General features: G+C 67.3%; 62 protein-coding genes and 1 pseudogene. 29 read left to right on the top strand and 34 right to left on the bottom strand.

Going from position 1 to position 107170, the window contains the following annotated elements; all coding sequences use genetic code 11:
• Nucleotides 1–105: 105 nt before the first annotated feature.
• On the bottom strand, nt 106–477 hold the full coding sequence (locus tag AB0C34_RS16875; protein ID WP_357072988.1) for a glyoxalase superfamily protein: 372 nt from the start codon (nt 475–477) through the stop codon (nt 106–108).
• 58 nt (nt 478–535) lie between these two features.
• Here AB0C34_RS16875 and AB0C34_RS16870 point away from each other — a divergent pair, with 58 nt between their 5' ends.
• A complete protein-coding gene (locus AB0C34_RS16870) occupies nt 536–739 on the top strand; it encodes a hypothetical protein (protein ID WP_357072985.1) in 204 nt (67 codons plus the stop codon).
• Between the two features lie 22 nt (nt 740–761).
• Here the strand turns inward: AB0C34_RS16870 and AB0C34_RS16865 are convergent, their stop codons facing one another.
• Nucleotides 762–1253 carry a histidine phosphatase family protein gene (locus tag AB0C34_RS16865; protein ID WP_357072982.1) on the bottom strand — a complete coding sequence of 164 codons (492 nt, stop codon included), beginning with the start codon at nt 1251–1253 and terminating at the stop codon, nt 762–764.
• 179 nt (nt 1254–1432) lie between these two features.
• On the opposite strand from AB0C34_RS16865, the gene AB0C34_RS16860 reads away from it, so the two are divergent.
• The gene (locus AB0C34_RS16860; protein WP_357072979.1) at nt 1433–3103 is read left to right on the top strand and encodes an FAD-dependent oxidoreductase; all 1671 of its coding nucleotides are present in this window, start codon (nt 1433–1435) and stop codon (nt 3101–3103) included.
• 193 nt (nt 3104–3296) lie between these two features.
• Here the strand turns inward: AB0C34_RS16860 and AB0C34_RS16855 are convergent, their stop codons facing one another.
• Entirely contained in the window at nt 3297–4091 is a 795-nt protein-coding gene (locus AB0C34_RS16855) for an acyl-ACP thioesterase domain-containing protein (RefSeq protein ID WP_357072976.1), read from the bottom strand.
• Nucleotides 4092–4619: 528 nt separating this feature from the next.
• Between AB0C34_RS16855 and AB0C34_RS16850 the strand changes: the two genes are divergently transcribed.
• On the top strand, nt 4620–5594 hold the full coding sequence (locus tag AB0C34_RS16850; RefSeq protein ID WP_357072973.1) for an NADPH:quinone oxidoreductase family protein: 975 nt from the start codon (nt 4620–4622) through the stop codon (nt 5592–5594).
• A gap of 223 nt (nt 5595–5817) precedes the next feature.
• Here the strand turns inward: AB0C34_RS16850 and AB0C34_RS16845 are convergent, their stop codons facing one another.
• Nucleotides 5818–6339, bottom strand: a complete 522-nt coding sequence (locus AB0C34_RS16845; RefSeq protein ID WP_357072970.1) for an Lrp/AsnC ligand binding domain-containing protein — start codon at nt 6337–6339, stop codon at nt 5818–5820.
• Between the two features lie 160 nt (nt 6340–6499).
• Between AB0C34_RS16845 and hppD the strand changes: the two genes are divergently transcribed.
• The 9 genes and pseudogenes from hppD to AB0C34_RS16800 form a co-directional block, all read left to right on the top strand.
• Nucleotides 6500–7702, top strand: coding sequence for a 4-hydroxyphenylpyruvate dioxygenase (gene hppD, locus AB0C34_RS16840; RefSeq protein WP_357072967.1), 1203 nt, complete (start codon nt 6500–6502; stop codon nt 7700–7702).
• 207 nt (nt 7703–7909) lie between these two features.
• Nucleotides 7910–8440 (top strand): DUF3558 domain-containing protein, encoded by a 531-nt coding sequence (locus tag AB0C34_RS16835; protein ID WP_357072964.1) that lies wholly within the window; start codon nt 7910–7912, stop codon nt 8438–8440.
• A gap of 12 nt (nt 8441–8452) precedes the next feature.
• Nucleotides 8453–9016, top strand: a complete 564-nt coding sequence (locus AB0C34_RS16830; RefSeq protein ID WP_357072961.1) for a DUF3558 domain-containing protein — start codon at nt 8453–8455, stop codon at nt 9014–9016.
• 342 nt (nt 9017–9358) lie between these two features.
• Entirely contained in the window at nt 9359–9733 is a 375-nt protein-coding gene (gene rpsL, locus AB0C34_RS16825; protein WP_019049359.1) for a 30S ribosomal protein S12, read from the top strand.
• A 1-nt stretch (nt 9734) separates the two neighbouring features.
• The gene (gene rpsG / locus AB0C34_RS16820) at nt 9735–10205 is read left to right on the top strand and encodes a 30S ribosomal protein S7 (protein ID WP_040739280.1); all 471 of its coding nucleotides are present in this window, start codon (nt 9735–9737) and stop codon (nt 10203–10205) included.
• A gap of 137 nt (nt 10206–10342) precedes the next feature.
• Nucleotides 10343–12445 carry an elongation factor G gene (fusA, locus tag AB0C34_RS16815; RefSeq protein WP_357072957.1) on the top strand — a complete coding sequence of 701 codons (2103 nt, stop codon included), beginning with the start codon at nt 10343–10345 and terminating at the stop codon, nt 12443–12445.
• 111 nt (nt 12446–12556) lie between these two features.
• Nucleotides 12557–13747, top strand: a complete 1191-nt coding sequence (gene tuf / locus AB0C34_RS16810) for an elongation factor Tu (protein ID WP_357072954.1) — start codon at nt 12557–12559, stop codon at nt 13745–13747.
• A 635-nt stretch (nt 13748–14382) separates the two neighbouring features.
• A complete protein-coding gene (locus AB0C34_RS16805) occupies nt 14383–14583 on the top strand; it encodes a hypothetical protein (protein WP_357072951.1) in 201 nt (66 codons plus the stop codon).
• Nucleotides 14565–14744: pseudogene (locus tag AB0C34_RS16800) on the top strand (elongation factor Tu); the annotation flags it as partial. The gene AB0C34_RS16805 and the pseudogene AB0C34_RS16800, both read left to right, overlap by 19 nt.
• Before the next feature lie 22 nt (nt 14745–14766).
• On the opposite strand, the gene AB0C34_RS16795 reads toward AB0C34_RS16800, so the two are convergent.
• The 7 genes from AB0C34_RS16795 to AB0C34_RS16765 all read right to left on the bottom strand — a co-directional run bounded on the left by AB0C34_RS16795 (nt 14767) and on the right by AB0C34_RS16765 (nt 20625).
• Nucleotides 14767–16002: a site-2 protease family protein gene (locus tag AB0C34_RS16795; protein ID WP_357072948.1), complete on the bottom strand. Its 1236-nt coding sequence runs from the start codon at nt 16000–16002 to the stop codon at nt 14767–14769.
• Entirely contained in the window at nt 15995–17107 is a 1113-nt protein-coding gene (locus tag AB0C34_RS16790; protein WP_357072945.1) for a ThiF family adenylyltransferase, read from the bottom strand. The genes AB0C34_RS16795 and AB0C34_RS16790 overlap by 8 nt, the downstream gene beginning before the upstream one ends.
• Before the next feature lie 130 nt (nt 17108–17237).
• Nucleotides 17238–17366: a hypothetical protein gene (locus AB0C34_RS16785; RefSeq protein WP_357072942.1), complete on the bottom strand. Its 129-nt coding sequence runs from the start codon at nt 17364–17366 to the stop codon at nt 17238–17240.
• Nucleotides 17367–17632: 266 nt separating this feature from the next.
• Nucleotides 17633–18283: a hypothetical protein gene (locus AB0C34_RS16780; protein WP_357072940.1), complete on the bottom strand. Its 651-nt coding sequence runs from the start codon at nt 18281–18283 to the stop codon at nt 17633–17635.
• A gap of 271 nt (nt 18284–18554) precedes the next feature.
• Nucleotides 18555–19493 (bottom strand): type IV toxin-antitoxin system AbiEi family antitoxin domain-containing protein, encoded by a 939-nt coding sequence (locus AB0C34_RS16775; protein ID WP_357072937.1) that lies wholly within the window; start codon nt 19491–19493, stop codon nt 18555–18557.
• A gap of 146 nt (nt 19494–19639) precedes the next feature.
• Nucleotides 19640–20269 (bottom strand): TetR/AcrR family transcriptional regulator, encoded by a 630-nt coding sequence (locus AB0C34_RS16770; RefSeq protein ID WP_357072934.1) that lies wholly within the window; start codon nt 20267–20269, stop codon nt 19640–19642.
• The gene (locus AB0C34_RS16765) at nt 20269–20625 is read right to left on the bottom strand and encodes an SPW repeat protein (RefSeq protein ID WP_357072931.1); all 357 of its coding nucleotides are present in this window, start codon (nt 20623–20625) and stop codon (nt 20269–20271) included. Before AB0C34_RS16765 ends, AB0C34_RS16770 begins: the two co-directional genes overlap by 1 nt.
• A 234-nt stretch (nt 20626–20859) precedes the next feature.
• Between AB0C34_RS16765 and AB0C34_RS16760 the strand changes: the two genes are divergently transcribed.
• The 3 genes from AB0C34_RS16760 (at nt 20860) to AB0C34_RS16750 (ending at nt 23690) form a co-directional block, all read left to right on the top strand.
• Nucleotides 20860–22056: an FAD/NAD(P)-binding oxidoreductase gene (locus AB0C34_RS16760; protein ID WP_357072928.1), complete on the top strand. Its 1197-nt coding sequence runs from the start codon at nt 20860–20862 to the stop codon at nt 22054–22056.
• 111 nt (nt 22057–22167) lie between these two features.
• Nucleotides 22168–22929: an aspartate/glutamate racemase family protein gene (locus AB0C34_RS16755; RefSeq protein WP_357072925.1), complete on the top strand. Its 762-nt coding sequence runs from the start codon at nt 22168–22170 to the stop codon at nt 22927–22929.
• A gap of 20 nt (nt 22930–22949) precedes the next feature.
• Nucleotides 22950–23690: a DNA alkylation repair protein gene (locus tag AB0C34_RS16750; protein WP_357072922.1), complete on the top strand. Its 741-nt coding sequence runs from the start codon at nt 22950–22952 to the stop codon at nt 23688–23690.
• A 52-nt stretch (nt 23691–23742) separates the two neighbouring features.
• On the opposite strand, the gene AB0C34_RS16745 is transcribed toward AB0C34_RS16750, so the two are convergent.
• Together AB0C34_RS16745 and mftR2 are read right to left on the bottom strand one after the other, a co-directional pair.
• On the bottom strand, nt 23743–24798 hold the full coding sequence (locus AB0C34_RS16745; RefSeq protein ID WP_357072919.1) for a ferredoxin--NADP reductase: 1056 nt from the start codon (nt 24796–24798) through the stop codon (nt 23743–23745).
• Nucleotides 24799–24856: 58 nt separating this feature from the next.
• Nucleotides 24857–25480: a mycofactocin system transcriptional regulator MftR2 gene (gene mftR2, locus AB0C34_RS16740; RefSeq protein ID WP_357072916.1), complete on the bottom strand. Its 624-nt coding sequence runs from the start codon at nt 25478–25480 to the stop codon at nt 24857–24859.
• Between the two features lie 354 nt (nt 25481–25834).
• Here mftR2 and mftA point away from each other — a divergent pair, with 354 nt between their 5' ends.
• The 5 genes from mftA to AB0C34_RS16715 all read left to right on the top strand — a co-directional run bounded on the left by mftA (nt 25835) and on the right by AB0C34_RS16715 (nt 32922).
• Nucleotides 25835–25921 carry a mycofactocin precursor MftA gene (gene mftA / locus AB0C34_RS16735; RefSeq protein WP_357073055.1) on the top strand — a complete coding sequence of 29 codons (87 nt, stop codon included), beginning with the start codon at nt 25835–25837 and terminating at the stop codon, nt 25919–25921.
• A 17-nt stretch (nt 25922–25938) separates the two neighbouring features.
• Nucleotides 25939–27480, top strand: a complete 1542-nt coding sequence (gene mftC / locus AB0C34_RS16730) for a mycofactocin radical SAM maturase (protein WP_357072913.1) — start codon at nt 25939–25941, stop codon at nt 27478–27480.
• A 231-nt stretch (nt 27481–27711) separates the two neighbouring features.
• Complete coding sequence (gene mftF / locus AB0C34_RS16725; RefSeq protein ID WP_357072910.1) at nt 27712–29112, top strand: mycofactocin biosynthesis glycosyltransferase MftF; 1401 nt, start codon at nt 27712–27714, stop codon at nt 29110–29112.
• A 98-nt stretch (nt 29113–29210) separates the two neighbouring features.
• Nucleotides 29211–30668, top strand: coding sequence for a mycofactocin system GMC family oxidoreductase MftG (gene mftG / locus AB0C34_RS16720; RefSeq protein WP_357072907.1), 1458 nt, complete (start codon nt 29211–29213; stop codon nt 30666–30668).
• A gap of 439 nt (nt 30669–31107) precedes the next feature.
• Nucleotides 31108–32922: an MbtH family NRPS accessory protein gene (locus tag AB0C34_RS16715; RefSeq protein WP_357072904.1), complete on the top strand. Its 1815-nt coding sequence runs from the start codon at nt 31108–31110 to the stop codon at nt 32920–32922.
• 72 nt (nt 32923–32994) lie between these two features.
• Here the strand turns inward: AB0C34_RS16715 and AB0C34_RS16710 are convergent, their stop codons facing one another.
• From AB0C34_RS16710 to AB0C34_RS16690, 5 genes are all read right to left on the bottom strand, one after another.
• A complete protein-coding gene (locus tag AB0C34_RS16710) occupies nt 32995–34341 on the bottom strand; it encodes a hypothetical protein (protein ID WP_357072901.1) in 1347 nt (448 codons plus the stop codon).
• Nucleotides 34342–34676: 335 nt separating this feature from the next.
• On the bottom strand, nt 34677–34916 hold the full coding sequence (locus AB0C34_RS16705) for a hypothetical protein (protein ID WP_357072898.1): 240 nt from the start codon (nt 34914–34916) through the stop codon (nt 34677–34679).
• A 594-nt stretch (nt 34917–35510) separates the two neighbouring features.
• A complete protein-coding gene (locus AB0C34_RS16700; protein ID WP_357072895.1) occupies nt 35511–36383 on the bottom strand; it encodes an aldo/keto reductase in 873 nt (290 codons plus the stop codon).
• A 192-nt stretch (nt 36384–36575) separates the two neighbouring features.
• Complete coding sequence (locus tag AB0C34_RS16695; protein ID WP_357072892.1) at nt 36576–37826, bottom strand: TetR family transcriptional regulator; 1251 nt, start codon at nt 37824–37826, stop codon at nt 36576–36578.
• 506 nt (nt 37827–38332) lie between these two features.
• Nucleotides 38333–39589 (bottom strand): TetR family transcriptional regulator, encoded by a 1257-nt coding sequence (locus tag AB0C34_RS16690; protein WP_357072889.1) that lies wholly within the window; start codon nt 39587–39589, stop codon nt 38333–38335.
• Between the two features lie 316 nt (nt 39590–39905).
• Here AB0C34_RS16690 and AB0C34_RS16685 point away from each other — a divergent pair, with 316 nt between their 5' ends.
• Nucleotides 39906–40778: a glycosyltransferase family 2 protein gene (locus AB0C34_RS16685; protein ID WP_357072886.1), complete on the top strand. Its 873-nt coding sequence runs from the start codon at nt 39906–39908 to the stop codon at nt 40776–40778.
• 46 nt (nt 40779–40824) lie between these two features.
• On the opposite strand, the gene AB0C34_RS16680 is transcribed toward AB0C34_RS16685, so the two are convergent.
• Nucleotides 40825–41475, bottom strand: coding sequence for a GNAT family N-acetyltransferase (locus AB0C34_RS16680; RefSeq protein WP_357072883.1), 651 nt, complete (start codon nt 41473–41475; stop codon nt 40825–40827).
• Nucleotides 41476–41657: 182 nt separating this feature from the next.
• Nucleotides 41658–42335, bottom strand: a complete 678-nt coding sequence (locus AB0C34_RS16675; RefSeq protein WP_357072881.1) for a macro domain-containing protein — start codon at nt 42333–42335, stop codon at nt 41658–41660.
• A gap of 104 nt (nt 42336–42439) precedes the next feature.
• Here AB0C34_RS16675 and AB0C34_RS16670 point away from each other — a divergent pair, with 104 nt between their 5' ends.
• Nucleotides 42440–44029: an ADP-ribosyltransferase domain-containing protein gene (locus tag AB0C34_RS16670; RefSeq protein ID WP_357072878.1), complete on the top strand. Its 1590-nt coding sequence runs from the start codon at nt 42440–42442 to the stop codon at nt 44027–44029.
• Between the two features lie 83 nt (nt 44030–44112).
• Here AB0C34_RS16670 and AB0C34_RS16665 read toward each other — a convergent pair whose 3' ends face one another.
• The 6 genes from AB0C34_RS16665 to AB0C34_RS16640 all read right to left on the bottom strand — a co-directional run bounded on the left by AB0C34_RS16665 (nt 44113) and on the right by AB0C34_RS16640 (nt 52564).
• Nucleotides 44113–46062 (bottom strand): acetoacetate--CoA ligase, encoded by a 1950-nt coding sequence (locus AB0C34_RS16665; protein WP_357072875.1) that lies wholly within the window; start codon nt 46060–46062, stop codon nt 44113–44115.
• Nucleotides 46063–46093: 31 nt separating this feature from the next.
• On the bottom strand, nt 46094–46906 hold the full coding sequence (locus tag AB0C34_RS16660; protein WP_357072872.1) for a CoA ester lyase: 813 nt from the start codon (nt 46904–46906) through the stop codon (nt 46094–46096).
• Nucleotides 46907–47124: 218 nt separating this feature from the next.
• Nucleotides 47125–47610: a MaoC family dehydratase gene (locus tag AB0C34_RS16655; protein ID WP_357072869.1), complete on the bottom strand. Its 486-nt coding sequence runs from the start codon at nt 47608–47610 to the stop codon at nt 47125–47127.
• Entirely contained in the window at nt 47607–48767 is a 1161-nt protein-coding gene (locus tag AB0C34_RS16650) for an acyl-CoA dehydrogenase family protein (RefSeq protein WP_357072866.1), read from the bottom strand. The genes AB0C34_RS16655 and AB0C34_RS16650 overlap by 4 nt, the downstream gene beginning before the upstream one ends.
• Before the next feature lie 141 nt (nt 48768–48908).
• Nucleotides 48909–50960 carry an acetyl/propionyl/methylcrotonyl-CoA carboxylase subunit alpha gene (locus AB0C34_RS16645; protein ID WP_357072863.1) on the bottom strand — a complete coding sequence of 684 codons (2052 nt, stop codon included), beginning with the start codon at nt 50958–50960 and terminating at the stop codon, nt 48909–48911.
• Nucleotides 50961–50965: 5 nt separating this feature from the next.
• A complete protein-coding gene (locus tag AB0C34_RS16640; protein ID WP_357072860.1) occupies nt 50966–52564 on the bottom strand; it encodes a carboxyl transferase domain-containing protein in 1599 nt (532 codons plus the stop codon).
• A 93-nt stretch (nt 52565–52657) separates the two neighbouring features.
• Here AB0C34_RS16640 and AB0C34_RS16635 point away from each other — a divergent pair, with 93 nt between their 5' ends.
• A complete protein-coding gene (locus tag AB0C34_RS16635; protein ID WP_357072857.1) occupies nt 52658–53251 on the top strand; it encodes a TetR/AcrR family transcriptional regulator in 594 nt (197 codons plus the stop codon).
• Between the two features lie 8 nt (nt 53252–53259).
• On the opposite strand, the gene AB0C34_RS16630 is transcribed toward AB0C34_RS16635, so the two are convergent.
• Complete coding sequence (locus tag AB0C34_RS16630) at nt 53260–54006, bottom strand: 3-hydroxybutyrate dehydrogenase (RefSeq protein WP_357072854.1); 747 nt, start codon at nt 54004–54006, stop codon at nt 53260–53262.
• Nucleotides 54003–55391 carry an MFS transporter gene (locus AB0C34_RS16625; RefSeq protein ID WP_357072851.1) on the bottom strand — a complete coding sequence of 463 codons (1389 nt, stop codon included), beginning with the start codon at nt 55389–55391 and terminating at the stop codon, nt 54003–54005. Before AB0C34_RS16625 ends, AB0C34_RS16630 begins: the two co-directional genes overlap by 4 nt.
• Nucleotides 55392–55533: 142 nt before the next feature.
• Here AB0C34_RS16625 and AB0C34_RS16620 point away from each other — a divergent pair, with 142 nt between their 5' ends.
• The 5 genes from AB0C34_RS16620 to AB0C34_RS16600 all read left to right on the top strand — a co-directional run bounded on the left by AB0C34_RS16620 (nt 55534) and on the right by AB0C34_RS16600 (nt 103288).
• The gene (locus AB0C34_RS16620) at nt 55534–56460 is read left to right on the top strand and encodes a LysR family transcriptional regulator (protein WP_357072848.1); all 927 of its coding nucleotides are present in this window, start codon (nt 55534–55536) and stop codon (nt 56458–56460) included.
• A 177-nt stretch (nt 56461–56637) separates the two neighbouring features.
• Nucleotides 56638–57063: a PPOX class F420-dependent oxidoreductase gene (locus AB0C34_RS16615; protein ID WP_357072845.1), complete on the top strand. Its 426-nt coding sequence runs from the start codon at nt 56638–56640 to the stop codon at nt 57061–57063.
• Nucleotides 57064–57215: 152 nt separating this feature from the next.
• Nucleotides 57216–57965, top strand: a complete 750-nt coding sequence (gene cobM / locus AB0C34_RS16610) for a precorrin-4 C(11)-methyltransferase (RefSeq protein WP_357072842.1) — start codon at nt 57216–57218, stop codon at nt 57963–57965.
• A 354-nt stretch (nt 57966–58319) separates the two neighbouring features.
• Nucleotides 58320–102575, top strand: a complete 44256-nt coding sequence (locus tag AB0C34_RS16605) for a non-ribosomal peptide synthase/polyketide synthase (protein WP_357072839.1) — start codon at nt 58320–58322, stop codon at nt 102573–102575.
• Nucleotides 102576–102718: 143 nt separating this feature from the next.
• The gene (locus AB0C34_RS16600; protein WP_357072837.1) at nt 102719–103288 is read left to right on the top strand and encodes a Uma2 family endonuclease; all 570 of its coding nucleotides are present in this window, start codon (nt 102719–102721) and stop codon (nt 103286–103288) included.
• A 32-nt stretch (nt 103289–103320) separates the two neighbouring features.
• Here AB0C34_RS16600 and AB0C34_RS16595 read toward each other — a convergent pair whose 3' ends face one another.
• The 3 genes from AB0C34_RS16595 to AB0C34_RS16585 are packed head-to-tail and all read right to left on the bottom strand — an operon-like array spanning nt 103321 to nt 104968.
• A complete protein-coding gene (locus tag AB0C34_RS16595) occupies nt 103321–103932 on the bottom strand; it encodes an ATPase (protein ID WP_357072834.1) in 612 nt (203 codons plus the stop codon).
• On the bottom strand, nt 103929–104411 hold the full coding sequence (locus AB0C34_RS16590; protein ID WP_357072831.1) for a DUF1772 domain-containing protein: 483 nt from the start codon (nt 104409–104411) through the stop codon (nt 103929–103931). Before AB0C34_RS16590 ends, AB0C34_RS16595 begins: the two co-directional genes overlap by 4 nt.
• Nucleotides 104405–104968, bottom strand: a complete 564-nt coding sequence (locus AB0C34_RS16585) for a peroxiredoxin-like family protein (protein WP_357072828.1) — start codon at nt 104966–104968, stop codon at nt 104405–104407. Before AB0C34_RS16585 ends, AB0C34_RS16590 begins: the two co-directional genes overlap by 7 nt.
• A 73-nt stretch (nt 104969–105041) precedes the next feature.
• Between AB0C34_RS16585 and AB0C34_RS16580 the strand changes: the two genes are divergently transcribed.
• Nucleotides 105042–105653, top strand: a complete 612-nt coding sequence (locus AB0C34_RS16580) for a TetR/AcrR family transcriptional regulator C-terminal domain-containing protein (protein WP_357072825.1) — start codon at nt 105042–105044, stop codon at nt 105651–105653.
• Nucleotides 105654–105690: 37 nt separating this feature from the next.
• Here AB0C34_RS16580 and idi read toward each other — a convergent pair whose 3' ends face one another.
• The 3 genes from idi to AB0C34_RS16565 all read right to left on the bottom strand — a co-directional run bounded on the left by idi (nt 105691) and on the right by AB0C34_RS16565 (nt 106751).
• Nucleotides 105691–106290 carry an isopentenyl-diphosphate Delta-isomerase gene (idi, locus tag AB0C34_RS16575; RefSeq protein WP_357072822.1) on the bottom strand — a complete coding sequence of 200 codons (600 nt, stop codon included), beginning with the start codon at nt 106288–106290 and terminating at the stop codon, nt 105691–105693.
• Complete coding sequence (locus AB0C34_RS16570; protein WP_357072819.1) at nt 106287–106478, bottom strand: hypothetical protein; 192 nt, start codon at nt 106476–106478, stop codon at nt 106287–106289. The genes idi and AB0C34_RS16570 overlap by 4 nt, the downstream gene beginning before the upstream one ends.
• A 126-nt stretch (nt 106479–106604) precedes the next feature.
• Nucleotides 106605–106751 carry a hypothetical protein gene (locus AB0C34_RS16565; RefSeq protein WP_357072816.1) on the bottom strand — a complete coding sequence of 49 codons (147 nt, stop codon included), beginning with the start codon at nt 106749–106751 and terminating at the stop codon, nt 106605–106607.
• Nucleotides 106752–107170: the final 419 nt, after the last annotated feature.

Genomic DNA, 107170 nt, shown 5'->3' with positions numbered 1-107170 from the left:
TGGGGGTCTCCCCCCCTCTAATTACGTTTTTTCTCCCCCACACCCCAAAAAAACCCCTCCCCCCGGGGCGCCCCCCCCCCCCCCGCGGCCCCCCCGCGACCGCGGTCAGCTGCTGTAATCCGGCACTTGTTGAACGGCCCATTTGTTGCCGTCCGGGTCAGCGAAGAACGTGAACAGTCCCCACCCGAGGTCCTGCACCGGAGTGGCCGCCACGCCGGCGGCGGTCAGCTGCTGGTAGGCCTTCTCGGCGCTGGCCACCACCATCTGCATGCCCTCGACGCTGCCCGGCGCAGCCTCGGTGAGGCCCTCGCCGAGACAGATGGAACAGCCGGAACCGGGCGGGGTCAGCTGAACGAAGCGCAAGTTCTCGTTGACGCGGTGGTCGTGATCGGCGTTGAAGCCGATCTTGGTGTAGAAGTCTTTGGCGCGGTCGACGTCGGTCACCGGAATGGCGACAAGCTCGATTTTCCAATCCATGCGGCGAGCATCCCATCGGGTACCGACAAAGTCTCGGTTTCGCGCCTACGCTGGGGGCATGCCTGGAAAGGACATCGATCGGATCAGGGCTCGTTCGGCCTGGGCGACGGTCAAGGAAAGCCCGGTGATCACCGCCATCGCGGTGGCGCCGTTCGTGCTCGCGCTCGGCGTGGTGTGGTGGCTGTTCGGCGGGTTCGCCGCGTTCGTGCTGCTGGTCATCCTCGGTGCGGTCGTTGTGGTCGGCGGCAAGTTGCTGCGCTGACCGCTCGCCGAACTGTGAGCGGTCAGCGCGGAATATGAAAGTGCGTCAGTTCGCCGGTTCCTTGGTCGATGTCGGCCCACGGCCGGTCGAATCGCAGCACGGCCAGCGCCGAGGTGGGAAACTTCCTGCTGAGTTCGATCGCCGGTGCGCAGTCGCGGTTGCTCGCCAATTCCCATGCCGTCCATGGCATGCCGGGCGAATGCCCGATCAGCAGCAGCGTCGCCACGTCGACGTCGCTGAACTGGATCAGTTCGATGAGCGATGCCGGGACCGCGTCGTAGATCCCGGTCTCGTAGACCACCGGCGCCGTGATTTCGGTGGCGGTGAGCGTCTGCCTAGTGCGCGTGGCGGTCGAGCACCGTACGGCGTCGATCGGTGGTTGGGTCTCGCGCAACCACTCGCCGGCCAGTCCGGCTTCACGGCGCCCCCGCGGCGCCAGTGGTCGTTCGTGATCGCCGACGCCATCCGGGTACGCCGACTTACCGTGTCGCATGAGGATCAGAGTCCGCACCATGGGGATACCGTAAGCCCTCTGAAGGTGAGGTCTGGACCACACTCGAGGCAAACTGATAGCGGCACTACAGCACGTTCGCCGCGGGAACTTCTCGGGGTGGATGTGCCAGACGCCGCTTTTGTCCACCGCAACCCCCTGGGTGGCCACAGCCCACGTACATTTCCGAGGATCAGCACAATATGGCCTACGTAATCACGCAGCGTTGTTGCAACGACGCCAGCTGCGTTTCCGAGTGCCCGGTCGATTGCATTCGTCCCACCCCGGACCAGCCGGAGTTCGCGACGACCGAGATGCTCTATATCGACCCAGACACCTGCATCGATTGCGGCGCCTGTGTGGACGCGTGTCCGGTGGAGGCCATCTACTCCGAGGACGACCTGACCGAATCGTTGGCCCGATTCCGTGATGTCAATGCCGCGTACTTCCAACGGCATCCGCTCGAGTCGGACTTCACTCCGATCGTCGCTCCCGCGCGTCCGCCGAAGGAGCTGGGGACGCTGCGCGTCGCGATCGTCGGAGCCGGGCCGGCGGCCTGTTACGCGGCCGATGAACTGCTGCGCAGGGCCGATGTCGAGATCGAGATGTTCGACCGGCTGCCGACTCCGTGGGGTTTGGTGCGCGCGGGTGTCGCTCCGGATCATCCGGGCACCAAGATCGTCGCGAACATGTTCGAGTCGGCGTTTCGCCGCGAGACGCTGCAGTACCACCTCAACGTCGAGGTCGGCACGCATATCTCGCACGGCGAACTGCTGCAGCACCACCATGCCGTGATCTACGCGGTCGGCGCCTCGACCGACTGCCGCCTCGAAGTGCCGGGCGAGGACCTGCCGGGCAGCCATTCCGCCACCGAGTTCGTCGCCTGGTACAACGGCCACCCCGACTACGCCGACCGGACGTTCGACCTGTCCGGCGAGCGGGCCGTGATCGTCGGCAACGGCAACGTCGCCTTGGACGTGGCCCGGGTGCTGACCGCCGACCCCGACGAACTCGCCAAGACCGACATCGCCGACTACGCGCTGGACGCGCTTCGGCAGAGCACCATTCGCGAGGTCGTCGTGCTGGGCAGGCGCGGCCCGCTGCAGGCGGCGTACACCTCCTCGGAGTTTCTCGCCCTCGCCCACCTGAAAGGCGTCGATATCGTCGTCGACGACGTCGACCTGGAGCTCGACCAGGCGAGCCAGGCAGTGCTAGATGATCCGGAGATCGAGCCGTCGCTGACGTTGAAGTACACCCTGGCCAAGGAGTACGCCGCCGGTCGCCGAGCCGACGGCAACCGGCGGATCGTGTTCCGCTACCTGGTCTCGCCGACCGCGCTTACCGGCGCCGACCGGGTCGAATCGGTCGAGGTCGTGCGCAACGAATTGGTCGATCTCGAGGGGCGGCAGGTGGCCGTGGCGACCGACCGGACCGAGAAAATCGACACCACGCTGGTGCTGCGATCCATCGGCTACCGCGGCGAACCGGTCGGCGACCTGCCGTTCGACGAGCAGCGCGGCATCGTGCCCAACGAACACGGTCGGGTGATCGGCGCCGATGGCGCCCCGGTCCCGGGCGTGTACGTCAGCGGCTGGATCAAGCGTGGTCCGCGTGGCGTTATCGGCTCGAACCGGGTCGACTCCGAGGAGACCGCGGAGCAGTTGATCGCCGACTTCACCATGGGCCGACTCGGTGTGCCGGAGGCAGGCCGCGCCGCGCTCCAGACGCTGCTCGCGCAGCGCCGAGCCGATCTGGTGGACCGCGCGGGCTGGCGGGCGATCGACCAGGCCGAGAAGGCGGCGGGCAAGTCCGCGGGGCGTCCGCGGGTCAAGTTCACCAGTTGGGACGACCTGCTCAAAGCCGCCCGCGGCTGACCGTGTCGGACGCCGGTCGGATCATCCGAGATCCGGCCGGCGCGTAGACGTCCGCGAACCAGACACTGATTTCGTAAGGACATGCGTAACTCGCCGGGCACCGTCGTAACTCGAGCGGCACTTGACGCAGGACCTGAACGCATATCCCGAGCCACCCCACCAGGACGGCCTGAGCTCCGCAGAGGCGGACAGCCTAAAGTCCCGGAGAGGCGGGCTGGCCGGGCAGCGGCATGATGCGGACCACGGTGGTGGTCGTCCCTCCGACGACGAACCACAGCCGTAGCACGGGACTGCCGTTCCGATCGCTCGGCTCGTAGCGGCTGCGTACCGTCACATGCTGGCGCGCGAGCACCGGCGCCACGTATTCGATCACCGCGCGGTGCGGACCCGCGAGCAACTTGGGGTACTCGACCAGGAACTGTTCGACTGCCTGCCAGTAACACGCGTTGTTGACGTGGTTGTACTGATCGATATCCGTCGCGCGCACCGGGAACGGGAGGTCGGTCTCGGACTCCGGCGGCGTGGCATCGGTCAGGTACGGCCGCCAGCGCAGCCGGTGCTCGCCGGTCGTGCGACCCAGGTAGGCGAGGCCGTCGTCGCTGATCCGAGCGGGCATCCCGGTCGACTCACCGATATTGATCCAGAAGCCCTCTGTCTCGATCAAGCCACCGTTGCCGCTGGTGATCCGTACGCGCATATTCGTCCATCGGGTGGACATCGCCGAGCACCAGCGCAGCAGCTGCACTTCGTCGGGCCAGAGAATCGGACGAATGACATCGATAACCGTTCGCCGGACGATCCAATTCGGGTCGCTCCGGTGAAAGAATGTCTTCTGCAGATTTTCCCAGGCAATATCCTGCAGGTAGCGGGCGACGGAATCGAACCGCAATCGGTCGTACGGATCCACATCACCAGCCCGCACGGGCCACGCCGAAGCAAAGCCCATGCCCTCTTGGGGAAGCGGGGCGAGTGGCTGATCGAGTGACACTGGTGCTCCTCGCGCTGCACGGTGTGCCGCGTTTCTTTCTGTGGTGCTTGTTGTGACACGACTTTACGGGGCGGACTTCATCCCCTCGCGTCGAGCCGCCTGTACTCACCTATCATCCGCCAGGAACCGCCTGGACCAGGCAGAATGTTCTTTCTGCTCGGTCCCGGCCGGCCCGATCGGTGTTGATCGGCAACCCTGGTCGGCGCTGCCCGAGTTCGGTGCGGCATTCCCGCGCGCTGTCGAGCGAACCGTAATGGTCGATTCGAGTACCGCACCCCGGTCATGATCTTGTCGACCGCGTTCGAGATGTCACCCGTTGTCCGACGCCGGGTAGATGTTGAACCTGCCAGCGATGATCTGCGGCGGATCTTTACCCGGAGATCTGCCACCCGATTGCTGTCGCGTGCGTTTCGCTGTGACCGAATTACTCGCGGGTTGTCTGGACAGAAGCGTGTGGCGGCCAGTTAGGTTGGTGGTCGGCGGCGTCGGTGCCGGCGCACGCTGTCGCAAGAACAGAGAGGACAGCACATGCGCGCAGCTCAGGTCAGCAAGTTGGACGGGCCGGAGGCGATTCAGGTCGTGGATCTGCCGGAGCCCGCGTCCGCTCCGGGTGGCGTCGTCATCGACGTGCACGCGGCGGGTGTCGCCTTCCCGGATGTGTTGATGACACGCGGGTTGTACCAGATGAAGCCCGAGTTGCCGTTCGTCGTCGGCGGTGAGGCCGCGGGCATCGTGCGGGAAGCTCCGGCGGACGCGCATGTGCGGCCGGGCGATCGGGTAGTCGCGCTGACCCTACTCGGCAATGCCATGGCAGAGGTGGCCGTCGCGCCCGCGCAGATGGTGTTCCGGCTGCCGGACAACGTCTCGCTGGAGGCGGGCGCCGGCATCGTGTTCAACGATCTGACCGTGCACTTCTGCTTGCGCAACCGCGGCAGGCTGGCCGCGGGCGAGACCGTTCTGGTGCACGGCGCCGCAGGCGGCATCGGGACCTCGACGCTGCGGATGGCCGCCGCGCTCGGCGCGGGCCGGGTGATCGCGGTGGTGAGTACCGAGGCGAAGGCCGAGGTTGCCCGCACCAATGGCGCCACCGACGTGGTACTCGCCGACGGTTGGCTGGCGGCGGTGAAAGAGCTGACCGGTGGCCGTGGTGTGGACATCGTGCTCGACCCGGTCGGCGGCGACCGCTTCACCGACAGCATTCGGTCACTCGCCTCGGCGGGTCGGTTGCTGGTGGTCGGTTTCACCGCGGGCGAGATCCCCACGGTCAAGGTGAACCGGCTGCTGTTGAAGAACGTCGAGGTGGTGGGCGCGGCCTGGGGTGAATGGGTGCTGTCGCACCCGGGCTATCTCGCCGAGCAGTGGGCCGAGGTGGAACCGCTGCTCGCCTCCGGGAAGATCGCGCCGCCGGACCCGGTGCTGTACCCGCTGGACAAGGCCGCCGCCGCGGTCGCGGCACTGGACAACCGCACCGCGACGGGGAAGGTCGTGGTCACGCTGCGCTGACGCACGCCATTGCTGCGGCACGTGGCGACACTGTCGGCCCGGGTAACCGAACCGGCCCAGCGCACACGTCGGTCAGCCGGAGCGTTTGCCGGTTCGGGGTGCCCGAGTTGTGCGATCGTCGCGCCGGCCCACAGGCGCTGGATTCGTCGCCGCTGTTCGTCGGATCGTGTCGCCGCATAATGGATTTCAATGTGAGGACGGTATCGGACCGACCGATCGCGCGCTATTCGTTGGTCGACCGGTAGGCGGGCGCTTTGGTGGTACCGGCCGGACTCAGTGTGTGCAACAGCGGCAGGGTGCGCCGAGCCACCACCGTCGACAACATGATGACGCTGTGCGAACGCGTCACCGACGAGGTCTTGTCGATACTCAGCAATACCGCTTGTAGCCCGGCGTGCGAGTCGGCTCCGATCCGGCACAGCACGTCGCTGGATCCGGTGGTGGCGTAGGCCTCGAGCACGCCGGGAATGGCGTCGAGTTCGGCCGCGACCGTCTCCAGCGCTCCCTGCGCGATCTCCAGCGTCACGAAAGCCTGCACGTCGAACCCCGCCGCGGTGACATCGATCTGGGGATCGTAGGAGGCGATCACGCCGGACTGCTCCATTCGTGCGATCCGGGATTGCACCGTCGCCCTGGCGACCCGGGTCCGGCGGGACAGCTCGAGAATGCCCGCCTTCTGGTGTTCGTGCATCGCCGTGAGGATGGCAAGATCGAGCTCGTCGAGTTTCGCGGGCGTGCGCGCCATGACTGCCTCCGTTCGGGGCACGGGCCAGGCTTCCTGCCTGTACTGCTGATGCTATTCAAATTGTCCAGCAATCCGCGACACTTCCTAGCCGAATTCGCCACACTGTCTATCGGTGACCGACGCTGTTGCCTACCAGGCGCCTCAGCGATTTCCTTGCTGCATGACCATCGAGCACCTGCCGACCGCTTCGTCCGGAGCAGTACCCAGCAACGGTGAATTGCGCACCCTCGTCGGGCTGGTCGACCATGACGTTAGCCGCGATCCCTTCCCTGTGATCGGCTGGGACGCCCTGGTCTGGGTCGTGGGCAACGCCACGCAGACCGCGCACTTTCTGGAATCCGCCTTCGGGATGCGACTGGAGGCGTATGCCGGGCCGGAGACCGGAAACCGTGACCACAAGGCGTTCGTCTTACGCAGCGGTGCCGCGCGTTTCGTGATCACCGGGGCTGTCGATCCGAACAGTCCCCTGGTCGCCCATCACGATCGCCACGGCGACGGCGTGGTCGATATCGCGCTCGAGGTACCGGACGTGGATCGCTGCGTGGCGTGGGCGCGCACCCACGGCGCCACCATCCTGGTCGAGCCGCATGACGACACCGACGACTGGGGCACCGTCCGCTCGGCCGCGCTGGCTACCTATGGCGAGACGCGGCACACCCTGGTCGACCGTTCCCGTTACCACGGGCCCTACCTGCCCGGCTATGTCGCCCGGTGCTCGACCTATCAGCGGCGGACCAGCGCACCCAACCGACTTTTGCAGGCGATCGATCATGTGGTGGGCAACGTGGAACTCGGGCAGATGGACGAGTGGGTCGAGTTCTACCGGCGTGTCATGGGTTTCACGAACATGGCCGAGTTCGTCGGCGACGACATCGCCACCGAGTACTCGGCACTGATGAGCAAGGTCGTCGCCAACGGAAACCACCGGGTGAAGTTCCCGCTCAACGAACCGGCCGTCGGCAAGAAGCGTTCGCAGATCGACGAATACCTCGATTTCTACCGCGGCCCCGGCGTGCAGCACATCGCGCTCGCCACCAACGACATCCTCACCTGCGTCGACGCACTTCGCCGCGAGGGCGTCGAATTTCTCGAGACACCCGACACCTACTACGAGGATCCGGAACTGCGGGCTCGTATCGGCCAGGTCCGTGTCCCGGTCGAGGAATTACAACGCCGCGCCATCCTCGTCGACCGAGACGAAGATGGCTATCTCCTGCAGATTTTCACCAAGCCGCTCACCGACCGCCCGACCGTATTCTTCGAAATCATCGAGCGCCACGGGTCCCTCGGCTTCGGCAAGGGAAATTTCAAAGCGTTGTTCCAGGCGATCGAACGCGAACAAGCCGCCCGCGGCAATCTTTAGGCCTTCGACGGAGATTGCCCGCAATCCGACTCGGTGCGGGAAGGATGTGTGCGCGGTCGCACTGTGCAGCTGTCCGAGATACGCGCTCCAGACGGTGATTTGCGGTGTCGCCAGCGCTCGAAACGGCGCTTGTCCGCCGCCCGACGGCGCGATCCACGGGCCGTCTCGTCGAGCCTGTTCGGTCGATGCATCGGTAGAGTCTCAGGCATGCGGATCACGTCGGCGATCGTCCTGGGCATGGCCTTCGCTCTGCTGTTGGCTGCGTGCGGTTCGGGCGACGGCTCCGACGACACCGACACCCCACTGCGTCCACCTCCGAAGGTCGCCACGCTGGGCCCGTTCGTCGGCGAATGCGGACATGTCACCGACGACGAGGTGCGCGACCTGGCTGGTCTCGGTCAGATCTCCCAGGCCCTGAAGAATTCGGTGAGCTGCAATTGGCAGTCCGCCGGCGCCGGTTCGACCAGCGTTACCTTCGCCTCCTATCGCGGCAGCCCGATCGCCAGGGAGAAAGCGTGGGTCACGACCCAGGGGCGCAACCCGGAGACGATCGACGTCGGCGGACGTGCCGGCTTTCAGGCGCTCGAGCCGACCGGCGAGGTCTGCGATCTCGCGGTGCAACTCGACGACGACTTCTTCGAGTGGTCGATGGCCTTCGATCGGTTCACGACCAGGGATAGCAATCCGTGTGACCGGGTCCGCAAACTGGCCGAGCTGACTGTCCAGCGACTGCAGTAACGGGAGGACGGCATGGATCTTCGGCGCGGCTGGACCCGTGGAGTGTTCTCCGCGGTCGCCTTGCTCGCGATTGTGGTCGGCATCTGCGGCTGTGGGCGGACGATCAGTGGGACGGCGTACCCGGCGGGCTCCGGCACCGGCGGCACCGTCAGCACCAACTTCGACAAGCTGCTGCGCGAGTGCGAAGTGGTCACACTGCAAGATGTCGAGAAGGCGGTCGGTGAGGGATCATTCGTCATGCCGTCGTTCTACGGCGCGGTCTGCATGTGGGACCTGGAGGGCGCGCCCGGCGGCAACGCCATGGTGACGCTCAATTGGTACGAGATCGGCTCGCTGAACAACGAGAAGACCGTCAACGACCGGCTCGGCTACCTCACTACCAACATCACCGTCGAAGGTAGGCGCGCGCTGGAGACACGTCGGCCCAACGATCCGGACTCCTGTGGCGTCAGCGCGGGCGCGGCGGACCAGGGGGTCATCGGATTCTGGGTCAACTATCGGCCCGGGTCGAGTCATCCCGACCCGTGCGGGGCGGCGAAGAAGTTGGTCGAGTTGACCTTGAATTTGGCGCGGTAGTGGTAATTCATTCGCACCCGCTTTGACCGTGTGTCATGGCCGCGGGTATCGTGGACCGCTGTGCCCGGAAGCATGCGGGCAAGTTCGTGCGTGACCATAGGCCAGCGAGAGCGGCTGACGCCTCAAGCGTGCCCGGAATCCGGGCCCTGCGGCGCGCGCGACACGCCCGACCTCGGGACGCGAGAAACGCGGCCGGACGTGCGAGTGAAAGCTCGAGGACAGCGACGTGAACGATGGGCCCGGAGGCGGAAGCTTGCGTGACCACCAAGGGCCCCGGGAGCGTCGCCAACCGAACAGACATGAAGTCCAGACACCGCGTTAACTAATAAGGAAAGCCGGTCTATGCCAACCATCAACCAGCTGGTCCGCAAGGGTCGCCGCGACAAGGTCTCCAAGACGAAGACCGCGGCGCTGAAGGGCAGCCCGCAGCGTCGTGGCGTGTGCACCCGCGTGTACACCACGACCCCGAAGAAGCCGAACTCCGCGCTGCGTAAGGTCGCGCGTGTTCGCCTGACCAGCGCGGTCGAGGTCACGGCGTACATCCCGGGCGAGGGCCACAACCTGCAGGAGCACTCGATGGTGCTCGTGCGCGGCGGTCGTGTGAAGGACCTTCCCGGTGTCCGTTACAAGATCATCCGTGGCTCGCTCGACACCCAGGGTGTGAAGAACCGCAAGCAGGCCCGCAGCCGTTACGGCGCCAAGAAGGAGAAGAGCTGATATGCCACGCAAGGGCCCCGCACCCAAGCGTCCGCTGATCAACGACCCGGTCTACGGGTCCCCGCTGGTCACTCAGCTGGTCAACAAGATCCTGCTGGATGGCAAGAAGTCCACTGCCGAACGCATCGTCTACGGCGCGCTGGAGCAGGCGCGCGAGAAGACCGGCACCGACCCGGTCGTCACCCTCAAGCGCGCGCTCGACAATGTCAAGCCTGCCCTCGAGGTGAAGCCCCGCCGTGTCGGTGGCGCCACCTACCAGGTGCCCGTCGAGGTGCGGCCGGGCCGCTCCAACACGCTGGCGCTGCGCTGGCTGGTCAACTACTCCCGCGCTCGTCGTGAGAAGACCATGGTCGAGCGTCTGGCCAACGAACTGCTCGACGCCAGCAACGGCCTCGGCGCCTCGGTCAAGCGTCGTGAAGACACCCACAAGATGGCCGAGTCCAACCGGGCCTTCGCGCACTACCGCTGGTGACGTCTGCCCGGCCCGTCGTCCGGGTCGGGAGGCACAGCCGGAACGTGGCACTTATCCGCAGCGTCCGGCGTTGACATAGAGGCGACCACAGGGTCGTCCCCGATAATCCCAACTAGCTACGAGCGGGGAAGATTTCCGTGGCACAGGACGTGCTCACCGACCTGAACAAGGTCCGCAACATCGGCATCATGGCCCACATCGATGCGGGCAAAACGACCACAACTGAACGCATCCTCTTCTACACCGGCATCACCTACAAGATCGGTGAGGTCCACGACGGCGCGGCCACGATGGACTGGATGGAGCAGGAGCAGGAGCGTGGTATCACCATCACCTCCGCGGCCACCACGTGCTTCTGGAAAGACAACCAGATCAACATCATCGACACCCCCGGGCACGTCGACTTCACCGTCGAGGTGGAGCGGTCGTTGCGCGTGCTCGACGGCGCCGTCGCGGTGTTCGACGGCAAGGAAGGCGTCGAGCCGCAGTCCGAGCAGGTGTGGCGTCAGGCCGACAAGTACGACGTGCCCCGGATCTGCTTCGTCAACAAGATGGACAAGCTCGGTGCGGACTTCTACTTCACCGTGAAGACCATCGTCGAGCGCCTCGGCGCCAAGCCGCTGGTCATCCAGCTGCCGATCGGCGCGGAAGACACCTTCGAAGGCATCGTCGACCTGGTCGAGAACAACGCCAAGGTGTGGCGTGGTGAGACCAAACTCGGCGAGCAGTACGAGGTCGTCGAGATCCCGGAGGACATGAAGGAGAAGGCCGAGCAGTACCGCCAGGAACTGCTGGAGACCGTCGCCGAGTCCGACGAGGCGCTGCTGGAGAAGTTCTTCGGCGGCGAGGAGCTCACGGTCGAGGAGATCAAGGGCGCGATCCGCAAGCTGACGGTCAACTCCGAGCTCTACCCGATCCTGTGCGGCTCGGCGTTCAAGAACAAGGGCGTGCAGCCCATGCTCGACGCCGTGATCGACTACCTGCCGACGCCGCTGGACGACGGCGGCACCGACGGTCACGTCCCGGGCAAGGAAGAAGAGATCATCCACCGCGATGCCGCCGTCGCCGCGCCGTTCTCGGCGCTGGCGTTCAAGATCGCCGTGCACCCGTTCTTCGGCAAGCTGACCTACGTGCGCGTGTACTCGGGCAAGGTCGACTCCGGCGCCCAGGTCATCAACTCGACCAAGGGCAAAAAGGAGCGGCTGGGCAAGCTGTTCCAGATGCACTCCAACAAGGAGAACCCGGTCCCCGAGGCCCAGGCGGGCCACATCTACGCGGTGATCGGTCTGAAGGACACCACCACCGGTGACACCCTGTGCGATCCGCAGAACCAGATCGTGCTCGAGTCCATGACCTTCCCGGACCCGGTCATCGAGGTCTCCATCGAGCCGAAGACCAAGTCCGACCAGGAGAAGCTGGGCACCGCGATCCAGCGTCTCTCGGAAGAGGACCCGACCTTCTCGGTCAAGCTGGACCAGGAGACCGGCCAGACCGTCATCGGCGGTATGGGCGAACTCCACCTCGACATCCTGGTCGACCGGATGAAGCGCGAGTTCAAGGTCGAGGCGAACGTCGGCAAGCCGCAGGTGGCCTACCGCGAGACGATCACCAAGCCGGTCGAGAAGCTCGAGTTCACCCACAAGAAGCAGACGGGTGGCTCCGGCCAGTTCGCGAAGGTCATCATCGCTGTCGAGCCCTTCGTCGGCGAGGACGGCGCGACCTACGAGTTCGAGAACAAAGTCTCCGGTGGTCGCGTTCCGCGTGAGTACATCCCGTCGGTGGACGCCGGCGCGCAGGACGCCATGCAGTACGGTGTGCTCGCAGGTTACCCGCTGGTCAACCTGAAGGTCACCCTGCTCGACGGTGCCTACCACGACGTCGACTCGTCGGAAATGGCGTTCAAGATCGCCGGCTCGCAGGCCCTGAAGGAAGCGGCCCGCAAGGCCGGTCCGGTGATCCTCGAGCCGCTGATGGCGGTCGAGGTCATCACGCCCGAGGACTACATGGGCGAAGTGATCGGCGACCTGAACTCCCGCCGTGGTCAGATCCAGGCCATGGAGGAACGCAGTGGTGCCCGTGTCGTCAAGGCGCTGGTTCCGCTCTCGGAGATGTTCGGTTACATCGGTGACCTGCGGTCGAAGACCCAGGGCCGGGCGAACTACTCCATGGTGTTCGACTCGTACGCGGAGGTTCCGGCCAACGTGTCGAAGGAGATCATCGCCAAGGCGACCGGCGAGTAACAGCGTTCGGGGCAGATGCAACACTTGCCCCGACAGCCGGGCGTCAGTACGACCCCTTATTAACCGCACTGCTGCAACTGCACGCACCAACAAGTCCAGGAGGACAAAGAAGTGGCGAAGGCGAAGTTCGAGCGGACGAAGCCGCACGTCAACATCGGCACCATCGGTCACGTCGACCACGGCAAGACCACGCTGACCGCAGCGATCACGAAGGTGCTGTCTGACAAGTACCCGGATCTGAACGAGAGCTTCGCATTCGATCAGATCGACAAGGCGCCTGAGGAGAAGGCTCGTGGTATCACGATCAACATCTCCCACGTCGAGTACCAGACGGAAAAGCGTCACTACGCGCACGTCGACGCGCCCGGTCACGCTGACTACATCAAGAACATGATCACTGGTGCGGCGCAGATGGACGGCGCCATCCTGGTGGTCGCCGCTACCGATGGCCCGATGCCGCAGACCCGTGAGCACGTGCTGCTCGCCCGTCAGGTCGGCGTGCCCTACATCCTGGTCGCGCTGAACAAGGCCGACATGGTCGACGACGAGGAGATCCTCGAGCTCGTCGAGATGGAGGTCCGCGAGCTGCTGGGTTCGCAGGAGTTCGACGAGGACGCGCCGGTCGTGCGGGTCTCCGGGCTGAAGGCGCTCGAGGGCGACCCGAAGTGGGCCGAGTCGGTTCTGGAATTGATGGCCGCGGTCGACGAGTCCATCCCGGACCCGGTGCGCGAGACCGACAAGCCGTTCCTGATGCCGGTCGAGGACGTGTTCACGATCACCGGTCGTGGCACCGTCGTCACCGGTCGCGTCGAGCGTGGCGTGATCAACGTGAACGAGGAAGTCGAGATCGTCGGCATCCGTCCGGACAAGACCAAGACCACGGTCACCGGTATCGAGATGTTCCGCAAGCTGCTCGACCAGGGCCAGGCGGGCGACAACGTCGGTCTGCTGGTTCGTGGCATCAAGCGCGAGGACGTGGAGCGCGGCCAGGTCGTCGTGAAGCCGGGCACCACCACCCCGCACACCGAGTTCGAGGGCCAGGCGTACATCCTGTCGAAGGACGAGGGCGGCCGCCACACCCCGTTCTTCAACAACTACCGTCCGCAGTTCTACTTCCGTACGACTGACGTGACGGGCGTTGTGACCCTGCCCGAGGGCACCGAGATGGTCATGCCCGGTGACAACACCGAGATGCTCGTCAAGCTGATCCAGCCGGTCGCCATGGACGAGGGTCTGCGCTTCGCGATCCGCGAGGGTGGCCGCACCGTCGGCGCCGGTCGCGTCACGAAGATCATCAAGTGATTCGCTGAATCGCTGAGAACGGCGCCGCTCCTTCGGGAGCGGCGCCGTTTTTGCGTTTTCGGGACGACCTTCATCCGTCAGGCTGGCACATGGTTCGTGGAGGGTTCGCGGCCCTCCATTATCGCCCTGCATGCTTGTCCCGCCGACCTCGACGGATGTGGCGTTCGTCGAAACCGGCGCCCCAACAGTGAAATACAACTTTGCGTGGGAGCCGAAACCTGTCGCTTCCCGCGGTCTCTGTCATAGTGTGCGACCGGTACCGAAGGGTCAATTCCAGAAAGGGCGTCGAACAGGTGCGCGAGTCCGAGGAGCCGTCCTCGTGAGTCCGGAGCATGGCGATCGTGTCGCGCCCCTGCGGTAGGCAAAGAATTCGAACTCCGTTTCGCGACAACCGCGGCCGGTACCGATTGGGAGCATGTGTCGCAGCACGTGGCTGGCAACCTTCGCCGGGCGTTCGACACGATCCGATCAAATCCCAGGGCATCGGCGAACCCGGATCGGCGGCATCGTCTCGAGGGTTCGATGGTGTCGGCAGTGTGGAAGGGCGCCACGCTCGAGCACTGGCAGTACGAAGTCACCGGTGGAGGAAGAATCTGGTACCTGATCGATGACGAGAATCGACACCTGGATAACGTATGCGGGGAACCGACATTCGGTTGCTGGCGCCGACCGGTCCGGAGAATCTGTTCGCGACCGATGACATCGCGGACCTGGTGGCGATTGTGAAGAACATTCGAACGACAGCCCTCCCCGTTGAGCCTGCGGTGATGAACTCCGACCGGATCGCCACTCGAGCGAAGCGGAAGCTACTCGAAGCCGACCGTTGGTCGCGCTGAACAAGCCTGACATGCTCAATATTCGTTGAGACAAGACCACGACCACGGTCACCGGTATCGAGATGTTCGCAAGCCGCTCGACCAGGGCCAAGCGGGAGACGCCGTCGGTTCGCGGCAAGTGTGAGGATGTGGAGCATGGTCAGGTCGCCGTGCAGCCGGGGCTCGGCGTCCGGCGCCCGAATGTCATGTGCTGTATCGCTGTTTCTGGTGTCGCTTCCGCCACCAGGTCACCGCCCAGAGCGTGTGTGTGCCGCCGAGGATCAGGATAACGACAATGCTGTCCAGGTTGGCAGCCGGTGGTTGACCTGGGCCTAGTCGTGCGATGGCACGGGCGATCAGTGAAAGGTCTGCGGGGAGGGCGAACGTCGCCAGCATGGCCAGACACAGCACTGTGCCGACGACGAGGACAACGCTGTAGATGCGTACCGCGCGACGCTCGTGCGGCGGAAGGTGGAGACTGGGATCGTTCAGGGTGCGGCGCCGCCCGGAGAGCCTATCCCGCAGTTGGTTTCCGATATAGCGGGCATACGCGGTGCCATCGCCGAAAAGGTTGTGGCAGGCGGTGAGGTCTTGCAGGACGAAGTAGACATCCGTGCGCATGAAGACCATGAGTTGGAACGGCAAGGGAAGCAGTGCCAGCACCATGACCGCCGCGAGGATTCTGTGTGCGACTGTGGTTTCGTCGGTCACGGTCAGAAACAGGACCGCGACTGCTGCCACCGACAGGTTCGTCGCGATGCCGGCCAGATACGCCGTCAGTCGATACCTGCGCGGGGCGAGTTCGATCCCACTGATATCGGTTTCGGCCACGAGAAACTGTAGGCGTGTACCCAGCTGTATCCGGGCGTGCACATCGGTGGCCCGCGCGGTGACGAAGTGCGCCATCTCGTGGACGAACACCAGAGACCAGCCGGTGACAAAACTGAGGGCGAGCACGAGGCTGCCGTGCGGGCTCCACAACAGATCCCGGAAGCTCGGCCGCAATTCGGGCCGCACAACGAATGCCACTACCGCGGCAAGCATCAGGCATCCGAACAGCACGGGGAGAATCGGGTTCTGCGCGAATCGGACATGCTCGGGGCGTACGCGCGGAAATGACGCACGCCGGGGTGGTTCGCACGGCACGGGGTGGTCGTCGATCTCGGCGACGAAGCCCAGCACAATCAGTTCTCGGACGAAAGAAAGAACGTCGAACTCGCAACCCTCCGAGTGGGCAAGCCGTTCCGTGGCCTGCTGGACGGAGAGCCCCTCATGAAGCAGGTCGATCGCGACAGCACCTTCCCTGGGAACCGCCACGAACTGGCGGGCCTCGAACCGACCGACGATCCATTCACCCCCGTCCTCGCGGATCGCCAGGTCGTGGAGGTGAATTCGGCTCGTTGGCAGCAATCCGACCGGCATGGGAGGTTCTTCAGCCACGGTGGGCGTCCGCGCAGAACGGGCAGTCCGGTCGCCGCGGAAGTCGCACCTGGGTCGACACGCCAGGGACGGCAAGATTCACCTCGTACCGAAATCCTGGCTCGATGGGTGGCGCACCGGTGAGGACGGCAAGCGCGAAGTGGGTGAGAAGGTTGCCGGTGATGGCGGCGGACACGGCATTCGCCGGATGCCAGGGCAGTTGCGGTCCGAGCTGGTCCGGCTCCATGTCCGCCGGCAGGCGCATGTCGGCCTGCATCAGTTCCTGATCGTGCAGGCACTCCCAGCAGGCTCCCCGACCAGGTATGTAGATGCCGGCTGAGGCGAGCGGGCCGTGATAGCCGCCGCTCACCCAGGGCATGTCAGCGGCCAGGCAGGCTCGGTTCGCCCATCTGCGGATCGTCCGAGGCTGGTCGGCGCACAGCGCGAGGAGGTCGTATCCGGGTCGGAGCAGGTCGGCCAGATCGGCCTGACTTTCGATCTGCTGCTGGTCACCGGTGATCTCCACCGCAGAGTTGAGGGCACGCAGATGTGCTGTCGCGGCCTCGGCCTTGGGCTTGCCGATGTCATCTTCCCGATACAGGACCTGCCGGTTGAGATTGGACAGTTCGACGACATCGGAATCGACGTAGTGCAGGTGACCGACTCCTGACGCGATGAGACCTTGCGCGACGGTCCCGCCCGTACCGCCGACACCGATCAGCAGTACCCGGGATTCACGCAACCGCATTTGGATGTCCCACGGGTTCGAGCGGGGTGTCCGGTCGAGCCAGTCGAAGAATGCCATGCCTCGCGAGTAGCGTTCGCGCTCCCGCTCGGACAGTTCCGCCGGCGCGGGCCCGCCGGCATCCTCCAGGAAACCGGTTGCGAGGAGTTGCTGCATTGCCGTGGTGACATCGGTGTCGGCCACACTGCGGTGACCGGACGTCACCGCGGCCAGGATCTCGCCAGGTGATCGGGTTCCGTCCAGCGCGCCGACCAATGCCCAAACCCAACCGTCGGGATCCTCGATCTCCACGCCGATCCCATGAACCGTCGCGCCGATCCGGACGTTGCCGTCGACCGTCCGGTAGGGGACATGTACCGGTTTGATTCGCGGCTGCAGCATATTCAGCGCAGATACCTGGCAGTCCCTCGACGAACTGTGGAAATCGAATTCGCTCGCCGAGGGGTCACCGTCGCCTGCGTCCGACACCCGCATGGGAGGGATTCCGGGTGGACGCGTCATGTGGCGGCTACTAGTCGCCCGACAGTGAGCTGCTACCGGTGGTTTCCTTCTTGTCCAGGTGCCGGATCTTGATCGTGACGGGCTGGTCAGAAGAGGACTGAGCGGGGGCCTCGTCCCGTGTGGTTTCGAACTTGTCCATGAGCTCGACTCCTTGCCGTGTTTCAGGTGTACATCTGTTATGTGCACACCAACTACGTGTCTATCTTGTAGGAATGTGAGCTGTAGCACAACGCTTACGCGGCTGATCACGAGACGCTCTGCTGCCTTATGTCAACGGCAACGGGGTCCTCGGAGCCTCGAACACCTCCGGGCCGACTCGGTTGGTATCGCGGCGGGAATCAGAACATCCCGCTGCGCACAAGGTGCTCGACTGGACGCACTCAGACTGCGCCGGTCAGGATCGGCTCAGCAGCGGTAGGCGTGGCCGACGGAGGGTTCGCGTTCCGACTCGGGGACTTCTTGCAGGCAGCCGAAGGGGACGATGCCTTCGTCGCTCATGTGTACGCCGGTGCGCTCGGCGGGGTTCACACAGGTCAGGCCGGTGGTCGCGAGGCGGCAGGCGTAGTTCTCGAAGGTCACGGTGCTGTCGTACGGCAGCGTCTGCCCGCTGCCATTGATGAAAAGTCCTGGGTCGCCGCGGAATTGGCCGACGGTCAACCGCTGCCCGGAGTAGGAGACAAAGCCGCCGAACCAGTTCCCATAGCCTTCCCTGGGCTGGGGTACCGGCTGCTTCAGCTCGACTTCGCAGTCGAATCCCTCGATGTTGTGAGCGACACCGGTGATACAGCTGATCTTGCCGGTCGGGCTGACGAACGCGATGTCGGTCTTCAGATCGGTCGCCGGGCCGTTGTCGGTCCTTGCCGAGTGGTACGCGCCTAGATCGATGGAGTTGCCTGCCTGCACCCAGCTGATCCGTTCCTGCAACGTACTGTCCCCGCCCGAGGTCGAAGTGCCAGCTTTCGGCGAATCGCTGACGACTCCCTGCGGCTTCCCCGCGGTGGTCTGCGAACAGGCGCTCAATACCAGAGCGCAAACCACCAGTACCACGCAACGCATCCCGCAACAGTAGCGGTTGCGCTCCCCATCTTCGCCCGGCGACCGGTCGCTTCCGACTGCGCGTGGGCACCCCGCACCGACGGGGGTTTCTCGTGATGGTTCAACTCCCGATCACGCGAATTCGCGTGGTGCCGGAGCCATTGACGCGGCAAAACCGGGTATATGCGGTGAGTCGTGCGCGTGGGCTTGCCGATCAGGCCAACTGACCCGGTACACCCAGCACACCTCCGACGACTCGCGGTGCCTGTACACCGCCGGTGATGGCAGCGGATCAGGGTTGCGGGGTGGCGGTCCAATGGCCGCGGCGGTGGGTTCGGCCCGCGAGCTGAGCGGCAATGTGGATGCGGTGGGCCAGGCAGGTTGGGTCGGCCAGGTCGTCCCAGGTCCAGCGGACCACCATCCACCCGAGAGCGTGGAGTCGGCCGTCTCGTTTCGTTTCGGTGACTGCGACCTGTTCGCGGCTGCGTGGGCCGTGGAGCGCGTTCCGGAACTCGCCGATCACGCCGAGGTCGGGAAACAGGAAGTCGACTCGTCCGACGCAGATTCCGTCGTCGGAGAAGACGCGGGCATGGAGGTCGGGGCTGGGCAGGCCACCTCGGTGAAACACTATGCGACTGCGCGACTCGCCGACACTCGCGCTGCGGCCATCCAAGAACTGGACAACCTGCCCTGCCTTGCGGCATCCGGGGCGGTGGCGTGCCCTGCGCAGGTGCTCCTGAAGTTCGGCGGTGGATGTCAGGCCGTGGCGCAGAGCGGAGTCACCAAGGGCGACGGACTGCTCGAAGCCTTCGGAGCGGGCGACGTCGATGACCGTGCGTGCCGCGGTGGTCACCGAGATTCCGTGCACGATGGTGATCTCGTCGAACTCCAACCGTGCCGCGTGCACGATGACGTGCCTGCTCATGCGGCCGCCGTTGATGCGGTCTCGGGTCAGATGGACGCGATCGAGCGGAATGTCCCAGGTCGACATCCCGTGCAGCACTGCGGCGGAACAGTGACTGGTGATCGCGGATTCGGACGTCGTCTCGGCGGTGGCGATCGCCAATAGCTGATGTCGGACCGAGGCATCGAGATCGCGGCGCGGTGCGTCCAGATAGTGGCCGGCTCGCAGCCGCTGCCATCGTCCGGTGCGGCAGAGCCGTCGCAGGTCCTTGTCGGACAGTCCCGCCGCCAGCGCTTGCTGTCGTGAGATGAGTTGCGGTGTTTCCATATTGCCGATCGTGGTCGAACGCCGACCGCGAAACACCCCCTCGACCAGCGAATGTGGACAACACGCCGGTTGTGCATAACCCTGCTGTGCTGTGCTGTGCTGTGCTGTGCCACGGTGCCGGGCGCGCGATATTCGTGTACGCGATGTCAGCCGAGCTGGGTCATTCCTGCCGCGACCACCTGGGCGATATTCAGTACCTCGTCCGCGGTGGGCAGTGCGACACCGTCCAGTGCGTGCAGGCGGTCCACGCTGGCGACGGCGAACATCGCCGACACCCAGGCCGCCGCGCAGGCGCGCAGGGTGCCGGGGCGGATCGGGTGCGGCGCGCTCGCCTGCAGCACCTTGGCGGTCGCTTCCAGCATCTGGTCGCGAAAATGGCGGAGCTGGCGGCGCACGTCGGGGTGGGTGTCGGCCTCCCGCCACATGATCACCCGTAGTACCGACGAATGGTGGTCGCGCAGATTCACGGCGGCGTCCAGATTGACCAGGCTCGTGGCCGGATCGCCCGGCGCCACCAGGGTGTGGATGTCGTCGATCGGCGGCGTGGGCATCCGCTCGGACATCAGCGCGGTGAGAATCGAATCCTTGGTCGGAAAGTAATAGAAGACGAGTCCTTTCGGGACGCCTGCCGCGGCAGCAAGGGCAGCCGTCGCGGTGGCATCGAATCCCTGTGCCGCGAACAGCTTTTCGGCGGCGTCCAGAATGAGTTGCCGGGCGTCGCCGTCGATTTTCGCGCTACGGCGACGCCCGGCTCGCCGGGTAGTCGGTATCTGCATCAGTGATGTGTAGCCGTGCTGTGCATCCGCCCCGACACCGCCGGCAGGGCCGCCACGGCCACCACCGCCGTTACTATCCCGACTATCCATGCGGTCCAGGATGCGCCGCGGTACTCGGTGAAGTTCAAGACCCAAGGGGAAATGAACAGCAACACGCCGAACAAGCCCATCGCGTAGTCGGTCGCCGCCATGGCGGGACGGTACATCTGGGCGAGGCCGGCGAGCGCGATGAGCACGCCGAGCACGATCAGCGACCACCTGGCGTTGTCGGTGGTCTTCACCCAGATGGGTGACAGTGCGGCGAAGATCCCCAACACGACAGCTAGCAGATCCTGTGTGCGGCTTTCGGTGAACATGTAGACCTCCTCGGGTTAGGAATATGTCCTGACCTCGGTGTAGTCCTGATTGACCGACCGATCAATATCGCTGCGGGCACGGTTATGCGGCATTTCGCTCGAATGGACGAGTATTCGATTACGACGAGCTCACCACTGCGAAGACCAAGCAGACGTTAGGGTGAGCTGCGCGTCACCGTCCGTAACGGATGTCGATCCGAACCGGCTGCTCGGTTCCAGGAAAGGTAGGGCCGCATGACTGCGCCGATCGTGATCGTCGGAGCCGGCCTAGCGGGCTTGCGAACGGCGGAGGAACTGCGCCGCGCGGGCTATGTCGGCGAGCTGATCCTCCTCGGTGACGAGCCGCGCCTTCCGTATGACCGCCCGCCGCTGTCCAAGCAGTTCGTGCGTGGCGAGACCGACGACACCACGCTGCGCCCGCGCGAGTTCTTCACCGAGAAGCAGATCGACCTGAGGCTGAACACCGCGGCGGTCGCCGTCGACACCGAAGCCCGCAACGTCCGTCTCGTCGACGACAACGCACTGGACTACGACCAGCTGGTCATCGCCACCGGCCTGCGCCCGCGCCGGCTGCCCGGACTACCCGACGCCCCTGGTGTGCACGTGCTGCGCGGACACGCCGACGCCGCCACGCTGCGCGCCGAATTGGCCGATGCGGGTACGGCGCTCGTAGTCGGAGCGGGCTTCATTGGTTGCGAACTGGCGGCGAGCTTTCGTGCCTGCGGTATCGCCGTGGTGCTGATCGAACCGCAGCCGACGCCGCTGGCTTCGGTGCTGGGCGAAGAGGTCGGCGCACTGATCGCCAGGATGCACCGCGATGAAGGCGTCGACCTGCGGTGCGGCACCAGCCTGGACACCCTGCGCACCGACGACGCCGGACGGGTGCGCGCGGCGAAACTCTCCGACGGCACCGAGATCGCCGCCGACCTCGTCGTGATCGGGGTCGGTTCCCGGCCGGTGACCGAATGGCTGACCGACTCCGGTATCGCGCTCGCCGATCCCTCGGCGGGCGGCGGGATCCTCGCCGACGAGGTCGGCCGCACCTCGGCGGACCGCGTCTGGGCGGTCGGCGACGTGGCCGCGTGGCGGCACGACACCGGCCGGTGTAGGCGGGTCGAGCACTGGACCAATGCGGGCGAACAGGCCAAACTGCTCGCTTGCGCGCTGCTGGGGGCCGAGCCGCCCACGGTCGCCCGCGTCCCGTATTTCTGGAGCGACCAGTACGACGTCAAGCTCCAAGCGCTCGGCACCCCGAACGCCGCCGACGACGTCCAGATCGTCTCCGACGACGGCCGCAAGTTCCTCGCCTACTACTCCCGGGGCGGCACGCTGACCGGCGTTGTCGGCGCGGGTATGACCGCCCAGGTCATGAAGGCCCGCGCCAAAATCGCAGCGAGCGCCCCGGTCACGGATCTGCTGACGCCCCACTGACCGCCTCGAACCACAGGCAGCGCCGCTACCAGGCGTACGACTGCTCAGGTGCGGCCGCGGTGTCGGAACGGGCGTGCACGGTGTCGCGAGGCCCTGTAATACGGTGGTCGGGTGATCGTCGCGCTCATCGATTCGGGTCTCGGGTTGCTGCCCACCTCCGCTTGGGTGCGCAAGTTGCGGCCCGATGTGGATCTGCTGCTGCAATTGGACCCGGATGGTGCACCGTGGGGGCCGAAACCGGAGCAGTGGGTGGTCGACCGGGTGGTGGACGCCGCGCGGACATCCCTTCGATCGGGTGCGGAGGTGATCGTGCTGCCGTGCAACACCGCGAGTGTCACGGCGTTGGAGCATGTCCGGGCGGAGGTCGGTCCCGATATCCCGGTGATCGGCACGGTGCCCGCGATCAAGCCCGCCGCGGCCGTGTGCCGATCGGTGGCGGTCTGGGCTACCGCGGCAACCACGGCCAGCCGCTACCAGGCCGATCTGATCGCGAAATTCGGCGGCGACGCCGATGTGATCGGCGTCGCCTGCCACGGGCTGGCGGACGCGATCGACCGGGGTGATCTCGTGGCTGCTCACGCCGCGATCGCCAGCGCGGCCGAGCGGACTCCGCGTGATGTGCAGGGTGTGGTGCTCGGTTGCACGCACTACCCGTTGGTGATCGACGCGATCCTGGCCGCGCTGCCCGATGGTGTGCGCCTGTTCGACAGCGCGCAAGCCGTTGCCGCGCAGACCATTCGCCGGATGGACGCGCTCGGCCGCCCGAGCACCGGCAATGGCGAGGTCCGGGTGCTCATCGGCGGCAAACCCGGTGAACTGCCCGCGGGCGCGGCCGCGTTCGAATCCGGCCGAGTCTTGGGCGCGCGCGGATGAGTCTTCCATCGGTTCGTTCGATGACCGACGTCGCGCCGACTGTCGCCCAGGTCGAGGCGGCGCTGCGCGCACTCGCCAACCCTGCCGACGCGATCGGTTCACAGCGGTTCTTCAAGACCGGTCCCGGTGAGTACGGCGAGGGGGACGTGTTCATCGGAGTCCGGGTGCCCGCAATCCGGGGTGTCGCGAAACGCTTCGCGGCACTCCCGCTCGATCAGATCGACCACCTGCTCGACAGCGCCGTGCACGAAGACCGGTTCACCGGGTTGGTCATCCTGAACGCCAAGTTCGCCGCGGCGTCCAAGCCGCGCACCTTCGACGACATAGCCCGCGCGGCGATGGTCCAACTGTATCTGGCAGCGGTGCGTCGTGGCCGGGTGAACAACTGGGATCTGGTCGACGTCTCGGCGGAGAACATCATCGGCCCGTGGCTACTGGACAAATCGCGCGAGCTGCTTTTCGACCTGGCCCAGGCGGATTCGCTGTGGGAGCGGCGGGTGGCCCTGTTGTCGACGTTCGCGTTCATCAAGGCGGGTGACGCCTCGACCACGTTCGCGCTGGCCGAACTGTTACTCGGCGACCGGCGTGATCTGATTCAGAAGGCACTGGGCTGGATGCTGCGCGAAGTCGGCAAGCGCATCGATGCGTCGCTGCTGACCGGCTTCCTCGACCAGCATGCCGCGGCGATGGGCCGCACCGCGTTGAGTTACGCGACCGAACATCTGGAGCAGTCGGTTCGCGCCGAGTATCGCGCGCGCTGAGCATCGGCAACGCGGCAACGCTCGTCCGGCCGAGCGGTCGCGTCGCGCCCGATCAGAACTGGATCTTCAGGTGATCGGTCACCGGATGCGCCTGGCATCCGAGGATGTAGCCGTTCTCGATATCCTCCGGATCCAGGATCTCGGCATTGTCCATCTCGACTTTGCCCTCCAGCACCGTGCACGCGCAGGAGCCGCACTCGCCCTCCTGGCAGGAGTAGGGCACGTCCAATCCCTTGGCCAGCATGATGTCCACCAGGGTCTGCTTGCGCGGCCATGTCAGCTCGTGCACCTCGCCGTCGAGTTCGACCTCGACGGTCGCCGCGTCGGCGGCCTCCTCGTCGGATATTGCGACCGGCGCCTGGTCGGCGAACGGGTCGCCGGCAAGAGAATTGAAGATTTCGGCATGGGTGCGCGACCGGGGTATGCCCACCTGTTGCAGCGCGTCGTGCACGCGGTCCATGAACGGCTTCGGCCCGCACAGGAACGCCTCGTAGGTCTGGTAGGGCGAGACCAGGGTGGCCAGTGCGTCCGCTGTCGGCAGTCCCTGCAGGTACTCCAGCCAGTGGATCACCGTGAGCCGCTGCGGGTGCTTCTCCGCGAGTTCACGTAGTTCACCCGCGAAGATCACCGACTCGTGGTCGCGGTTGGCGTACACGAGCACGATGCGGCCGTTGCCCCGCGCGAGCGCCGACTTCAGAATCGACATGACTGGTGTGATGCCGCTGCCCGCTCCGAACAGCAGCAGATCCTCGTCCAGGTCCTTGGGTGTGAAGGTGCCGGAGGGCGGCAGCACTTCGAGCTGGTCGCCCGCTGTGACGTTGTCGCACACCCAGTTCGACCCGTAGCCGCCCTCGGTCCGTTTGACGGTGACCTTGGGCCGATCGTCGGTGTGCGGCGAGCTGGCCAGCGAATAGCATCGCGCGACCGAACCGGTTCGGTCGCTGGGAATCCGCAGTGTGAGGAATTGGCCGGGTTGATAGCGGAATTTCTCGGCCTGCTCGGCGGGGATGTCGAAGACCAGCGAACAGGTGTCGGCCGTCTCGGTGATGACGGCGGATACTCGCAGCACGACCGAGCGCGAGCCGTGCGGAACCTCGACAGTGGTCACGTCATCCTCTCGAAACCGGCATGGCCGCCCCGGGCCAAATCTAGAACGTGTTTCAGTTTCATCGTACGTCGGTCTTCGCCTGCCGGACAAGCTGGGCCTCGAGGCCCGCGATCAGCACGTCCATGCCGAAGTCATACGAATATCGCCCGCGCAGGTCGGCGATGTACCGGGTGGCCCGCCCGACCACGTCGGGCAGTGTCACGTCGGCGGGTGCGGAGCGGTCTCTCGGATTCACCCGGCTGCGACCGAACAGGTAGGTGTGGATGGTCGCGTAGGCGGCGAGTACGTTGCGGTCGTCGAAGCCCGCGTCGGCCAGGATATCCATCACCGCGGCGATCAGGTCCAACTGTTTGCCGAGCATCTGCTCGATCAGGATGTCGCCGAGGCCCGGGTGCTTGCGGAGTTTCTCGTCGATCTGGTCGACGAGGGCGCGTAGCCGCTGCTGCCATGGCGCGGATTCGGGTGGTGGCGTGCGAACTCCGGTCAGGGCCGCGGTCGCGACAAGGTCGAGCAGTTCGCGCTTGTCGGCGACGTAGTAGTAGGGGGCCATGGGGGAGACGCCGAGTTCGCGGGACAGGCGCCGCATGGAAAGTTTTTCCACACCGTCCTGCCGGACCACCCGCAACGCGGCCTCGACGATCTCGGACTCCGACAGTGTGTTGCCGCCCCCGTTCGCCTGCATTCGTCCGACTCCCATGCCACCTCTAACACTGTGGGCGTGCCTCGCCCGTCACGTTCCGTTCAGCTGCGTTCCATCCGAAGTCTAGAGCGCTGCGCCGCAGGCGGGGCGCCGTGCGTTGGTCTCCGCACGCGGAAGGATCACCCGGCCGCCTCATTATCGCGACCGGCGGAATTCATGCGGTCGCCGTCCCGTCGGGTAAAACATGTTCCATTTTGTCAGCTGATGACGTTATCGTGGGACCGCGGCCGCATCGGGTAGTCGCGCACACGGATCGTCCTCGCGGAGGTAGACATGCCGGAAAACGGATCTATCGGACATGCCGATGTCGACATCACCGGACCGGTGGAGCCCGCCATCGCGCAGTCGCCCGAGGCGGCGCCGCTGGTCGAGGAGACCCTCATCGAAGAGGTGTCCATCGACGGTATGTGCGGCGTCTACTAGCCGGACGGGTGACGACGATGCTCGATCTCGATGCCCGCTGGCAGTTGCATCCCCGGGTGGCGCTGCGTCCGGAGTCGTTCGGCGCGCTGCTGTACCACTTCGGCACGCGCAAACTTTCGTTCCTGAAGAGTCCGCGGATCGTGCGGATCGTGCGGTCGCTGCCGGAGCACGCTTCGGCCCGCAATGCCCTGCGCGCGGCGGGAGTGCCCGACGGCGGCCTCGCGCCGTACGTCACCGCGCTGACTCAGTTGGTCGATGCGGACATGATCGTCGGTGCGCCGGCGTCACCGGCGACCGTGAGCGCGGCTCCATCACCTCCGATGGTGGGGGAGGTCCTGTCATCGCAGGGGGCGGTGCGCTTGGTGGACCGCTTCGAATCCGGTCTGGCCGCGCCGATCTGCCTCACCTGGGAGCTCACCTACGCGTGCAATCTGTCCTGTGTGCACTGCCTGTCCTCGTCTGGTCGCCGGGATCCGCGCGAACTGAGCACCGAGCAGTGCAAGGCGCTGATCGATGAGTTCGAGCGAATGCGGGTGTTCTATGTGAACATCGGCGGCGGCGAACCCACGGTGCGTCCGGACTTCTGGGAACTGGTCGAGTACGCGACCGCTCACCACGTGGGCGTGAAGTTCTCCACCAACGGTGTCCGGATCACGCCCGAGGTCGCGGTTCGCCTCGCGGCCGCCGACTACGTCGACGTGCAGGTGTCGCTGGACGGGGCCGACGCCGCGGTCAACGATGCCGTGCGCGGACCGGGCTCCTACGAGATGGCCGTCCGTGCGCTGGAAAACCTTGCGACGGCGGGCTTCCGGGACGCCAAGCTGTCGGTGGTGGCGACCAGGCACAATATCGGTCAGCTCGACGAGTTCCGCGCGATCGCCGAGCGATATGGCGCCACCTTGCGTTTGACGAGGCTGCGTCCGTCGGGGCGAGGCGCCGACGTATGGGACGAACTGCATCCGACTCCTGACCAGCAGCGCGTGCTCTACGACTGGCTTCTGCGCAATGGTGAGGGCGTGCTCACCGGCGACTCGTTCTTCCACCTGTCCGCGTTCGGGCAGGCGCTGCCCGGACTGAATATGTGTGGCGCGGGTCGTGTGGTTTGTTTGGTCGACCCGGTTGGTGACGTGTACGCTTGCCCGTTCGCCATCCACGATCGGTTCCATGCCGGAAATGTGGTGGCGGACGGTGGGTTCGATGCCGTGTGGCGGACCTCGGAGTTGTTCGCCCAGCTCCGGGCGCCCAGCGGCGGCGGAGCGTGTGCGTCGTGCAGCCACTACGACGCCTGTCGAGGCGGGTGCATGGCTGCGAAGTTCTTCACTGGTCTCCCCGCTGACGGGCCCGATCCGGAGTGTGTGCGGGGTTACGGCGAGGCGGCGCTCGCGGATGCCGGGCGGATGATTCCGCGTTCGTCGGTCGATCACTCCCGTCGGTCGCCGGCGCGGGGTGATGCACGCGGGGCCGGGCCCATCCCGTTGACGTTGAGCGCGACGCGCCCGGCCGCGTATTCGCCTGAGCGCCGACCCTTCCGGGCCTGCGACGAGAGTCCGCTGACGTGAGGCCGGCGCGTTAGCTGAAAGTGTGCTGACTGTTGAGAACTGACCGTTGTTCGGTCTACGACCGGCCGATTGCTCGTTCGTTGCCGGATGCTGGAACGGGATCACCAAAGCGGTGTCGGCGCCGGGTGAGTCGTGCATCGCCGTCGGTGGCGTGGCCGTTTCGGCCGGAATTCCTTCGCATTTTCCGGACTGTTGATGCTTGCGCGTGAAACTCCGCATAGCATGCCAGGAATGCGCCATGATCGCCTGCCCGATGGATTCGGGGTGCGGATCGATCCTCGGGTGCGCGCATACTCCGGTGGTCGGGTCCTGATCGGTGGTTCGCCGGCCCGGTTGCTGCGACTTGCCCCGGAGGCTGCCGAGATGATCGGCGACGGGTACCTCGAGGTGAACGGTCCGAAGTCCGCCGTCGTTGCCAGGCGGCTGCTCGACTCCGGCGTGGCCAATCCCCGTCCGCGGCTGCTGCCCTCACCGGACGATGTCACCGTCATCGTGCCGCTGCACAACAATGCCGAAGGACTGGCCAGGTTGCTCGCCGCACTGCGCGGTCACAATGTCATCGTGGTCGACGATGGATCAGACCAACCGGTCCGCATTCCGCGCAACCGTGGCACGCGATGCCGGGTGACCGTGCTGCGGCACGATCGCAAGCAGGGGCCCGCCGCCGCCCGGAATGCCGGATTACGGGCGGCGACAACCGACTTCGTCGCATTTCTCGACTCCGACGTGGTGCCGCGCAGCGGCTGGCTCGAGGTGATGCTGGGCCACTTCAGCGACCCTGAGGTGGCGCTGGTCGCGCCGCGGATCGTCGCGCTGGACCCGGAGTCCAACGCCCTGGCACGCTACGAGCACACCCGCTCCTCGCTCGATCTCGGCAGGCGCGAGGCGGCCGTGCAGTCGACAGGGCTGGTGTCCTATGTGCCGAGCGCGGCATTGCTGGTGCGCCGCAGGGCGCTGTTGGCCCAGGGCGGCTTCGACGAGTCGATGCGCGTCGCCGAGGACGTCGATCTGTGCTGGCGGCTGGAGCGTGCGGGCTGTCGGCTGCGCTATGAACCCGCCGCGCACGTGGCGCACGATCACCGGGTTTCCTTCCTCGCCTGGTTCGGCCGAAAGTTGTTCTACGGCACCGGTGCCGCCGCACTGGCCGAACGGCACGCAGGAATGGTCTCGCCGCTGTCGGTGCCGTTCTGGACGGTGCTCGCCGCGCTGTTGTTCGCCACATTGACGAAGTGGGGGTTGTTCGGTGGGGTCGTCACCCTGATCACCGCGTTGATTCGACTCCGGCGGGTTTTCGCCGAGTTGGACAACCCGACCCGGATCGCTGCGATCTACCTGTCTCGTGGCTTCTTCGCCGGGATATGGCGGCTGGCTTCAGCCATGTGCCGCCATTATTGGCCGGTGACGCTGCTCGCCGTGCTCGCGTCCCGGCGCATTCGGCGCATCGCGTTGACCATGGCCGTCGCCGACGGTCTCGCCGACTGGTTCACCCACCGCGACGCCGGTGGTCTCGATCCGGTGCGCTACCTCGCCTACAAACGACTCGACGACATCGCCTACGGCACCGGACTATGGCTCGGCGCGTTCCGCGCGCGCAGCGCGGAAGCGCTGAAACCCAACACGCCGGCCCGCTGACCGTCACCCGCGCCGATGACCAGAATTCCGCCTGCCGCTCCGCATCGTCGCCGCACGGCGCCGTGTGTGGCCGCGAGACGCTGAACGGGTGGGTTCAAATGACCGACACACTCATCGTCGGAGGCGGCACCGCCGGGTGTGTTCTGGCGGCGCGGCTGAGCGAAGACCCCGCCCACCAGGTGCGGCTACTGGAGGCGGGTCCGCTGTGGACCACTCCCGGCGCCATCCCCGCCGAACTGCTCGACCCGACCGCCATGCCGATCGGTCCGGAATCGCCGTGGCTGTGGCGATACGACGTCGCGCTGGCCGCCGATCCGCCCGTGGCCGCACGCATCGTGCGCGGCCGGGTGATCGGCGGCTCGGGGTCGATCAACGGCGGCTACTTCGTCCGGGCCACCGCGGCGGATTTCGCCGCATGGGCAGGCAAACTCGGCACCTCGTCGGCTTGGTCGTTGGACGCCGTGCTGCCGATGTTCCGCCGCACCGAACGCGATCTGGACTTCGGCGACCAACCATGGCACGGCTGTTCCGGTCCGATTCCGGTGCGCCGCACGACGAATCCGGCCCCGATCAGCGCGGCGTTCACCGCGGCGTGTCTGGCTACCGGATTCCCCGAGGTACCTGATCTCAACGCGCCGATGGATGCCGACGGTGTCGGCGCGGTCCCGTGCAATATCGACGAGAACGGGCGGATCGGTTCGGCGCTCGGCTATCTGTTGCCCGCGCTGGCCCGGCCCAACCTGACTGTCAGCGGGGAATCGTATGGCACCCGTCTCCGTTTCGACCGGTCGCGGGCGATCGGTGTGGACTGCCTGCGCGCGGGACGGATCCACACCGAATGGGCAGACCGTATCGTGCTCAGCGCTGGTGCGATCGAATCGGCCGCGCTGCTGTTGCGCTCCGGCATCGGCACCCCCGAACAACTTCGCGCACTCGGTATTCCAATCGTGTATGCGGCCGACGTCGGCGCCGGATTCAGTGATCATCCTGAGATCGGGATCGACTATCTGGTCGAGACCGGCGATCAGGCCACTGTCCCGGTGGAATCCGTGCTCGAGCTGGACGACGTAGAAATTCGCCCCTACACCGTGTCCTTCACGCCCGGGATACACCGCCTCGGCGTCGCGCTGATGCGCCCGCACTCGTCGGGTGTGCTCCGGCTGCGCTCGACCGATCCCACGATCGCTCCGCTGATCGAGCACCGATACCTAGCAGCGGAATCCGACCGAACTCGGCTGCGGGCCGCGGTCGTGATCGCCACCGAACTGCTGAAGCGGATGAACGCGCACCAGATCATCGAGCCGATTCCGGCGCGCTCGGATCTCGCCGCCGCCTGGCTGCGCGGGAATCTGGCCACCTCGCAACACCTGTCCGGAACGTGTCGAATGGGACGGGAAGACGATGAAGCCGCAGTGGTCGACGAGTCGTGTCGAGTGCGCGGCGTGACCGGACTGTTCATTGTGGATCTGTCCATCGTGCCCGTGCCGCTGAGCCGTGGTCCACAGGCCACGACGATGATGATCGCGGAGCAGGCGGCCGGGTACCTCACCTCGTGAAGTGGCGGGCGATGATCGTGTCTCGCCTCGACTCGCTGGCTTGCTCGGCCGCGGCGGGCCGCCGCGGCAAAATTTTTAGAGGAAATAGTTTCTTTTTATTAAGGAAGCGCCTAGCATTCGCACTGCACGCGGACCACGTTCGCGTGATGTTGCTGACCTAGCCGCGGCGCCTACTCCACGGCAGTGACGTTGGAGGAACGATCAAACGCTAGGCATACCGTCCGCGGGCGCGATGCTCGCCACGGCGGTGACCTCGGGTCACCGATTTCACCCGAATCTGTCGGATTCCGCGCGAGTGCGGTGAACACCGCTCGCGCCTTCGCCGAATCGCACGTGGTAGTTCGCCATGCGCCCGAGCCGACCAGTCCCGCGGTAGCGGTGTGTTCGTGCTACCCGAGGCGCTCGGCCTGAGTGATTTTGCCGAACGTAGGAGGCTGTGGTGCACCGTACCGAGTTGGGTGGGCTCAGCACGCTGCTGCCCGCCCGCTGGGGCGCGTATCGTGCTGTCGCCGATCCGCGGCACGGGCTCGACGAGTTCGACCGCACGGCAGCGCATTTCCTGCCATCGATGTCGGCGGCCTTCCGCGCCGACCGAACCACCGTGTGCCGGACCGCCTTGCGCTCGGTGTTCGCCTCTCTCGCGGGCCCGCCCGCCGCGCTCGCCCAGCGTCTGCGGGTGCTGCCCAGCTCTCGCTCGCACACTGTGTATGGTCCGACCAAGGCGGCCCACAACGTCGCCTTTCACGAAGCGAGCCGCACCGATGCTCTCTCGGCGTCGACCGGCGCCTCGGAGTTCCCCATCCGGCCCTGTGTGCTCGATTCGCGGCTGTGGCCGGTATCGGTCGAGGTTCCGGGCGAGCTGTATCTGTCGGGGGTACAGCTCGCCCGAGGCTCCGCCGCACGCTTCTGGTCGCCAGCGGCGTTGATCGGGACCGACTTGTTCGGTGCGGATGGTCGCTCGGTGGGGGACCGGACGCACCGCACTCGCCACCCGGCGCGCCGAAGGGCACATCGTGGGCACGAATACATCAGGAGCGCCGACTTCCCGATCCGGCTGGGCGGCCGGCGGATCGAGCGAGCCGAGATCGAGGCCGTCCGCGCAACGGTCGACTCGGTGGCCCGCGACGTGGTCGTGCCGCGATGTGACGACGCGGGGGACGGCGAGCAGTTGGGCGCCGAGGTGCTCGACCACAGGCGGATCGAACTGGGCCATTACTTCTGCACACTCGACGGCAATGGATCGGTGGCGACCCAGATCGCCCACCGACCCGATGCCGGGCTGAACTGCCCCCTCGGAGTCCGCGAGTTGCGCACCGCTACCACGGTGGGCGCACTCGCTGAACTCGGCGAGCGGGTAGGTGGATCCGGCGGCGCGTCCCTGGTCGCGCAGCTGCGGGCGCGGCCAAGGCCGCCGCTGGTTCCACTTTCTCCTGCGCAGCAGCACAGGCGGTTCCGTAGCCGGTTCGAGCGCACCAGCGCGAGTGACGACATACTCGCGGAGATCGCGTCGGACAAGGAGTTCCCGCGCGTGCTTGCCCGCGCAGCGATGACCGTCCATCGGGCGCGACTCGGCGTCGACGATGCCGAGGCAATCGTTGTCGAACTGCCCGAACTGTCGGTAGCCACCAGTACCCTGGACACCGGAGTGCCCAAGTTCGATCTCCAGCTCACGGTCGCCCGGAACCACGCGGCCACCGAGCATCGCACGGTCACCACGAGCTCTGCCGGTGCCGGACTCGGGGAAGGTCCGGCACCGGCGGGGATCCCGGCACAGCCGACCCACACCACAGATCTGCTCGACGAGTCGGCTATCGCGGACCAGCCGCGCGGTCCGACCCGTGTCGTCGACGCGATCACCGGGGACCGCGATACGGCGGTACTCGATCTGTGCCCACCGGTCGGTGGCGAGAGAGACAGCAGCACGAAACGTTGCGCGCAGGGCGACCGATCTGGAAGGCACCGCCTGCACGCCGCTGGTGGAGCCGGTCGCTGTTGGATCCTCGGAACTTTGATCCGACTCGGAAGAAGAAACAGAATGAACAACCCCTTCGACGACGACGCCGCCAAGTTCTACGTCCTCATCAACGCGGAGGGCGAACACTCTCTGTGGCCGGTGTTCGTGGCCGTCCCGGATGGCTGGACCATCGCCTTCGGCGCCGCCCACCGCAAGTCCTGTCTGCGGTATGCGCAAACCCACTGGGTGGACCCGCGCCCCGTGTCGCTCATCGAGACAACGCCCGACGAAGCGAACTGACCGAAACCACCTGAATGCGCGGGCGCGCCGGTCAGATCCCCCTGCCTGTCGGCGCGCCCCGCCCCATTCGGGTCACACCGTGGCACCGGCCGATTCGATCACCGTGTGCGCTTGCTGGCGCCACTCCGCGACGGCTTTGGTGCGCAGGCCCCCGAGTGCCGAGTCGAACTGCTTGGCGCGCTTGATGACCGTCAGGCCGACGTAGGTGCGTGAGTTCGTGATCGCCTTGGTCGCGATCGAACATGCCTCGTCGACCTCCCCGGCGGCCAGCAGTGCCGTGGCGTGCTCGAAGCGGACCAGGGCAGGTTCCATCGTCTCCGACGGGTCGTACAGTGCGATCGCGCGCGTGGCCGCCTCGGCGGTCTCCTCGGCCCGGCCGAGGCGGGAATAACCGATCGCCTGATAGAAGGCGAGCTTCTCCGGGCGAAAGGAAAAAATGCCGACCGGAAGGTCCTCTGGTCCGACGTTTTCCAATGCGGTGGCGGATCGTGCGATACAGCGCCCGAACTCGCTCGCCTGGCCGAGGCTGGCGTGCGCGCGTGCCGCCATTCCCCACAGCCAGGCGGCAGCTGGGCCGTAGGCCGGATTTTCGGCAAGGCGGCCGTCCAGCAGTTGCAACACTTCCTTCGGTTTATCGCTATAAGTCGGCAGATAGGCGAGACCGGCCAGAGCGATGTCTTCCGAGAAGCGGTCTCCGATGTCCTGAGCGGCATGGATCGCGGTGGCGTACCACATCCGCGCCGAGCCGAAATATCCTTCGTTGAACAAGATCTCGCTGACGACATTGGCCAGCCTGCCGGCCGTGCGGACCAGCCGTACCTGCTGGTGGGTGGCCTGCCGTTCGCCGAGGCAGCCACGGACCATGCGAAACTGTTCGAGGCCGGCCTGGAGCAATTCGTGTGGCGGCACCTGAACCACCCGTGTGCCGAGTACCTCGGCCGACTGTTCCAGAAATCCGAGCCGTCGTTCGCTGATCGTTCCCGCGTCCAGGGCGGCCAGCATCTTCTCCGGTTCGCTCGCCACCAGGTCGACCGCCTGGCCAGCCAGGCCCGCGCCGAGACAGGCCAGTAGTTCTCGCCTTCTCACATCGTCATCCTCGACTTCCTTGTCGAGCCCGATTTCCCTACCGAGCTGGATGTACGTATCGGACGCCGAATCGGCGCTGTCGCCGTCGACGGTCGACTTTCGGCCCGCGGCGATGGCCCGCTCGAATCGCGCGCGGACGACTGAATCGGTATCCGATACAACTCTGTCCAGCAGACGTCGGCTTGCGGCGTGCATCCGGGTTGTCCGGCCGTTCTCCCACAGGATCACGGTGCGCGGGGTGACACCCACCAGACGCGCGAATTCATACCGGCTTCGCTTCATTGCCGTGCGGAGCGCTTCTACGGCTTCGCCCGTCCAGTCGACGTCAACCATAGAGCTCGCTTCTCCGCATAAAACCGATACAACCGGAAAGTACTCGTAATTACCACATTCGGGACTGTTATCCACTGAATCGCAACGCGCACTGTTGATTAGCACCCGGCACCGGGGTCTGCCCAAACCTTGTCGAAGGCGCCCGCTCGCCGGGATCTGCCGCGCGGTCCCGACACGGTCGGATCGATTCGGGTCGAGCGCGGTTCCGGTAGCGCCTTCTCGGTGCCGGGTGCACTGCTCTAGTGGAGGTGAAAGATGAAGGTGTTGCCCTCGGATATCCGGGATTTGTGGCTGGTGTACAGCCGCGATTGCGCCCAGGAACCGCTCGGTCTCAGCTATGCGCGCGCCCGGTTCATCTGCACCGTCCACGGTGGGCACGGCGCGAACTGCCGCCAGTACTCAGCCGCTTCGGCGTACTGCGTACGGTCGGCGCGCGACAGCTGAGCGGGCGTGGACTCGATGCTGACCGTGCTCAGCTGGTGTGTTCTGTTGGTATCGGCGATCGCCGCCGTCGGCTTCTGGTTACCGAGCTGCGCCGCCGAGGACCCGCACCGCGCGCCTGATCGACCGTTCACCGTCGAGCAGGCACATCAGGTGATGCAGGGACATCGTTCCTGCCGCGCGGACGCCTGTCCACGCAAGCGGGCGGCGTTCTGTACTTTGGTCGCGACTGGACGAGTCGTGCCCGATAACCGGGCCGATGGTTATTCGCGTTGATCAGGCGGCGATCGGTCGAGTTGCGTTACCGCATCACCGGCTCTCGTCGAAGAACGCAACGGCTCGGTCGCCGGCGGGCTGCTGGGCGATCGCCGCCGACGGGACGGACTTTCGCGCGTGGGAAAGCTTGCCGGGTTTGAGAATTCCGTACGGGGCGTAGATGCGGCCGGCTCGGGATGTCGAGTGCGAGCACCTGGTCGCGCGTGCCGCGGCGGGTCCACACCGCCCGCTCGCGGCCTCGATCAGGTTGCGGGTTCGCTGCGACGCGCAGGCGGTTGGTCAGCGCAAGTTGCGTTGCGCGCTTACGCGGGTCGAGTTCGGCGGGAATCGCGCGCGTGACATATCGGCGGCGACATTCCTCACCACTCACGGCGCAGGGACACCCGTCGGTACGGGATGCCCCTGCGCCTTACGTGCGTTGTCCGAAAGCTCGGTAGCCGGCTGTGCGCTGATCAGGTCGCGGCCGACAGTGCGTCGAACTCCGTGTCGGTCAGCGTGATTCGCGCGGCGGCGACGTTCTCCTCGACGTGCGCGACGCTGGAGGTGCCCGGGATCGGCAGCATGACGGGCGAACGGCGCAGCAGCCAGGCGAGCGCGACCTGTGCCGGCGAAGCGTCGTGCGCGGTGGCGATCGCGTCGAGTCGGCCGCCCGGTTTGGCGAGCTCGCCGGTCGCGATGGGGAACCACGGGATGAAGGCGATGTTCTCCTGCTCGGCGTAGTCCAGCACATCCTCGTCGGTCCGGTTGACCAGGTTGTACAGATTTTGTACCGACACGATGGTGGCGATGTCGCGCGCCTGGCGCAGCTGCTCCACGGTTACCTGCGAGAGGCCGATGTGGCGGATCTTGCCTTCTTGCTGGAGCAGGACGAGTTCCCCGAGCTGATCGGCCAACGGCACTCGGGGATCGATGCGGTGCAATTGGTAGAGGTCGATCTGGTCGACGCCGAGGTGGCGGAGGCTGAGCAGGGCCTGCTGGCGTAGATATTCGGGCCGGCCGAGCGGCCGCCAGTCGTCCGGGCCGCCCCTGGCAAACCCACCCTTGGTGGCGATCACCAGGTCGTCGGGGTACGGGTGTAGGGCTTTGCGGACCAACTGTTCGGCGACGATCGGTCCGTACGAGTCGGCGGTGTCGATGAAGTTCACCCCGAGCTCGACGGCTCGGCGCAAGACCCGCACCGCGGCATCGGGATCCTTTGGATCGCCCCAGACACCGGGGCCGGTCAGTTGCATCGTGCCATAGCCGAGCCGATGCACCGGAAGATCGCCGTTGAGGGCGAAGGTTCCGGAGGCTTCTGCGAGGTGGGCGTGCAGGTTTGTGCTCATGGAATCGGTTCCTTCCCACGTGACGGAACTGCGCGAATGCGGGTGAGCTGCACGCCCGCGTAAGCACATCACCGCGGCGCGGAACGCCGGCTCTCTCTCAGCAACATCGTGGCCGTGATGTGGATTCCCGATGTCGGACTCGTCGGTCCTCGGCGGAACCCTCCACGTGGTGGCATCGGCGGATGGCCGCGCTCACCGCAGCGGGTCCGCCGCGCGGCCGAACAGCACCACCTGCATCAGGTGGATGACCCGTATCTGCGAGCACACCGGATCGTCCGCGCCGAATCGCTGGCCCAGATCGACCACCAACGCCAGCGCCGCGTGCACCAGTAGCCGGGCTTGGATCGCTGACAGTTCGGAACGTACGCCGACCAGCAGCCTGGCCCACTCGTCGATGGTGAGTCGCTGGATGTTGCGGAGCACGGTGCGGTCGTCCGGTGGCACATTGCCGATCTCGGCGTAGTAGACGAAGGTCAGCTCGCGTTCGGCGAACGAACTCGTGACGTACAGCTCGATCAGCCTGGTCAGCGCCTGCTCGGGGGTGTCTGCGGCGGCGATGGCGGGCCCGATGGCGGCCGACACCCGATCCGCCGCCCGACGAAACGCGGCAGCGAGGATATCGCCCTTGCTGCGGTAGAACCGATATACCGCCGAGGACGCGGGCAGTCCCGCGGCGGTGGCGATGTCCTCCACGCTGACATTCGGATAACCGCGCTGATGGAACAGTTCGACCGCACGGACGAGCAGCAACTCGTGTTTGAAGGTCAGCGGAATCTCGGTCACCGCGAGGGCGGCGGTGTCGCCGGGCGGGGGCAACGCACAGTGGGCGACCGCGTGACAGGCGGCGCCGAGCAGAGCGGCGAGCGCGCGTACCGGTATCGACACATGATGATCGCCGATGCTGCTCAGGACGCTCAGCAGTGCGGCGGCGAGGACAGCGCGGTCACCGGTGCTCCGCGTGGGCTCGGTCTCGGCGAGCAGCGACATGAGCACCGCGTTCACGGTCGACAGCTGGGCGGCCAGGACGGCCGCGTCGGCGTCCGCGAGGTAACGCCGCTGCCAGCGCAGCACCGCGGCGCTGCGCCGATTGGTGATCGAGCCGGCGATCAGGGCATCGAGCACCTGCTCGAGCCTGCGCTCGGCGGGCAGGTCGGCAGCGGCGTCCGGCAACCGGACCGCCCGTTCGCTGAGGCTACCCAGTCGCAGTGCCTCCGCGCGGAACAGAGCGTACTTGCTCGGATAGTGGCGGTAGAGCGCGGTGGAGGTGATGTCGAGCCGGGACGCGATGTCCTCCATGCTCACGCCGTGGTAGCCCAGCGCACCGAAAGCCTCCGCCGACACTGCCGCGATTTGGGCTCGTCGATTCCGCGGCCGTTTTCGGATCACCCGCGGCGGTTTCGCGCCATCCGCCTTGTCCACAACACGGCTTTCCTGGACGCCCATGCCGCGATGGTAGTCCAACCAGCTGTCGGGGAAAGCCGCCTTTCCCGAGGCCGATAGGAAATCGAATGACCGATCACCAACGGATCCGGGGTATCGATGTTGTCTCCGACGAGAATCGTTGCTGCCGCGTCGTAATCGGTTGTGCGCAGAGCGGTCGTGGTGGATGGGTTGGCGCGTCGGCTGGTTCCGGATGAGTTGTGGGAGCTGGCGGAGCCGCTGGTGGCCGCGATCAGTCCACTTCCGTAGGGAGGTGGCGTCGCGGCGGTGGGTCGGCGGGCGGTGTTCATAGCGATGGTGTCTGCGCTGAGCGGTTAGACGGGTCGGATGCGGTCATCGACATGAGGGGCTGGGTCACACCGGCAACCAGCTGGCATGATCACGGAAGCCAGGGTTGACAACTCGTGGATCATCTCCTGTTTCGAGGACATTCTTGATGGATTTCACATTCGCCGTGAGCATCGCGCGACTCGGCATAACAGATTCACATCAGCGACCGGTGGTACTGGTCAGGCCCGCTCCTGCGGCGACTCGGGACCTCCGAAAAGGACCCGCCGCATGAGCAGCCGTACGCGGTCCTGCGCGGCTATCGGCTCGTTCCCAAAGGATCGGCCCAGATCGACCACCACCGCGAAGCCCGCGTGGATGAGGAACCTCGCCTCGGCAGGGGTGAGGGCGGGACGCACGTCGCGCAGCAGCCGGGCCCACTCTTCGACACTGAGCCGCTGGATGTTTCGCAGCATGGCGCGGTCCTCGGCCGGAACATGTTGGAATTCGGTGTAATACACGAAGGCCAGATCGCGCTCGGTAAACGATCCCGCGACGTATTGCGTGATCAATGTGGTGAGTGCGTCCGCGGAGTCGGTGGCCGCCGTGACCGCGGGGCCGATGGCGCCGGAGACCTGCTCCGCGGCGCGGCGGAACGCGGCGGTGAGGATATCGCTCTTGCCGCGGTAGAACCGGTACACCGCGGAGGCGGCCGACAGGCCGGCGGCCGCGGCGATATCCTCCACGCTGACGTTCGGATACCCGCGCTCGTGGAAGAGTTCCACCGCTTTGCGTAGCAGGAGTTCGTGTTTGAACGAACTCGGGATCTCCACCACGGTGACCGGCTCGACAGCGCGCTGCTCGGGCAGGTTCGTGTGCGCGATCGACCAAGCGGCCGAACGCAGGAGGCGGGCAATCGCTTTCACCGGAAGGTTGGCGTGGTGATCGGCGATGCTCGTGACCGTGCTGAGCAGTGCGGCGCGCAGTATCCGTTGATCGTCGTCGGTCAGATCCGGCCGCAGCGCCGACAAGTGAGTGCCCAGCGCGTCGAGAACCGCGGCCTGCTGCTCGTTGCGCGTAATCTGGTCCTCGGGGTCGAGGTATCTACCCTCCCAGCGCACCAGGGTGACGGTGGGGCGGTTCTCGATCGTCACCGCGACCAGTGCGTCGATCACATGCCGCAGTCGCTGCTCGGGCGGCCAGTCGGCTGCTTCCTCGGGCAACTCGATCGATTCGGTCATCGCCCGGCCGACTCGCAACAGTTCCTCCCGGAACAGCGCGTATTTACTCGGATAATGGCGGTAGAGCGCCGCGGAACTGACCCCAAGCCCGCCCGCGATGTCCTCCATACTCACGCCGTGATAACCGAGCGCGCCGAACGCGGCAGCCGACGCCGCCGCGATCTGGGCACGGCGATTTTTCGGCCTCCGCCGGATCTCCCCAGGTGCCGAGTCGCCGCTGCTCGCCTTCCGCGCCGTACGGCGATTGTCGACACTCATGACAAACATCGTAACTACCTGGTCGTATGCCGGTCGCGGAGTTGAGTGTCTCCGGTGGAGGATCTGTTATCCGGAGATGAACGGCGGCACTGCGCAACGGCCGCGATATGTCTTGTCTCGGAGTCGCTGCCGGTGACCGCCGCACGGAGGTGCTCTCGGCTGTCTGGGGAGGTGGACTGAACCGCTCACGCGATCGGAGCGGCCGGATACCTGTCGAAAGAATCGAATCGGCTGGTCAGGGCGGTCGAAGTGGCAGCGAAGTCGGTATTCGGGATCGGGGCGGCGTCGCGGCTTCGTACCTGCTAGGTTCGCGGGCATGCCCGCTCGTGATGAGAAGACTGTCGGTCTGGTCCTGGTGACCTACCAAAGCGCCGAGGATCTACCTCCGTTCTTGGCATCGCTACCGGCGGCAGTCGACCCGCTGTCGCTCGACGTGATCGGTGTCGACAACACCTCGACCGATCGCAGTGCCGATATCGTCGCCGAGTTCGGCGGGAAGGTCATTCGCAACAGCAAGAACGTGGGCTTGGCCGCCGCGATCAACCAAGGCGCGGCGGAGACGAATGCCGAGTGGATCCTGGTCGCCAACCCGGATACACACCTCGCACCTGGTTCGATAGCCGCGCTGGTGGAGACCGCTATGACCGACGAGACGATCGGCATGATCGGCCCGCAGGTGGCCCGACTGGATGGCTCGCCCTATCCGACCGGGCGTCGATTCCCATCGCTCGCAGTGGGAATCGCGCACGCGTTGCTCGGTGGTGTGTGGCCCACCAATCCCGCGACCCGCGCGTATTTCGGTGATTCCGTGGCCACGGTCAGCGACGTCGACTGGATCTCCGGCTGCTGCATGTTGTTCCGGCGCAGCGCGTTCGACGCCGTAGGCGGGTTCGACGCCCGGTACTTCCTCTACTTCGAGGAAACCAAGATGGCGCTCGATATGCACCGCGGCGGATGGCGGGTCGTGCTGGACCCCCGTGTCGAGATCCGTCACCGCGAGGGCGGCAGCATGCGATCGGCGCCGTTCCGCAAGATCCGGAGCCACCACCGCAGCGCCTTGCGGTTCTACTGCGACTATCACCAAGGCTCGCCGTGGCTGCTGTTCGCACCGCTGGTCGCGGTGGGGCTGATAGTGCGGGGCTCGGCGGCAGCCTTGCGGACCGCCATCGCACAACGCTTGCGGCGCTGAACGAATGGCGGTTGCCAACCGACGGTCACCACCTATTGCCGGTTGGCTAGCTCCCGGCGGCCGCCGAGCCATCAGCAGCCGCGCGCATCTGTTCAAGGATGAGTCGCCGCTGGGCACGTTCGAGAATCAGCGGAACCTGGGGCGCTGTCAGACCGGCCAACGCCATCGGGGGCGGTGTCTTGCGCCAGTCGTGGTCCGGCGGCACGCTCAGGACTTCCTCGAAGCCGAAGTGCCGGTGCATGGCCTCGGCCACGGTGCCGACCGTAGTGATCGAGTAGATATCGATGTCGCCCAGAAATTCCAGGCCCTGACGCATCAGGTGACTACCGACCTTGTGGCCCTGGTACTCGGGCAACACATGCCAGGCGACCAGCTGGCCCGTGCGGTCCGGACGGTAGATGGGCTGAATGTATCCGGCGACGTCGCCGTCCACGCGGGCAATGAAAATCGCTGAGCTGCCATCGGAGAGAAGCTTTCGATAGTCGTGGGGTTTACGTGAGGCCATGTCTGCGATCAGACGCTCCACACCACCGGTTTCGGCGCCGGGGAGATCTGCGTAGGCAATTCGGGAGGCGGCCAGCAGCGCGCGGACAATGTCATCCTCATCTGCCGCGGTGGCTCGAGCAATCTCGGGTGCACGCTTGATGACCGCGCCACCCGCCGGAGAGGTCGCTGTCATGGGAGATTCGGAGTTCATCGACCAAGTGTGACACCGCCTCATCCGGTTTTGGAGCCGTCATCCGCGGAACCCGTGAAGTGACATCCGAACCATCGAGCGCCCCTATGTCGCATGCGGTTTCGCCTGCCCACGATGTGCGCTGGACTTGGTCGACTTACACGGTCCACGGATGCGGTCGGACGATCAGCGACCGGCGCGGTTCAGCGGCCGGACCCGGGGCGCACCGGTCGCGCGATGCGTACCCGCTGGTCGTCGGGCGTATTCTCGATGTCGTCGAGTTGCGCGATGATCGTGCTGCGCAGGTCGTCGTAATCATCGAACGAGTAGTCGTTGAACAACGTGTAACCCGTCCACATCAGGTTGGCGCACACACGGGCAGGCACGTTGCCGGTTTCGGCGCCCATGCCGACCAACGCCACCGATGCGATGCTGCCTGGCGCGTCGTTGTTCTGCCGGTGGATCGCCTGGAACCCGGCGGCACACGCCAAGGCCACATTCAGGGTCTCGCTGACGTTCTGTTCGGACGTCTCCATTGTCGGCGTGGAGACCAGGTACCGCGGGTTTGTTGCCCCGGACGGAACGCATATCGCGCTGCCCACCGGAAGTCTCCCCGCGCACTGATCGCGGATCGCCCGTTGCACTCGCAGTTGAATTCCCGCTCCGAGGTGCTGCTTGATGACCGCGTCGACCCCGCCGTCCATCCGACCCCGAGAGTTGGTCGGGGTAACCCAGGCATCGACGCGCTTATCCAAGATCGAACCCTGGTGGATCTCGATCTCGGGGTTGTCGGCGAATGCCGCCCGCCACGCCTCCACCACGTGCGGGTTGATGTCGGTCAACACCACCCTCAGCGGCGCCTGCTTACGGTTCATGCTCATAATCCACTCCCATAGCGATGCGGTCTCTACGTCGTGCGCGACGCTACCGGTCCCGACCGACATGGCCGCTGTCCGAGGGCATTTCATGACCTATAGTGCCGGTGGTGAGCACGAATGATCCGCTGGCCCTGGCTGAATTGTTCAAAGGCGGCGGTGAAGCGTGGCTTCCCGTGCTGAAGCCGGTCATCGAGGCGCAGCCGAACGCCGCCATGTTCATGGGCCCGGGCCGTGGTCCGCACGTCGTCCCGGTGCGGGAACTGACCTTCCAAGCGCTCAAGCCCAATCCACCGCACAAGTGGAAGGTCGTCATCTTCGGCCAGAACCCGTACCCGCGGCCGGAGAGCGCCACCGGTATCGCCATGTTCGACAACACCTTCCACCACTGGAAGGATAGCCAGTTCGGCCGGGTCGTCAGCATCCGCTGCATTATCAAGGCAGCTGCGATGTGGAAGTACGGCATACCCAAGAAGACCCCGATCGCCGACATCCGTGCACTGTTGCACGAGCGCGACGCCGTTCAGCCCCCGGAATGGTTCCAGGCGATGCTCACCCAGGGTGTGCTGCTGCTGAACGCGGCGCTCACCGCCAGTAGCGACGGGGCGATGGGAACCGACCAGCACACTACGTTCTGGCGTCCTGTCGCCGAGCGGATCATCGAAGAGATCCTCGAGGCCAAGCAGAACGCGGACGAAGCCGACCGCGGTGTCGTCTTCGCGTGGTGGGGGTCCCACGCGCGCAGTGTGAAAAAAGTCGTCCTGCGACTCCAGCAGAAATACCCCCAGGTCGACGTCCGGCATGTAGACCACCCCAATCCGGCCGCACAGGGCGACATCTTTTGCGACGGTGACCATTTCGCCACAGTGAATGCGGCCCTCACGGCACTGGGCGCCGACGAGATCGACTGGTTGCCGAGCACCGGGTGGAACACGCGGGCGGCGGAAGCCGGTGGGACGGATCACGACATCGCCGAACGCATGGGCGCGTTCATCTCGTCCACCATGGAGTTACACCAGCTGTATCTCGAACGGCTGGCCGGGGTCAAGGACGAGGGCCTCGTCCTCCCCGCCATCACCGGTGTGTTCGACACCCCGCTCATGGATTTCCAGGACGCCATCGCTCCGGTCGCCGCACTGCTGTCCGGTCTCGATCAGCACGCCGAACTCTCGCACGAGTTCGGCAAGCGGCAGGCCGACCAGATAACCGATGGTCTGCCCGCCGCCGCGATCGCCGCACTGCACCTCTACACCTACGAGTCCGCGTTCTATCGGGAGATCAACACCGTCCTGCGCTCCCCGGACCGGGCGAAACTCACCCCATACCTGCCGTACCTGCGACTGCTGTTCTCGGCGGTCGCACGGCTTCCCGCCCGCAGCGAGCCGTTGTGGCGCGGTGTCTCGCTGGACCTGCGTGCGCAATACTCGCCAGGTCGGACCGTGACCTGGTGGGGAGTGTCCTCCTGCACGTCCGAGCCCAGTGTGGCGCGGGCATTCCTCGGGAGTCGCGGTAAGCGAACCCTCTTCGAGGTGCTGCCCACCCGGGCTGTGAGCATCCGCGATTTCTCCGCGTTCACCGAGGAAGAAGAATTCATCCTGCTGCCGGGCACGCAATTTCAGGTGACGGATGTCAAGGCCGAGCGCGGCGGGCTGTACATCGTGAAGTTGACCGAGTCGGACGAGCGACCCCTCGTGTCCTGAGCATCGAGCGCTACCGAGTACCGGTCCGCGATTCGCGGAGTTGTGCGCAGTGGAAGCCGAGGGCGTGGGGCTCGACCCAGATGTCAGTTGCTCCCGCTCGGGCGGATCGTGCCGTACCAGTCCAGCAGATCAGGGTTGTCGACCGCGCTGCGCTCGACCACGCGGGCCGGGTCCGCGCCCTGGAACAGTTTCTTGATCGGTACCTCGAGTTTCTTGCCGGTCCGGGTGTGCGGGATGCCGGGTGCCAGGATGATCTCGTCGGGGACATGCCGCGGCGACACCTCGGTGCGGATGGTGCTGTTGATGCGCGATTTCAGGTCTTCGGTCAGCTCTTCGCCCGGGGCCAGGACCACGAACAGTGGCATCCAGTACCCGCCGTCGGGCTGTTCGGCGCCGATCACCAGGGCCTCGGTGACCTCGGGCAGCCGCTCGACGGACTGGTAGATGTCCGCGCTTCCCATCCGAATGCCGTGCCGATTCAGCGTGGAATCGGAGCGCCCGTGCACGATGACGCTGTGGTGGTCGGTGATCGTGATCCAGTCGCCGTGCCGCCAGACGCCGGGATAGGTGTCGAAATACGCTTCGTGATAGCGCTTTCCGTCCTCGTCGCGCCAGAAGCGAACCGGCATGGACGGCATCGGCGCGGTGACGACGAGTTCGCCGACCTCCCCGCGCACCGGCTGCCCCGTCTGGTCGAAGGCGTCCAGCGCGACGCCGAGGTACGGCGCCGACAGTTCGCCCGGCCATACCGGCACGGTGCGGACGCCGCCGATGAACGCGGACACGACATCGGTCCCGCCGCTGATCGAGGAGACCTGAACTCGCTCGCCGACGTTCTCGCCGAGCCACAGCGCCGAAGAAGTGGGCAGCGAGGAACCGGTGATTCCGACGGTGCGCAGCGCGGACAGGTCATGGTCGGTGTGCGGCACCGAGCCCGCCTTGATGCAGGCGAGTACGTAACCGGGGCTGGTGCCGAGCACGGTGGCGCCCACTTCGGAGGCGATGCGCCACAACGAGTCCGGTGTCGGATAGGTGGGACTGCCGTCGTAGCAGACAATGGTCGCCCCGACCAACAGGCCCGCAACCTGGAAGTTCCACATCATCCAGCTCGGGCTGGTGTACCAGAAGAACGTGTCCTCGGGGCCGATGTCGGACTGTAGGGCCAGGGCTTTGAGGTGTTCGAGTACTACCCCGCCGTGCCCGTGCACGATGCCCTTGGGTAGCCCGGTGGTGCCGGAGGAGAACACGATCCATAGTGGATGATCGAAATCCACTGTCTCCGTGGTGATCACCGCAGATATCGCCTCGGTGTCGCTGACCGCTTCGTGCCACGGGGTCGCGTCCGGGACGTCGAGCCCCAACTGGGATACCGCGACGGTGGCGCGTAGCGTGCCGAGACCGGCTTGTAGTGCCGCGATGTCCGCGCGCTTGTCGTGCGCCTTGCCGGCGAAGCGGTAGCCGTCGGCGGTGACCAGGACCGTCGGCTCGAGCTGCCCGAGCCGGTCCAGCGCCGCCTTCGGCGAATAGTCCTGGCCGCAGGCGCTCCAGACCGCGCCGATACTCGCGGTCGCCAGAAACGCGACGATCGTCTCGGGAATGTTCGGCAGATAGCCGGCCACCCGGTCGCCAGGCCGCACGCCGAGCGAACGCAACGTGCGAGCGAAGGCGGCGGTGCTGTCGATCAACTCGGCCCAGGAGACTTCACGCACCGGACCGTCCTCGCTGACCGACTTGATCGCGGGGCGGTCGCTGCGCAACTGACGGATCACCTGATCGACATAGTTCAACCGGGTGCCGGGAAACCAATGCGCACCGGGCATTTCAGCGCTGCCCAGCACGTCGCCTGCCACGTCGCCCAGCGCGAAGTACTCCCATAGCATGCGCCAGAACCCGGCCAGGTCATCGACCGACCACTGCCACAACGCACGGTAGTCCGAGACCGGGGCCCCGGTGCGTTCCGCGACAAACGTCGCGAAGTCGGTGATGCGCGCCTGCGCGATGTCTGCTTCGGTGGGCACCCATTGTGGTTGCATCGCAGTCCTCCTGACTGTACGAACTAAGTGGTCAGGCGTGCTCGGCGCGCCGCACGATCTGCTCGGCATGCCGGAACACGGGGGCATCGACCATCCTGCCCTCGAAGGTGAAGACTCCGTGGTGCTTGGGCGCTTCGTCGAGTACCCCACGCGCCCAGACGATTTCGTCTTCCGAAGGGGCGTACGCCGCCCGGAGCGCCGGCACTTGGCTCGGATGGATCGCGACCTTCGCGTCGAAGCCGATCGCGACCGCGTCCAGAGCCTCCGCGCGTAGGCCGTCCAGATCGCGGATATCCAGGTACACCGAGTCCAACGCGAACTTCCCGTACGCCTTGGCGGCCAGCAGCGTGCTGGACCGGACATGGCGCGCCACATCCCGGTAGCTGCCGTCGGCTTGCCTGCTCGCGGCGCCGCCCAGCCCGGCGACCAAGTCCTCGGCACCCCACATGACGCCGATCGCGTTGCGGGCCAGTACGGCCCGCTCCACCGCGAGCGCGCCGAGCGGTGATTCGATCAGCGCGATCACCTCGAAATCCGGCAGCGCCGTGATGTGTTCGGCGGACTCGCATTTCGGCAGCATGATCCGGCGGTAGCCGGTCTCGGCCAGCGCCGCGAGATCGAGCGCGTGCTCGTCGGTATCCGCGGCGTTGACTCGGATCACGGTCCTCTCGGGGTCCAGTGCCGTGTCGACCAGCGCCGCGCGCGCCGCCGCCTTGTCGGCCGCGGCGACCCCGTCCTCCAGATCGAGGATCACCACATCGGCCACCGCGGCGGCCTTCCGATAGCGATCCGGCCGATCGGCCGGACAGAAAAGCCAGGCCGGACCGGCCATCTGCCAGGTCATGCTGTGTCCTTTCGAGCATGAGCGGGGCCCTTCGTGGTTACGCGGGGCTGCCGTCTTCGGGCCTGCCAGGTCATGCTGTGTCCTTTCGAGCATGAGCGGGGCCCTTCGTGGTTACGCGGGGCTGCCGTCTTCGGGCCTGACCGCTCATGCTGTGTCCTTTCGAGCATGAGCGGGGCCCTTCGTGGTTACGCGGGGCTGCCGTCTTCGGGCCTGACCGCTCATGCGGGTTCCGGGGCCTTGCGGACCAGTGTCTTGCGGACCGCGGTGGCGACGATGTCGCCGTGCTGGTTGCGTGCGGTGTGCGCGAAGGTGACGATGCCCTCGCCGGGGCGGCTCTTCGATTCGCGCTTGTCGCTGACCACTGTTTCGGCGTACATGGTGTCGCCGTGGAACAGAGGCTTGGGGAAGGCGATCTCGGAGAAACCCAGGTTGGCGACGATGGTGCCCTGGGTCAACTGCGCGACCGAGAGACCGACCAGCGTGGACAGCGTGAACATCGAATTCACCAGCCGCTGGTTGAACGGGGGCAGTTGCTCGCTGAACGCCGCGTCCAGGTGCAGCGCCTGGGTGTTCATGGTCAATGTGGTGAACAGGACATTGTCCGCCTCGGTGATGGTGCGGCCGGGCCGGTGCTCGTACACCACCTCGGTGTCGAACTCTTCGAACCACAGCCCGCGTTGCACCACCCTGCGCCGCGGCGTCACAACCCCAGCTCCCGCGCGATCAGCATCAGCTGCACCTCCGTTGTTCCCTCGCCGATTTCCAGGATCTTGCTGTCCCGATAGTGCCTGGCGACCGCGTATTCGTTCATGAACCCGTACCCGCCGAAGATCTGCGTCGCCTCGCGGGCGTTATCCATGGCGGCCTCGCTGGCCACGAGTTTCGCGATGGATGCCTGCTTCTTGAACGGCTTGCCCGCCAGCATCAATGCCGCGGCGTCGTAGTAGGCGGCGCGCGCGGCGTGGGCGCGCGCTTCCATCCTGGCGATCTTGAAGGCGATGGCCTGGTTGCGTCCGATCGCCTGGCCGAAAGCTTCGCGGTCCTTGGCGTAACGCACGCTCTCGTCCACACAGCCCTGCGCGGCGCCGACCGAGAGCGCGGCGATCGCGATCCGGCCCTCGTCCAGGATGCGCAGGAAGTTGGCATAGCCGCGGCCGCGTTCGCCAAGCAGGTTCTCCTCGGGCACACGCACGTCGGTGAAGCTGAGCGGATGGGTGTCGGAGGCATTCCAGCCGACCTTGTTGTAGGCGGGCTCGGCGACGAAGCCAGGTGTGTCGGTGGGCACCAGGATGGTGGAGATCTCCTTTTTGCCGCTGGAGTGCCCCGTCACGGCGGTTACCGTGACGAGCGCAGTGATGTCGGTGCCGGAATTGGTGATGAACTGCTTGCTGCCGTTGACGATCCATTCACCGCTGTCGGCGACCGCGGTGGTTCTGGTACCGCCCGCGTCGCTGCCCGCGCCGGGTTCGGTGAGCCCGAACGCGGCGAGATTGCGGCCGCTGGTCAGCCGCGGCAGCCATTCCCGCTTCTGCTTGTCGTCACCGAACCGATAGATCGGCATGACCCCGAGCGAGACGCCCGCCTCCAGAGTGATCGCGACGCTCTGATCGACCTTGCCCAGTTCCTCCAACGCCAGGCACAGCGCGAAGTAGTCGCCGCCCATGCCGCCGTACTCCTCGGGGAAAGGCAGCCCGAACAGCCCCATCTCGGCCATACCGGCGACCACTTCGTAGGGGAACGTGTGGTTCGCGTCGTGCTCGGCGGCGACGGGGGCGACCACCGACCGCGCGAAGTCGCGCACTGTCAGCGCGAGATCGCGGTACTCCTGCGGCAGCGTGCCGGTCGACAAGAAGTCGGTCATGCCATCTCCTTTTTCGCATGAGTGCAGCTCTCCGTGGTGACGATTCGCTGCCGCCTGTGGGCTCGACTCATGCTGTGTCTTTTTCCGCATGAGTGGAGCCCTTCGTGGTGATGCTTCGCTGCCGCCTCCGGCCTCGACCACTCATACGGGGATCCCTTCGTGTTCGGCGGGCTGCGGTTCGACGGGTGCGGCGACGATGCGTGCCAGCGTCTGGTCGAGACGCACCTGAGCACCGGGTTCGACCAGCAGTTCGACGGTTCCGGCGACCGGCGCGGTGAGCGTGTGCTCCATCTTCATCGCCTCCACGACGACGATCGCGGCGCCCGCCCGCACCGTCGCGCCCGCGACGACCGGTACCGCGATCACCGAGCCAGGCATCGGGCTGCGGATTTCGGCGTCACCGACCTGGTCGCTGTCGCCACGCACGCCGATCTCGGCGACTTCGCGCAGCACCGCGATGCCGGCCGGGCCGGCCACCCACAGCAGTCCGTCCTGCTCGGCGACCCGGTATTCGCGGCGCAGGCCGTCTGTGGTGAGGGTGAGCACTCCGGCGTACGGCTCGTCGCCGCCGATGAAGGTCGCGGTAAATAGCGATTCTTCGCCGTCACCGATGCGCACCGCACCGTCGGCTGGCGTGCCGGAGAGGTAGACGTGCTCGATTCGATCACCGCACGCGAGGCGAATCGGCGTCGGCGCGTCGGCCCCGATCCGCCACCCGGACGGGACCCTCCAGGGATCGCTCTGCGTTGTCGGCCAGCGCCGCAGCCAGTGGCAGGTGGCGGCGGCGGCGAACTCGTCGTCGCCAACAACCGCGGGAGCGAAATCGATGACCCTCCGGTCCAGCAGGCCGGTGTCCAGCCGTCCTTCGGCGACGTCGGGGTCGGCCAACAGAAAGCGCAGGAACTCGATATTGGTGGTGACGCCGAGCAGTACCGTATCGGCCAGCGCCCGATCGAGTTTTGCGAGCGCGGCGGTACGGTCGCTGGCGTGTGCGATGACCTTGGACAGCATCGGGTCGTAATCGCTTCCTACCAGCGTGCCGACCCGCAGACCCGAATCGACGCGCACCCCGTCGCCTTCCGGTTCGGCCAGTTCCAGCACCATGCCGCCGGTGGGCAGGAATCCGCGGGCGGGATCCTCGGCGTACACCCTGGCCTCGATCGCGTGCCCGACCATCCGCAGTTCGTCCTGCGCTACCGCGAGCTTCTGCCCGGCCGCCACGCGAACCTGGCATTCCACCAGGTCGACGCCGGTGACCAGTTCGGTCACCGGGTGCTCGACCTGGAGGCGGGTGTTCATCTCCATGAAGAAGAACTCGTCGGGACGGTCGGCGGAGACGATGAACTCCACGGTGCCCGCGCCGAGGTAATCCACGCTGCGCGCGGTGTTGCAGGCGGCGGCGCCGATCCTGGCCCTGGTGTCCGCGTCCAACAGCGGCGAGGGCGCCTCCTCGATCACCTTCTGATGGCGCCGCTGCAGGCTGCATTCGCGCTCACCCAGGTGCAGTACGGTGCCGAACCGATCGGCGAGGATCTGCACCTCGATGTGCCGGGGCCGGGTGACGAAGCGTTCCAGGAACAGGGTGTCGTCACCGAACGCGGCCGCGGCCTCGCGGCGTGCGCTCACCAGCGCGTCCGGCAGCAGGTCCGGATCGTCGACCCGGCGCATGCCTTTGCCTCCGCCGCCCGCGGAAGGCTTGACCAGCACTGGATAGCCGACCTCGGCCGCCGCGGCGATGAGTTCGTCGTCGGTCAGCCCGGGTTTCGCGATGCCGGGCACCACGGGGACGCCGAACGCGGCGACGGTGTTCTTCGCGGCGATCTTGTCACCCATCACCTCGATGGCCCGGGCCGACGGCCCGAGGAAGACGATGCCCGCCTCGGCGAGTGCGGCGGCGAACGCGGCATTCTCGGAGAGGAAACCGTAGCCGGGATGCACCGCTTGCGCGCCGGTGCGCACGGCGGCGGCCACGACCTTGTCGATCGCGAGGTAACTCGCCCGGGCGGCCGCGGGGCCCAGACGAACCGCGATATCGGCCGCCTGAACGTGCCTCGCGTCGGCGTCGGCATCGCTGTAGACGGCCACCGAACGAATGCCCATGGCCCGCAACGTGCGGATCACGCGCACTGCGATCTCGCCGCGGTTGGCGACGAGCACCGTGTCGAATTCGACCGGAACGGATTGGTTCAGCATCGCGATCACATCCGGAAGACGCCGTAGGAGACGGGTTCGAGCGGAGCTTGCGCACATACCGAAAGGGCAAGTCCGAGTATGGTTCTGGTATCGGCCGGGTCGATCACGCCGTCGTCCCAGAGGCGGGCGGTCGAGTAGTAAGGATTGCCCTGGCTCTCGTATTGATCACGAATCGGGGCCTTGAACGCTTCCTCTTGTTCGCTCGACCACGGTTGCCCGCTGCTGTCGAGTTGGTCGCCACGCACCGTGGACAGCACCGAGGCCGCCTGCTCGCCGCCCATCACCGAGATCCTGGCATTGGGCCACATCCACAGGAACCGTGGTGAATACGCACGCCCGCACATCGAGTAGTTGCCCGCGCCATAGGAGCCGCCGATCACCACGGTCAGCTTCGGCACCCGCGCGCACGCCACGGCGGTGACCATCTTGGCGCCGTGCTTGGCGATGCCGCCGGCTTCGTAGTCGCGGCCGACCATGAATCCGGTGATGTTCTGCAGGAACAGCAGCGGGATCTTGCGCTTGTCGCACAGCTCGATGAAATGCGCGCCCTTCATGGCCGATTCGCTGAACAGCACGCCATTGTTGGCGACGATGCCCACCGGGTGGCCGTGGATCCGCGCGAAGCCGGTGACCAGGGTCTTGCCGTACTCGGCCTTGAACTCGTGAAAACCGCTCGCGCCGCCGCCGGTTCCGTCCACCACGCGGTGGATGACCTCGCGCGCGTCGTAGGGCGTGCGCAGGTCGACGGGGACCACGTCGTACAGCTCCGATTCCGGCGCCGCGGGTGCGACAGTGGGTAGCACCTCCCACGGGTTCGGCTCGCGCGGGCCGAGCGTGGCCACGATGCGGCGTACGATGCGCAGCGCGTCTTGGTCGTCTTCGGCGAGGTGGTCGGTGACCCCCGACGTGCGCGAGTGCAGTTCGCCGCCGCCGAGTTCCTCGGCCGTGACCACCTCGCCGGTCGCGGCCTTCACCAGCGGTGGCCCCCCGAGGAAGATGGTGCCCTGGTCGCGCACGATCACGGCCTCGTCGCTCATCGCCGGCACGTAGGCGCCGCCGGCGGTGCACGAGCCGAGTACCGCGGCGATCTGCGGGATTGCCTTGGCGCTCATGGTCGCCTGGTTGTAGAAGATCCGCCCGAAGTGCTCCCGGTCGGGGAATACCTCGTCCTGGCGCGGCAGGTACGCACCGCCGGAGTCGACCAGGTACAGGCAGGGCAGTCGGTTCTGCAGTGCGATCTCCTGCGCGCGCAGATGCTTCTTCACCGTCATGGGGTAATAGGTGCCGCCTTTGACCGTGGCGTCGTTGGCGACGATCACGCATTCGCGCCCGGACACTCGACCGATGCCGGTGATGATCCCGGCGCCGGGAGACTCGTCGCCGTACATCCCGGTCGCGGCGAGCGGCGAGAGCTCGAGGAACGGGCTGCCCGGGTCGAGCAGCTGGTCCACTCGCTGCCTGGGCAGCAGTTTGCCGCGCGCGACGTGGCGATCGCGTGCCTTCGCGGGTCCGCCCAGCGCCGCGGCGGCCAGGCGGGTACGCAGGTCGTGGGCGAGCGCCGCGTGCGCGGCGCGGTTGCCGACGGCCTCTTCGGTAACGGTCATCACGCCATCCTGTCGTCCAGTTAGTCGACGATAACTGAAATTCAGGTTAGTCTTGGTTAACCGAGCTGTCCACATCGGGGGAAAGGAGCGGGGGTGACCAGCGTAGAAACCGTCACGCTCACTCGCCGTGAGCGGTTGAAAGCGGAACGTCGAGTGCAGTTGCTGGAGGCCGGGGCCCGGCTGATCGCCGACCGTGGGTTCCTCGGCATGCGGCTCGACGATCTCGGCGCCGCCGTCGGAATCAGCGGCCCCGCGGTCTACCGCCACTTCCCGAACAAGGAGGCGTTGCTGGTCGAGTTGCTCGTCGGCGTGAGTCAGCGGCTGCTCGACGGCGGCAACGCGGTGGTGGCGGCGACCACCTCCGCGCGGGAGGCGTTGGCCGGGCTGGTCGACCACCACCTGGACTTCGCGCTCGGCGAGCCGGAGTTGATCCGCATCCAGGATCGCGACCTGGACAACGTGCCCACCGCGGCTCGCCACGAGATCCGCCGCACCCAGCGCCACTACGTGGAGATCTGGGTGGCGGTGCTGTGCGAGTTGCATCCGGAGTTACCCGAGGAGGCGGCGCGGGTGCAGGCCCACGCCGTCTTCGGTCTGATCAACTCCACCCCGTACAGCGCGACCACGGCGACCGCGGTCCGGGCCAGGCCCGTGCTGCGCGCCATGGCACTGGCCGCCCTCGGCTGAGCACGCCCTCATCGCGCGCTCCAGCCGCCGTCCATGGTGTAGGACGCGCCGGTGACCATGCCCGCGCTCGGCGACGCGAGCCAGCCCACCAGCGCCGCGACCTCCGCCGGCTCGACGAGACGCTTGATCACGCTCTCGGTGAGCAGGATCTTCTCGACCACCTCCTGCTCAGCGATACCATGCGCGATCGCTTGGTCGGCGATCTGCTTGTCCACCAGTGGGGTTCGGACATAGCCGGGGTTGACGCAGTTGCTCGTCACACCGTGGCGGCCGCCTTCGAGCGCGGTGACCTTCGACAGGCCCTCCAGGCCATGCTTGGCCGTCACATAGGCGACCTTGTACTCCGAGGCGCGTAGGCCGTGCACCGAAGAGATATTGATGATGCGTCCGAAGCCCTGCCGGTACATGTGCGGCAGGGCCGCGCGCACCAGCAGAAACGGCGCCTCGACCATCAGTCGGAGTAGATCGCGGAACTGTGCCGGCGCGAAGTCCTCGATCGGGCTGATGTGTTGCACCCCGGCATTGTTGACCAGGATGTCGGTCGACAGCTCCAGCGATTCCAGCGCCTCGACGTCGAGCAGGTCCACCGCCCAGGACTTTCCGCCCAGTTCACCAGCCAGGGTCTCGGCGGCGCCAGCATCGATGTCGGCGATGGTGACCTGGGCGCCGCGGGCGGTCAACTCCCGAGCGCACGCCGCGCCGATCCCGCTCGCGCCACCGGTGACCAGGGCGGAACGTCCGTCGAGGTCGCTCATCGCACCGCCGCTTTCGCGGTCGACGCGCCGAGGCTTTCGACGTCCGCGAGGTCGACGCTCTCCAAGGTCAGTCCCTTCGTCTCGGTGGCCGCGAGCACCGCGATCACGGTGATCGCCGCCGCGCCCGCCAGGTACCAGGCGATCGGCACCGCGGAGTGGTAGGTGTTGAGCAGCCGGACCGCGATGATCGGCGCCAGCGACCCGGCCACGATCGAGGTGACCTGGTAGCCGAGGGACACTCCGGAATAGCGCATCCGGGTGGGGAACATCTCCGCCATGATCGCGGGCTGTCCGGCGTACATCAGCGCGTGGAAGACCAGGCCGATGATGATGGCCGACATGATGACCAGGTTGTGGCCGCTGTCCATCATCGGGAAGGCGAAGAAACCCCAGGTGCCCGCGGTCAGCGCCCCCACCAGGTAGACCGGCCGTCTGCCGAAGCGGTCGGACAGGATGCCCACGAGCGGGATCATCACGAAATGCACCGCGTGCGCGGCGAGCAGCCACCACAGGATCACCGTGGTGTCGACGTGCACCTGCACCTTGAGGTAGGTGATGGTGAAGGTGACCACCAGGTAGTACATGACGTTCTCGCCGAATCGCAGCCCCATGGCGACGAGCACACCGCGCGGGTAGCGGCGCAGCACCTCGACGACGCTGAGCGAAGTCGACTTGATCTGTTCGGCTTCTTTCTGCGCCGCGACGAAAATCGGCGCGTCGGTGATCTTCGTGCGGATGTAGTAACCGATCAGCACCACCACCGCGGACAGCCAGAAAGCCACTCGCCAACCCCAGCTGAGGAACGCGGCGTCCGACAGGGTGGACGTGAGCACGAGCAGCGCCACGGTCGCCAGTAGGTTGCCCGCGGGTACGCCCGCCTGCGGCCAGCTCGCCCAGAAGCCGCGCGCGCGACTCGGGCTGTGTTCGGCGACGAGCAGGACCGCGCCGCCCCACTCACCGCCGACCGCGAATCCCTGGATGAAGCGGAGTACGACAAGTAGTGCGGGTGCCCAATATCCGATCTGCGCGAAGGTCGGTAGACAGCCCATCAAGAAGGTGGCGGCGCCGACCAGCACCAGGCTGAATTGCAGCAGCTTCTTACGGCCGTACTTGTCGCCGAAGTGCCCGAAGACGATGCCGCCGAGCGGACGTGCCGCGAAGCCGACCGCGTAGGTGATGAAAGCGGCCAGGATCGCGTCCAGATCGCTGGTGCCTTGGGCGAAGAACACCTTGCTGAACACGAGTGTGGCGGCGGTGCCGTAGAGAAAGAATTCGTACCATTCGACCACCGTGCCCGCCATCGACGCGGCCACGACGCGCTTCAGGCCGGTCGGTGCCCCGTCCGGGCTGCCGCCCGTGGGCCACAATGTAGTTCGCACGCTCATCGAACACTCCTTTGTGCCGGGGGCCACCGTCGACAGGTGATGTGATGGCCCCCACAATCCGTTGGCTGCACCGAAGTATTCGTGCAGGTCTTCCGCGTCCGCAATGACCAGATCCGCACGGTATGTCTGCGAGAATGCAGATATGAGCGCGGTGTCACCAGGATCTGCGCGTCGACCCAGCGCGGATGATCTGCTGGTTCTGCTGGCGGTCGGCCGGTCCGGCCGGTTCGTCTCGGCTGCCGAGGAGCTCGGCATCAACCACACCACGATCTCCCGCCGTATCGCCGCGCTGGAGCAAACCCTGGGTGGTCGGGTGCTGACGCGGGTGGCGGGCGGCTGGGAACTCACCGACCTCGGGCGCGAGGCGTTGGCCGCGGCCGAAGCCGTGGAATCGGCGGTGAAATCGCTCGCCGCCGACGCCACCGGAAACCGTGTGCTGCGCGGAGTCGTTCGTGTCTCGGCCACGGATGGATTCAGCGCGTACCTCGCCGCGCCCGCGGCTGCCGAGGTGCGGCGACGGCATCCGAAGATCGCCGTCGAGATCGTGGCGACGACCCGGCGGGCTTCCCAACAGCGCTCGGGTCTGGATATCGAAGTGGTGGTCGGCGAACCACAAGTCCACCGGGCGACGGCCTTCCGTCTGGCCGATTACTGCCTCGGCCTCTACGGCTCCCGAGACTTCCTGCGGGAAAACGGAACTCCGCGCGGGATCGTCGACCTGGCACGATATCCGCTGGTCTACTTCATCGAGTCCATGCTCCAAGTCGACGACCTCGACTTGGCCTCCAGTTTCGTTCCCACCATGCGTGAATCGGTGACATCCACCAACGTTTTCGTTCACGTCGAGGCCACCCGTGCTGCCGCGGGCCTCGGCCTGCTGCCCTGCTTCATGGCCGACCGGCACTCCGACCTCGTCCGGGTCCTCGCCGACGAGATCACTGTGACATTGGCGTATTGGCTTGTCGCTCGGGCGGAGACACTGCGTAGACCGGAGGTCGCGGCAGTTGTCGACGCGATTCGGGCCAGAGTGCACGCCCAGCGCCAGGCACTCCTGGGCCTCCCACACTGATTCCGCAGCGTTCGAGAAATCGTCTGATCACGCCGGGCGCGCGTTCGCAACAGTGCGATCGAGACTTGCGGCGACAGCGCTGTTCGACCGAGCGGACCGCCGGCGGCGATCCGGAAGTCCGCGCGACATGCCCACTCGGTGACCGTCGCGACAGCGAAGACGACCTAGGGTGGGCGGATGGCCTCACTTGTGGATCCCGATGTGCGCGAGTTTCTCGGCCACGGCACCCGGACGGGCAAGGTGGCGTTCGTCACCGCCGACGGTAGGCCGATGGTGACGCCGGTGTGGTTCATCGTCGACGGCGGCGAGCTGGTCTTCAATACGGGTAAGTCCTCGAGTAAAGGCAGGGCGTTCGCCAGGGACGGACGCGTCGCGGTATGCGTCGACGCGGAGACACCGCCGTACCCGTCGATCCAGGTCCAGGGCAACGTGACGCTCTCGGAGGACCCGGACGAACTGTTGCGGATCGCCACCGCGATCGCCGGACGCTATGTGGGTGCGGATCGGGCCGAGGAATTCGGAAAGCGCAACGGAGTGCCTGGGGAACTGGTGGTCCGAGTGCGGCCTTCGAAGGTGATCGCCCACTTCGACGCGATCGGCTGACCCGCCGATCCTCGTCCGGTCGCCGCGCTTCCCGCGGTGTGCTCTGCGCGCACGGCGCACCTCTGCGATGTACCCCGGGGTGGTTCGTCGATGTCGGCGGCGGTCGTCGCGGACGAGCAGTCGGGGAGCGGGACGGGCATAGACTCGCGAGTATGACCGTGCATTTCATCGGGGCCGGGCCGGGCGCGGCCGACCTGCTGACAGTGCGTGCGGTCGAGTTGTTGCGTACCGCGCCGGTGTGTTTGTTCGCCGGCACCTACCTGGACCCGGATGTGCTGGCGTATTGCGCGCCCGAGGCCGAACTGATCGACACCCAGCATCTCGACCTCGACCAGATCACGGACCACTTGGTGCGCGCCGACACCGCGGGTGACGATGTGGCCCGGTTGTGCTCAGGGGACCCGTCGCTGTATTCGGCGCTGGCCGAGCAGACCCGCAGGCTCGACGCGTACGGCATCTCCTGGGATGTCACGCCTGGAGTGCCCGCCTACGCCGCCGCGGCAGCGCTGCTCGGCGCCGAGTTGACCGTGCCGGAACTCGTCCAGTCGGTCGTGCTCACCCGCACCCAGGCCCGCTCGACCGCCATGCCCGAGCGCGAGGCCCTGTCGAACTTCGCCACCACCGGCGCCACCCTGGTGCTGCATTTGGCCGTCACCCGCGTACGTGCGCTTGCCGCCGAGCTCACCGCCGACTATGGCCCGGACTGCCCGGTCGCCGTCGTCTATCGCGCCAGCCAGCCTGGGCAACTGGTTCTGCGCGGTACCCTGACCGACATCGCCGACCAGGTCGAAGACGTGGGGGTGCGGCAGGCCGCGGTGATTTTGGTGGGGCGTGCGCTGTCGTCCACCGAGTCGTGCGCCGGATCCCACCTCTACGATCCAGCTCGCCTGCGCCGATCCTGACCGCCGGATGCCCGTGCGTCCGCGATGTGAGAACGACAACAGGGCCACCACAACGCCACTGCCTGTGGTGATGTCGATCAGCTATGACGATTGGTTGGTCGGGTGCCTACCGCGACGGTAGATTGATCCGGTGATTCGCAATGACAGTCCCGGCAGAGCCGGTCGCAGGGCGTTGGGCACGGTCGAACTCATGTAACGAGATCGGCCTTGAACAGATAGTTCGAATGAACATTATTTGCCTGATTGATATGAGAATTGAACCCGGAGATGCAGGCGCCACGCTTGGATAGGTGAGCGTCCCGTCCGGGTGTCGTCGGGGAGCGCTTGCGTGGTGTTCCGGAAGCGAGGTTACGGTTGGACCGGCTGGATTTCGGCGGAAACGGCGAAACTGGTGGCGAACGGGCACACGCGGGTACTGGGGCGGAACCCGGCCTGCTGCCGCCCGAAACCTTCCCGTTGTCTCCTGCCCAGCTGGGCATCTGGTACGCGCAGCATGTCGACCCGCAGGTGCCGGTCAACATCGCGCAGTACGTCGACCTCCGCGGCGAGCTCGACGTAGAGCTGCTGTCGCGCGCGAGTGTCGACGCGTCGCATGAGATGGGCTCCGGGTTCCTGCGCATCATCGAGCGCGACGGGCAGCCGTTGCAGTTCGTCGACCACAGCATCGGCGCCTACGACGGCGTCGAGTATGTCGATCTGCGTGGCAACGATGATCCGGAAGCGGCCGCACAGAGGTGGATGCGCGCGGAATACAGCCGCCCCATCGACCTGACCACCGACCGGCTGGTCAAATCCGCGGCGCTGCGGCTGTCCGACGATCACTGGTACTGGTATTCGCGGGCGCACCACATCGCCTTCGACGGCTTCGGCTCCATGACCTTCGTCAACCGGATCGCCGAGCTGTACACGGCGTACGTCGCTGGTGTCGAGCCGGAGGTAGCCAAGTCCACCGACCTGCGCACGCTCTACAAGCAGGAGATCGCCTACCGCGACAGCACCCGTTTCGCTTCCGACCAGGAATACTGGGCCGAGCGGGTCGCGGGGCTGGAGGAAGGCACCAGCCTGACCGGGCGCTCCGCGCCGCCCGCGGCGATCAACGGCATCGCCAGCGCCGCGTTGTCGGACGAACAGAACACGCTGCTGGACGCGGCAGTCGCGCGACACGATTCGTCGCCCGCGGGATTGCTGCTCGCGGGATTCGCGGCATATCTGGCGCAGTGGAACGGCGTCGAGGACGTCATCCTCAGCCTGCCGGTGACCGCACGCACCACCGCCGCGATGCGCCGCTCCGGCGGCGTGTCGTCGAACATCGTGCCGCTGCGACTGCACGTGGGCCACGACACCACAGTGACCGAGCTGCTCGGGCAGGTCCAGATCGAGGTGTCCGGTGCGCTGCGCCACCAGCGGTACCGGCACGAGGACATCCGCCGTGACGCGGCCGGCGACGGCGTGGTGACCACCCAGTTCTTCGGGCCGTGGGTCAACATCATGCTGTTCCACGACCAGCTGGTGCTCGGGCCGATTGTCGGCCAACTCAGCCTGCTGTCCACCGGCAGCATCGAGGACCTCGGCGTCAACTTCTACCGATCGGTCGCGGGCACCCGTTCGCACATCGACTTCGAGACCAACCCGAACCTCTACACCGAGGACGAGGCACACCGGCAGCACGGCCGCTTTCTCGAGTTCTTCGAGCGCTTCCTCGCCGCCGACGCGGACTCGGCGGTGTGGGGTCTACCGCTCACCACGTCCGACGAGCGCGATCGGACGCTGCTGGAGTGGAACGACTCCGAGCAGGAGGTTCCGGATACCACGCTCGCCGCGCTGCTCGACGCCCAGATGCCGCTCACCCCGGACAACATCGCGCTCGTTTTCGAGGGCGCGACGCTGACCTACGCGGAGTTCGACGCGCGGGTCAACCGACTGGCCCGGTGTCTGATCGCCGATGGCGTCGGCCCGGAATCGCTGGTCGCGCTGGGTATGCGCCGCTCTGTTGAGCTGGTGATCGGTATGCACGCGGTGCTGAAGGCCGGTGGCGCGTATGTGCCGATCGATCCGGATCATCCGGCCGATCGCACCGCCTACATCCTCGACAGCGCCGCTCCGGTGTGTGTGCTGACGCTGTCCTCGGACGATCTCGAGTTGCCCGAATCGGTACGCCGGGTGGAGATCGACACGTTGGACGTGTCGGAATACTCGGACGCCCCGATCACCGACGCCGACCGGCTCGCCACGCTCCGGCCGGGCAACACCGCCTACGTCATCTATACCTCGGGGTCGACCGGTCGGCCCAAGGGCGTCGCGGTCACACACCACGCGATCGTCAACCAGCAACTGTGGATGCTCGACGAGTATCGGCTGACCGCCGAGGACGTATACCTGCAGAAGACCGCGACCACGTTCGATGTGTCGCTGTGGGGTTACTTCCTTCCGCTGATGGTGGGCGCCACGCTGGTCATCGCGTCGCCGGACGGCCATCGCGACCCGCTGTACGTCGCGGACATGATCGAACGGCACGGGGTCACCGTGACCGACTTCGTCCCTTCGATGCTCACGGTGTTCGTCGAGCACGCAACCCCGGCCCAATGCGCCACGCTGCGTACGGTTTTCGTGATCGGTGAGGCGCTGCCGCCGGAGACCGCGTCGAAGTTCAGAGCGATCACCGCTGATGGTCGCGCCGCGGGCGCCGTTCCCGCTGGGCTACACAACCTGTACGGCCCGACCGAGGCCGCGGTCTCGGTGACCTACTGGGAGGCGACGGCCGCCGACACGGTGACCGTGCCAATCGGCATTCCGGAGTGGAATGTCGAGGTCTATGTTTTGGATTCGCGGCTGCGTCCGGCCGCGATCGGCGCGCCGGGAGAGCTGTACCTGGGCGGACGCCAGCTGGCCCGCGGCTACCGCGGACGCTCGGACCTGACCTCGGACCGATTCGTCGCCAACCCGCTGTCCTCGACGGGCGAGCGGATGTATCGCACCGGTGACCTGGTGCGCTGGAACGACGCGGGAACGCTGGAGTACATCGGCCGCACCGACTTCCAGGTGAAGTTCCGCGGCCAGCGCATCGAGCTCGGTGAGATCGAGACCGATCTGCTCGCCCATCCCGCGGTCAGCCAGGCGATTGTGCTGGTTGTGGACACCGCCACCGGCCAGCAGTTGGTCGCCTACGTCGTCGCGGCGCCCGGCCGGACCGTGGATCCGGTGGAACTGAGCAGGTTCGCGGCGGAGAAACTCCCGAACTACATGGTGCCCGCGTCCATCATGGTGCTGGACGCCTTCCCGCTCAACACCAGCGGCAAGCTGGACCGCAAGGCTCTGCCGGAGCCGGTGTTCAGCGCCGACGCGGGCGGATTCCGGGCGGCACGCACCCAGGCCGAGCAGATCGTGGCGGGCATCTTCGCCGATGTGCTGAGCCAGGGCCGGATCGGCATCGACGACAACTTCTTCGACCTCGGCGGTAACTCGCTGGTCGCGACCCAGGTGGTGGCCCGGATCGGCGCGGCCTTCGGCACCCAGATCGGGGTGCGCGCGCTGTTCGAGACCCCTACCGTCGCCGGAATCGCGGCGCGTGTGGAGAATACCGCCCCCACCGACGCCGCCCGCCCGCCACTGGTGGCCCAGCAGCTGCCGGACCGGGTTCCGCTGTCGCTCGCGCAGCAGCGCATGTGGTTCATCAACCAGTTCGACCCGACCGTGCCGACCTACAACCTGCCGTTCGTGGTGCGGTTGCGCGGCCGAGTGGATCCGGACGCGTTGCAGACCGCGTTGCTCGACGTGGTCGAACGCCAGCAGTCGCTGCGCACGATCTTCCCGGAGTCCGGGGACGGCGGGTATCAGCAGGTGCTGCCGGTCGACCAGGTACACCTCGGAATCGAGGTGCAGCCGATCGACGAAGCCGTACTGCCCGGTGCGCTGGCCGAATTCGCTGCGCGCGGGTTCGACGTGTCGCACGAGTTGCCGATCCGGGTTCGGATCTTCGCGGTCTCCGGTGCGCGCGGCAACGGGGTGGCCGACTACGCGGTCGCGTTCGTGGTGCACCATATCGCGGCCGACGGTTTCTCGTTCGGCCCGCTGGCGCGCGACGTGGCCTCCGCCTACCTGGCCCGCGCCGCGGGCGAGGCGCCGAGCTGGGCCCCGCTACCGGTGCAGTACCAGGACTTCAGCGTCTGGCAGCGCGAACTGCTCGGCGCCGAGTCCGATCCCGCCTCGATGGCCGCTCGCGAAATCGCCTATTGGCGGCGGGCTTTGGCGGGTCTACCGGATCAACTCGACCTGCCCGCGGATCGCGCACGCCCCTCGGTACAGAGCTTCCACGGCAGTCGAGTGAGCTTCGAGGTCGACATCGCGCTGCACGAACGCCTGGTCGCGCTGGCCCGCGCCCAGGGCGTCAGCCTGTTCATGGTGATGCACGCCTCGCTGGCGGTGCTGCTCGCCCGGTTGTCCGGCACCGGCGACATCGCCATCGGAACCCCGGTGGCCGGGCGTGGCGAGCAGGCGCTCGATGACGTGATCGGCATGTTCGTCAACACCCTGGTGCTGCGCTCGGAGGTGGACGGCAACGAACGGTTCGCCGACTTCCTCGCCAGGACACGGGAAACCGATCTCGCCGCGTTCGCATTCTCGGACGTGCCGTTCGAGCGGCTGGTCGAGGTGCTCAACCCGACCCGTTCGCAGGCGCGCCACCCGCTGTTCCAGGTGATGCTGTCGTTCCAGGAGATGTCGCACGCGGCCCTGGAACTGCCGGGGTTCTCGGCCACCGCCGACGAGCTCGAGGTCGACATCGCCAAGTTCGACCTGCAATGGACCGTCACCGAGGAGCGGGGAGCGCGGGGTGAGCCCGTCGGCATGGCGGCCGTGATCTCGTTCGCCACCGACCTGTTCGACGCTGCGACGGTCACCGAATTCGGGCGCCGCTACCTGCGCGTGCTCGAAGCCGCCGTCTCCGCCCCGGATGTCCCGGTTCGCGACATCGAGATTCTCGACGACGCCGAACGCACCATGGTGCTGACCGAATGGAATCGCACCGCGTACGACGTGCCCGCGACCACCGTGCTCGAACTGTTCGAGCGGCAGGTGCGGACGCGGCCCGACGATATCGCCGTGGTGTTCGACGGCGCAGGGCGCGACACAGCCGCGCTCGGCCCGCGGACCACGCTGACCTACGCCGAGTTCGCGGCGCGCGTGAATCGTCTGGCGCGCAAACTGATCGCCGAGGGTGTAGGTCCGGAGTCACTGGTCGCCGTCGGTATCCGCCGGTCGGTGGACATGCTGGTCGCCCTCTACGCCACCATGACCGCGGGCGGTGGCTACGTGCCGATCGACCCGGACCACCCGGCCGAGCGCACCGACTACGTGCTGGCCAGCTCGGCACCGGTCTGTGTGCTCACCACCACCACGGACAACGTCACCGCCGCCGAGGTGCCGGTACTCGTCACGGACACGCTGGACCTGAGTGAGTTCGGCGACGAACCGGTCACCGATGCCGAGCGCCGAGCGCCACTGCGCGCGGCGAACACGGCCTACGTGCTCTACACCTCCGGCTCCACCGGGCGCCCCAAGGGTGTCGCGGTGAGTCACGCCAGTGTGGTCAACCAGATCGCCTGGATCACGGCGGAATACCGGATCAACCCGGCCGACGTGATCCTGCAGAAGACGCCGGTCACCTTCGACGTCTCGGTGTGGGAGCTGTTCGGCACCTTGGCCGTCGGCGCGCGCATGGTGATCGCCGCCCCCGACGGCCACCGCGACCCGATGTATCTGTCGGACACCATCGGACAGCACCGGGTCACCATGACCTCGTTCGTGCCCTCGATGCTCTCGGTGTTCGCGGGCGCCGCGTCGTCGGCCGAATGCGCGTCGCTGCGTGCGGTTCTCGTCGCCGGTGAGGCGCTGCCGCCGACCACGGTCACCGCGTTCCGGCACTTCTCCACCGCCGCGGTGCACAACCTGTACGGACCCACCGAATTCACCGTGCATGCCACCGCCTGGCATCTCAACGAGGTCGCACCCAGCACGGTGCCGATCGGGCGCCCGGTACGGAACGCGCAGACCTACGTCTTGGACGAGGGCCTGAACCCGGTTCCGGTCGGCGTGGCCGGCGAGCTGTATCTGGGCGGTGCGCAAACCGCCCGCGGCTACCACGGTCGCGCCGACCTGTCCGCGGAACGTTTTGTCGCCGACCCGTTCGGCGCGCCCGGCTCCCGGCTGTATCGCACCGGTGACCTGGTGCGCTGGGTGCAGCCGCGCGATCCCGAGGTGGGCAACGCCGGTGTGCTGGAGTACATCGGCCGCACCGACTTCCAGGTGAAGTTCCGCGGCCAGCGCATCGAACTCGGCGAGATCGAGACCGCCCTGCTCGAGCACCCCGCGGTCACCCAGGCCGTGGTACTGGTCATCGATACCGTCGCGGGCGACCAGTTGGTCGCCTACGTGGTCACGCCAGGTGGTCCGGTCGACATCGACAACATCAAGAACGTTCTGCATCGCACGCTGCCCGCGTACATGGTGCCGTCGGCGATCGTGGTGCTCGAGTCGTTTCCGCTCAACCCCTCCGGCAAACTCGACCGCAAGGCCCTGCCCGCGCCGGTGTTCGAGGTGCGCGAGTTCCGTGCACCTACCACGCCGATCGAGGAGATCGTCGCGCAGATTTTCGGCGAGGTGCTCGGCGTCACCCGGGTCGGCGTCGACGACGACTTCTTCGAGCTGGGTGGCAACTCGCTGATCGCGACGCAGGTCGCCTCCCGGCTGGGCATCGCGCTGGACACCCGGGTGCCGGTGCGCATGCTGTTCGAGGCGTCCACCGTCGCCGCGCTCGCCGCGCGGGTGGAGTCGCACGCCGGAGACGGCGCGCGCAAGGCGCTGGTCGCCCGTCAGCGTCCGGACGAGGTGCCGCTGTCGCTTGCGCAGCAGCGCATGTGGTTCCTCAATCGGTTCGACACCGCCTCGGCGGTGAACAACATCCCGGTCGCCATTCGGCTGTCCGGCGATCTGGATATCGCCGCGCTGCAGGTCGCGGTCATCGACGTGATCGACCGGCACGAGTCACTACGCACCGTCTTCCCGGAAACCAACGGCGGTCCGGTCCAGGTGGTGCTGGACGCCGCACAGATCGTGCCGGACCTGACTCCGGTGCCGGTGACCGAACACAACCTGATCGACCATTTGGTCGAGCTCGCCTCGATGGCGTTCGACGTGACCAGCGAAGTGCCGCTGCACGCACGATTGTTCGAGATCAGCGAGACCGAGTATGTGCTCAGCATGGTGGTGCATCACATCTCGGCCGACGGTTGGTCGATGGGCCCGCTGGCCCGCGATGTCATGGTGGCGTACGCCGCCCGCACCTCGTGGGAGGCGCCGGCCTGGTCGGCATTGCCGGTGCAGTACGCGGACTACGCGCTGTGGCAGCGCGAGGTACTCGGCTCCGAAGACGACCCCAGTTCACTGATCTCCACCCAGATTCGGTACTGGACGCGCGAACTCGCCGACATGCCGGACGAATTGGTGCTGCCATCGGATCGGCCGCGTCCTGCCGTCGCCTCCTACCGCGGCGGGACCTACCCGTTCGTGATCTCCGGCGAGACCCAGCGCGGATTGGTCGAACTGGGCCGTAGGCACAACGCCTCACTATTCATGGTGCTGCACAGCGCGCTCGCGGTGCTGCTGGCCAGGGCGAGCGGGACCGACGACATCGCCATCGGCACCCCGGTCGCAGGCCGCGGCGAGGCGGCGCTGGACGACCTGATCGGCATGTTCGTCAACACCCTCGTGCTGCGCACCCAGGTGGACGGCGCGTCCAGCTTCGCCGATCTGCTCGCCACGGCCCGCGAGACCGACCTGCACGCCTTCGCCCACGCGGATGTGCCGTTCGAGCGGCTGGTCGAGGTGCTCAACCCGGCCCGCTCGCAGGCCAGACATCCGCTGTTCCAGGTCATGCTGACCTTCCAGAACACCAGGCAGGCCGGCCTGGAGCTGCCCGGTCTCTCGGTCAACGGCATCGACTACGATGCCCGGCTCGCCAAGTTCGACCTGCAACTGACGCTTTCGGAGACCCAGGACGAACAGGGTGACGCGGCGGGGATGTCGGCCGAGTTCTCCTATGCTCTCGACCTGTTCGACGAGGCGACGGTCGCCGCGTTCGCGCGACGCCTGGATCGAATTCTCGCGGCCGTCACCGCCGACCCGACTGTGCCGGTCGGCGATATCGACCTGCTCACGCCGGCGGAACACGCGCGGGTCCTGGTCGACTGGAACGACAATGCGCACCCGGTGGGCGCCGATACGCTGGTCTCGCTGTTCGACGCGCAGGTGGCGGCGACGCCGGACGCGGTCGCATTGGACTTCGAAGACGAGTGGCTTACTTATCGCGAGCTGCAGCAGCGGGCCAACCGCATCGCACGGCAGCTGATCGGCGCGGGCGTCGGTCCGGGATCGCTGGTGGCGCTGGCGATCCGGCGTTCGACGGAACTGGTCGTCGCGATGTACGCGGTGGTGCAGACCGGTGCCGCCTACGTCCCCTTGGACCCCGACCAGCCCGCGGACCGGGTCAACTACATCATCGAGACCGCGCGGCCACGGATGGTGCTGTACCGCTCGGCGGACGGGTTCGACCTCGAGCTGCCGCCACAGGTGACGGCGCTCCCGGTCGAGGGTATCGAAGGGGTTCCGGGATACGCGGACTCCAGTGGCGCGCCGATCGCCGACAGCGAACGCACGCAACCCCTTCGGCCGGAGAACATCGCGTACGTGATCTTCACGTCGGGGTCGACCGGTCGCCCGAAAGGCGTGGCGGTCGGTCACGCCGCGATCGTCAACCGTCTGCTGTGGATGCAGCACGAATATCCGATCGGCGCCGAGGACGCGGTACTACAGAAGACGCCCGCCACGTTCGACGTGTCGGTGTGGGAGTTCTTCTGGCCCTTACAGACCGGTGCCCGGCTGATCATCGCGCGCCCCGACGGACACCGCGACCCGGTGTACCTGTCCCAGATCATCGCCGACAAGGGCGTCACGACAGCGCATTTCGTGCCGTCTATGCTGTCGGTGTTCGTCGCCACGCTCGGCAACGAGAACGGCGAGGGCCTGACCGCGCCGCGCTTGCGGCAGGTGTTCGCCTCGGGTGAGGCGCTGCCCGCGCCGACCGCGGCCCGGCTGCGCGAGCTGACCGGCGCTCGGTTGCACAACCTGTACGGCCCGACCGAAGCCGCCGTCGACGTGACGTATCACGAAGCGACGGACGCGGATACCGTGTCGGTGCCGATTGGACGCCCGGTATGGAACACCCGCGTCTTCGTCCTCGACAGCCGTCTGCACCCGGTCGCACCGGGTGTCGCGGGTGAGTTGTATCTGGCGGGCGATCAGTTGGCGCTCGGCTACCTCGGTCGTGCGGACCTGACCGCGGATCGATTCGTCGCCAACCCGTACGGCGCCACCGGCGCGCGGATGTACCGCACCGGTGACCTCGTCACCTGGACTCCTGACGGTGAGCTGGAGTATCTGGGTCGTACCGACTTCCAGGTGAAACTGCGCGGCCTGCGCATCGAACTGGGCGAGATCGAATCCGCGTTGCTCGCGCAACCCGGGGTCGCGCAATCGGTCGTCGTGCTCCGTTCCGACGCGCACGCGGGCGATCAGTTGGTGGGTTACGTTGTCGCCGAGGCGGACTCGATCGTCGACGGTGACCAGGTGAAGGCCGCGATCGCCGCGTCGTTGCCGGGTTACATGATCCCGGCGGCACTGATGGTGTTGGACACGTTCCCGGTCAATGCCTCCGGCAAGCTGGACCGCAGGGCGCTGCCCGCGCCGGTGTTCGAGGTCAAGGTGTTTCGTGCGCCGTCCACCCCGATCGAAGAGATCGTGGCCGAGGTGTTCGCCGAGCTGGTCGGTGTGTCGCGCGTCGGCGTGGACGACGACTTCTTCGAGTTGGGCGGCAACTCGCTGGTGGCCACCCAGGTGGTCGCCCGCTTGAGCACGGCATTGAACACCGAGGTCGGGGTGCGCACGCTGTTCGAGGCGCCGACCGTGGGCGCGCTGGCCGCCAGAGTCGAGTCGCACGCGGGTACCGGTGCGCGCCTTGCCCTCACGGCGCAGGCCCGTCCCGATCACCCGCCGTTGTCGCTCGCGCAGCAGCGGATGTGGTTCCTCAACCGCTTCGACGCCGACTCCGCCGCAAACAACATTCCCGCCGCGGTCCGACTGGAAGGCGTGCTCGATCTGGACGCGCTGCGCGGCGCGGTCTCCGACGTGGTGGCGCGGCATGAATCGCTGCGTACCATCTACCCGTCCCGGGACGGCGTCGCCTATCAGCGGGTGCTGCCGGCGACCAGGGCCATCCCGGACCTGGAGATCGTGCCGGTCGCCGAGGGCCGATTGCTCGGCGCGCTCTACGAATTCGTCGAGCGTGGTTTCGACACCACGGCCGAACCGCCGGTGCGCCTGCGCGCTTACCGGCTCGGCACCGACGACTACGTTCTGGTCGTGGTGGTGCACCACATCGCCGCGGACGGGTTCTCGATGCGGCCGCTGGTGCGTGATCTGATGACCGCCTATGTGGCGCGCACCTCGGCGTCCGAGCCGGGCTGGCCGCCACTGGCCGTGCAGTACGTCGACTTCGCGCTGTGGCAGCGTGACACGCTCGGTTCCGAGGACGACCCGACTTCGCTGATCTCCGAGCAGCTCGACTATTGGCGTGCGGCGCTCGCGGGCCTGCCGGACGAGCTGCGACTGGCCGGCCGCCCCCGGCCCGCCGTCGCGTCCTATCAGGCGGGTACGCATCGGTTCCGCGTGCCGGGCGAGCTGATCGACGAGTTGAACCGGGTCGCCCACACGCACGGCACCACCCTGTTCATGGTGGTGCACAGTGCCTTCGCCGCGCTGCTGGCCCGGCTGAGTGGCTCCGACGACATCGCCATCGGCATCCCGGTGGCCGGGCGTGGCCAGCAGGCCCTCGACGACCTGGTCGGCATGTTCGTCAACACCCTGGTGCTGCGCGCCCAGGTGAACGCCGCCGAGTCGTTCACCGATCTGCTCACCCAGGTGCGCGAGCGCGACCTGCAGGCGTTCGCGCACGCGGACGTGCCGTTCGAGCGGCTGGTCGAGGTGCTCAACCCGGTCCGCTCGCAGGCGCGTCACCCGCTGTTCCAGGTGATGCTGTCATTCCAGAACCTCGGGCGCACCTCGTTGGAACTGCCCGGCCTCACCGTCTCCGAGCTGAGCATCGACCAGCCGACCGCGAAGTTCGACCTGCAACTGACGCTGAGCGAGGCGCCTGGTGCGGAGACCACCATGGACGCCGAACTCGTCTACGCCAGCGATCTTTTCGACGGCCCGTTCGCCACGACGTTCGCTGAGCGCTTCGTCCGCGTGCTGCGCGGCGTCGCCGCCGAGCCGTCGGCCGCGGTCGGCGACATCGAGCTGCTGGACGCCGCCGAACGATCACTGGTGATCGAGCGGTGGAACGCCACGGAATTCTCGGTCGACGCCGCGCTCACGTCGCCGGTGGGCGATGCCGCGGCAACCCTGGTTTCGCTGTTCGAGGCGCAGGTGGCGCGCACGCCGGACCGGGACGCGGTGACCTTCGAGGGGACAAGTCTGTCCTACGCCGAGTTCGCCGGCCGAGTGCATCGGCTGGCGCGCTGGTTGAAGCGCAACGGCGTCGGCCCGGAATCGTATGTGGCCCTGGGCATGCGCCGGTCCATCGACCTCGTGGTCGGCATGTACGCGGTGAACGTCGCGGGCGGTGCGTACGTGCCGCTCGACCCGGATCATCCGGCCGAGCGCACCGACTACATTCTGGACACCGCACGACCGGTGTGCGTGCTGACCTCCGGTTCCGATCTGGCGACCACCGCCTCCCGGCAGGTGCGTATCGACCAGCTCGACCTGTCGGAGTTCGCGGACGCGCCACTGACCGACGCGGATCGGCACAAGCCGCTGCGCCCGGCCAATACGGCGTATGTCATCTTCACGTCCGGTTCGACCGGTCGTCCGAAGGGTGTGGCGGTCTCGCATGCCGCGATCGTGAACCGTCTGGTGTGGATGCATGCCGAGTACGGTCTCGCGGCCTACGATGTGGTGTTGCAGAAGACGCCGGCGACGTTCGACGTGTCGGTGTGGGAGTTCTTCTGGCCCTTGCAGGTCGGCGCGCGTTTGGTTGTCGCGAAGCCGGACGGGCACCGCGACCCCGCCTATTTGGCGCAGTTGATCACCGAGGAGCGGGTTACTACGGCGCATTTCGTGCCGTCGATGCTGTCGGTGTTCGTGAGTTCGTTGGCGGAGTCCGCGAGTAGGTTCGTGGCCACGCAGGCGGCTGGTGCGGAGGGTCACGCCGACGAATGCGCAAGTCTGCGTAATGTTTTCGCCTCGGGTGAGGCGTTGCCCGCTGTGACGGCGCAGCGGTTGCGTGAGTTGACCGGTGCGCGTTTGCACAACCTGTACGGTCCGACCGAGGCCGCGGTCGATGTTACGTATCACGAGGTGACCGAGGCCGACACGGTGTCGGTGCCGATCGGTGCTCCGGTGTTCAACACCCAGGTCTACGTGCTGGATTCGCGGCTACGGCCGGTGCCCGCCGGCGTGCCGGGCGAGCTGTATCTGGCGGGCGCACAACTCGCCCACGGCTACGTGGCCCGCCCCGACCTGACAACCGAGCGTTTCGTGGCCAATCCGTTCGGCGACGGTGATCGGATGTACCGCACCGGTGACCTGGTGGCCTGGACGGCCGGTGGTGAACTGGAGTACTTGGGTCGGACCGATTTCCAGGTGAAGTTGCGTGGTCTGCGGATCGAGCTGGGTGAGATCGAGTCGGCGCTGACGGCGTTGGAATCGCTCGCGCAGGCGGTCGTGGTGGTGCGTTCGGATGATCGGCTCGGCGACCAACTGGTCGCCTATCTCGTGGCGGATCCGGACCGGGTGGCGGACGTCGACTCGGTGCGGGCTGAGCTCAGCGCGCAGTTGCCCGCGTACATGGTGCCGTCGGCCTACGTGGTGCTCGACGAGTTCCCGTTGAATGCCTCCGGCAAGCTGGATCGCAAGGCGCTGCCCGCGCCGGTGTTCGAGGCCAGGGTGTTCCGGGCGCCAGCCACCCCGGTGCAGGAGATCGTGGCCGACACTTTCGCCGAGGTACTCGGCGTCGACCGCGTCGGCCTGGACGACGACTTCTTCGAACTCGGTGGCAACTCGCTGGTCGCCACCCAGGTGGCGGCCCGGCTCGGCGAGGCGCTCGACACCCAGGTTCCGGTGCGCACGCTGTTCGAGGCGTCCACCGTCGTCGCGCTGGCCGCGACGATGGAATCGGCTGCTGGACAGGGCGGCCGGACGCCGTTGACGGCGCAGCAGCGCCCGGACCCGGTGCCGCTGCCGACCGGCGAGGCCGCACAGCTGGTGCCGCTGTCGCTCGCGCAGCAGCGGATGTGGTTCCTCAACCGGTTCGACAGCCGCACCGCGGTGAACAACATCCCGGTGGCGCTGCGCCTGACCGGTGACCTCGATGTGGCCGTGCTCGGCGCGGCGCTCGGCGACGTGCTCGCGCGGCACGAAGCGCTGCGCACCGTCTATCCCGAGGTAGCGGGCATCGGTTACCAGCGCGTCCGGTCCGCCGCCGAGGTGGCGATCGACCTGACCGCCGAACCCGTGGCCGCGGCGGAACTGGCCGCGCGGATCGTCGAGCTCGCCAGCGTCGGTTTCGACGTGACCGAGGAGATCGGGTTCCGGGCGAACCTGCTCGCCCGGTCCGCGACCGACCACGTTCTGGTCCTGGTCATGCACCACATCAGCGCCGACGGCTTCTCACTGCGACCGCTGTTGCGTGACGTGGTGCTCGCCTACATCGAACGCACCCGAGGTGAAGTCCCCTCCTGGGCCCCGCTCGAGGTTCAGTACGCCGACTACGCGCTCTGGCAGCGCGACGTGCTGGGCGCCGAGGACGACGCGCACTCCGTCGCCGCGCGCCAGATCGCCTACTGGACCGAGCAGCTGCGGGACCTGCCCGACCAGATCGAACTGCCCGCGGACCGCCCGCGCCCGGAGATCGCCTCCAATGCCGGTGGCACACACAGCTTCTCGATCGACACCGAGTTGCACGACGCGTTGGCCGAGCTGGCCCGCGCCCACGGCGTGACGCTGTTCATGGTCGTGCACGCCGCGCTCGCCGCCTGGGCGGGCAGGTTGTCCAACAGCACCGATATCGCGATCGGCACGCCGATCGCGGGGCGTGGTGAACGCGCGCTCGACGATATCGTCGGCATGTTCGTCAACACGCTGGTGCTGCGCAGCGAGGTCGATCCGGCCGCCACCTTCGGCGAACTGCTCGACCAGGTGCGCCGCACCGACTTGGCCGCCTTCGCCAACGCCGACGTGCCGTTCGAGCGGCTGGTGGACGTCATCAGCCCGACGCGCTCACAGGCGCACCACCCGCTGTTCCAGGTCGCGCTGACTTTCGAGGCAGCGTCCGCGTCCGAACTCGGCGCTGTGTCGCTGTCCGGACTCGACATGCAGATCGTCGAATTCGACCCGGGTACTGCGAAGTTCGACGTGCAACTCACGGTCGGCGAGATTGCCGACGGCGGGCTGGCGCTGTCCTGGAACTACGCCACCGAACTGTTCGACCCGGAGACGGTGGCCGCCTTCGCGGACCGTCTGGTGCGCATCCTGCGTGGCGTCGCCGATGATCCGCGGATCGTGATCGGCGACATCGATCTGCTCGGCGAGTCCGAGCGCCTCGATGTCGCGCAGCGGTGGGTGTCCTCCGGTGCCGACAGCGTGGCGCGGGCGACGGAGCCGGTGGTCCGGGGCGCCGCCGAGCGGCACCGGAAAGCCGCTGTCGAGGTCCGGACGGCCGCGTTCGCGGACCGGGGCGCCACGCTGGTGACCGTGTTCGACGCGGCGGTCGCCGCGCACCCGAACCGCATCGCGGCCCGTTTCGGCGTGGAGACGCTGACCTATGCCGAACTGGACCGGCGCGCGAACGTGCTGGCGCGCAGGCTGATCACCGACGGCGCGGGACCGGAAACGCTGGTCGCGGTGATTCTGCCGCGTTCGCTCGATCTGGTTGTCGCGCTGCTGGCCGTGGTGAAGACCGGCGCGGGCTATGTGCCGGTCGACCCGACCTACCCGGCCGACCGGATCGCCTACGTGCTGGCCGATTCCCGGCCGACCAGCGTGATCCTCGATTCCACGGTCCAGGTGACCGTGCCAGACGAACTGCCCGCCGTCGTGCTCGACGGGTTCGCGGTCGAGACCGGCAACGTGGAGGACGCCGACGACGGGCCGATCACCGACGCCGACCGGGTGGCCGCGCTCACACCGGACAATGTCGCCTACGTGATCTACACCTCCGGCTCGACCGGCCGACCCAAGGGCGTCGCCGTTGCGCACCGAAATGTGGTGCGGCTGTTCGCCAACACCGACCGGGACTTCGGATTCGGACCCGACGATGTGTGGACGCTGTTCCACAGTTACGCCTTCGACTTCTCGGTGTGGGAGCTGTGGGGTCCGCTGCTGTTCGGCGGGACCCTCGTGGTGGTCGACTACTACACCTCGCGATCGCCCGAACAGTTCTTGGAGCTGCTGCGCACCGAGCGGGTCACGGTGCTCAACCAGACGCCGTCGGCCTTCTATCAACTGGCGGAGGCGGACCGGAACGCGGCGCCGGACGCGGCGCCGCTGGCGCTGCGTTACGTGGTGTTCGGCGGCGAGGCGCTCGAGTTGCGCAGGCTGTCGGACTGGGTGGCGCGCCACGGCGCGGGAGCCGACGGCCGCTCCGCGAACCCCCCGGCCGGCTCGCCGCTGCTGGTCAACATGTACGGCATCACCGAGACCACGGTGCACGTGTCCTACCGCGCGCTGGATGCCGCGACCATCGCCGCCGCCTCGGGCAGTGTGGTCGGCCGCGCCGTCGCGGGTCTGCAGGTCTATGTGCTCGACAGCAGGCTGCGGCCGGTCCCGATCGGGGTGGCGGGCGAAATGTACGTGGCGGGACCGCAATTGGCCCGCGGTTATCTCGGCCGGGCCGATCTGTCGGCCACCCGCTTCGTCGCCAACCCAATGGCGGGTGCGGAGGCCGCGGGGACGCGGCTGTACCGCTCCGGCGACCTCGCGCGCTGGAACCGCTTCGGTGAGCTGGAGTACCTGGGCCGCGCCGACGACCAGGTGAAGGTGCGCGGCTTCCGGATCGAACTCGGCGAGATCGAATCGGCCGTCCTCGCGCAACCCGGGATCGCCCAGGCGGCGGTCATCGTGCGGGAGGACCAACCCGGTGATCAGCGGATCGTGGCCTATGTGGTCGCCGAACCCGATGTCGAGCCGGTGCTCGACGTGGTCCGCGACGGCGCCGCCGAGCGGCTGCCGTCGTATATGGTGCCCTCGGCGCTGGTGCGGTTGGAATGGATTCCGCTGACCGTCAACGGAAAGCTGGACCGGCGGGCGCTGCCCGCGCCGACGGCGCGGGCTCGCGCGTTCCGCGCGCCGGTCACCCCGGTGCAGGAGACCGTGGCGGCGGTGTTCGCCGACGTGCTCGGCTTGGAGCGGGTCGGCGTGGACGACGACTTCTTCGACCTCGGCGGTAACTCGCTCATCGCGACCAGGGTGGTTTCCCGGATCGGCGCCGCACTCGGCGTGTCCGTCGCGGTGCGCGCGCTGTTCGAGGCGTCCACCGTGGAAGCCCTTGCCGCACGGGTGGAATCGCACGCCGACGGCGACGCGCGGGCACGCCTGGTCGCGCGGCGGCGTTCGGCCGACGAACTGGTGCCGCTGTCGTTCGCGCAGCAGCGCATGTGGTTCCTGAACAAATACGACACCACCTCCGCCGCCTACAACCTGCCCATTGCCATTCGGCTGACCGGCGCCCTCGACGTCGCCGCGCTGCGGCTCGCGGTCGCCGATGTGGTGCGCAGACACGAGTCGCTGCGCACCCGCTACCCGGAGCACGGCGGCAGCCCCGTCCAGGTGATCGTTCCCGCCGAGGACATCACCCTCGATATGCACGCGGTACCGGTGACGCCGACCGAGCTGACCGCGGCGGTGACCGCGTTCGCCGGCGCCGGATTCGACGTCGCCGAACAGGTTCCGTTGCGCACCCGGCTATACGCAGTAGGGCCGAACGAGCATGTGCTCGTGGTGGTGGTGCACCACATCGCGGCCGACGGCTTCTCGATGGGGCCGCTGACCCGAGACGTGATGACCGCCTACACGGCGCGCGCTCAGGACAGCGCACCCGGTTGGGTGCCGTTGACGGTGCAGTACGCCGACTTCGCGGTCTGGCAGCGCGAGATCCTCGGCGCCGAGAGCGATCCCGAGTCTCTGCTGGCCCGGCAGGTCGCGTACTGGCAGCGCGCGCTCGACGGTATCCCGGACGAACTGGCGTTGCCGGTGGATCGTCCGCGTCCGGCGATCGCCTCGCACCGCGGTGCGACGGTGCACAGCGAGCTGTCCGGCGAGCTGGTCGCCGCGCTGGAAGCCGTCGCGCGTGAGCGCGGGGCATCGCTGTTCATGGTGATGCACGGCGCCCTGGCCGTCCTGCTGTCTCGACTGTCCGGCGGCGACGATATCGCGGTCGGCACCCCGATCGCGGGGCGCGGCGAGGCCGCGCTCGACGACTTGGTCGGCATGTTCGTCAATACGCTGGTGCTGCGCACCGGAATCGATGCGGCGGAATCGTTCGGCGAACTGCTCGACCGGGTGCGCCGCACCGACCTGGACGCCTACGGCAATGCCGACGTGCCGTTCGAGCGGCTGGTGGAACTGCTCGCGCCGGAGCGCTCGCAGGCACGCAACCCGCTGTTCCAGGTGATGCTGGCGTTCCAGAACCTGGAGCGCACCACCCTCGAGCTGCCCGGTCTGTCGGTGTCCGCGCTGGACTTGGAAGAGAACATCGCGCGCTTCGACCTGCAGTTCACGCTGTCGGAGCGCGGGGAATCCGGCTCCGGCGCCATGGCATTGGCGCTCACCTACGCCACCGAGCTGTTCGACGAGTCCACCGCGGCACACATCGTGCAGCGCTGGCAGCGCGTGCTGGCGGCCATCGCGGCCGACCCGGCGATCACCGTCGGCGCCATCGACGTACTCGACGCTGCCGAACGAGCCGATCTGGTCGCCCGCACCGGCGCTGCGGCCACCCCGGCGCGGACGCTGCCGGAATTGCTCAGCGCGGCCGTCGCGATCGATCCGCAGGCGCCCGCGGTGGTGTTCGGGGGGAGAAGTGTCTCCTATGGCGAACTGGACGCGCGGTCGAACCGCCTGGCTCGCTTGCTGATCGCCCGGGGCATCGGCACCGAAGATCTGGTCGCGGTCGCCGTGCCGCGGTCCGACGAGTCGTATTTCGCGGAGTGGGCGGTAGCCAGGTCCGGCGCCGCGTTCGTGCCGATCGACCCGGCCTACCCGGCCGATCGCATCGCGCACATGGTCACGGACTCGGGTTCGCCGGTCGGTCTCACGGTGGCGTCGGTACGCGCCGAACTGCCGAATTCGGTCGAGTGGCTGGTGCTCGACGAACTGGATGTCGCCGAATTCTCCGGTGCCGCGGTCACCGATGCGGATCGGGTGCGTCCGGTGCGTCCGGAGCACCCGGCCTATGTCATCTACACCTCGGGTTCCACCGGTGTGCCCAAGGGCGTCGTGGTCACCCACGCCGGCCTCGCCAATTTCCGCGACGAGCAGAACGAGCGCTACGACGTCGATTCCGACACGCGCGCATTGCATTTCGCCTCGCCGAGCTTCGACGCCTCGATCCTGGAGTTCCTGCTCGCGATCGGCCGCGGTGGCGCCCTGGTGGTCTGCCCGCCCGGCGTGTACGGCGGCGAGGAGCTGTCCGAACTGATCCGGGTCGAGCGGGTCACGCACGCGTTCCTCACCCCGTCGGTGCTCGCCTCGTTGGATTCGGCCGCCCTGGCCGATATGCGGGTGATCGTGGCCGGTGGTGAGGCCGTCCCCGCCGACCTGGTCCTCAAGTGGGGTGGCGCACCGAATGGTTCGGGCCGCCGTTTCCACAACGGTTACGGTCCGACCGAGACCACGATCATGACGAACATCAGCGACCCGCTGGCGCCCGGTGATCGGATCACCATCGGTGGTCCGACCCGCGGCATGCAGTCGCTCATCCTGGACGACCAGCTCAGGCCCGTTCCGGTGGGTGTCGCAGGTGAGCTGTATCTGTCGGGCATCCAGTTGGCTCGCGGCTACCACGCGCGGCAGGGGCTGTCGGCCGAGCGTTTCGTCGCCAACCCGTCGGTACCCGGCGCGCGGATGTACCGCACCGGTGACGTGGTGCGCTGGACGAGCACCGGCGAGGTCGAATATGTCGGCCGCTCCGATTTCCAGGTGAAGGTGCGCGGTTTCCGCATCGAACTCGGCGAAATCGACGCCGCGCTCGCCGCGCACGAGACGGTGGACTTTGCGGTCACCGTCGGACACCGCAATGCCGCGGGCGCGACGTCGCTGGTGTCGTACGTGGTGGCCGTGCACGGACAATCGATCGACGTGCCGGCGCTGACCGCGCACGTCGAGGACCGGCTGCCCGCGTACATGGTGCCTTCCTCGATCATGGTGATCGACCATGTTCCGCTCACTCCGGTGGGCAAACTGGACCGAAAGGCGTTGCCGGAGCCGGTGTTCGCGGCCGAGGTCGTGTTCCGCGCGGCCCGCACGCCGGTCGAGCAGACGATCGCCGAGGTCTTCGCCGAGGTGCTCGGTCTGGAACGGGTCGGCATGGACGACTCGTTCTTCGCGCTCGGCGGAGACAGCATCGTCTCGATCCAACTGGTCTCGCGGGCCAAGGCGCGAGGTGTGGTGTTCACGCCGCGGCACGTCTTCGAGCAGCGCACCGTGGCGGGCTTGGCCGCGGTCGCCGAAACCGCCGAAGCGGCCGAGGCGTCCGCCGTGACGCTCGCCGAACTGCCCGGTGGGGGTGTCGGCACGATGCCGCTGACGCCGGTAATCCGTTTCATGGCGGAGCGCAGTGGGTCATTCGGTCGGTTCAACCAGACGCTCGCGCTGGAACTACCGGTCGGCATCGATCAGACGGGCATCGCGGCGACGGTGGGCGCGGTCATCGACCGGCACGACATGCTGCGGGCGAGCCTGCGCCGTGCCGGCGACGAGTGGGTCGTCGAGACCGCCGCGCCGGGAACGGTCGACGTGGACGCGCTGATCGACCGCACCGAGTTCGACGCGGGTGTCGCGGACGCCGAGTTGGTCGAGATCGCCTCGGCCGCACTGGACGCGTCGTTGGACCGGCTCGATCCCGCCGCCGGTGTGGTCGTCCGCTTCGTCTGGCTGGAGCCCTCGTCCGCCGATCGCGCCGGACGCCTGATCGTGGTCGCGCACCACCTGGTGGTGGACGGTGTCTCGTGGCGCATCTTGGTGCCGGACTTCGTCACTGCCTGGGGCCAGCGCACCGCGGGTCAGGCGCCGGAGCTGGTCGCACCGGCCACCTCGATGCGGGCCTGGGCGCACGCGTTGCAGCGCGAGGCCGCCAGCGCCGAGCGGGTCGCCGAACTCGACTACTGGCGTTCGGTGGTCGCCGCGGCCGATCCGCTGCTGACCGAGCGACCGATGGATCCGGCGATCGACACGTCGGGCGTCGTCGAGAAGCTCCAGGTCCAGGTGTCCGCCGAGGTCACGAAGGCGTTGCTCACCACTGTCCCCGCGCTGTTCCACGGCGGCGTGAACGACGGGCTGCTCACCGCGCTCGCGTTGGCCACCGCGAAGTGGCGGGCGCGCCGGGTCGGCACCCGTGGCGATGATTCGCTGCTGCTGCGGCTGGAAGGCCACGGTCGCGAAGAGGACCTCGCGCCCGGTGCGGATCTGTCGCGCACCGTCGGCTGGTTCACCGCGATCTACCCGGTCCGGGTCGATCTGTCCGGTATCGACATCGATGCCGCGTTCACCGGCGGGCCCGCGCTCGCAACGGTCGTCAAGGCGATCAAGGAGCAACTGCTCGCGGTCCCGGACAAGGGCCTCGGCTACGGTCTGCTGCGTTACCTGAACGCCGACACCGCGCCCGAGCTGCCCCGCGAGCTGCCCGGCCAGGTGAGTTTCAACTACCTCGGCCGGGTCTCCGAGGGCGACGTGCCCGAGTCGCTGCGCGGCTTCGGCTGGATTCCCGCGCCGGAACTCGGCGCGCTGGGCGGCGCCTACGACGCGGACATGCCCGCGATGGCGCCGCTGGATGTCAACGCGATCGTCGTCGGCGACAAGTTGACTGCGAATATCGGCTACCCTTCGACCCTGTTCACCGCCGCTGACGTGCGCGAATTCGGCGAACTGTGGACCGCGGCGCTGGAAGCGGTTGCCCGCCACGCGCAGTCGCCCGGTGCGGGTGGACACACCCCGTCGGACTTCTCGCTCGTGCGCACCGCGGGCGATGGATCGAGGCGGGGGGTGACGCAACGCGATATCGATGGCTGGGAGCAGCGGTTCCCCGCGCTGGCCGACGTCTGGCCGCTCTCGGCGCTACAGGCGGGATTGCTGTTCCACGCCCGCCTGGCCGCCGGTTCGGTGGACGTGTACACCGCGCAGGCGGTGCTGACGCTCACCGGGCGGGTGGACGCCGTCCGGCTGCGCGCGGCCGCCCAGGCATTGGTGGATCGCCACGAGAATCTGCGCACCGCGTTCGTCACCGACAACGACGGCAATCCGGTGCAGATCGTGCTGGACAGAGTCCGGGTCGCGTGGGCCGAGCACGACCGGATCGCTCGAGGTGACGGCGACGACCTGATCGCCGCCGACCGCATGCGTCGCTTCGATCTCACCGAACCTCCGCTGATCCGCTTCACGCTGATCCAGGTGGCGGACGCGTCGGCGGCGGGCGGGGCCCGCTGGCAGTTCGTGGTGTCCAATCACCACATCCTGCTCGACGGCTGGTCGATGCCGCTGCTCATGCGGGACCTGCTGGTGCTGTATGCCGCGCATGCGGAGACGTCGGCGTTGCCCGCGGCCCGTTCCTATCGACACTTCTTGGCATGGATCGGGCAGCAGGATCGTTCGGTGTCGCTGGCCGCGTGGTCGAACGCGCTGCGCGGGGTCGGCGAGCCGACGCTGCTGGCCCGCCCGGATGCCGGTCGCGAAATCACCGCGCTGTCCGGCGAGTACTTCTTCGACCTGGACGAGGCCGCGACCGCGCGGCTGACCGCGCTGGCCGGATCGCTCGGCGTCACGCCGAACACTGTGTTGCAGACGGCGTGGGGCATCCTGCTCGGCCGGATGACCAGCCGGGACGATGTGCTGTTCGGCACCACCGTCTCCGGGCGTCCCGCCGAGCTGGCGGGTGTGGAGTCGATGGTCGGTCTGTTCATCAACACCGTGCCGGTGCGGGTGCGCTTCGATCCCTCGGAGTCCGTGCGGGAACTGTTGACCAGGACCCAGGGCGAGCAGGCCGACTTGCTCGACCACCACCACATCGGCCTCGCCGACATCCAGGCCGGCGCCGGCATCGGCGGCCTGTTCGACACGCTGGTGGTGTTCGAGTCCTACCCGGTCGACGCCGAGGGCCTGCAGGCGCAGGCGTCGGATATCGACGGCATGGCGGTGGTCGGCCTGGACGCGGCCGACGCCACGCACTACCCGCTGACATTGATCGCGCAGCTGGACTCGCGGCTGCGGGTGCGCGCCGGCTACCTGCGCGACCTGTTCGACGAGCAGACGGTGCGCCGCATCGCCGACCGACTGGTCCGGGTGCTCACCGTGATCGGCGCCGAGCCCGACGTGGCGGTCGGCGACATCGAGCTGCTCGACACCGCCGAGCGCGAACTCGTCATGTCCGGCTGGAACGACACCGAGTTCGATGTGGCTGCGGTGTTGTCGAGTCGAGACGGCGGCTCCGTGCAGGCCGCGACCCTGGTCTCGATGTTCTACGACCAGGCCGAACGCACGCCGGAGGCGCCCGCGGTCACGTTCGAGGGGACAACTCTGTCCTACGCCGAGTTCGCGGGCCGGGTGAATCAACTGGCCCGCTGGCTGATCGCGCGCGGTGTCGGCACGGAATCCGCGGTGGCGCTGGGGATGCGACGCTCGATCGACCTGGTCGTCGGCATGTACGCCGTCGTCGTCGCGGGCGGCGCGTATGTGCCGCTGGATCCGGATCATCCGGCCGATCGCACGGAATACATTCTCGGCACGGTCGACCCGGTGTGTGTGCTGACCTCCGGTAGCGATCTGGAGATCGACACCGCGCAGGTGCGGATCGATCTGCTCGACCTGAGTGGGCTGTCCGAGGCCTCGATCGCGGACGCGGATCGCCGTGCGCCGCTGCGTGCGTCGAACACCGCGTATGTGATCTTCACGTCCGGCTCGACCGGTCGTCCGAAGGGTGTCGCGGTCTCGCATGCCGCGATCGTGAATCGCCTGGTATGGATGCAGACCGCCTACCAACTGTCCGCGGACGACGTGGTGTTGCAGAAGACACCCGCCACGTTCGACGTGTCGGTGTGGGAGTTCTTCTGGCCGTTGCAGATCGGCGCGCGGCTGGTGGTCGCGAAGCCGGACGGGCATCGCGACCCGGCCTACCTCGCCGAGATCATCAGTGCGGAGCGGGTGAGCGTCACCCACTTCGTGCCTTCCCTGCTCGCGGTGTTCGTGAGTTCGATCGCGTCCGCGGGACCTGACGTGGCAGACCCGTCCGCGGCGCGCTGTGATGCGCTACGGCTGGTGTTCGCCTCCGGTGAGGCGCTACCGCCCAAGCCCGCGCACCGTCTGCGCGAACTGACCGGTGCGGCGCTGCATAACCTGTACGGCCCGACCGAGGCAGCGGTGGACGTCACGTTCCACGAGGTGGTGGATACCGACACCGACACCGTGCCGATCGGCGCGCCAGTGTTCAACACACAGGTGTATGTGTTGGATTCGCGGTTGCGCCCGGTGCCGGTGGGTGTGGCGGGTGAGCTGTATTTGGCCGGCGCCCAGCTCGCGCGCGGTTACGTCGCGCGGCCGGACCTGACCGGTGACCGGTTCGTCGCCAACCCGTATGGGCCGGCCGGGGCGCGAATGTACCGCACCGGCGACTTGGTGGCCTGGACCGAGAACGGTGAGTTGGAGTACCTGGGCCGCACCGACTTCCAGGTGAAACTGCGTGGTCTGCGCATCGAACTCGGTGAGATCGAGTCGGCACTGACCGGACTGGACGAGATCGCGCAGGCGGTCGTGGTGGTGCGCTCCGACGCACACACCGGCGACCAGCTCGTCGCGTATGTCATCGCTGCGCAGCACACAGCGCCGGGCGCCGCGCTGGACACCGAACTGGTTCGTGAGGATGTGGCGCGGCAGCTGCCCGCGTACATGGTGCCGTCGCTGGTGATCGTGCTCGACGAATTCCCGCTCAACGCCTCCGGCAAGCTGGACCGCAAGGCGCTGCCGGCGCCGGTGTTCGAAGCCGCGGTGTTCCGCGCTCCGACCACGCCGGTCGAGGAGATCGTCGCCACCACCTTCGCCGACGTGCTCGGCCTGGAACGCGTCGGCTTGGACGACGACTTCTTCGCGCTCGGCGGTAACTCCCTCAGCGCCACCCAGGTGGCGGCCCGGCTCGCCGCCGCGCTGGACACCGACCTCGGCGTCCGTGAACTGTTCGAGGCCTCCACCGTGGTGGCGCTCGCGGCCCGCGCGGAGACCAGGGCGGGTGCCGGCGCGCGGGCGGCACTGGTGCCGCAGCCGCGGCCCGAACTGGTCCCGCTGTCGCTGGCCCAGCAGCGGATGTGGTTCCTCAACCGCTTCGACCCCGAGTCGGCGGTCGACAATATCCCGGCCGCGGTCCGGCTGTCCGGTCTGCTCGACCGGCAGGCGCTACAGATCGCGGTCGCCGATGTGCTGGCCAGGCACGAGTCGTTGCGCACCTTCTACCCCGAGGTGGACGGCGCCGCGTACCAGCGGACCGTACCCACCGCCAAGGTCATTCCGGACCTCTCGCCGATCGACGTCACCGAGGCCGAACTGCCCCAGCAGCTGTCGGAACTCGTGCTGACCGCGTTCGACGTGACCGTGCAGGTGCCGTTCCGTGCGCGGCTGTTCGAGATCAGCCCGACCGAGCATGTGCTCGCCCTTGTGGTGCACCACATCTCGGCGGACGGCTTCTCGATGGGCCCGCTCACCAGGGACGTGATGACCGCCTACGGCGCTCGCGTCGACGGCGGCGAGCCGGCTTGGCGGCCGCTCGAGGTCCAGTACGCCGACTTCGCGCTGTGGCAGCGTCAAGTGCTCGGCGCCGAGCACGATCCGAATTCGGTGATCTCCGAGCAGATCTCGTTCTGGTCGAGCACGCTGCGCGCGCTGCCCGAGCAGTTGGATCTGCCCGCCGACCGGCCGCGCCCCGCGGTCGCCACCGGGCGCGGCGCCACGCACACCTTCGGCATCGACGCCGAAACCCACGGCAAGCTCACCGAACTCGCCCGGACCAGGGGCGCGACGCTGTTCATGGTCGCGCACACCGCGCTCGCCGTGCTCTTGTCCCGGTTGTCCGGCGAGGACGATATCGCCATCGGCACCCCGGTCGCCGGGCGCGGCGAACGCGCACTCGACGACCTGATTGGTATGTTCGTCAATACTCTCGTGCTGCGCACCCCGATCGAGGGTGACGCGACGTTCACCGATCTGCTGCGAACGGTCCGCGCCACCGACATCGCGGCATTCGGACACGCGGATCTGCCGTTCGAACGGCTGGTGGAGATTCTGAATCCGGCGCGTTCGCAAGCGCGGCATCCGCTGTTCCAGGTGATGCTGTCCTTCCAGAACCTCGGCCAGAGCAGCCTCGAACTGCCCGGGCTGACCGTCAGTGGCGTCGATTTGCCGATCGACGTCGCCAAGTTCGACGTGCAACTGGTGCTCTCCGAGCGGGACGCCGCGGGAGGGTCCACCGGCGTCGGCGCGCCGACCGGTGGCATCACCGCCGAACTCATCTACGCCACCGATCTGTTCGACGCGGACACCATGGTCGAGTTCGGACGACGGTTCGGTCGCCTGTTGAAAGCTGTTGCCGCCGAACCTGATCGGGCTGTCGGAGACGTCGTCCTGCTGGACGAGCGGGAGACCGAGCGGGCACTGCGCGAGTGGAACGACACCGCACACGCGTTCGCCTCCGCCGGCACGCTGGTCGAGGAGTTCGCCGCGCAGGTCGAGGCCACGCCGGACGCGGTCGCGGTCGTCGACCCGGCGACCGGGACGTCGCTGACTTATGCCGAATTCGCCGGCCGAGTGCGCACACTCGCCCGCCATCTGATCGAGGCGGGTGTCGGCCCCGAGACACTGGTCGCTCTCGGCATGCGCCGTTCGGTGGATCTGGTCATCGCGGCCTACGCGGTGCACGCGGCAGGCGGTGGCTACCTGCCGCTGGACCTGGACCAGCCCGACGAGCGTGTGCAGTACGTGCTCGACTCAGCCGATCCGGTGTGCGTGCTGACCACCACGCGCGACGCGTTCGACGGTGCGGGCCGTGCCACGCTGACCGTGGACGAACTCGATCTGTCCGGATACTCGGACGCGCCGATCACCGACACCGAGCGGATCGTGCCGTTGCGGCCGCAGCACCCGGCCTACGTGATGTTCACCTCGGGCTCCACCGGACGCCCGAAGGGCGTCGCGGTGCCACACGCCGCCGTGATCAACCAGATCCGCTGGATCACTGGCGAATACGGCATCGACGCCGACGACATCGTGCTGTTCAAGACACCCACCACCTTCGACGTGTCGGTGTGGGAGTTGTTCGGACCCATGACCACCGGTGGCCGGATCGTGGTGGCGAGCCCGGACGGACACCGCGATCCGCACTACCTCGCCGAGGTGATCGCGGCTGAGCGGGTCACCATGACCTCGTTCGTGCCGTCGATGCTGACCGTGTTCGCGGGAGCCATCGACCCGGCCGACGCGGACGCGCTCGCCTCGCTGCGGATGCTGTTCGTCGCGGGTGAGGCGTTCACCGCCGACGCGGTCGTCGCCATCCGCCGGGTGAGTTCCGCCGCGCTGTACAACCTGTACGGTCCCACCGAATTCACCGTGCACGCCACGCACGGGCCGGTGGCCGACCAGGTGGACGGCGCTGTGCCGATCGGCCTGCCGGTGTGGAACGCTCAGGCCTACGTGCTGGATGCGCGTCTGCACCCGGTGCCGGCTGATGTCCAAGGCGAGTTGTACCTCGCCGGTGATCAGTTGGCCCGCGGCTACCTCGGCCGCGCCGACCTGACCGCGGACCGATTCGTCGCCAACCCGTTCGGCGCGCCCGGCGCCCGGATGTATCGCACCGGTGACCTGGTCACCAGGGACGACACCGGCGCCATCGCCTACCTCGGCCGCACCGACTTCCAGGTGAAACTGCGCGGCCTGCGTATCGAACTCGGCGAGATCGAAACCGCGCTCACCGCACTCGATTCGGTCGCGCAGTCGGTGGCGCTGGTGCGCTCCGACGCACGCGTCGGTGACCAGTTGGTCGGCTACGTGGTGCCTGCCGGCGGTGCGATGGTGGACCTCGTCCAGGTCCGGGCACACCTGTCCGCGCAACTGCCGTCGTACATGGTGCCCGCGGCCATCGTGGTGCTCGACGCCATGCCGTTGAACGCCAACGGCAAGCTGGACCGGCGCGCGCTGCCCGAACCCGTCTTCGAGGCCCGAGAATTCCGTGCGCCGTCCACCCCGGTCGAGGAGATCGTGGCCGACACCTTCGCCGAGGTGCTCGGCGTGGTGGTCGCGGACGGCGAGCGCGCCGTCGGCCTCGACGACGACTTCTTCGACTTGGGCGGCAACTCGCTGATCGCCACCCAGGTGGTCGCCCGCCTCGGCGCCGCGCTGGACACCAGGATCCCAGTGCGGATGCTGTTCGAGGCGCCGACCGTCGCCGCGCTGGCCGCGCGGGTGGAGGCGAGCCAGGGCACTGGACGCCGCCGCGAACTGGTCGCGGGTCTGCGGCCGTCCCGTATTCCGTTGTCGCTGGCACAGCAGCGGATGTGGTTCCTGAACCGGTTCGACAACCAGACCGCGGTGAACAACATTCCGCTCGCGGTCCGGCTCTCCGGATCGCTGGACACCGCGGCGCTGCGCCAGGCCGTCACCGACGTCATCGACCGCCACGAGGTGCTGCGCACCGTCTACCCGGAGACCTCCGACGGCCACGGTGTGCAGGTTGTGCTGCCCGCCGGTCACAGTGTGCTCGACCTGACCCCGATCGAGGTGTCCGAGGCCGAGATCCAGGATCGGATCAGCGAGCTGGTGCTGACCGGCTTCGACGTCACCGCCGAGGTTCCGGTGCGCGCCGAGTTGTTCCGAATCGCGGGCTCGATGGACGGTTCGCAGCCCGACACCCACGTGCTGGTGTTCGTGGTGCATCACATCTCCGGCGACGGATGGTCGGTGCGGCCGCTGGCGCGCGACGTGATGGTGGCCTACTCGGCGCGCTCGCGCGGCGAGGCGCCCGCTTGGGCTCCGCTGCCGGTGCAATACGCCGACTATGCGCTGTGGCAGCGCGAGACGCTCGGCTCCGAGGACGATGCGTCCTCGCTGATCGCCCAGCAGGTCGCGTTCTGGTCGCAGCACCTGGCCGGCCTACCCGATCAGCTCGATCTGCCTTCGGATCGTTCGCGTCCCGCGGTCGCGTCGCACCGCGGTGGCGTGTACGAGTTCTCGCTCGACGCGCACCTGCTGCGCGGCCTGAACGCACTGGCCCGCGCGAACGGGGCCAGCCTGTTCATGGTGGTGCACGCGGCTTTCGCGGCGCTGCTGACCCGGCTGTCCGGGAGCGACGACATCGCGATCGGCACGGCGGTCGCGGGCCGCGGTGAGGCCGTGCTCGACGACGCCATCGGCATGTTCGTCAATACGCTCGTCCTGCGCAGCACAATCGACGCGGCCGAACCGTTCACCGAACTCCTCAGGCGTACCAAGGACGCCGACCTCGCGGCGTTCGGGCACGCGGACCTGCCGTTCGAGCGGCTGGTGGAGATCCTGAACCCGGCGCGCTCGCAGGCGCGCCACCCGCTGTTCCAGGTGATGCTGTCGTTCCAGAACACCGGAGAGGCATCGTTCGAGTTGCCCGGACTCGAGGTGGCCGGTGTGCCGCTGGACGTGGTGACCGCCAAGTTCGATCTGCACCTGAACCTCGCCGACCGGGTCGGCGACGACGGTGCCGCAGACGGGATGACGGCCGAATTCGCCTACGCGACCGATATGTTCGACACGCGCACCATCGCGGGCGTCGCGCGTCGGCTGGTGCGGATGCTGACCGCTGTGGTCGCGGACGCCTCGGTGACCGTCGGTGACGTCGAGTTGCTCGACGCCGTCGAGCGCACCGAGGTCGTCGAGCGGTGGAACGCCACCGCGCATGTCGTGGACCGGACCGCCACATTGGTCTCGATGTTCACCGCGCAAGCCGAGCGGACGCCGGACGCGATCGCGGTGACGTTCGAGGGGACGAGTCTGTCCTACGCCGAATTCGCCGCGCGGGTGCACCGCCTTGCCCGTCACCTGATCTCGCTGGGCGTCGGACCGGACGCGATGGTCGCGCTCGGCATGCGCCGCTCGATCGACCTGGTGGTCGGGATGTACGCGGTCGGTGTCGCCGGTGCCGCGTACGTGCCGCTGGACCCGGACCATCCCGCCGACCGCACCCACTACGTGCTCGACACTGCGAATCCGGTATGTGTACTGACCACCTCGGCCGAGGAGTTCGACGCGGGAGCGATCCGGGCGATCGAAATCGACCGAGTGTCGCTCGCGGACTACACGGACACGCCCGTCACGGACGCGGAGCGCCTGGCGCCGCTGCGTCCGGCCAATACGGCGTATGTGATCTTCACGTCCGGTTCGACCGGTCGTCCGAAGGGTGTGGCGGTCTCGCATGCCGCGATCGTGAACCGTCTGGTGTGGATGCAGGCCGAGTACGGCCTGGACGGCACCGATGTGGTGTTGCAGAAGACGCCGGCGACGTTCGACGTGTCGGTGTGGGAGTTCTTCTGGCCCTTGCAGGTCGGCGCGCGTTTGGTCGTCGCGAAGCCGGATGGTCATCGCGACCCCGGCTACCTGGTACAGGCGATCACCGAACAGCGGGTTACTACGGCGCACTTCGTGCCGTCGATGCTGTCGGTGTTCGTGAGTTCGTTGGCGGAGTCCGCGAGTAGGTTCGTGGCCACGCAGGCGGCTGGTGCGGAGGGTCACGCCGACGAATGCGCAAGTCTGCGTAATGTTTTCGCCTCGGGTGAGGCGTTGCCCGCTGTGACGGCGCAGCGGTTGCGTGAGTTGACCGGTGCGCGTTTGCACAACCTGTACGGTCCGACCGAGGCCGCGGTCGATGTTACGTATCACGAGGTGACCGAGGCCGACACGGTGTCGGTGCCGATCGGTGCTCCGGTGTTCAACACCCAGGTGTACGTGCTGGATCCGCGCCTGAATCCGGTGCCGGTGGGCGTCGCGGGTGAGCTGTTCCTCGCGGGCGTGCAACTGGCCCGCGGGTATGTCGCGCGTCCGGAACTCACCGCGGACCGGTTCGTGGCCGACCCGTTCGGCGCCGACGGTGATCGGATGTACCGCACCGGTGACCTGGTGGCCTGGACGGCCGGTGGTGAGCTGGAGTACTTGGGTCGGACCGATTTCCAGGTGAAGTTGCGTGGTCTGCGGATCGAGCTGGGTGAGATCGAGTCGGCGCTGACGGCGTTGGAATCGCTCGCGCAGGCGGTCGTGGTGGTGCGTTCGGATGATCGGCTCGGCGACCAACTGGTCGCCTATGTGATCGCGACCGCGGGCCGTTCGGTGGACATCGACGGCGTACGCGCGGAGCTCGGCGGCGAACTGCCCGCGTACATGGTGCCCTCGGCGTTCGTGGTGCTCGATCAGTTCCCGCTGAATGCCTCCGGCAAGTTGGATCGCAGGGCGCTGCCCGCCCCGGTGTTCGAGGCCAAGGTGTTCCGTGCGCCGTCCACCCCGATCGAGGAGATCGTGGCGGGCACTTTCGCCGACGTGCTCGGCGTCGCCAGGGTCGGCCTGGACGACGACTTCTTCGAACTGGGCGGCAACTCGCTGCTGGCCACCCAGGTGACCGCGCGGCTCGGCGCCGCGCTGGACACCCGGCTGGCGGTTCGTGACCTGTTCGAGGCGTCCACCGTGCTCGCACTGGCCACCCGGGTCGAGCGCAACGCCGGATCCGGGCGGGACCGGCCGAAGTTGGAGGCGGTCGAGCGTCCGGCGCGGATTCCGCTCTCGCCCGCGCAGCAGCGGTACTGGTTCCTCAACCAGTTCGACACGGCGACTTCGGCGGTGGACAACATTCCGCTGGCGGTTCGGCTGTCCGGCACGCTCGACGTGGCCGCGCTGGCGCAGGCCATCGGTGACGTGTTCGCCCGGCACGAGGTGCTGCGCACCACCTACCCGCGCTCGGCAGAGGGACCGCACCAGGTGATCCGCCCCGCGGCGCAGTCCGCGGCGGTGCTCACCCCGATCGATGTCGCCGAGGAGGACCTGCTCCGCAGCGTCATCACGTTCGCGCTCACCACCTTCGACGTCACCGTCGAGGTGCCCTTGTCGGTGGCGCTGTTCCGGATCAGCGGTGGGAGTGGGGCGGGATCGAACACGACCGAGCATGTGCTCGCGTTCACCGTGCACCATGTCGCCGCCGACGGCTCGTCGATGGGTCCGCTGGCCCGGGACGTGATGGCCGCCTATGTGGCACGTGTCCAGGGTGAGACGCCGCAGTGGCAGCCGCTTCCGGTGCAGTACGCCGATTACGCGCTGTGGCAGCGCGCGGTGCTCGGGTCCGAGAGCGATCCGGAGTCGCTGGCCGCACAGCAAGTGGCGTACTGGAAGACAGCGCTGGCGGAGTTGCCCGACCAGCTGGAACTGCCCGCGGACCGCCCGCGCCCGCCCGCGCAGTCGTTCCAGGGCAAGGCGATTCGCTTCGAGATCGACCCGCAGCGGCACGCCCGTCTGCACGAGCTGGCGCGCGCACACAACGCGTCGCTGTTCATGGTGGTGCACGCGGCGCTCGCGGTGCTGCTGGCTCGCCTGTCCGGCACCGACGACATCGCGGTCGGCACTCCGATCGCGGGCCGCGGCGAACGCGAACTCGACGACCTGATCGGCATGTTCGTCAACACCCTGGTGTTCCGCACCCGGGTGGCGCCCGCCGACCGATTCGCCGATCTGCTCGGTGACGTGAAGGACCGCGACCTCGAGGCCTTCGCCCATGCGGACGTGCCGTTCGAGCGCCTGGTCGAGGTACTCAACCCGGTGCGTTCGACCGCGCGCAACCCGCTGTTCCAGGTCGGCCTGTCGTTCCAGAACCTGGCCGAGACCACCTTCGAGCTGCCCGGGCTCTCGGTGAGCGCGGTCAACTTCGACTCGCAACTGGCCAAGACCGACCTGCACGTCACGCTGTACGACCGGTACCGCGAGGACGGCACCCCCGCCGAGATCATCACCGAATTCGGCTACGCCACCGACCTGTTCGACGAGGCCACGGTGCAGGGCTTCGCCGACCGGTTCGTGCGGGTGCTCGACGCCGTCGTCGCCGACGCCACGGTGCAGGTCGGCGAGATAGATCTGCTCGCGCCGGAGGAGAGCGACCGCATCCTCACGGTGTGGAACGACACCGAATACGATCTCGACGCTCTGCTCGCGGCGCGTTCCGCGGGCTCCACGCGCACCGCGACGCTGGTGTCGCTGCTGGACGCCTCGGTTGCCGCGACACCGGACGCGGTGGCGTTGGTCGCCGACGAGCCGACCGGGCAGCAGGAGTTGACCTACGCCGAGCTGGACGCTCAGGTGAACCGTCTGGCCCGCTACCTGATCGAACGCGGGGTCGGCCCGGAGGACCGGGTCGCGCTGGCGATCCGTCGCTCCACCGACCTGGTGATCGCTATGTACGCGGTCGCGAAATCCGGTGCGGCCTATGTACCGATCGATCCCGACCAGCCCGCCGAGCGGACCGACTACATCCTGGCCACCGCCGCACCGGCGTGCGTGCTGACCACCGGACGGGACGGGTTCCGTACCGCGGCCACCGCGATCGTGCAGATCGACACGCTCGACCTCGACACGTATCCCGCCGGTCCGGTGACCGCGGACGAACGCCACGCCGCACTGCTGCCTGCGCACACCGCGTACGTGATCTTCACGTCCGGTTCGACCGGCCAGCCCAAGGGCGTCGCAGTGCCCCATGCGGCGATCGTCAACCAGTTGGGGTGGGAGATCACGACCTTCGGGCTCGGCGCCGATGACGCGGTTCTGCTGAAGACCGCGGCGACGTTCGACCTGTCGGTGTGGGAATTCTGGTCGGCCGCGGTATCCGGTGGCCGCCTGGTGATCTCGGCGGCCGATGGGCACCGTGATCCGGCCTATCTGAACGATCTGATACGCACGACCGGCGTCACGACGCTGCATGTGGTGCCGTCCATGCTGGATGCTTTGCTCACCGAATGCGACGGCCGGCTGGCGACCTCGCTGCGGCGGGTTATGGCGATCGGCGAGGCGCTGCCCGCCGGGACCGCGCAGCGGTTCCGGCGGGCCAACACCGCCGCGTTGCACAACCTGTACGGGCCGACCGAGGCGGCGGTGTCGATTACCAGTCACCTGGTCACCGATGCCGACGAGACATCGGTCTCGATCGGCGCTCCGGAGTGGAACAGCAAGGTCTACGTGCTGGACGCGCGGTTGCGGCCGGTGCCGGTCGGTGTGTCGGGCGAACTGTACCTGGCGGGTGCGCAGGTGGCGCGCGGGTATTTCGGTCGCCCCGAGCTGACCGCGGACCGATTCGTCGCCGATCCGTTCGGTGCGTCCGGCACACGCATGTACCGCACCGGTGACCTGGTGGCCTGGAACGCCACCGGCGAACTCGACTACCGCGGCCGCACCGATTTCCAGGTGAAGATCCGCGGCTTCCGCATCGAACTCGGCGAGATCGAGGCCGCGCTGCTGCGGCAGGCCACGGTGAGCGCGGCGGCTGTCATCGCGCACAACGATCCGAGCACCGGCGATCGCCTGGTCGCCTATGTGGTGGCGTCGACGCCGGGCGAGATCGATAAGCGCGGGCTGCAATCCGCGCTGTCGTCCGAGCTGCCGTCGTACATGGTGCCGTCGGTGCTCATTCAGCTGGCCGCGCTGCCGCTCAACGCCAATGGCAAATTGGACCGTAAGGCGCTGCCGCAGCCCACCTTCGAGAAGGCGGTGTTCCGCGCGCCGGTCACGCCGATCGAGCAGATCGTGGCGAACACCTTCGCCGAGGTGCTGCGGATCGGTGAACGGGAGGGCGGCGAGTCGAAGCAGCTCGGGCTCGACGACGACTTCTTCGGCTGGGGCGGCAACTCGCTGCTGGCCACCCAGGTCGCAGCTCGGCTCGGCGAGGCGTTGAACACGCGGGTGCCGGTGCGGCTGCTGTTCGACGCGTCCACCGTGGCCGCGTTGGCGGTCCGGGTCGAGCAGCACGCCGATATGGGTGGGCGTCGCGCGCTCACGGCGGGCCCACGGCCGGAGCGGATTCCGCTGTCGCTGGCGCAGCAGCGGATGTGGTTCCTCAACCGGTTCGACACCCAGTCGGCGGCCTACAACGTGCCGATCGCGGTGCGATTGACCGGCGCGCTGGACGTGGCCGCGCTGCGGGCCGCGATCGCGGACCTGGTGACCAGGCACGAGATCCTGCGCACCATTTACCCGCAGACCGACTCGGGTCCGGTGCAGGTCATCGTGGCGCCCGCGCAGGCCGTGCCGCGGCTGGACGTGCGGGTGGTCGCGCCCGCGGACATCGAATCCGCCGTGGTGGCACTGACTTCCACGATCTTCGACGTCACCACCGAGGTGCCGGTGCGGGTCGCGCTGTTCCAGATCGCCGGCGACGGGGCGGACACCACCGCGTCGGCCGCGGGCGACTCGGTGGACTACGTCCTCGCGATGGTCGTGCACCACATTTCTGGTGATGGCTCCTCGGTCGGCCCGCTGACCAGGGACCTGATGATCGCCTACGCCGCACGTTCGGTCGGTGAGGCGCCGAATTGGGCGCCGCTGGAGGTCCAGTACGCGGATTACAGCATCTGGCAGCGCGAACTGCTCGGCAGCGAGGATGATCCGGAATCGGTGGCCGCGAAGCAGGTCGCCTATTGGAAGCAGGCGCTCGCCGAGCTGCCCGACCAGCTGGATCTGCCCGCGGACCGGCTGCGGCCCGCGGTGCAGTCGTTCGCCGGTGGCAAGGTCGAACTTCGGGTGGACGCGCGGACCCATCAGGCGCTGATCGAGTTGGCCCGCGCGGAGGGTGCGACGCTGTTCATGGTCGTGCACACCGCGCTCGCGGTTCTGCTGGCTCGTTTGTCCGGCACCGAGGACATCGCGATCGGCACGCCGATGGCCGGCCGAGGCGAAGCCGTGTTGGACGAACTGATCGGCATGTTCGTCAACACGCTGGTGTTCCGTACCCGTGTCGACGCGGGCGAGGCGTTCGCCGATCTGCTGGCTCGTCAGCGCGAAACCGACATTCAGGCATTCGCCAATGCGGACGTGCCGTTCGAGCGGCTGGTCGAGGTGCTCAACCCGGTCCGTTCGACCGCGCGGCATCCGCTGTTCCAGGTCGGCCTGTCGTTCCAGAACCTGGCGCAGGCGACACTGGAGTTGTCCGGTCTGACCGTGGCGGGTCTGGACATCGACACCGAGTTGTCCCAGTTCGATCTGCACCTGATCGCCACCGACCGCTACGGCGACGCCGGTGAGCCCGCGGGCATCACCGGGTTCTTCACCTACGCGACCGACCTGTTCGATCACGACACGGTGCAGGGCTTCGTCGACCGGTTCGCCCGCTTGCTCGGCGAGATCATCGCTGCTCCGCGCACTCCGGTCGGTGACATCGAACTGCTCGACGCCGCCGAACGGTCCCGGCTGCTCACCGCGCGCAATGCGACCGAGCGTCCGGTGGATACGTCCGCCACGCTGGTGTCGCTGCTGGACGCCACAGTCGCGGCCGGGCCGAAGGAGGTCGCGCTCGTCACCGATGACGGTGCGTCGATCACCTACGGTGCGCTCGACATGCGGGTGAACCGCCTGGCGAGGCACTTGATTTCGCTGGGTGTCGGTCCGGAGTCGCGGGTCGCGCTGGCGTTGCGTCGTTCGGTGGATCTGATCGTGGCGATGTACGCGGTGGCGAAGTCCGGTGGTGCGTATGTGCCGGTGGATCCGGAGCAGGCTGCCGAGCGTACGAACTACATCTTGGCGACGGCGGCACCGGTGTGTGTGTTGACCGATGCGGCCGCGGAGTTCGAGACGGACGTCGCGCCGGTGGTGCGCATTGATGAACTCGATGTGTCAGGTGTGGACGCCGCGCCGATCACGGACGCCGATCGGGTGGGACCGCTGCGTCCGGAGAACACGGCGTATGTGATCTTCACGTCGGGCTCGACCGGCCGCCCGAAGGGCGTGGCGGTGTCGCACGGCGCTATCGCGAATCAGTTGCAGTGGAAGAACGTCGAGTTCGGTCTGGATGCCGCGGATGCGGTCCTGCTGAAGACAGCGGTGACCTTCGACCTCTCGGTGTGGGAGTTCTGGTCGGCCGCGGTGTGCGGTGGCCGCCTGGTGATCGCTTCGCCCGACGGTCATCGGGATCCGACGTACCTGAACGAACTCATGGCACGCGAGTGGGTGACCACGCTGCATGTGGTGCCGTCGATGCTGGATGCGCTGTTGACCGCCGGGATGCCGAATTCGCTGTGGCGGGTGCTGGCGATCGGTGAAGCTCTTCCGGGTGCGGTGGCGCAGCGGTTCCTGCGGACGAATCCGCGTACCGAACTGTTCAACCTCTATGGTCCGACCGAGGCGGCGGTGTCGATCACCAGCCACCGCGTCACCCTCGCCGACGAGACCGCCGTGTCGATCGGTGCGCCCGAATGGAACAGTCAGGTCTACGTCCTCGACTCCCGGCTGCGGCCGGTGCCGGACGGCGTCTCCGGTGAGCTGTACCTCGCCGGTGCGCAGTTGGCGCGTGGTTACTTCGGTCGGGTGGATCTGACCGCGGATCGTTTCGTGGCCAACCCGTTCGGGCCGGGTACCCGGTTGTATCGCACGGGTGACTTGGTCGCATGGACCAGCGCGGGTGAACTCGAGTACCGAGGCCGCACGGACTTCCAGGTGAAGATCCGCGGCTTCCGTATCGAACTCGGTGAGATCGAGGCCGCGCTGTTGGCTCGGCCGGAGATCGCGCAGACCGCGGTGATCGCGAAGTCCGATCCGAAGACCGGTGACCGGTTGGTGGCCTACCTCGTGCCCGGCGACGCCGAGGCCGGCGTCGATGTCGCGCAGGTGAAGTCGGCGCTGTCGGCGGGCTTGCCGTCCTATATGGTGCCGTCGGCATTCGTGGTGTTGGACGGCTTGCCGTTGAGCGTGAACGGCAAGTTGGATCGGAAGGCGTTGCCGGAGCCGGAGTTCGAGGTTCAGGTCTTCCGGGCGCCGTCGACGCCGATCGAGGAGATCGTGGCGTCGGTGTTCGCCGAGGTGCTGGGTGTCGAGCGGGTGGGTGCGGACGACGATTTCTTCGCGCTGGGCGGTAATTCGCTCTTGGCGACGCAGGTCGCGGCGCGGATCGGCGCGGCGCTGGACGGGCGGGTTCCGGTGCGGGTGCTGTTCGAAGCCGCCACGGTGGCCGGGCTGGCCGCGAGGGTCGAGCAGCACGCGGGGGCGGGTGGCCGTCGTGCGCTGGTGGCCGGCCCGCGTCCGGAGCGGATTCCGCTGTCGTTGGCGCAGCAGCGCATGTGGTTCCTCAACCAGTTCGACACCGACTCGGCGGTCAACAACATCCCCGTCGCGATTCGGCTGAGCGGCGATCTGGATGTCGACGCGCTGCAATCGGCGGTCGGGGATGTGGTCAGCAGGCACGAGACGCTGCGCACCCGCTACCCCGAAGAGGGCGGTGCGGCGCACCAGGTGATCGTGCCGGTCGCGCAGGCCGTACCGGACCTGACGCCGGAGGCGGTCGCCGCTGCGGACATCCAGCAGCGGATCATCGAGATCGTTTCCGCCGGCTTCGACGTGACCACCGAGATTCCGTTGCGCGCCAAGCTGTTCCACGTCACGACCGGAGGTGCGGCGGAAGTTGCCCCCGCCGGAGCCGACACCGAGTACGTGCTGGTGTTCGTCGCGCACCACATCAGCGCCGACGGCTGGTCGATGGGCCCGTTGACCCGGGATGTGATGCTGGCCTACGCGGCCCGCTCGGCCGGGGTAGAACCGGGCTGGGCGCCGTTGCCGGTGCAGTACGTCGACTTCAGCCTCTGGCAGCGCGACGTGCTCGGCGCCGAGACCGATCCGGAGAGCTTGATCTCACAGCAGGCCGAACACTGGCGCACCGCGCTGGCCGGGCTGCCGGACGAACTCAACCTTCCCGCCGACCGGCCGCGTCCGACGACGCAGTCGTTCACCGGTGGACGCGTGGTGTTCCCGATCGACGGCGAGTTGTACCGCGCGCTCACCGAGATCGGCAGGCAGCAGCACGCGACGCCGTTCATGGTCGTGCACGCCGCACTCGCGTTGTTCCTCGCGCGGATGTCCGGCACCGACGACATCGCCATCGGCACCCCGGTGGCCGGTCGTGGTGAAGCCGAACTCGACGACGTGATCGGCATGTTCGTCAACACGCTGGTGTTGCGCTCGCAAGTGGACGGCGACCTGACGTTCGGGCAGTTCCTCGCCCGCACCAAGGATGCCGATCTACAGGCGTTCGCGCACGCGGATCTGCCGTTCGAGCGGCTGGTGGAACTGCTCAACCCGGAACGCTCCACCGCGCGCCACCCCCTGTTCCAGGTGGCGTTGTCGTTCGAGAACCTGCCGGAGAGCAGCTTCGAGCTGCCCGGACTGCACGTCGGTGCGGTGGATTTCGACGTCGACATCGCGAAGTTCGATCTGTCTTTGACCATTCGCGAGGCAGGGACCATCCGGGAGGCGGGGGAGAACCCGGACGGCGCGGGCATGTACGCGGAGTTCTCCTTCGCGCGTGACCTGTTCGACGACGACACCGTGCGGGTGTTCGCCGAGCGGTTCACCAGGCTGCTCACCGCGATCGCCACCGAGCGGGAGACCCCGATCGGTGACCTGCCACTGCTGGACCCGTCCGAGCAGCACCTGCTCACACGCGTGTACGGCGAGGACGTCATGGCCACCGGTCTGCTGCCGGACCTGCTCACGCGCGGCGTGCAGCAGAACCCAGAGCAGATCGCGATCCGCTACCAGGGCAGATCGATCACCTACCGCGAACTCGACGAGTACTCCTCACGCCTGGCGCGCGTGCTCATCGCACGCGGCGTCGGACCGGAACGTATCGTGGCGCTGTCGTTCCCGCGCTCCTACGAGATGGTCGCGGCATTCTGGGCGGTGGCCAAGGCCGGTGGCGCGCATGTGCCGATCGACCCGACCTACCCCGAAGATCGCATGCGACACATGGTCAACGACTCCGGTGCGGTCATCGGCATCACCGCGCGCGAGTACGTGGACCGACTGCCGCGCGATGTCGAGTGGCTGCGGATGGACGATCCGGAGTTCGGCGCGCTGGTCGAGAGCCGGTCCGCCGAGCCGGTGACGGACGCGGACCGGATCTCCGCGCTGGCCATGCGGCACCCGGTGTATGTCATCTACACCTCGGGTTCGACCGGTATGCCCAAGGGCGTCACCGTGACCCACGCGGGTATGGGTGGACTGGTCGGCGTCGCTACCGATCTGTACCAGCTCGAGTCGCATCACCGGTTCCTGCACATCTGTTCGCCGAGCTTCGACCCGTCGGTGCTGGAATGGCTGTGCGCCGCCTACATCGGCGCCACGCTGGTGATCGTGCCGTCGACCATCATCGGTGGTCCGGATCTGGCCGAGTTGCTGCGCACCGAGCGGGTGACCCACACGATCATCACCCCCGCGGTGCTCGGCACCGTCGATCCCGAAGGGCTGGCGGCGCTCGAGGTCGCTTCTGTCGGCGGCGACGTCACCACACCGGAACTGCTGGCCAAATGGTGGCCGGGACGCAAGTACTTCAACGCCTACGGCCCGACCGAGACGACGATCATCTCGTCGTACGCCGCCCTCACCCCTGGGCGGCACATCACCATCGGACGTCCGGTGCGCGGTATGTCGGCCCTGGTGCTGGACAACCGGCTCAACCCGGTGCCACCGGGTGTCGCGGGCGAGTTGTACCTGGCCGGTGGCGCGCTGGCGCGTGGCTACCACAACCGCGCCGATCTCACCGCGGAACGGTTCGTGCCCAACCCATGGAGCACCGAGGGCGCGCGGATGTACCGCACCGGTGACGTGGTGCGCTGGTTCGCCGAACCCGGTGAGCGGGCGGGCAACGCCGCGCTACCGTCGGTGCGATGGGAGTTGGACTACGTGGGCCGCTCGGACTTCCAGGTGAAGATCCGCGGCTTCCGGATCGAACTGGGCGAGATCGATACCGTGCTCGGCCGGCACGAGGACGTCGAGTACGCGATCACCCTCGGCCGCCAGACCGCGGCCGGCGCCACGATTCTCGTCACGTATGTCCTGGCCACGTCGGGGCGTGAGATCGAAACGACACGGCTCACCGAGTACGCGTCGCGAAGCCTCCCGCCGCACATGGTGCCCACGGCCATCGTGGTGCTCGACGAGATCCCGCTGACCCCGGTCGGCAAGTTGGACCGCAAGGCGCTGCCCGAACCGGAGTTGGCCCCGCGCGAGTTCCGCGCGCCTGCCAACGAGGTCGAGGCGGTCATCGCCGAGGTGTTCGCCGAGGTGCTCGGGGTCGAGCAGATCGGTTTGGACGACTCGTTCTTCGCGCTCGGCGGCGACAGCATCCTGTCCATCCAGCTGGTCTCGCGGGCCAAGGCGCGTGGCGTGGTGTTCACCCCGCGCGATGTGTTCGAGCGGCGCAGTGTCGCCTCGCTCGCCGAGATAGCCGTGCTCGGCGCGGGCGCCGAACAGGTGAAACTGGAGGAACTTCCGGGCGGCGGTGTCGGCGATATCCCACTGACGCCGATCATGGCGCAGATCCTCGCGAGTGGCTCGTCCTACCAGCGGTTCTCGCAGACCATGGCGCTGCGGCTGCCCGATGGTATCGACCGGGAGACTCTGGTCGGCACCGTCGCGGCCGTATTCGACCACCACGACGTGCTCCGGTCGCGGCTGCGTCGCGTCGGCACCGACTGGAGGTTCGAGGCATTGCCGCGCGGTGCGGTCGACATCGATGCCCTGGTGCATCGGGTCGACCTGCCCGCCGACGTCGACGACGCGGAACTGGCCAGGGTCGGTACCGAGGCGCTGGACGCGGCGCTGGGCAGGCTCGATCCGGCGCAGGCGGCGATGGCGCAGTTCGTCTGGTTCGCGTTCGGCGCGGATGCGACCGGCCGGGCGGAAGATGACACAGCAGTGGGCGAACCGGCCGTCGGACCTGACGGCAAGCGGCGCGACGTGCTGCTGATCGTCGCGCACCACTTCGTCGTCGACGGTGTGTCCTGGCGCATCCTGATCCCGGACTTCGCGGTGGCCTGGTCGCAACTGGTCGCCGGTCAGCCGGTGACGCTGCCGGGCAACGGCACCTCGATGCGGCGCTGGGCGCACAGCCTGGTCGAAGCCGCGCGCGCACCGGAGCGAATTGCGGAACTGCCGTTCTGGCAGCAGGTTTCGGCGACACCGGATCCGCTGATCGGCACGCGCGCGTTCGACCCGAACCGCGACACGTTCGCGACCGTCGAACGGGTCGAGATCACGCTGTCCGCCGAGGTCACCGACGCGGTGCTCACCGCGATCCCCGGCCTCTACCGCGGCGGGGTGAACGACGGGCTGCTGTCGGCGCTGGCCATGGCGGTCGCCCGCTGGCGTGGCGACGATGCGGCGGCAGCGCGCGCGACCACGGAGGCGGACGCCGTTCACGGACACCGTGCGGCCCTGGTCAAGCTGGAGGGTCACGGTCGCGAAGAGGACGTCGTCCCCGGTGCGGATCTTTCCCGTACCGTCGGCTGGTTCACCACGGCCTACCCGGTCCGGCTCGACCTGGCCGGCGCCGATCTCACCGACGCCTTCGCCGGTGGCGCCGCGGTGGGTGAGATCGTGAAGTCGATCAAGGAGCAGTTGCTCGCGGTGCCGGACAAGGGTCTCGGTTACGGCCTGCTGCGTCATCTGAATCCGGAGACCGCGGCGAGCCTGGGTAGCGGCAAGTCGGGATCCGACACAGCCCAGATCAGCTTCAACTACCTCGGGCGGATGTCGGCGGGGGAGATCCCCGAACAGCTCGCCGAGATCGGCTGGGTGCCGGTGGCCGACCTCGGTCAGCTGGATGTCGACATGGACCTCGACATGCCCGCCAACGCGACGATCGACATCAACGCGATCGTCACCGACGGTGTGGACGGACCGCAGCTCGGGGCGGCGTTCGCCTTCCCGACCGGATTGATCGGCAAACAACGGGTGCGGGAGTTCGCCGACCTGTGGGTCGCGGCACTCACCGCACTGGCCACGCACGCGCGGCGGTCGGACGCGGGCGGCTTCACCCCGTCGGACATGCCGCTGGTCCGGGTCGGCCAGACCGACATCGAGCTGTGGGAGCGCAACTACTCGGCGCTGGCCGAAGTGTGGCCGCTCTCGCCGCTGCAATCCGGTCTGCTGTTCCACGCGCTGATGACGCAGTCCACCGTGGACGTGTACACCATGCAGGCTGTGGTGGACCTGGGCGGTGCGCTGAACGTGACACGCCTGCGCACGGCCGCGCAGGGCATCGTCGACCGGTATCCGAACCTGCGCACCGCGTTCGTCACCGACTCCGACGGACAGGCCGTTCAGGTCGTGCTGGATCGGGTCGAAGCGCCGTGGCGCGAGGTGGATCTCACCGGGCTACCCGCCGATCAGCGGACCGCGGAACTGCGCGAGCAGATCGCGGCCGACCGGGCGACGCACTTCGACATGTCCACTCCACCGCTACTGCGGTTCACGCTGTTCCGCAGCGACGAGGCGCAGTGGCACCTGGCCATCACCACCCACCACATTCTGTTGGATGGTTGGTCGATGCCGCTGCTCATGCGGGACCTGTTGGTGCTCTACGCGGTGCACGGCGATCAGACGGCGCTGCCGCGGGTGGCCTCCTACCGCAACTTCCTCGGCTGGCTGGCCGGGCGAGACCGGACTGCTTCGCTGCGCGCCTGGGCCTCGGCGCTGGACGGTGTCACCGAGCCGACGCAACTCGCGCCGCAGCCACGCGCCGCGGAGACCTACGAGATCGGCACGCTGACCGCCGAGATCGACGCCGACCGCACCCGTCAGCTCACCAAGCACGTCGCCGAACTCGGTGTCACGGTGAACACGTTGGTGCAGGCAGCGTGGGGCATCCTGCTCGGACGACTCACCGGCCGCGGTGACGTGGTGTTCGGCGCGACGGTCTCGGGTCGTCCGGCCGAGTTGCCCGGTGTCGAGTCGATGGTGGGTCTGTTCATCAACACGCTGCCGGTGCGGCTGCGGATCGATGACCGCGAGACCGTCGGCAAGCTGCTGGAGCGGTTGCAGCACGATCAGGCCGACCTGCTCGAGCACCACTATGTGGGCCTCACCGACATTCAACGGGTGGCGGGCACCGGGTCGCTCTTCGACACCCTGCTGGTGTTCGAGTCGTATCCGATGGACAAGGACGCGATTTCGGCGGCCAGCTCGATCGACGGCATGTCGGTCACCGGTGTCGGCGTCAACGACGCGACGCATTACCCGATGACGCTGCTGGTGATCGCGGAGTCCACCCTCGAACTGACCCTGAAGTACCTGGGCAGTCGGTTCACCGCGGACGAGGTGGCGACCCTGTCCGCGCGCCTGGTTCGGGTGGTGGAGGCGCTGATCGGCGATCCGGATGCGTTGGTCGGCGACATCGATATTCTCGATGCGAACGAGCGGGCCCAACTGCTGGTCGAATCCGGTATCTCGGCGTCGGCGTCGGCGCCGGACCCGGTCGGCCGAGTTGGTGCGCGCACGGTGGCCAAGGTGCTCGCCGACGTCGTCGAAGAGGACCCGGCAGCGCCCGCGTTGCTGGCCGATGGCGACGAGATCGCCTACCAGGTGCTGGATCGGCGGTCCTCGCAGCTGGCCAGGGTGCTGATCGAGCAGGGTGCGGGACCGGGCGATGTCGTCGCGGTGGCGCTGCCGCGCTCGGTGGAGGCCGTGGTCGCGGTGTGGGCGGTGCAGAAGGCCGGTGCGGCTTGCTTGTTCGCTGGTGGGCTGTCGGCGGACGAATTGACCGCGGCGGGCGTCGGGTTCGGGATCACCCTGGAACCGGTGGCCGACAGTGAGATTCGTTGGATGGCGCTCGACGGACCGCAGGCGAAGCAGGATCTTGCCACGGCGCCGTCGCATCCGGTGTCCTACTCCGATCGGGTACGCCCACTCGGCGAAGAGCACCCCGCATTCGTCACCTACACGGCCGGCGAGGTCGTGGCGATTACTCAGTCCGAGGCACTGGCTCTAGCCGAACGGGTGCGCGAGGAATACGAGATCGACTACGAATCCACCACGTTCACCGTCGCCACATTCGGTCGAGCCGCCGCCCTGGAGTTCCTGGCTTCGGCCACCGCGGGCGCACTCTCGGTCCTCCCCGGCGATGACCTCGCCGACGACTTGGCCGACGGTGAGGTCACCCACTGGTTCGTCACCCCGGGTGACTCGACGGAGGCAGCCGACGCCGAGGTCAGGATCGTGATCGCCGAGTAGCGGTTACCCGAGAGCTGCTGGCGGGGAGCACCGACCGGTGCTTCTCGCCGACAGCTACCCCCGGACCGGTCGGCTGGACTCGGACGGAATCGGTGGCGATCCTTTCGCCATCGTTCGACGAGGTTGGAGGTGTTTCATAGGCGATGCCTATCCCCCGTTCCGACAGCTGGACGGCTGCCGACCTCGAACACATGCCCGAAGATGGATTGCGCTACGAGGTGTTGAATGGTCAGCTCGTCGTGAATGCCGCGCAGAAGCCTCGGCATCAGTGGCTGATCCAATGCCTGGTGCGCGCACTAGCGGATGCCAGGCCGTCCGGTGTAGTCGTGCTCGACGGCGTCGGAGTGCTGATCGGCGACGACGAGCCGATCCCCGATCTGATAGTGGCGAACGGGCCGATCGGATGGGATGACCGAGGAATCCCATCCGAACAGGTTCAGCTCGTGGTCGAGGTGGTGTCCAGATCCACTACGCTGCAGGACCGCATGGTCAAACCCGTCGTCTATGCCGAAGCCGTTATCCCGAACTATTGGTGGTTCGAGCCGAACCCGTTCAAGGGGCAACTGCGTGACGAGTCCGTGCCGGTACTGTTCGCGCACGAACTGGGCGATGTCGGCGCCTACCAGTTGACGCACCGGGTGGCGGCGGGGAACGCCGTCACCTTGCGCAGTCCTTTCGAATTCACGATTGATCCTGGATCGCTGCTGCCCTGACCGTCCGCCGGGCAACCATGACCGCAGATGCGCTAGCCGGGAATGGCGCGCTCCTCGACAAAGACCTTGCGGCAGACCGAAGCACAGAAGGCATAGTCGGTGCCATCGAGGGTGAGGGTGAAACGGGCGGTCGACCGTTTCACGGTCATTCCGCAGACCGGGTCGATGGTATACCCGTCAGGGGGTTGCGCGTGGTCGCCGGACTCTCGGTAGTCCTGCGTCATCAGCTTGGTGATCTCGGTGGCGCCGAGTTTCCGGCCGAAGGTGCCGATGTGGTGTTCGCGCAGGCCGACGATCTGGATCACGCAGTGCGGCGCACGGGTCAGCCGATCCGGATCACTCTCGGTTTCGGCGATGGCCCTCGTTATCAGCGGAATTACGTGGTCGCCGATGTTGTTGTTGCTCCATGATCCCGGGACGGTGAGTCGTACCAGATAACGTGGCGCGGCGTCCAACTCCGGTCCGCCGGTCGCCCACACCTCGGGACTACGCACCAGAACATGGGTTAGTTCACGGGCTTTCGCCAACACCGAGTCCGGCGCTCCGGGCTCCGTGGTCAGCTCGCGCAGGATGCGTTCGGCAAGCGCGCGTTTACGTTCGGCGGTGAGTGTGTCGTCGGGGACGAACAGTTCGACGGTCATCATGGGCGCGCATCCTTTGTCAGGCGCAGGGTACCGAAAGCGACGAGCAGGAACGCAAACACCGCGCACAGGGCGCGGGCGATATGGAACGCTTCCCAGCGGCCCAATATCTCGGCGTAGTCGGCTGGGCGACCGCTGATCGCCCACACCTTGATCTGCTGGTTGATCGGGACGTTGCCGAGCCGGGTGATCAGGAACGAGGCGACCGTGAGCGCTGCCGCGCCGCCCGCGAGCCGGCGGTACCTCGCGGACGAGCGCACGGCGAGCACCAGGGTGCTGAGGAAGGTCGCGCCCATCAGCGACTGCATGACAAAGCCATTCGCGCTCATCAGCGCGGTATGGAAAGTGAAGCGGACGTCCAGAGCAACCGTGCGAAAGGCATATAGGACATTGACCGCGCCGTAGCCGAACGAGCCCGCGAGCAGGCCGCCGAAGAACAGCGCGCAGGCTCGTGCCATAAGTGGCCTTTCGATGTTCAGCACAGGTGACGCTCCGCTGCCGATGCGAGCGTGAGCAATTCGTCGACCGACCATTGGTCGTAGACGTGCTCGCCGTGTTTCGCGGCGAGCACGTGTCCGTCCGGGGCGATCAGGAAATCGCCCGGGAGCCCGAGGCCGCCGCCTTCGGGTTTCGTGGGCGGGGCGGCCTGCTTGCCGCGCAGGGTCGCGCGCGCGTCGTGTGCGACACCTCGCAGGACAGCGGTCCATCCGCGCGGGTCGAGCAGTGTACGAGGGGAAGTCTCGACGCCGAACTCGCGGTAGAGAATGCGAGTCGGATCGGCGACCACGTTTAGCGGCAGGTCCGCGGTGTACTTGCGTAACTCCGCTGCGCTGGAATGGAACACGATCACCTCCCGAATGTTCGCCGCGGTGATGTCCTGTGCGCGGCTGACGATCGAACGGAGGTGCAGATTGCACACCGGGCACCCGGCGAATCGGCGGAACTGCAGGTGGATCAGGCAATCCGGGTCCGGTACCTGAATCTGCGCGCCGGAGACGGTGACCAGTGTCCGGTCCGGGACGGTGGTCGGTGAAGACATCGAGGGCTTCCTTTCGTAGGTGTACCTTGTACGCCTACGTTCAGTATGCGCGTACCTTGTACGCTGTCAACCCATGCCCCGTCCTCGGTCGCTGACCACCGCGGATCTCGCCGCGGCTGCCCTCGCGGTGCTCGACCGCGAGGGTATGTCCGCGCTCACCATGCGTGCGGTGGCCACCGAACTCGGCATGGCCACCATGGCCCTGTACCGCTACGTACGCGACCGCGACGGGCTCGAGTTACTGGTGGTGGACCACGTGTTCGTCTCGATCGACACGACGCTGCCCGCCGGGGTCGACTGGCGGGCGCGGATGGCGATGCTGCTCGAACACATCCGAGCCGGTTTTTCGGCCCATCCGGCGGCCGTGCCGCTCGTGCTGCGGCACCGCCAGTCCTCGATCGCGTCGCTGCGGGTGATGGAAGCCATGCTCGCCGTGCTCACCGAGGGCGGCTTCCACGGACGGGCACGGGTGATCGCCCAGCGCACGCTGGTCGCCTTCCTGATCGGCTTCCTGCAGAACAAGCACTACGCGCCGCTGTCGGGTCGGGGGACGATCGGGTTGTCGGAACTTTCCCCGCAGGACTATCCCCATCTGGCGCAAGCGGCCGGCCAGGCCAAGGATATGTCTGCCGACGACGAATTCCGGGGTGGTGTGCAGATCGTGCTGCGCGGACTGAAGCCTTAGCGAGTAATCCTGCGGTCAGGGCCGACGCCCCCCATTGTCAGTAGGTCGCGGCGGCAGGTAGCTGAGTCGGGTCACCGGCCGCCCAGCGCAGTGGATCCGGACCCAACTCGACCAATTGCTCCACCTGCATCCGGCACCAAGGCGAGACCTCGAGGGTGCCGTCGCACACACGTGTCGCGAAGCTGTGCCACGGTATCCATTCGGCGCCGTCCACTTCCTCAGGGTCTGCCTGAAGCGTGGTCGATTCAGCTGTGGCCGTGAAGACAGGGCACAGTTCGTACTCGACGATTCCATTCGGCATTTGAGCGCGGTAGGAGAAAGTCGGCAGGACCAGGGTGATGTTTTCCGCCTTCACGCCGAGTTCTTCGTGGACGCGACGTCGCACGGCGTCGGTGAGCGGTTCCTCCGGCTCGGGGTGGCCGCAGCAGCTATTGGTCGTGACGCCCGGCCACGTCGCCTTCGCCGATGAGCGTCGGGTGACCAACAGGCGACGATCGCTGTCGAAAATGTACGAGGAGAAAGCCAGATGAAGGGGGGTGTCTCGGTGATGCACCTGGTCTTTTGGGAGGTAGCCGATAGCTTCGCCATCGGCCCCGCAGAGAATGACTGAGGGGCTGGGTGTAGCAGGGTGATTCATAGTGGCGCCTGTTGTGGTGAAGGAAGCACGCTGTCGTGGACCGCCAGCGCTGGAGTGCGAGTGAGCAGCGAGTCGAAGGCGCGCTGCTGCTGTGTACGGTAGCAAGAGTGCTCGCGGGTCACCGCGGCCGCGAGGTCGGCGGTGTGGGTCGAGTCGACCGAAAGGTCGAACAGCAGGTCGGGACGCACTTCGTGGTGGCGGAACCTGCGGATCTGGCTGCGCCTGGCTGATAGCGCGTGCGCTGTTGCCTACTCCGGTGGCGCCGACGATGAGGTCGACATGTGTTTCGGGTGTCACTGTTTCGACGGACACGGCTACCCTTCCGCCGCGCTGGTGCCGTAGGGGTAGCGCACCGGCCGAAGGAAAGATGATTCGACGTCGAGTTGGCACAGCCCGTACGTGGCCTGATCATTTTTCCGGTGCGCCTCGCGCAATGTCTTCGGCGGGAGTCGCGCAGCCATACCACTACCCATGATCGTGCTTCCAGATTCGTGCCTCGCCGCTCGGATCGAAACTGCACACTCGAAGCGCTCGGCGTCTCGCAGATACTACAGGGATCTGCCTGATGTTCAGCCCCACCTCACGTTCGGCGTGCGACGTGCGGTACGGGCGTTCGGCCGGATAGTTCTCCCAGGTCGACTCGCCGACGCCGGCCTCGGCGAATATAAGATTTCGCCTGCTCGGCGGCGCGCTTCACGTGAAAGTAAGCCAGCGGCAGCGGGTCGGCGGCCGTGACGAGACGACACGACGTGCCCGGCTCCCGCTATGGGCGCGGTGTACTCCGACAAATGTAGGGATTTCCCGACTTCACCAGCCCATGTCCGCGCGGCAGACTCGAGCGACCGAATCACCGAAACGGGTACCGGCCCCACCGGTCCCA

The organism is Nocardia sp. NPDC049220, from assembly GCF_040647855.1.
Lineage (GTDB): Bacteria > Actinomycetota > Actinomycetes > Mycobacteriales > Mycobacteriaceae > Nocardia.
This window is presented reverse-complemented; position numbering and strand designations above follow the sequence as displayed.

Excerpts from the sequence above, each read along its gene's own strand:
- AB0C34_RS16585 (WP_357072828.1), bottom strand. The coding sequence starts at position 104,968 with ATGTCTTCACCGACCACCGTCCCGGACCGGACACTGGTCACCGTCTCC.
- AB0C34_RS16625 (WP_357072851.1), bottom strand. The coding sequence starts at position 55,391 with ATGAGCGTGCGAACTACATTGTGGCCCACGGGCGGCAGCCCGGACGGG.
- AB0C34_RS16675 (WP_357072881.1), bottom strand. The coding sequence starts at position 42,335 with ATGAGCATGAACCGTAAGCAGGCGCCGCTGAGGGTGGTGTTGACCGAC.
- AB0C34_RS16645 (WP_357072863.1), bottom strand. The coding sequence starts at position 50,960 with ATGCTGAACCAATCCGTTCCGGTCGAATTCGACACGGTGCTCGTCGCC.
- AB0C34_RS16850 (WP_357072973.1), top strand. The coding sequence starts at position 4,620 with ATGCGCGCAGCTCAGGTCAGCAAGTTGGACGGGCCGGAGGCGATTCAG.
- AB0C34_RS16565 (WP_357072816.1), bottom strand. The coding sequence starts at position 106,751 with ATGGCTGCGCGACTCCCGCCGAAGACATTGCGCGAGGCGCACCGGAAA.
- AB0C34_RS16790 (WP_357072945.1), bottom strand. The coding sequence starts at position 17,107 with ATGCTGCAGCCGCGAATCAAACCGGTACATGTCCCCTACCGGACGGTC.
- AB0C34_RS16760 (WP_357072928.1), top strand. The coding sequence starts at position 20,860 with ATGACTGCGCCGATCGTGATCGTCGGAGCCGGCCTAGCGGGCTTGCGA.
- AB0C34_RS16710 (WP_357072901.1), bottom strand. The coding sequence starts at position 34,341 with ATGGTTGACGTCGACTGGACGGGCGAAGCCGTAGAAGCGCTCCGCACG.
- AB0C34_RS16660 (WP_357072872.1), bottom strand. The coding sequence starts at position 46,906 with ATGACCTGGCAGATGGCCGGTCCGGCCTGGCTTTTCTGTCCGGCCGAT.
- rpsL (WP_019049359.1), top strand. The coding sequence starts at position 9,359 with ATGCCAACCATCAACCAGCTGGTCCGCAAGGGTCGCCGCGACAAGGTC.
- AB0C34_RS16860 (WP_357072979.1), top strand. The coding sequence starts at position 1,433 with ATGGCCTACGTAATCACGCAGCGTTGTTGCAACGACGCCAGCTGCGTT.
- AB0C34_RS16845 (WP_357072970.1), bottom strand. The coding sequence starts at position 6,339 with ATGGCGCGCACGCCCGCGAAACTCGACGAGCTCGATCTTGCCATCCTC.
- AB0C34_RS16835 (WP_357072964.1), top strand. The coding sequence starts at position 7,910 with ATGCGGATCACGTCGGCGATCGTCCTGGGCATGGCCTTCGCTCTGCTG.
- AB0C34_RS16785 (WP_357072942.1), bottom strand. The coding sequence starts at position 17,366 with ATGGACAAGTTCGAAACCACACGGGACGAGGCCCCCGCTCAGTCCTCT.
- idi (WP_357072822.1), bottom strand. The coding sequence starts at position 106,290 with ATGAATCACCCTGCTACACCCAGCCCCTCAGTCATTCTCTGCGGGGCC.
- AB0C34_RS16870 (WP_357072985.1), top strand. The coding sequence starts at position 536 with ATGCCTGGAAAGGACATCGATCGGATCAGGGCTCGTTCGGCCTGGGCG.
- AB0C34_RS16805 (WP_357072951.1), top strand. The coding sequence starts at position 14,383 with ATGCGGGGAACCGACATTCGGTTGCTGGCGCCGACCGGTCCGGAGAAT.
- mftR2 (WP_357072916.1), bottom strand. The coding sequence starts at position 25,480 with ATGCAGGCGAACGGGGGCGGCAACACACTGTCGGAGTCCGAGATCGTC.
- mftF (WP_357072910.1), top strand. The coding sequence starts at position 27,712 with ATGCGCCATGATCGCCTGCCCGATGGATTCGGGGTGCGGATCGATCCT.
- AB0C34_RS16695 (WP_357072892.1), bottom strand. The coding sequence starts at position 37,826 with ATGGGCGTCCAGGAAAGCCGTGTTGTGGACAAGGCGGATGGCGCGAAA.
- cobM (WP_357072842.1), top strand. The coding sequence starts at position 57,216 with ATGACCGTGCATTTCATCGGGGCCGGGCCGGGCGCGGCCGACCTGCTG.
- AB0C34_RS16875 (WP_357072988.1), bottom strand. The coding sequence starts at position 477 with ATGGATTGGAAAATCGAGCTTGTCGCCATTCCGGTGACCGACGTCGAC.
- AB0C34_RS16770 (WP_357072934.1), bottom strand. The coding sequence starts at position 20,269 with ATGCAGATACCGACTACCCGGCGAGCCGGGCGTCGCCGTAGCGCGAAA.
- AB0C34_RS16775 (WP_357072937.1), bottom strand. The coding sequence starts at position 19,493 with ATGGAAACACCGCAACTCATCTCACGACAGCAAGCGCTGGCGGCGGGA.
- AB0C34_RS16700 (WP_357072895.1), bottom strand. The coding sequence starts at position 36,383 with ATGAGCACAAACCTGCACGCCCACCTCGCAGAAGCCTCCGGAACCTTC.
- mftC (WP_357072913.1), top strand. The coding sequence starts at position 25,939 with ATGCTCGATCTCGATGCCCGCTGGCAGTTGCATCCCCGGGTGGCGCTG.
- rpsG (WP_040739280.1), top strand. The coding sequence starts at position 9,735 with ATGCCACGCAAGGGCCCCGCACCCAAGCGTCCGCTGATCAACGACCCG.
- AB0C34_RS16600 (WP_357072837.1), top strand. The coding sequence starts at position 102,719 with ATGCCTATCCCCCGTTCCGACAGCTGGACGGCTGCCGACCTCGAACAC.
- AB0C34_RS16580 (WP_357072825.1), top strand. The coding sequence starts at position 105,042 with ATGCCCCGTCCTCGGTCGCTGACCACCGCGGATCTCGCCGCGGCTGCC.
- AB0C34_RS16780 (WP_357072940.1), bottom strand. The coding sequence starts at position 18,283 with ATGCGTTGCGTGGTACTGGTGGTTTGCGCTCTGGTATTGAGCGCCTGT.
- AB0C34_RS16620 (WP_357072848.1), top strand. The coding sequence starts at position 55,534 with ATGAGCGCGGTGTCACCAGGATCTGCGCGTCGACCCAGCGCGGATGAT.
- AB0C34_RS16830 (WP_357072961.1), top strand. The coding sequence starts at position 8,453 with ATGGATCTTCGGCGCGGCTGGACCCGTGGAGTGTTCTCCGCGGTCGCC.
- AB0C34_RS16640 (WP_357072860.1), bottom strand. The coding sequence starts at position 52,564 with ATGACCGTTACCGAAGAGGCCGTCGGCAACCGCGCCGCGCACGCGGCG.
- hppD (WP_357072967.1), top strand. The coding sequence starts at position 6,500 with ATGACCATCGAGCACCTGCCGACCGCTTCGTCCGGAGCAGTACCCAGC.
- AB0C34_RS16750 (WP_357072922.1), top strand. The coding sequence starts at position 22,950 with ATGACCGACGTCGCGCCGACTGTCGCCCAGGTCGAGGCGGCGCTGCGC.
- AB0C34_RS16865 (WP_357072982.1), bottom strand. The coding sequence starts at position 1,253 with ATGGTGCGGACTCTGATCCTCATGCGACACGGTAAGTCGGCGTACCCG.
- AB0C34_RS16630 (WP_357072854.1), bottom strand. The coding sequence starts at position 54,006 with ATGAGCGACCTCGACGGACGTTCCGCCCTGGTCACCGGTGGCGCGAGC.
- AB0C34_RS16595 (WP_357072834.1), bottom strand. The coding sequence starts at position 103,932 with ATGATGACCGTCGAACTGTTCGTCCCCGACGACACACTCACCGCCGAA.
- AB0C34_RS16665 (WP_357072875.1), bottom strand. The coding sequence starts at position 46,062 with ATGCAACCACAATGGGTGCCCACCGAAGCAGACATCGCGCAGGCGCGC.
- AB0C34_RS16765 (WP_357072931.1), bottom strand. The coding sequence starts at position 20,625 with ATGTTCACCGAAAGCCGCACACAGGATCTGCTAGCTGTCGTGTTGGGG.
- mftG (WP_357072907.1), top strand. The coding sequence starts at position 29,211 with ATGACCGACACACTCATCGTCGGAGGCGGCACCGCCGGGTGTGTTCTG.
- AB0C34_RS16615 (WP_357072845.1), top strand. The coding sequence starts at position 56,638 with ATGGCCTCACTTGTGGATCCCGATGTGCGCGAGTTTCTCGGCCACGGC.
- AB0C34_RS16685 (WP_357072886.1), top strand. The coding sequence starts at position 39,906 with ATGCCCGCTCGTGATGAGAAGACTGTCGGTCTGGTCCTGGTGACCTAC.
- AB0C34_RS16680 (WP_357072883.1), bottom strand. The coding sequence starts at position 41,475 with ATGAACTCCGAATCTCCCATGACAGCGACCTCTCCGGCGGGTGGCGCG.
- AB0C34_RS16650 (WP_357072866.1), bottom strand. The coding sequence starts at position 48,767 with ATGACCGACTTCTTGTCGACCGGCACGCTGCCGCAGGAGTACCGCGAT.
- AB0C34_RS16690 (WP_357072889.1), bottom strand. The coding sequence starts at position 39,589 with ATGAGTGTCGACAATCGCCGTACGGCGCGGAAGGCGAGCAGCGGCGAC.